The following is a 111,241-nucleotide window of genomic DNA, read 5'->3' on the forward strand; positions in this document are numbered from 1 at the left end:
GTCATGAATGCCGAAGAGCCAGGAAAGGCCATGCTCGTGCCGATGCTCATACTGGTGGTGGCAATAATCGTCATGGGACTCTTCCCGTGGGCCATCAGCGACAAGGTCATGCTTCCGGCGGCAAAGACTCTGGAGAACATAGGGGCTTACGTTTCGGCGGTGCTGGGGGGTGCGTGAAATGTTTGGCTACTGGGATGCACTCTACTTCGTTTACGTCTTTGCCATAGGCCTGCTCATCTCGTACGCCCTCTACAAGTGGGCCGAGCGCTCCAGCACGGGGACGAGGAGAACCGGCGATGGAACGAAGATATTCCTCAGCGGTGAGGACCAGGACGAGATTATTCCGCAGTTCGAGCACTTCCAGGGCTACGTCACCGGAAGACACGTCATGTGGGGCCTCATAAGGGGAATCCACAGGATGTTCCTGGTCTTCCGCAGGGAGCACACCGGACTGCTGAGCGACTACATCAGCTACCTGCTCGTCACGACCGCGATAATTGTGGGAGCGCTGATAGTGTGGGGGTGAGATGAATGGCGATTAAGGTTAGGAGGGCAGAGACCAATGTCAGCTCAAACTCCTCGGAGCGCGAGAGGCTTGAGAGGGAGATATCAAAGCTCTGCAGGTATATCGGAAGATCACCCTGGGTGTTCCACGTGAACAGCGGCAGCTGCAACGGCTGCGACATCGAGATAATAGCTGCACTGACGCCGAGGTACGACGCCGAGCGCTTCGGTGTGAAGCTCGTCGGAACGCCGAGGCACGCCGACATACTGCTCGTAACCGGGCCAGTGACCGACCAGAGCCTTGAGAGGGTCAAGCTGGTCTACGAGCAGACTCCGGACCCGAAGGTAGTCATAGCCGTCGGAGCCTGCCCAACCGGCGGAAGCGTGTTCTTCGAGAGCCCCTTCACCAACGCGCCGCTGGACAGGCACATACCGGTGGACGTCTTTGTGCCAGGCTGCCCGCCGAGGCCCGAGGCGATACTCTACGGAGTCGTGCTCGGTCTGCAGAAGCTGATAGAGAGAATTGAAGGTAAGGAGGGGAGCGGAGAATGAACGTTGACGAGTTCGTTAAAGCCTTTGGCGAGAGGTTCCCCGAGGCGGAGGTAAGGGTGAGCGAGAACAAGCAGCCCCACCCAAAGAGGCGCGTCTGGGTCGAGATAGACCGGGAGAAGTTCCACGAGGCGATGAAGTTCATCAGGGAGCTCGACCCAAAGGCCCAGTTCTCCATCATCATCGGAATGGACGCCGGCGACAGACTGCTCGCCAAGTACCACATGGAGCTCTTCTGGGAGGAGGGTGAGAGCCTGTCGCTCGTCATAGGCACGAGCGTTCCCAAGGACGACCCCAGGCTGCCCACGGTCACGGACGTCTTCCCGAGCGCGCTGCCCTACGAGAGGGAAAACCAGGAGTTCCTTGGATTCATATTCGAGGGAATTCCCGACCCAAGGAGGCTCTTCCTGCCCGACGACTTCCCGGAGGGAATCTACCCGCTGAGGCTCGACGAGACCGGAATCAAGCCGGAGATGGTGAAGAACGCCGGCCACCCGTACAAGATAGGGGGTGCGAAGAAATGAGGCCAGTTCAACAGGTTCACACTCACCCTGCGCCCGGAGGGCGCATTTCACGGGTGAACAGAAGCAGAGGAGGCAGTAAAGAGGCACCGATTGGAGGAAAAGCGAGTTGGATAAATAATAACTTTCCGCGAGCGCTTTGCGGAGCAAAGGGCTCTAAGGAGGGCTCAAAATGAACGGAAAGCTTGAGTACTGGGTTAAGATACCCATCGGACCCATTCACCCCGCACTGGAGGAGCCCGAGAAGTTTATCATCACGCTCGACGGAGAGAGGATAATCAACGTCGACGTCAAGCTCGGCTACAACCTCAGGGGCCTGGAATGGATAGCCATGAGGAGGAACTACATCCAGATACTCTACCTCGCCGAGAGGATATGCGGAATCTGCTCCTTCTCCCACAACCACACCTATTCCAGAGCCGTTGAGGAGATGGCCGGCATAGAGGTGCCCGAGAGGGCCGAATACATCCGCGTGATAATCGGCGAGCTCGAGAGGATCCACTCCCACCTGCTCAACCTCGGAGTCGTTGGGCACACCATAGGCTACGACACCACCCTCCACCTCAGCTGGCTCGCCCGCGAGCGCGTCATGGACATCCTGGAGGCCATCGGCGGCAACAGGGTCAACTACTCCATCAACACCATCGGCGGCGTGAGGAGGGACCTGGAGGAGAAGCACATCAGGGCAATACTCGACATGATAGAGAACTACAGGAACGAGGTCATGCCCAAGATAGAGGAGATATTCCTCTACGATCCGACGGTCGAGGCCAGGCTGAGGGACGCTGGCGTCATTCCCAAGAGGATAGCCATCGAGTACAGCGCCCAGGGACCGACCGCCAGGGGAAGCGGCGTGAAGAAGGACGTCCGCTACAACGAGAGGCTGAGCGTCTACCCTGACCTCGGCGTGAAGCCGATAACGCCCAAGGAGTTCACCGGAGTTGTCAAGGGGGACGTTTTCGACAGGATGGTGGTCCGCGTTGGGGAGCTCTGGCAGAGCATGGAGCTCATAGAGAGGGCCATAGACCAGATGCCAGAGGGCAAGATAAAGGCAGTTCCAAAGGACAACACCCTCCTGTTCCAGCTCAAGAAAGCCGAGGGGGAGGGAATAGGCAGGTACGAGGCCCCGCGCGGTGAACTCATCCACTACGTCATGGCCCAGAAGGGCAAGGACGTTCCGGCGAAGTGGAAGATGCGCGAGCCCACGTTCCCGAACCTGTTCGCGATAGCTAGAGCGTTGGTCGGTGAGCAGGTGGCGGACGTTCCGGTTGCGATAGCCTCGATAGACCCCTGCCTGAGCTGTACGGACAGGGTCGCGGTGGTGGATGCTAACACAGGAAGGAAGAAGGTCCTCACCGAAAGGGACCTCCTCAGGCTCTCGATAGAGAAAACCAGGGAGCTGAACCCGAACGTTAGGGCGAAGCCCGAAGTTGTTGGAGTAGGCTGCCCGAGGGGTGGTGTCCTATGAACGTCCTCTACGCAACGCTCGGATTCCTGGGGATTTACGCTTACGTATCCTTCGCCTCACTGCTCTGGGGAGGCATAGACAGGAAACTGGTTGCAAGGATGCAGCGCAGGATGGGCCCCCCACTGCTCCAGCCGTTCTACGACTTCCTGAAGCTGGTGGGCAAGGAGTCCATAATCCCGAGGGACGCCAACAGGTTCTTCGAGCTGGCCCCCGTGCTGGCTCTCGCCACCTCCATCGCCCTGCTCGCCTACACCCCGCTCGGATTTGAACCCATCTTCGGAACCAAGGGAGACGTGATACTCTTCATCTACCTGCTGACCCTAATCGGCTTCCTCAGGGTCGTTGGTGCCGTTAGCTCGGGCTCCCCCTACGCCCAGATAGGCGCCCAGAGGGAGATGATAATCCTCGTCTCCAGGGAGGGGCCGATGATGCTGGCCCTCTTCACAATACTCTGGCGCCTCAGCGATCTCGGCGTTACAAAGCCGTTCAGCATGGGCACCTTCTACGAGCACAACGTCTGGGAGCTCGGGACGCCGATGAGCATAATAGGGGCCGTGGTGCTCCTGCTCGTCTTCCTCGCCTGGCTCGCCAGCGAGATTGAAGTCGGCTACTTCGACATCCCCGAGGCCGAGACCGAGCTCGCCGAGGGAACGATGGCCGAGTACAGCGGAAGGCACCTGGCCCTCTTCGAGCTGGCCAACGCGATAAAGGCCTTCGTGAGCGCGAGCCTCGTCGTGGCGATATTCTTCCCGTGGGGCATATCCGGCTACATCGGGCTCACGGGGCTTCCGGCAGTGGTCATAGACCTGCTATTCCACACCCTCAAGGTCTTCGCCGTGCTCTTCGTGAGCATGAGCCTTTTCAGGGCGGTGACAGGAAGGCTCAGGATAAACCAGGCGGTGAGCCTGTTCTGGACCAGGATGCTTCCGGCCGCGATAGTCGGGGCGCTGTTGCTGGCAATAGACACCCTGGGGGTGGTGGCATGAGGGTCCCACCGACGCTCTCAGCCGTGCTGAGCAACCTGTTCAAGAAGCCGGCAACCAATCCGTTCCCCGCGAGCGATCCGGTTCCGACTCCAGAGGGCTTCAGGGGCAAGCTCATCTACTATCCCGACAAGTGCGTCGGCTGCAGGCTCTGCGTCATGGTCTGCCCGGCCGGGGTTATAGAGTACGTTCCAGAAGTCAGGAAGGTCACCTTCTGGCTCGGAAGGTGCGTCTTCTGCCAGCAGTGCGTGGACGTCTGCCCTGTCAAGGCCCTGGAGATGAGCGATGAGTTCCTCTTGGCCACGGACGACAAGTACAACGACAACCTCCGCTGGTTCAAGGAGGATGAGATAGAGGCGCTCAAAAAGAAGCTGGAGGAGCAGAAGAAGGCCAAGGAGGCGGCAAAGAAAGGGGCCGAGTCCCAGAAGAAGTAGCCCCTTTCTTTCCTTGTTTTTCCCACCGACGATTCCAGTCCCATAATGGACTTTTCTGAACGTCCATCCCCTCTAACCTACTACAACGTACAGTTTTATGGACGTACGTCAAGGGTCGTCCAATTTATATTTGTCAAATTTCTGGTTGTTAACCATTTGTTTTAGAAACCCATTTATAAAAATTTAGCCAATTCATAATTGAGATTTCGGGAAAATAGGCCCGAATAGGGTTTAAAACCTAAAGTTGAGGTGGGAAAATGGGGTTTGCCGCACCGTTCCTGTGGTCCCTTATCGTCTATCTGCTCCTCACAGCGGGTTCCGGCAATGTCATCGCCTGGAGCCCCGGGGAGCTGGTTGCAGGGATAGTAATAGCGGCCATCATCGGCTACGCCACAAAGGACGTCATGGACGAAAAGGTGGGCTACTTCTTCAGCCCAAGGAGATGGTTACTCCTAATAATCTACGCCATAGGGCCGTTCTTCTTCGCCATGGCCAAGGCGAACATTGACGTCGCCTACCGCGTCATAACCGGCAAGATAAGACCGGGGATAGTCAAGATATCCCCGGACCTGACCAGGGATGAGAGCAGGACTCTCCTGGCCAACTCGATAACACTGACCCCTGGAACCTTCACGCTGGAGATAGACGAAGAAGGCAACTTCTACGTTCACTGGATAAACGTGCCGCCCGGAAAGGAGAAGCCCACCCCGGAGGAGCTGTGCGGGTACCTTCCAAAATGGGCAAGGAGGATTGGAGAATGACGGTCGATGGGGCATTCATGTGGGCGCTGATACTGCTGCTGTTCTCGGCCATGCTGACGCTCATAAGGCTTCTTGCGGGGCCAACGATTCCGGACAGGGCGGTGGCCCTTGATTCCATGACGACGACAACTGCCGGTGCCATGGTCATCTACGGCGTGGTAACCAGACAGGCGGTTTTCATAGACGTCGCGCTGGTTTACGCGGTTCTGAGCTACATCGCGACCCTCTACATAGCCCGCTACCTGGTCAAGAAGAGGGTGGGAATTGCATGCGAATGCGAGGAGGGAGAGGCGGCATGATAGAGTGGCTGATAGCGGCATTCCTGGCCATCGGCGTGTTCTTCAACCTTCTGGCCAGCGTTGGCATCCTCCGCTTCCCCGACGTCTACACAAGGATACACGCGGCAACCAAGTGCACGACCTTCGGCACGATATTCATAGTCCTGGCCGCCGTCACGTACTCGATATACAGCTACTTCTGGGTGGAGAGGGACCCATCCTGGATAACCATAGGGATACACTCGGCCCTGGTGGTCATATTCCTGGTGCTCACCAACCCCGTTGGAGCCCACGCCATCGGGAGGGCCGCGAGGAAGTCGGGCATACGGCCCCACGGGGCGGTTATAGACGAGCTGGAGGGTCGCCTATGAACTTCGAGGAGCTCTTCTGGGTGCTTCAGGCCATGGTGGGGCTGGGGCTTCTGATAGCAGCCATAGCGGCGGTGAGGTTCAAGAACCTGGTCTCAGCCGTCATCGCGATGGCGGTGTTCAGCCTGATACTCTCGCTGGAGTTCTACATACTGCAGGCACCCGACGTCGCGATAGCGGAGGCGGGAGTTGGAGCGTGCCTCACGACCGCCATGTACCTGCTGGCGATCAAGAAAACCACCGACGAGGAGGTGATAGAATGAGGAGAGCCCTCGGCCTCTTCGCGTTCATAGGCTTCACGCTGTTCCTCCTCGTGGCCGCGGCGAGCCTCAGGCCCTTCGGTGAGCCAGTCCACACGGAGATGGACTCCTACTTTATCGAGCATGCACAGGGGGAGGCATCGTCAAACAACGTCGTCACCAGCATAGTCTTCGACTACAGGGGTTTCGATACCCTCGGAGAGGCCACGGTACTGTTCACCGCTGTTGCGGGCGTGCTGATGGCCCTCAGAAGGAGGGAGGTGAAAGCATGACGACGCTAATCATCAAGACAACCACCAGGTACCTGACGGCGCTCATACTGACGTTCGGAGCCTACATCATCCTCCACGGTCACCTTACGCCGGGAGGCGGCTTCCAGGGAGGAGCCGTCTTCGCCAGCGGCCTGGCACTCCTCATAGTCGCGTGCGAGGACAGGGTGATAAGGGAGCGGTTCAAGAAGGTGCCCTTGAGCGCCTTCGAGAGCATCGGCGCCCTCGGCTTTCTGGGAGTGGCCACCCTCGGCTTCATGGGGTACACGTTCTTCAGGAACGTCATAGCCAACAGCAGGTTCCCGCTCTTCGGAGACCCGACCCCTCTAGGGATAAACCCCGGCTACCTAAACACGGGCGGAACGCTGCCGTACATGAACATATTCGTCGGAACGAAGGTTTTGGCCGGATTAACCAGCATAATCCTGGTGTTCTACCTCCTCCTGGGGGTGAGGAAGGATGAATAACGTGATTCTAGTCAACCTCCCCTTCATAGTCGTGGCGCTCCTGCTGGCGGTGGGGTTCTACACGATAGGATTCAAGAGGAACCTCATCAAGGTCGTCATAGGCATTGAAATCCTTGAGGGAGCCGTCAACCTGTTTCTAATAGCCCTTGGCTACGTTAAAGGCGCCTACGCTCCGATATACACCATGGCACCGAAGGATGCGGTCAACAACATGGTTCTGCCGACGCCTCAGGCACTCACTCTGACGAGCATCGTCATAGGTGTCGCCGTCTCGGCCCTGATGCTGGCCTTCGCCGTCAACATCTACCACCACTACGGAACCCTTGACGTTACAAAGGTCAGGAGGCTGAAAGGATGATCGAGCACCTGCCTGCACTCATGATAGCCGTGCCCCTCTTCGGGGCGTTCGTGGCTCCCCTGCTGAAGAAAAAGGGCAGTGCTCCAGCAGTCTGGGCGGTGATAATCACCGGCGTGACGCTGGGGATGGCGCTCCTCCTCGTCAGGGAGGTGCTCGCCCAGGGAATGATGGTGTACGTCTTCGGGGCGGACAAGCCGACCCTCGTTCTGCCCTCCGGATACAGGGTTCCGATAAGGATAATATTCGAGGTCGACGCGATAGGGGCCTTCATGGCGCTCTCCGCAACGCTCATGAGCTTCATCGGAGCGATGTACTCCTACAGCCATGTGAGGAACGAGACGGGCCTTGAGAAGTACTACGCGTTGCTTCTCCTCCTCGAGGTCGGAATCCTCGGCATGGTCCTGACGGGAGACCTGTTCAACCTCTTCGTGTTCCTTGAGATAGCCGGAATAGCCGGTTCAGCGCTTGTCGGCTTCAGGAACTATCGCGGTGAGGCAAGCGAGGCCGGAATCAAGTACCTCATAGTCAGCGCAATCGCTTCGCTGATGGTGCTGTTCTCAATCGGCCTGCTCTACGGCCAGTACGGAAACCTCAACATAGCCTACCTGAGCACCCAGATAGGGTTCAACACCGTTGACGTAATCGCCCTAGGAATACTCTTCACGTCCTTCGCGATGAAGTGCGGTTCGGTGCCGACGCACCACTGGGTTCCAGACGCGTACACCGAGGTCCCCTCGGGAATCAACCCCACGCTGCTGGTGGCGACCTACGCGAGCCTCTACGCCCTCTTCAGGGTGAGCTTCAGCCTCTTCGGAAAGGTCAGCTCGGGAATGAGCAGCGTCGGCTGGATAATGTGCGTCCTCGGAGTGCTCACAATGTTCATCGGCGTTACGATGGCCCTCGTCCAGAAGGACGTCAAGAGGCTCATGAGCTACCACGCGATTTCGCAGACAGGCTACATGCTCCTCGGAGTCGGCGTTGGTCTGGCAGTCCTCAACGACCCGGCAAAGCTCGCCGCCTTTGGAAGGGACGCCATGGCCGGAGGTATATTCCACATAATCAACCACATCATCTACAAGAGCCTCCTCCTCATGACCGCGGGAGCGCTGTTCTACGTGACCGGAACGAGGAATCTCAACGAGATGGGCGGCTTAGCCAGGAAGATGCCCTACACCACGATAGCCTTCATAGTCGGTGCCGCGGCAATATCGGGAATTCCGCCCTTCAACGGCTTCGCGAGCAAATTCCTCATCTACGAGACGTCCTACCAGCTGAGCCCGATATTCGCGATATTCGCAATGGTCACCAGCGTGCTGACGCTGGCTTCGTTCGTCAAGGTATTCGCTTCAGCCTTCCTCGGACCGCCGGTCAAGAAGTACGAGGAGGTAAAGGAGGTCCCAAGGAGCATGGTGGTGGCGATGCTCATCCTGGCGGCGCTGTGTCTGCTCTTCGGTCTGTTCCCGAACGTGGTGCTGGACAAGCTGGTGTACCCGGCAGTTGACGCGCTGCTGAAGCTGGGCAGCTACCAGACGTGGGGTGGTATACTATGACGTGGATTGAGAGCCTTACGCTGAACTCGCCGTCGGGCTTCTGGAACCCGATAGTCTGGCTGGCGTTCCTCATCGTCTTCGCGCTCATCGGCTACCTAATCTACTCCCGCGGAAACAGGAGCTACAAGCCGAACACCGACCAGGTGAAACCCTTCCTGAGCGGCAACGAGGTTGAGGACGTGGAGGAAATCCGCGTAAGGGCGGGGGACATATACTGGGGCTTCATCGAGGCGCTCAAGGGCTACTACAACGCCCTCATGAGAATGCACACCGGAGACGTCAGGGACTACATCCTCTGGTACCTCGGGCTCGGTGCCGTGATCCTGTTCGTCCTCGTGGGGGGTGTGTGAATGGGGAAGCTGACCAACTTTAAACGCTCCCTCTGGGTTTTCCATGCCTCTGGAGGGAGCTGTAACGCCTGCGATATCGAGATCATAGCCGCGTTGACGCCGCGCTACGACGTGGAGCGCTTTGGAATCAAACTCGTCGGAAGCCCAAGGCACGCGGATGTGCTCCTCGTTACCGGAGCCATTCCAAGGGACTTCGCAGATAAGCTGAGGCGCATATACGAGCAGATGCCCGACCCGAAGGCGGTCGTTGTCATAGGCTGTTGCGGAACCAGCGGGGGAGTGTTCTACGACTCCTACAACATAGCCGGCCCGATAGACGAGATAATCCCCGTGGACGTCTACGTTCCCGGCTGCCCCCCGAGGCCCGAGGCGATAATAGACGGCGTTGTGAAGGCCTGGCTTAAGATAGAGAAGCTGGAAAAGGAGCTGGAGGGGAAGAAAGGATGAGGGAACCAATGAGCGTGGAAGAGGTCCTCAAGAGGCTCCAGGAGGCGCTCGGTGAGGCCTTGCTCTCCCACGAGGTCAGGGAGTACACGATGGGCGTCAGGAGGAAGAGGACGTACAGGGAGCTCTGGATAGAGATAGACCCGAAGGCCTTCAGGAGAGCCGTCGAAGTCATGTTCGAGCTTGACTACCCGCACCTGCACTTCATAACCGGAGAGGATGACGGAGGCGACTCCCTGAGGATGGTCTACTCCTTCGGCCTGTTCTGGGCCATTCCCTGGGGGGAGCTCAGCGTCACCATGCGCTTCAACCTTCCGAAGGATAGCCTAGTCCTGCCGACGATAACCGACCTGATGCCCGGTGCTGAGACCAACGAGCGCGAGATTAGGGAAATGCTAGGCGTTGAATTCGAGGGACTGAAGAACAAGCGGCACCTCTTCCTGCCCGACGACTGGCCGGAGGGCAAGTATCCCTGGAGGAAGGACGAGTACGGCGTGGAGGACATGGTGAAGCACACCCACAAGAGCGTGAACGAGATAAGGAGGGGTGAGTGATGGCGAAAACCCAGTACTACGTTCCAGTCGGCCCGATTCACCCGGCGCTGAAGGAGCCCATAAGGGTCGAGGCCAAGGTCGAGGGCGAGAGGATAGTCGAGGTGGACGTCAAGAGGGGCTTTGCCCACAGGGGAATAGAGTACATGGGCATGAAGAGGAACGCCATCCAGACCCTCTACCTCTCGGAGAGAATATGCGGAATCTGCTCGATATCGCACCCCTACGCCTTCGTCATAGGAAGCGAAAAGGCCCTGGGAATAGAGGCCCCGCCGAGGGCCCAGTACATAAGGACAATAATAGCCGAGCTGGAGAGGATTCACAGCCACATACTCTGGCTCGGCGTGGTTGCGCACGAGATGGGCTTCGACTCCCTCCTGTTCTGGACGTGGAAGGGTAGGGAGAAGGTCCTCGACATCCTGGAGCTCCTGACCGGGAACAGGATAAACTACTCCGTGTTCATGATAGGCGGCGTCAGGAGGGACATAACGGAAAGCCAGGCGAAGGCAATAAAGGACATGATAAACTACTACAGGATATTCACGGAGGAGATGAAGGACGTTTTCCTGGCGGACCCGGTTTACAAGGCCAGGACGCGGGGAGTGGCACAGCTCTCCAGAGATATGGCGAAGAAGCTCAACGTATGCGGGCCCGTTGCCAGGGCGGCCGGACTGCGGATGGACGTCAGGCAGGACAACCCCTACGACGCCTACGCAGACATCGGAGTCAGGGCGGTGGTTCCCCAGGACATAGTCGGCGAGGCCAGGGGCGATGCCTACGACATCACCCTCGTCAGGATATACGAGATAGAGCAGAGCCTCGACATAATCGAGTTCTGCCTCGAGGGGATGCCAGAGGGCAAGATAATGGCCATTCCGAACTACGTGGCGCTTCTGGCAAAGATAAGGAGGAGCGAAGGGGAAGCGATAGGCATGCACGAGGCGCCGCGCGGTGAGGTCATCCACTACTTCAAGTACGGCAACAAGCGCGACGGACCGGTCGTCTGGAAGGTAATAGCCCCGAGCTACAACAACATCAACACGTGGGGGCCGCTCCTGCTCGGTGCCGAGGTGGCCGACATACCGATAGTCGTCGCCTACATAGACCCGTGCATGTGCTGCAACGACAGGGTCGCGGTGGTAAGGGACGAAAACGGCAGGATAATCGACCCGGCGACGCTGCACCTGAAGGCGGTTGAAAAAACAAGGAAGCTTAGGGAAGAGCTGGGGGTGAGAGAATGAATGGCAGCATTCTTCATGAGGGGTGCACGGGAAGCAAGGCCATTCGTGAGGCTCACACCCATCCTGCGTCCGGAGGACGCACTTTAAGAGTGAGCAAATGGACAATGAACACTATTGAGGCACCCCCCAGCGGAAAAGTCAGTTTTAGAGTTAACGACATTCCGCCAGCGCTTGCGCAAGCAAGGGCTGAGGGGGTGAGGGCATGACCCCCGAGACCCTTATTTACGCGTTCACCTTCCCCGTGCTGGGGTCTTCCTCGGGCTGGTCTACAAGGGTGTGGACAGGCGCGTCTCGGCCAGGCTGACCTCCAGGATAGGGCCGCCCATAAGGCAGCCGTTCTGGGACGTTGGCAAGCTGCTCCTCAAGGAAACGGTAGTTCCAGAGAACGCAATAGCGTGGATATTCAACGCCATGCCGATAGTTTCCTTCGCGGCCTCGATGACCCTGCTCCTCTACATACCCTTCGGAGTGCTCAAGGCTCCGCTCGAGGGCTACGGAGACCTGGTAGTCATACTCTACCTGCTAACCCTCCAGTCGCTGGCAATGGCCATAGGCGGCTTTGCATCGGGAAGCCCGTTCTCCTCGGTGGGTGCGCAGAGGGAAATGGTGCTCATGATGAGCTACGAGATGCCGCTGGCGACGGTTATAGTCGGCTTCGCCGTGCTCTACAAGAGCTTCTCGCTGACGACCATAGCTAGCACACCGGTGTGGGGCGTCGCGGGTCCGCTCGCGGCCATGGGCGTGCTGCTGCTCTTCATAGCACTGCTCGTAGTCACGCCGGCCGAGCTGGCGAAACTGCCCTTCGACATCGCAGAGGCTGAGACGGAGATATGTGAGGGTATGCTCGCAGAGTACAGTGGGAGGAACCTGGCACTGTTCTACCTCTCGGACGCGGTCAGGGGCTTCGCCATGGCAGCGCTGGAGGTGGTGCTGTTCTTCCCGTTCACGCTGACGAGCATGCTCAACCTGAACCTAACGGGAACGCCCTACTACGTCGTCGAAGCCCTGTGGTTCCTCTTCAAGGTCATGGTCATCTACCTGCTGGCGATAACGCTGGTCAGGACATCGTTCGCAAGGTTCAGGATAGAGCAGGCGTCCATGGTGTTCTGGGTCTACGTCAACATAATCGCTCTCGTCGGGCTCGCGCTGGTATGGTTGGGGGTGTGATGCATGGTAAACAAGATGATGTTCGTCCTCCTCAAGCAGCTCGTCAAAAAGCCCGCCACCAACCCCTTCCCGGTTAAGCATGCTCCCGCTAACGTCACGGCGTTAATAGAGAAGGTCCAGAAGGGAGAGGTGCAGATAAACCCACCCGTTCCGGTTCCCGAAGGGTTCAGGGGCAAGCTCCTCTACGACCCGGAGAGGTGCATAGGCTGCAGGCTGTGCATAATGGTCTGTCCCGCTGACGCTATGGAGTGGATTCCGGAGCTCAAGAAGATACGGCACTACGTCTCGCGCTGCATGTTCTGCGCCCTCTGCGTTGACGTCTGCCCAGGCAAGAAGTTCCCGGGCGAGGAGAAGGCCGTCAAGGCACTTAGGATGAGCGAGGAGTTCCTCATAGCCGACTACGACAAGTACAGCGACAACCTCATCGAGGAACCGCCGGAGGCGAAGGAGATGTTCGAAAAAGAAGCTGAAGGCACTGTTCAAACGGAAGAAAAAGTTTGAGTTATTCTTCACTTTTTTCTTCCGAAAGCCTCGCCCTTCAGGGCGGGGAGGAGGTCAGTTTTTCAGTTCCCCGTACCTCTGCCTCAGTAGCTCATAGTGCCCCCGCTCAACTTCGGCCAGTTTGGAGTAGAGCTCCCTCAGCCGCTCGTCATCAACCCTCTCCGCGAGCAGCTTGTAGGATTCGTGGGCTATCAGCTCGCTCTCCATCGCGGCCTTAAGAACCTCCTCAAGCTGGTCAGCCCTCTCGAACTCATCGAGAACCGGAAGAACCTCGAGCGGGGGAAGGTCGCTCCTCGGAGCGTCCCCGTAGGTCTCCCTGAACCGGGCCTCGAGCTCGGTGGCGTGGTTCAACGAGTCCTCTGCCAGCTTCTCGAAGGTTTTCACAAGCTCCTCTCCAAGACCGAGGTTTCTCGCGCGTCCCGCGAGCTCGCGGTAGAATTCCGCCTCCTCCTTCTCGCCCTCTATCCAGTAGGCCAGGGCGTCCCTGTAACTCAGCTTTGAAAGGGCCTCAACGACCTCGTGAACGTCGTACATTCCCATCCCCCCGTACGGATAGCCTCGGGGACCTAATAAGCTTTCGGCTCACCTAACCAGCCATATCGTCAGGAACATCAGAAAGTAAGCTATCACGCTGATGACGATGTGGACCTTTATCCATGCTTCCCTGCGCTTTGAAAGGAATATCAGGGCCCCGCTCAGCATGGCGAGGCTCATGAGGGCAAAGCTCAGATAGCCCAGGGTGTAGTGGTCGAGGCTAACCATTTGGAACACCCACCGGGAAGATGTACATGGGAGTGCCTTCCGTTCCCACTATCTCGGCAACCTGGTCATCGTAGAACGCCCCCACCGCGACGGTCCCAAGGTTCAGAGCGGTTGTCTGGAGGTAGATGTTCTGGCCTATGTGGCCGGCCTCCATGTGGATGTACCTGACGCCCCTTTCCCCATAGTAGGAGGTCGTCCTGGAGTAGTACGCCACGAGAACGATGTCCACCGCCGCTCTCCCTACCCACAACTGGTCCAGCGCGGCCTTCTGGAGGGCCCTCCTCCAGTCCCCGGTCTTTACCAGGATCAGCGTGTGGTTGAACGGGTCGTATCGGTATATCCCCTCTTCGAGGCCCTCGACGTTTCCGACCACGACGTAAACCTCGAAGGGGTAGGTCGCCCCGGCACTCGGGGCCGAGCGGTACTTCCTCGGGTCCGTTATTCCCTGCGCCGCCCACAGGAGCTGGGAAAGCTGCTCAATGCTGACCTCCTCCCTGCCCTGAAGGGTTAACCCCTCGCCAAAGGCGGGGAGGTTCGAGGGGTTCTCATCAGGGCAACCCTTGAAAAGGGTTCTTCGAACCCCTCGGGGAGGGCCTTCCCCCCATTACCCCTACCTCCCGCAAGAGCGGAGAGACTCGGGGTTATGGTTTTGGAAACCTTCTTCAAGATATTGAAGGCACCAACGATGTCAGCATTCATAACAACGCCCTCCCTGTGGCACTTAAATAAACCCCTAACAAAACGAGCGTTAGAATGGCGTTGGCCACAGAGAGGGCAAGTTTGAGAAGTGAAAGCCTCATTCACAACCACAATGGCAATACCATACTCTTCTGCAACTTCTTTGAGACGTTTAATCACATAATTAAACCGCCAGACGTGAGAGAGGATAAAGTTTTGCTTTCTACCCTTCTCAGGATTCCGAGCTATTCCCTTCGGATAGCCAACGACAATTCTGGAAACGCCCAAATCGTAAAGCCTTCTCACAGTTTGCCTTACGGCAGTGTTAATGTAGTGCTTCGCTTGAAGTTTAGCCTTCTCATGCATTCTTTTTAGTTTCCTACTCGTTTTAGCTCCTGACTTGTTGAGTTTTGACTGATAATCAGCAATTTTTCTTTTCCAATAAAAATCAATACTCTTTAAAGGTTTTCCATTGACCAGAAAGCTTTCCCCATTCTCCACGTAAACAGCCATTAAATTGTTAACTCCCAAATCAATTCCCGCTGAAAGGCTCCCCTTAGGAGTTCTTGGAAGTTTAATCCACTCCCCGCCCTCAAGTTTTTCCTCTGCCGTAAAACTGATGTGAGCATGCCATTTCCTCTTTACGGAGTCGTAAGTGATTTCTAAGCGTCCTTGCTTACCCTTCAAGTGAATTCTGCCCTTGAACTGGATTTCGAGTTTTCTAAATTTGCCAAGACGTCTTAACTCGATAATGTTTCCCTTGATTTTGTACTGGTCGTTCCTGAGGGGAATTACGAAGAGTTTTCTGCCGTTCTTTTCCTTGACGAATTTTGGCGGTTTTGGTTTGAACCATTCGGGAAGTTCTCCTTTCTTTTTCTTCCTGTTGAGGGTGAAGAAACTTCTCCACGCTTCAGCGTTCTTTCTGGCTAATTGTTGAACTGTTGAGCCCCCAATCCAGTTTTTGAACTCGTGATAAGCTTCCTTTTCAGTTGTTGAGAAGTCGATTTTGCCGAATTCTTTGAACTGTTTGAGCCTCTGGTAGTTGAGTTTGTTCCAGATTACTGCTGTGGTGTGGGCTAACTCGAAGAGGGCTTTCTCTTGCTCTTTGCTTGGTTGGAGTTTAACCGTTACTGCCCGCTTCATCTTAAAGTATGGTATGAATCTTAGGCTTTAAAAGAGTATTGCTTTCCTACTTGAAAGCTATTTGCTGAACATCGTACCCCCTAAAGAATGAAGCTTGTGAAAAGAAAAATGTCAGGGGCTCGTTCCTGTACGAGCGGATGCTCCTTCGCTTTGCTATGGCCTCCTCCACGCTCATCTCTCCAGTCAGTCTCGGCTCAGGGAGAACAACGACCTCACCGGAGATTCTCTCACCCCCCTCCCTCCAGATAACGTAGGGCTTGACGAAAAGAAGAACCGAAGAGACAAGGACCAGGGCGATGACCATGTACGAAACCCGCTTGACGTTCATGTTTATGAATTCGACTTCATCCTATTTTAGGCTTCACTCGACAACCTCGAAGCGGAGGAGCTCACCCCTCCGCACAAGCCCGATGCCGGCCTTCTTTCCAAAGACCTCAACCACGAGGGTGTAGTCCGGGTCGCTCAGGTTCACCCCAAGGCCGAAGCGCTCGACCACCAGGGAGCCAAGGCCGATCTCAAGCTCCCTCTGGGAGAGCCTCTTATTTCCCCTGACCTTGGCGCGTACCGCGAAGGTTCCGTCTATTTTCTCCGCCAGTTCAAGGACGGCCCCTTCAATCTCCTCCCTCCTGGCGGGAACGATGAGGTCGAGGGGAACGACCCTCTGTATAGCCTGCGTCTCGAAGTTCTTCAGCCGTTCAAGGGTTTCGCCCTTCGGTAGGGGCGTTTCGGCCAGGAGAACCCCCCGCCAGTCCGTTCCCCTAACCCGGACCTTCCCCAACGCCCATTCCAGTTCGAGTATTCCATCGCCCTCGCGTCCCTGTGGAGTCGTAACGAGAAGAATCGTCATCTCCGCTCACCGATGGACAGGTTTTTATATTTCGCGTTCCTAAACTATGCGGTGAGTTAAAATGGAAGCCGGTGGCCTTAAGCTTTATCCCTACCAGTCATACGAAGTTTATGGCCTTTCTCGGAACCCCTTCGAGCAACTCGCAAGCGAGGGAATAAGCGACGTCGAGAGCATTCACGTCTATCAGGAGATAGACATGCGCCTTCAGATGATAATCTCCGAGGTTATCGGAAACAAGAGCTCGATAGCCATGAGCATCGTCGGCCCCCTCGGAATGGGCAAGACCCAGAGGCTCAAGACCATAGCGAAAGCCATAGAAGAGAACCACGGGAAGGCCATATACGTCAAGGTTGACACGAACGACATCCTCAAGCTCACGCGCGACATCTTCTACGCCCTCAAGCCGCCGAAGAGCAGGACTAACATTTTCCTCGAGAACCTCTCAAGGAAGCTCGGATTCATAGACAGGCTTGAGAAGATGCTGAGCGACAGGGACGAGTACAAGAGCAGGGACATAGCCGAGCTTCTGACCGAGCAGATGGGCAAATACCCCTACTGCGCCCTTCTCCTGGACGAGCTTGAGAACATGGGAAGCGCGAGCGAGAGGGAGAAGATACAGTTCTTCGAGATGCTCAGGCACTTCATCAGCAACATGCCCAAGGGCTGCATCGTCGCATTCGCCTGCGTGCCGGAGGCCTACGAGGAGTACTCCAGGATATTCCCCGCGTTCTTCATGCGCCTCCACTACGAGTTCAAGCTCCGCCCGATGAGCATAGACGAGACCTACGAGCTCGTCAAGAAGAGGCTCAACAAGGTGAGGATACGGGACACCGATGATCCAATCTACCCCTTCACGGAGGAGGCCATAAAGCTCATACACCAGCTCGGAAAGGGCAACCCGAGGCAGATCCTGAGGCTCCTTCACTACGTCCTCAGCGAGGCCTCCAAGCACAAGTTCGACCCCATAGACGACTACGTGGTGACCACCATACTCGAGGAGCCGAAGAGCCTCGAGGAGTACCTCACGAGGATTCCGAAGGAGTACAAGGACCTCGTTGAGGCCATAGTCTATGAGTTCAACGGCGGGCCGGTGAGCTACATCCAGGTGGCCAAGGCCGTCAAGAGGCCGGGAATACAGGTTTACGACCAGCTCAACGAGCTCATAAGGCTCGGCTTCCTGGTCGGAGACCCCAAGGGCAACTACAAGGTTCCCGAGTACGTGAGAAAGTTCCTCGAGGAAGGGCAGGCCGAGAACGAGGAAGAGTGATGCCCGATGCCCAACTACGACGTTCACGTGCTCAGCGGGGTAGTCAGCTATCCGGTCATCGTCGCCGCCGCGGGACTCGCGGCCGCCCACGGCGTCCCACTCGCCCTCACGACGATGGCGCTGGTGCTGGGCTACGCTTTCTACGTCCTGGGGAGCGACCTGCCCGACATGGACCATCCAAACGCCCTGATCCACCGCGGGACGAAGCCGATAGTCAGCGTGGTGGTCGGGGGGGCGGTCTACGTCAACGCCGCGGGATCGATAAACGTCGGGGAGCCCTGGCTCAACATGGCCGTGGAATGGGGCATAGCGGTCCTCGCCGCCGTGATAGCGTGGTTCGCCTTCACATGGATGATGCCGAAGCACAGGGGGATAGTTCACTCATTCCTCTTCGCGGCGGTCTATGGGGGCCTGGCGTTCGTTCTGGTGGAGTACGGCCTCAACATGACGACGGGGGAGGGGCTCTACGTCGGCTTCGCGGCCTTCTGCGGCTATGCCCTTCACCTCCTCCTCGACGGGGAGCTATCACTACTGTAGAGAAACTCTTTTATTTTCTAACTTCGTATTTGTTACGGTGGTTGCATGGAAGGCGGCGGGGCCCTGTTTATCGTTTTCATATTCATCATGCTGGGCATCATACTGATGGATATGGAGAGGGAAGCGAAGGCGAGGAAAAAGTGCACCGAACTTGCCTCATCCATAAGGATCGACGGGAGAACCCTCTTCCTACCCGAGAAAACCAGGCTCCTGCGGGGAACCCTGCGGATGAAAGGGGAATGGATCGGGGCCAAGCACAGGCACTACTCCGTGCAGCGGGAACTCAGGACCGCGGGAGAGTTCACCTCGGACAGGATAGAACTGGAACCGGAGGGGTTCTTCGTTTTCATAGGTGAAAACGACGACGCCTGGGTTGAGCTCCCGGTTTACGTTATCGCGGAGGGGAGGTTCAGGGACGCCCTGATATCCCCCGTGCTGCCCACGTACAGAATCGAGGCGGGGGAGAACTCCCTGGGAACGTCCCACAACGACGAGTACGCCCACCTGCGGCTGGAGACGGGGAGGGGAACGATCTCGGGGAGGCTCTACACCAGCGTCGCGAAGTGCAGGGGGGCCAGGGTGGAGCTGATCCACCCCGAATCGAAGGGAAAGGAGAAGCTCGTGGAGGTCCGGGGGAGCGGGGAAAAGGATTTTGAGAGAAGGTTCTGGGAAAAGCCCCTGATACTGGTGATGGACAGAAACGTCAGCGACCCGCGGAAGCTCCGGGAGGCCTTCGGAGCGCGGAGGGTTCTGGAGGGACACGGAAAATACGAGGTTCTGCTCACAATGGACGTTCCCCTGAAACAGGACGAACACGCGGGAACGGAACTCCTGATCGAACCCGAGGAGGGGTTCCCTGAGGGCAGTCCGGAAATTAACGTCGTGGTGTGAATACACACCACTGGGCAATAATGCTTTTAAATAGTCCACGTTAGGAAAGCCCGGAGGTGAGAGAGATGTTCAGTCTGGGAGGATTCTCACGCGGAGGAGAGTACGAAAACAAGACCTGGGACGTGCTCATCATAGGCGCAGGACCGGCCGGATTCACCGCGGCAATATACGCGGCGCGCTTCGGCCTTGAGACGCTGATACTCAGCAAGGACCTCGGGGGGAACATGGCGCTGACCGACATGATAGAAAACTACCCGGGGTTCCCCGAGGGGATAAGCGGCTCGGAGCTGACGAACAGGATGCACGAGCAGGTCAAGAACCTCGGCGTTGATATAGTCTTCGACGAGGTCGCGCGCATAGACCCCGCTGAGTGCGCCTACTACGAGGGGCCGTGCAAGTTCGCGGTGAAGACCAAGAACGGCAAGGAGTACAAGGCAAAGACGATAATTATAGCCGTCGGTGCCGCGCCGAGAAAGCTCCACGTTCCGGGAGAGGAGGAGTTCACCGGAAGGGGCGTTTCCTACTGCGCGACCTGCGACGGCCCGCTCTTCAAGGGCAAGAAGGTTGTCGTTGTGGGCGGCGGAAACACGGCCCTTCAGGAGGCCCTCTACCTCAAGAGCATAGGCGTTGACGTGACCCTCGTCCACAGGCGCGACCAGTTCAGGGCGGACAAGATACTCCAGGACAGGTTCAAGGAGAGCGGTATTCCGGCGATACTCAACACCGTCGTGACCGAGATTAAGGGCGACGGCAAGGTCGAGGCGGTCAAGCTGAAGAACCGCGTCACAGGCGAGGAGACCGAGATGCCCGTTGACGGCGTCTTCATCTTCATCGGCTACGAGCCCAAGACCGACTTCGTCAAGCACCTCGGCATAACCGACGAGTACGGCTACATCCCGGTGGACATGCACATGCGCACGAAGATGAAGGGAATCTTCGCCGCAGGCGATATAACCAACGTCTTCAAGCAGATCGCCGTTGCCGTCGGTCAGGGTGCCATTGCCGCCAACTCGGCGAAGGAGCTCATCGACGAGTGGAACTCAAAGGTCGTGGAGTGATTTTCCACACCCCTTCGTTCTTTTCTCTCGGCGTTTTTCGGATTTCCGTTTTGGGAATCGAGGTATTTTCCGATTCTCCCGAAGATTTTTCGGTCAAAAATGTTCATCGATGAACACAGACTTATATAGGAGAACCCCTATCTCACACCGGTGATGCACATGGTGGTTAGGCCGAACGTTAAGGAACTCCCCGGACCCAAGGGCAAGGAAGTTATCGAAAAGAACTTTGAAGCCCTCGCAGTTACCACCCAGGACCCGGAGACCCTCCCGATTGTCATCGACCACGGAGATGGAATCCTCGTCTACGACGTTGACGGAAACACCTTCTACGACTTCGGAAGCGGCGTCGGCGTGCTGAACGTCGGCCACGCCCACCCGAGGGTCGTCGAGGCCGTTAAGAGGCAGGCCGAGAAGTTCACCCACTTCGCGCTGAACGACTTCTTCTACGAGAACGCGGTCGTTCTTGCCCAGAAGCTCGCCGAGCTTGCACCCGGCGACTTCCCGAAGAAGGTCGTCTACCAGAACAGCGGTGCGGAAGCAAACGAGGCCATGATGAAGCTTGTCAAGTACGGCACCGGCAGGAAGAGGTTCATCGCCTTCTACCACGCCTTCCACGGAAGGAGCCAGGCCGTTCTCTCGCTTACCGCCAGCAAGTGGGTTCAGCAGGACAGGTTCTTCCCAACCATGCCGGGCGTTGAACACATACCCTACCCGAACCCCTACAGGAACCCCTGGCACATCGACGGTTACGCCGAGCCGGACGAGCTCGTTAACAGAGTCATAGAGTTCATCGAGGAGTACGTCTTCAGGCATGTCCCGCCCCACGAGGTTGGAGCCATAGTCTTCGAGCCGATACAGGGTGAGGGCGGCTACGTCGTCCCGCCGAAGAACTTCTTCAAGGAGCTCAAGAAGCTCGCCGACAACTACGGCATACTCCTCGCCGACGACGAGGTTCAGATGGGCGTCGGAAGGACTGGTAAGTTCTGGGCCATCGAGCACTTCGACGTTGCACCCGACACCATCCAGTTCGGTAAGGCCATAGGCGGCGGAATCCCGCTCGCCGGTGTCGTCCACAGGGCCGACATAGCCTTCGACAAGCCGGGCAGGCACGCCTCGACCTTCGGCGGCAACCCGGTTGCAATAGCGGCCGGAATAGAGGTCGTCGAGATAGTCAAGGAGCTCCTCCCGCACGTCCAGGAGGTCGGCGACTACCTCCACAAGCGCCTCGAGGAGCTTCTCGAGAAGTACGAGGTCATCGGAGATGCGAGGGGTCTCGGTCTCGCCCAGGCAGTCGAGATAGTCAAGAGCAAGGACACCAAGGAGAAGAACCCCGAGCTGAGGGACAGGATTGTCAAGGAGGCCGTCAAGCGCGGGCTCATACTCCTTGGCTGTGGCGACAACAGCATAAGGTTCATACCGCCGCTGACCATCCAGAAGGAGGAGATAGACGTCGCCATGGAGATATTCGAGGAGAGCCTCAAGGCCGCTCTCCAGTGATTTCCTCCCTTTTCTTATCCGTTTACTTGAGTGGTAATCCCGAAAAGTCAAGTTTTTAAAGTTATAACTTGAGATACCCCCGGTGGTGAACATGACTGAGCTGACCGAGATTCTCAAACCGTACGGACCATACGTCCTCGCCACAGTCACCCTGCTCTACGTCGCGTACCTATTCATGAACAGGAAGAAGTTCAGGAGCGCGAGCGTTCTTGCCCTCTCCGCCGTGATGGCCGCGGTGGTGGGCGTCACCACGGCGTTCATAACGATAGCCACCCCCGCGACCGGCGGCTACCTCAACTTCGGCGACACTATGGTCATGTTCTCGGCAATGGCCTTTGGCCCCGTCATCGGCGTCTTCGCGGGCGGCGTTGGTTCGGCCCTCGGTGACATAATAGCGGGCTATCCGGGATGGGCACCAATAACCCTCGTCGTCAAGGGGCTTGAGGGCCTCGCCATCGGCTACATCGCCAGGAGGAGCGACAACGTCTCGACGCTGGTGATAGCGGGCCTGATAGGCGGAATAATAATGGTCTCCGGGTACTTTGCCTTCGAGGCCTACATGTACGGGGTCCCCGCTGCCGCCACGGAGGTTCCGGTGAACATGCTCCAAGCGGTTACGGGCGTCCTGGTGGGCACTCTCCTTGCCAGGGCGATAAAGAAGAGATACCCGGAGATAGAGGACCTCCTCTAAACCTCCAGTTTCCTTATTTCTTCCCACATCTCGTTCTCGACGAGCAGGGGCTCGACCGATATCCTCCTTGAGGCGCGCTTCACCTGGCCAAGGTAGCTGGAGTCCGCGACGACGGCATCGTAGCCCAGTTCGTCTATCTTGTATATCTTGAACCTGCACTCGCGCAGATGCTCGACCGCGTACTCGATGAAGCGGGGGCCAACGAGGAGTATGTCCGGCTCGAGACCCTCCTCCCGGAGCTCCTGGATGGCCTTGTTCAGGAGGTCGCGTACTTCATTCATTTCGGGGCTCCCTCCACGATCTTTATTCCGCTCGACGTTCCAATCCTCGTCGCGCCGGCCTCTATCATAGCTAAAGCCTGCTCGTAGGTTCTGATGCCTCCGGCGGCCTTGACCCCCATCTCCGGGCCGACCACCTCTCTCATGAGCCTGACATCCTCAACCGTGGCCCCACCGGTTCCAAAGCCGGTGGAGGTCTTAACGAAGTCCGCCCCGGCTTCCTTAGCCAGCTCGCAGGCCTTCACTTTCTCCTCCTCAGTGAGGTAGCAGGTCTCGATGATGACCTTAACCTTCGCGCCCCTCTCATGGGCGACCTTAACGACCTCCTCGATGTCCCTCTTCACGTAGTCGTAGTCCCCGTCCTTGAGGGCGCCTATGTTGATGACCATGTCGAGCTCGTCGGCACCGTCGTCGAGGGCCCTCGCGGCCTCGAAGACCTTGACCTCCGTGGGGGTGGCTCCGAGCGGGAAGCCTATTACGCTCGCAACTTTGACGTCGGCACCCTTCTCGCGGAGATAGTCCCTCGCGAGCTTGACGCGGTAAGGGTTGACGCAGACGGCGTAGAAACCGTACTCAATGGCCTCATCGCAGAGCCTCCTAATGTCATCGGCGGTAGCGTAGGGTTTGAGGTTCGTATGGTCGATATACTTGGCAACATCGATGTGATCAGCCATTCCCATCACCGGTTACTACTCCATTCCAATGTATTTAGAGTTTTTCTCCCCAAAAATGCGTAAGCTTCCGGAAAATATGCGGACTTTGTTTTGAAATTCCAGCAATCTCCGGTCCCGTATCCATAGAACAGAAAAAATACAGGTTTTTGGGAAAATTTCAAAGGGGCATCATTGAGCCTCCAGCCTCCCAAGCGCACGGAGAAACCTCTCCGCAACTCCCTCCTCGCCGAACACCGGCGTTTCCTTACCCTCCAGGATCCTGCAAAGGACCTCCACAGCGCTGTCCCAGCTCTCCTCAAGGCTATTTCCCCTCGGAATCGGGTTCCTGAGGACGTGCCATCTCCCGGTTGGCGGGTCGTAGAACAGCACCCTGGGGATGTAGTCCAGGTCCATGAAGGTGTTGTCCAAGCTCAGCTCTATTCGAAAGCCATCGACCTCGACGAAACCATCCTCGCGTAACCGTTTCTTCCAGTCCATGCGGGAAAGTTGGAGGAGAAGTTTAAAAGCTCATCTCCTCCCGAGGGCAGCCAGCAACGCCAGCAGGGCCACTATCCCGGGCCCGCATACCTCCCCTTTAGTCGAACCAGACGTCGTGGTAGGAGTTCCGGAAGGAGGCTTGGTTAGTGTCGGACCGACGTAAGCGGTGCCGTTGGGGAGGTTGTAGGACTGGAAGGCATTGGAGACGCACTTTATCAGGCTCGGATTCCGGCTCCTGTAGTAGGGCATCCAAGCATAACTCCCGTTCGCCCCTTCGTACCATCCTATTCTCCCGTTGTGGCCGGCAAAGCCCCACTGGGCCACCGTGGAGATCTCCCCCACGTCCCTCTCGCTCAGGTTAACTATTCCTGGCTCCTTCATCCACTCCAGCTCGGCTTTTATCGCCTCGGAAGCGTTAACCTCAGAGGGATCTATGGCGGGGGAAAGCCGGGTTACGGCAGTCTCAACCAGGGTGAGCGGTGAGTTGCAAGAGACCCCGAAAGCGCCAAGGAAGTCCTTAACCGCCACGTTCACCTCGTCATCCGACTTGTCGATGGCCTCAACCTTTAGCTCAAAGTATCCCGCACGAACCACCCTGGACGGGTCGATTCCGTGCTCCCTCAGGCAGGTCTCGAATGCAGGGTCCGGCTTCCAGGTGCAGAGGCCGTTGAGGCAGCCGCAGCTCGTCAGGGAGAGGCAGTCATACCACGGCTTGTAAACGCATGGGGTGACTATCTTCGGGGCTTCCTCCTTGGGGGCGCAGACCTCACCGGAGCAACCGCCGGTGGCGCAGTCGGCGTCGGAGGTGCATTGGCTCCCCTTAACCGGGAGGAGGGTTATCTTAACACCTTTTCTCTCAAAGGTCGTGTTGTCTGAGACCCTCCATCCGTCGTCCTTGAGCCTCTCAAGGACATCCGGAGTGATGAGCAGGGAGACGTTTAAAGACCCCATCGAGACGTCCTCGGTCTTCCACTCAACGGGAATCCCAACTTTGATGTGAAGCCCATCGCTGGCATTCCAGACCAGAACGTAGAGCCTTTTGTCGTAGTGGGAGCGGAAGACGAAGGTGTCGTTTTCAATGAGAACGTGGTGTGCTATCTCAAGCCGCCAGAGTTCGCTGGTTATACCCGGCTTGTTCAGCACCACCTCGACGGCGTAGGAATCGGCAGGAGTCATGCACGCTCTCACGAGAGGGGTGACGGTGAACATCAGGAGTATTACCATGGCAAGCGCTCTCTTCATTTTCCCACCGGATGGTTTAGGGCGCCAAAATATATACGCCTATCCATCGCTTCGGCCAGGATTGAAGCTAAAACCTTTATATGCTCACTGAGAATATCACCCGAGGTGATTGAGATGGAGAACCCCTTTGAGATAACCGGAGTCGTCGCCAGGGAGATACTCGACAGCAGGGGAAACCCGACCGTCGAGGTTGAGGTCTACACGCCGATAAGCATGGGCCGTGCTGCAGTTCCGAGCGGAGCGAGCACGGGGACCCACGAGGCCCTTGAGCTCCGCGACGGCGGGAAGCGCTACCTCGGCAAGGGCGTTAGGAGGGCCGTTGAGAACGTCAACAAGATAATCGCGCCCGAGATAGTTGGTATGGACGTCACCTGGCAGAGGGACATAGACAGCCTCATGCTTGAGCTCGACGGCACCGAGAACAAGAGCAACCTTGGAGCCAACGCCATTCTGGGAGTTTCTCTGGCGGTAGCAAAGGCCGCCGCCAACGCTTTGGGACTGCCCCTCTACCAGTACATCGGCGGAACCAACGCCTACGTCATGCCCGTTCCGATGAGCAACGTCATCAACGGCGGCGTTCACGCCGGCAACGAGCTCGACTTCCAGGAGTTCATGATAATGCCCGTTGGGGCCGGCTCCTTCAGGGAGGGCATCATGTGGGTCAGCGAGACCTACCACGTCCTCAAGAAGGTCATAGCGGAGAAGTACGGAAAGAACGCGGTCAACGTCGGTGACGAGGGCGGCTTCGCCCCGCCGATGAAGGAAGCCACCGAGCCGCTCGAGGTTCTCATAAAGGCCATCGAGGAGGCCGGCTACAAGCCCGGCGACGAGATAGCCTTCGCCCTCGACGCGGCATCGAGCGAGTTCTTCCACCCGGACAAGGACAAGTACGTCGTCGGTGGAAAGGAGTACGACAGGGGAGAGCTTCTTGAGCTCTACCGCGAGCTCGTCTCAACCTACCCGATAGTATCAATTGAGGACCCGTTCCACGAGGAGGACTGGGAAGGCTTCGCTATGATAACCAGGGAGCTCGGGGGCAAGATACAGATAGTCGGCGACGACCTCTTCGTCACCAACCCGAAGAGGATAAGGAAGGGCATCGAGATGGGAGCGGCAAACGCTCTGCTCCTCAAGGTCAACCAGATTGGAACGCTGAGCGAGGCTATCGATGCCGCCTACACGGCCTTCAGGGCCGGCTACGGCGTCGTCGTCTCCCACCGCTCGGGTGAGACCGAGGACAGCACCATAGCCGACCTCGCGGTCGCCCTCAACGCCGGCCAGATCAAGACAGGTGCTCCGGCCAGGAGCGACAGGAACGCCAAGTATAACCAGCTCATACGCATAGAGGAGGAGCTCGAGGGCATAGCGCTCTATCCGGGCAGGAAGTTCCGCAACCCGTTCCTCTGATTCCTTTTCGATTCCTTTTCCTTAATTTTGGTGGAGCCGATGGAGTTTGACCCCGAGAAGCTCATAAAGCCCAGACCGTTCCTGATTCTGGCAGAGTTATTCCTCCTGCCGGCGGCGGTTCTGGCTTCGAAGTCCTACAACGCCTCGATAGCCTGCCTCGGTGCCTCCACGGTTCTCTACTACGTCGGCATGACCGAGCTGGTCAGGAAAAGGCTCGGAAGGTGGGCGGTGAAGCGCTTCACGGTGGCTACCTCCTCAGGGCCCTCTCATGGGTTCTCATGCTCGCATCGGCCGTCTATACATACTCAGCGGTTGTAGAGAACATCCTTCCCTTCGGACCTCCCGAGTTCGTGATAACCTCCGTGGTGGCTTTAGTGGGAGCTGGAATAAACTACCTCGCGGTCGGGATAAGGAACAGCGTGCTCTGGAAGGTTGAGGGTCTGAAGATGAGCCTCTGGATGTCGAGGCTGAACTCAATCGTGCTGTTTCTCATGGCGGCGGTCCCGTTCCTGCCGGCTCTCGCGAAGGCGGGGGAAGTAACGTGGCTTCTCGCGATTCTGGCGGCACCAATACTCGGTTCCTTCACGGTTCTCGCGATACTCGGGAAGCTCTTCTACCTCAAATTCCTCCTGACCTTCGAGGAAACAAAACCGTCCAGTGAGAGTTTTAAGCGGGAGGGCGGACTCCCGAGGCGGGAGGGATAATGACGAAGAGATTCAAGATTTCCCAGACCCCATCTTTTAAACACCGGAGGGGGCTACGCCCCCTACAACCCCCTCTGAGGTGAGTTAAATGAAAAAACTAAAAATCTACATTCCAGGCGTTAAATTCCCCTCGCAGGACCGGGGGGTTTCACCCCCCACGTCCTTGCCAACCCCCTCCCCCGAACGTGGGGCTTCGCCCCACATGAATCGGGAAACTACGTTTCCCGGACCCTTCCTTCTCTTTTAAACGCCGGAGGGGGCTACGCCCCCTACAACCCCCCCAAGGTGGTTTGAATGAGAAAACTCAAGATATACATCCCGGGCGTTAAGTTTCCCTCTATCTCGCTCACGGGCAACTACTGCGCACTGAACTGCGCCCACTGCGGGAGGCACTACCTCGAGGGCATGAGAAAGCCCACCAAAAAGAATCTAGTCGATTACTGCCTCGGTCTCGAGAGGGAGGGCTACACCGGCTGCCTGCTGAGCGGCGGGATGGATTCCCGTCTTAAGGTGCCATTGGACAGATACTCGGATGAAATCAGGGAGATAAAGAGGAGAACGAGCCTCAAGCTCAACGCCCACGTCGGGTTCATAGACGAGAGCGATTTGGAGTGGGTCAGGTACGTCGATGTGGTCTCCCTCGACTTCGTGGGCGATGACGACGTGATAAGGCGCGTTTACAGGATAGACAAGACCGTTGGGGACTACCTAAAAATCCTCGACCTGCTCACGGAAGCCGGCGTGAGGGTCGCACCCCACATAACAATAGGCCTCGACTTCGGGAAAATCCACTGGGAGTACCGGGCGATAGACCTGCTGATGGAGTATCCGATAGACGTCCTCGTGCTGGACGTGCTCATCCCAACGAAGGGAACCGAGATGGAGAACGCTCCAAAACCGAGCGTGGAGGATAGCCTGAAGGTCGTGAAATACGCCAGGGAGAGCTTTAGTGGGGAGCTGAGCATAGGCTGCATGAGACCCATGGGGAGATGGAGGCTTGACTTCGACAGGGGGGCGGTTTTGGCCGGCGTTGACAGGCTGACGAACCCGCCTAGAAAAGTTATCGAATGGGCAAAAAGCCTGAGGGACGTCGAGATAATCTACGAGTGCTGCGTTATGTAGGGCTCACCATTCCTCGCATCATCATAAATCAGAAAGGAGAACGCCGATCATCGCCCCGGGGCTTCACAGTTCCTCCTTAACCGTGACAAATGACACCATCGTAACCGTCTGCCCGACGCCCTTTATCTCCCTGAGCCTGTCCACGACTATCCTTCCAACGGCCTCCGAGCTCGGGGCACGCACCTTTATGAGCAGGTCCCACTCACCAGCTATTATGTGGACCTCGTAGACACCGTCGAGCGCCGCTATCCTCTCCGCCACCTCGCGCTGATTTACTCCGGAATCGGGGTCATAACGGGCGAGGATGAAGGCAGTGGTCCCGAGGTCGAGCTTTTTGTAGTCTGGCTTGACGGTGAACTTCTCGATGACGCCATCCTCGACCAGCTTTTTGATGCGGTAGTGAACGGTGGTTCGGGGTATGCCGAGCTTCTTGCTGAGCGAGGCTATGTTCTCCCTCGCGTTCTCCTTGAGCTCCTTCAACAGCCTCAAATCGGTGGCATCAAGAGTGTTTACCATCGCGACCCCCTTCGTCATTCATTCAACTATTACTGTTAACTTTGGAACATGAGGCTTATTTAAGGTTTTCCTTTAGCCACTCTGAGAATGCTTTTAAAGCCCTTCCACGATGTGATATCCTGTTCTTCTCATCCGTTGTCATTTCGGCAAAAGTTCTGTCGAATCCCTGAGGCATGAATATCGGGTCAAAGCCGAAGCCGCCGGTCCCGCGCTTCTCCCGGGTTATCTCTCCATCGACGCGGCCCGTGAACAGATGGACCTCACCGTCCCAGTAAGCTATCACGCTCCTGAAGTGCGCTTTTCTGTTATCAACACCGGCCATAAGCCGGAGGATGCCGTCTATTCCCAGGGTCCTGTAAACGTAGGCGGAGTACACGCCCGGGAAGCCCTTCAGGGCGTCAATGAACAGCCCGGAATCATCGAGGAAGAACGGGCCCTCGAGTCTCTTCGCCAGCCACCTGGCACCGTACTCCGCCACCTCCTCGAGCGTATCGGCCTGTATCTCGGGGTACTCGAACCGGAGCTGATAAACCTCAACTCCAAGGGGCTCGAAGTACTTCCTCGCCTCCTCAACCTTCCCGGGGTTAGAAGTGATGAACGCGAGCCTCATACCATCACCGGAGGAGAAGAGGGGAGGTAGGTAAAAAAGGTTGCCGGTTCTTCAGTCGATCCGGTAGCCTATCTTCTCCACGAGTTCCCTGCGCTCCCTCTTGAGCTCCTCGTCCTCTATCCTGTTGGCGGCCTTGCCGTCCACGACTCCCAGGACGCTCCGTCCCAGGTCCGTCTCTGCTACAATAACCTGGAGCGGGTTCTCGCTGGCCCCGTAGACCATAACCACTGCGGGGTGGTTCTTGACGGCGTTGAGGACGTTTATCGGGAAAGCGTTGCGCATGAGCACAACGAAGACGTGGCCCGCCCCGATTCTAAGGGCGTTCTTTGCCGCGAGCTTCTCCAGCTCCTCGTCGTTGCCGCTGAAGCGCGTCAGCTGGGGCTTCGCCTCGTTCATCGCAATCCCGAACTTTATGCCCGGAACCGTCGTTAGAAGGGTCTTGGCGAGGTCATCCACGGTGAATATGGAGAAGTTGCCCTGCCCGATTATGGCCTCGACGCCCTCCGGCTTTTCGATGTCAACGACCTCTATCTTTACCATGGTCACCACCGGAAGGATTTAATATCCCGACCGATATAACTTTTTCTCGTCCGATGAACTGGTGAGGTAAAATGACCGAACCGGTCATGTCTGAACTGGAGTTCCTGGTTGAAATCCTCGATAAGTACCCCTTGGAAAGTCTGAAGAAGATAGCCGAGAGCGAGGGGATAGACTACTATCGGCTCAAGAGACTCTACGACAAGTATTACGGGAAATACCTGACCGTGAGCGCTTCATACAACATAAAAAAGATTGGACTGAGAAGCTACATAACGTTTCTGAGCGTGCCGTCGGACAGGACCATGGAAGTCGCGCATAGACTCACGAAAAACCCCTTCATAAGCTACGCAAACCCCGCCTTCGGGTTCAAGAACGGCTTCTCCATCTTGTTCCACATTCCCGACAAGCAGAGGAAGCTCATTGGAGAGATGCTCTCAAAGTACTCGGACGACTACGAGTACTACGAGGTGAGGGTATATCCCTACAGCGGCGACGACAGCTTTGGGGACTGGTACCTGAGCCACGATTACGCGGTTCTCATGGACATCCTCAAGTGGGACGCCCGAACCCCCATAACAGAGATAGCCCGAAGGCTGGGAAAGAGCCGCCCGACAGTCAGGTATATGATAAACAGGCTCCAGGAGGAAGAGATCATCCGGGGGTTCGTTCCCCTGGTGGACGTGAACGTTCACGACAGGGCCGTTATAGGGCTGGCGAAAGATCTCGATGAAACAATTCTCGAGAGGTTCAAGGAGTACGAGGTAACGGTCGGCGTCCTTCCAGGTTACGGATACCTGCTTGAATGGTTCTTCTCCTCAAAGGAAGACCTGGGGGGCAAGATACTGGAGTTCAGCAGTTACGTGGAGAAGCTCCTCATCGAGTACATAGACCCCATTTTCAAGGAACTCAACGACAACAACCTGAGGGACAGGTATTCAAGAATGGTTAAAGAAGATGGGAGCGGATACCGCTCCATCCTGGAATTCTGACTTTTCTCTTCTCCAAGTCTCGCCCTCCAGGGCAGGGAGGATGTCAGGTCAGAGAACTATCTGGCAGTACTCTATGCCGTCTATCTCGCCGGTGGCCTGATACTCGAGGGCCCTGCAGTCGTGGCAGATGTATTTGAACGGGCACGTGCTGCAGGCCTCGATCTTATCCTTTGTCATCCTCCAGAACTCCTTGAGGCGCCTCTTCCGGAGCACCTTCTTAATCCCAACCTCCCTGGCATCCGCCACCACGTTGTTCCTGAGGAGCGGACAGGGGAGGGCGTAGCCGTCGGCCGTTATCGCGAGGGTCCCCGCCAGGCAGTCGTGGTACCTCTCGGTGGAGGGGTTAAGTATGCGCCTCAGCTCAATGACGTTGAAGTCGAGTTTCCTCGCGGAGCCGGGGTACAGGACGTCTATGTAAATCTCCCCGGGGAAGGTGGTCCTGAGGTTCCTAAGCTCATCCAGGTCGGAACCTTTGACCATAACCAGGGCACCGTGGAGCCAGTCCAGGGCCTCAAGCCGCTGGATGTTCTCCTCGCTGTACTCAAGCTCAGCGATGAAACGGACGCCCTCCATCGGCTTTACCTCGTCCAGGTCATCGAGAAGAACTACCGCGTAAACCTCGGGAACGCCTATCTCCACGGCGTATGCGGCCGTTGAAAGGAGGTACTCAACGCTGTCGTAGTTGGTCAGCCAGAGCTCGCTTCCACCAGCCTCCAGAAACTCCCCGATAAGCTCCCTGACGCGCTCGACACTCATCGGTTCGCGGCGGAGGATGAAAGAGTTGTTCCCGATGCACCCCATCGAGCGGGGGATTCCGGTCACTTCGGAGAACCTGCCCCTGCCAGCACCGAGCTGGAGTATGAGCCTCTCGAGCCTGCCGTTGTGGCGCCTGTTGCTCCAGGGGGGCTTTGCCACCGACGTTACCCTGGGGGAGAGGCCTATGCCAAAGGAATGAGCGGTATCATAAGCCACCTTCTCCACCGGACATCACCACGGGAGAATAGGGAGGAATCGTATATATACTTTTTCTATTCCGATTTTGCATACCACTAAAAGTAGTCTGCAAAAAATGGAAAATTCACGATCGCTCCAGAGGGACCGTCCTATCCCCCTCTATCCAGAACTCGCCCTCGTCGGTCACCTCCCTCTTCCACACGGGCACGCGTTTCTTTACTTCATCTATGGCCCATTCACACGCCTCAAACGCCTCCCTCCTGTGTCTCCCGCTGGCTATGATGAGTATCGTATCCTGGCCGACTTCCAGCTCCCCGTAGCGGTGCCATATAAGCATATCCAGAATGGGGAACCTCTCAATGGCCTCCTCTCTTATCCGCTCCATCTCCGCCTCCGCCATCTCCGGATAGGCCTCATATACGAGCTTCCTGACGCGCCTCCCGTGGTTTTCGTTCCGCACCTTGCCCAGGAAAAACACGTAGCCACCGGCCTCGGGAACGAGCAGGTATCCCAGTGCCTCGTTCAGGTCGAAGGGTTCCTTCGTGAGCCTCACCTTCATGCCTATCCCCCTCAGGTATAGGGCCCGGGAGATTAAAAACCGCGCGGTGGAAAGGTTTAAGTGGTTCCGACCGCAGCCTCTCCAGGTGGATGAGATGAAGAGGTACGCGCTCCTTCTCATCGTAGTTCTTCTGACCGGCGCGGTAGCGGGCTGTCTCGGAGGGGACGGCTCAAGCGTGACTCCAAGCACCACTGCGGAAAACGAGGGCACAGTCCCAACCACAACCACCGCCCCCCAGACCACCACGACGCCGAGCCGGACCGTGACCGAAACCCCCGCCGGGCCGGATGTAAACGCCCTGCTCCAGGGGGTCTCCGAGATTCGGCAGTTCACGTACACAAGCAACACCAGCCTCGAAATGCTCGTGACGATCGAGGGGAACGGCACCTCCCAGGGGGACAACGTGACCCTCCGCATACTCGAGAGGGGATACATGGACTTTGAATCCTGGAGCGCCTGGATAAACTCGACGACCGTCAGCCTGCCAGATGGGGCGAGGACCAACACATCGAGGATCGTCGTCGACAACGTCACATACATCCAGACCATCGTCGGCTGGGTGAGGACTGAAGACAGGACCGCGAGCGATATCCTCTGGAGGTACAGCATCGTCGGCCTCGCCAGGGAATACCTGAAGGAGAAGCCGAATTCAGTCGAGACCGGGGCCGTCACGAAGCTGACCTACAGCATCCCGGACTACAGGCTCAAGCCCCTCGCGATGGTTTACTTCGCGGCGTCACCCGACACCGTTGTATACGTAAAGGACGGCCAGTTGGAGCTATGGTTCAGCGATGGAAGGCTTGTCGGGGGCAGACTGAGCTTCAGCGTTAGTTCGGAGACGAACGTTGATGACCCAACCCTCGGTAAGATGACGATAAAGCAGGACGGGAAGTGGAGCGAGACATTTGAGATAGACTCGATAAACGAGAAGAGGAGCGTGAAGGAGCCATCTACCTGAGCTCAACGACGTCGAAGGTGTTGAAGGCAAGATCAACTATGAGAAGTTTGTTCAGCAGGGGCTCACCGATGCCTGTGAGGAGCTTCACGACCTCCATCGCCTGAATCGAGCCGACGACTCCGGCCGTTGCCCCCAGGATGGGGAATTTCTCCTTCTTTTTCCCTGCCCTTGGAAAGATTTCGCGCAGGCTCTTGGTGACGCCGGGCACCACGGTCGTGACCTGGCCGAAGGTACTTTCCACTGCACCGTGAACGAGGGGCACGCGATTCCGCTGGGCGTAGTCATCGAGCAGGAAGCGCGTCTCAAAGTTGTCGAGGCAGTCAACTATCACATCCACGCCCTCAAGAACCCCATCGATGTTCTCCTCGCTCAGCCTGCCGACGAACGTCTCGATTTCAATGTCGGAGTTGAAGCGCTCCAGCTTCCACCTGGCGGATAGTGGTTTCGGGTTCTTCCCTAAATCCTCCTCCCAGTGGAGTATCTGCCTGTTGAGGTTGCTGAGCTCGGGCTCCTGCTCGTCTATGAGGAGGAGCCTCCCTATCCCCGCGGCCGCGAGGTAGTAGGCGACGGGGCTTCCGAGGCCGCCGACACCGACGACGGCGACCTTTGAGCTTTTGAGCTTCTCCTGGCCCTCCGGCCCGAAGATCATTATCTGCCTGTCGTAGCGCTCTATCTCCTTTCCGCTCAGCATATCAACCACCGCTCACGGGGGGAATAGCGCCACGATGTCGCCGTCGCGGAGAACCTCGTCGAAGCGGACGTAGCGGCCGTTGCGGGAGACGTTGACGTCGGCGAGGTCGTCCTCCTCCGCGAAGACCTCGTTTCTGAGAACAGGGTGCCTCTCCTTCAGCATTTCGATGAGTTCAAGAACCGTTATCCCCTCCGGAACCTCAAGCTCCTCCTCGCCCTTCCCGACGAGGGAGCGGTAGCGGGCAAAATACCTGACCGTGACCCTCATTCACACCACCGAGAAAAGGTTGGATGGAGGGTTAAAAAGGGTTGCTGGACGGTTATGCTACCACGGCACGCTCTTCCAGCCCATCCTGTAGGCGAAGTAGTTGGCCCCCCAGTGAACGAAGGGCGAAACGACCAGGAGGAAGATTATCTGGCCCGAGTCGAGGGTTTTAACTGGATACGCGAGGGCCAGGGCCGCTATGAGAAAGCCGAGCTGGTCAAGGCCTATGGCCGGGGCCCCGCGCGGGAGGTTCGCGCGCCTCTTGAAGAAGCTCCCCACGAGGTCACCGAGAAGGGCACCGAACGAGAGCAGAAAAGCGAGCATGAGGGCGGTTTTAAGGGCCCCGTAGAAGCCCGGAGTGATGAAGTACTGAAGGAGTCCCGTGAGGGTTCCGAGGGAAACCCCACCGATGAGGCCGCGCCAGGTCTTTCCATCCCCGAACACCCTTCGGCCGTCCCTCCAGTGTCGGCCGCCGTCTATGGGCCGCCCTCCTCCGACGAGCACGGGGGAGGCGTTGGCGACGTAGGCCGGCAGTATGTACCAGAACGCCCAGAGGAGAGATGAAACGAACCCCATTATTCCACCCGTCTGGAGTACAAACCGTCGGTTTTAAAGCTACCGCTTTTCATCCGACTCGAGGCAGTTGAGAAGCCTCTCAAGGACCTCCTCATCCTCATGCTCGATCAGAAACTTCAGAATCCTCTCGGCGAGGGCGTTTCTCCCCATTGCGAACGTGATGCTTTCGCGTATTGACTCAGCCTCCTCACCTTCCTCGCCCTCGAGCTCCCGCAAAGCCCTCTCGAGGTTGGCCCTCGTCTGCTGTATGTCCTCCATTATCTTCCCGTAGTAGGCGGCCTGACGCCAGTCCCTGAGGAGCTTGGTGGCCCTGTAGTAGGCCTTCTTATCGCCGGGCTTCTTTATCCTCACCACGAGCCCTATGCGCTCCATAAACTTGAGGGCGGTGCTCACGTGGGAGAGCGAGTATCCAGTGGTCTCCGCAATCTCACCCAGGCTCATCGGCTCGCTCGCAAGGAAGAGAACCCCGTATATGTACCCGTAAAGCTCGTTGAAGCCGAAGCGTCTCGCGGCCCCGGCAAAGTGCTCCATGACTATCTTCTTGGCCTCCTCAATACCCATCGTCCGCACCTCGATTTCATCCGTCGCCTCTGACAAAAGGTTTTTAAGTTCTGCATATTTAAAACTTTCGGAAGTTTCCGAAAGTTTGGAGGTAAGCTCATGGACGTGCTCAGGGGAGCGGCGAGGGTTATAGTCAGGTACAGGGTTGCCTTCGCGCTGATAGCACTGTTTCTGCTAGTCGTCTCCATCTACGGAATGAGCCAGCTTCGCTTTGAGAGCGACCTCAGCTCAATGCTCCCAGAGGGCAATCCGGCCATAGACGACTACAACGCCCTGCAGAACGAGTTCCAGAGCGGCGACAGCACGATAATCGTGGTGAAGATAGACTCAATCGAACCGGGCGGCGTTTACGACATCCGCGACCCGCAGGTTATAGAGGCAGTTTACGAGCTGGAGCAGCGGCTCAGGGAAAGGGAGTACGTAACGGATACGATCAGCATAGCCGACGTGTACATGCAGGTCCTCGGCAGGCTTCCCCGGACGGAAGAGGAGGCCAGGTTCGTCCTCGACATGCTCCCACCCGAGCGGAGGTACTCCCTGGTCAGCAGGGACTACACGATGACGATGATACTCGTCACGATAAGCAGGGAGAAGAAAACGGAGACGCTCGTGAGGGTGTACGAGGGAATCCAGGAGGACATGGAGAGCGTCAAGTTTCCAAAGAACGTCGAGATAATCCAGACCGGGAACATAGGCATAACCTACCGCATCCTCCAGCTCCTCCAGAGCGACCTCAACAAGACCATGGCCATATCCTTCGTCCTCGTCATCGCGCTCCTGCTCTACTTCTACCGCTCCCCGGTAAAAGCTGCCATCCCCCTCATTCCCCTCGTCTTCGGAGTGGCCATGACGCTTGGATTCATGGGGCTGGCGGGCATTCCCCTAGACCTGGCGACGACCACGATAGGCGCGATGCTCATCGGTATGGGAATAGACTACGGCATCCACGTCACGAACCGCTACTACGAGGAGAGGCGCAACGGCAGGGACATCGAAGAGGCCGCGGCGGAGGCGGTCGCCGAAACGGGGAAAGCACTCCTCGGCGCGGCGCTTACGACAATAGCGGGCTTCGCGGCCATGTACCTCTCCACCCTCCCCATGCTCCACAACCTCGCAACCACACTCATCCTAGGTTTAAGTTTAGCCGCCCTCAACGCCGTTGTGATAACCCCCGCGGTCATAATCCTGGAGGAGGACGTTATGAGGAAGCTGAGGGGGCACTACGTTCCCCCGGAGGTGCGCTCGAGCTCGGGATTCATAGGAAGCGCCTTCCACTCCCTTGGGAAGGCGATAAAGGCAAGGCCCCACGCGTTTCTCGGGGCGGTTTTTCTGGTCACCCTGATCTTCGCCTACGGTGTGACCCAGGTTACAACCGAGGTGAGGCTGGAAAAGTTCATCCCCCCGGGAATGCCCGAGATAGAGGCAATCATGGACGTGAGAACCGAGTTCGGGGGCCAGGACGAGCTGTACGTGCTGGTGAGGGCGGACGACGTTAGGAACCCCGCCATCGTGAGGGCCATGTACCGCTTCGAGAATCAGGTAAAGGCGGACTCCTATTACAACGGGGTTTTCAGCTCCGAGAGCCTGGCCGACGTCGTTTACAGGCAGTACGGCTACATTCCAAATGACGATGAAAAGATAAAGGCGGCGCTGGCCTCATACCAGGGATCCGGCCTGGTCTCATCGGATTACTCAATGGCAATAATCAAGTTCACGGGGGACTTCGGCGGTGCGAGTATGGACGAGTTCAGGAGGATAATGCGCTATTTCGAGGATGAGACGGCGCTGGCCCAGGGGACGGAGTTTCCGCCCGGGGTGAAACTGGCCCTGACCGGCGATCTGTACCTGAACTACGTCCTCGACCAGCTCACCAGCGTTGAGATAAATCGCATCTCCACCTACGGAACGATCTTCGTTGTCCTCATCGTCATGCTTCTCTTCAGAAGAATCCGGGTGGCCCTGGCAATGATAACCCCCATGTTCCTCGGGGCGCTCTGGACCGTGGGCTTCATGGGGCTCGCGGGTATCCCCTTCACCCAGAGCCTCGCGGGGGTTATATCCATGATAGTCGGCCTGGGCGTCGATTACGGCATGCACCTCACCCACCGCTTCCTGGAGGAGATGAACGAGGGCAGCACGCGGCCGATAGTCACGGCCGTAGGAAGCGTCGGACCGGGCATACTCGCCGGCGCGCTGACGACCGCGGGAGGATTTCTGGCGCTCCTCGCGGGCGAGCTTCCAACGATACACGACTTCGGGGTCACCCTGGCCTTTGGAATATTCGCCTCGATGATGGCCGCGTACCTCGTCACGCCCGCGCTGCTGCAGGTCTTCTACGGACGGAATATCGGAGGTGATAGGGAATGAAAAAGGCCGCGTTCATGGTCATTTTAATGCTCATTCTCCCTCTGGGAGGAAAGCTTGCCCTTGCAACGTACGAGGCCCTCCTTTTCGACGGATACATGGATAAAGGGGAATCGATCCTGGTGGGGCCCCTCGTGATAACCCTGGTAGACACGACGGTCAACTACACCACGGGGGATGAATACGCACTGTTCATAATAACAAAGGACGGTCAGCTAATCGGAGGAAAGTACGTCACCATATACGTCCCGGATCCAGAAAAGATGGCACGTCTTCTGGCAAATCCAGAGTTCCTGGTGGCCCTGGCCGAGACCCAGGGCTATGACGTGGAGGAGTGCGCGGGATACGTGAACGACACCGCGGAGTTCAACGCCTGCCTGCTGGCCAACGCCTACGGCTTTTACCAGTGGCTCAACCACGCGTCCCCCGAGGAGATAGCAAAGGCGGTTATGCAGACCATAGACGAACATCCGGAGCTCGGAATAACGAAGGAGGACGTTACCAAACCGATAACATACCCCGAATCGATGCCGATCAAAGAGGGCGATACCGTGGAGTTCATGGTGGACAACAGAACGGTCACGCTGAGCGTTCCCGAGGTTTACCCCAACGTCGCCAGGGTGATTGTGAACGGACCTTCCCAGTGGAAGGGAGCCACTGCCCCCGGAAACATCGTATCAACCGTCAGGATCACGGAATACGTATATCCCGGGGACACAGCGACGGTGGAGGTGACGCTGAAGAACGAGGGCGCCACGAAGGCCAGATACGTTAACGTCTTCGTATCCCCCGAACCGATAGCGTTCAACAACACGCCTTCCCTCGCCAGCGGTCTCTCCGCAGTTCTCTCCCAGGGCAAGTTCTCTCAGGAGGTCTTCTATCCAAAGTGGAGCTCGGTCCAGTACGTGGAGTACATCGAACCCAAGGGAAGCACCACGCTGACCTTCAAGATTAGGGTAAACCCCAACGCAGACATCGGGATATACCCCGTGTACGTGGGCATCATCTACTTCACCGGCGTGGGAGAAAACATGCGTATGGTTCAGTCATACAACGTGGTCGCGCTGAGGATATACCAGAAGCGCAGTGCGTTCGTTGAGATAACCCGGGTCGAGACGGAACCGATGGAGATAAGCCCTGGGGACACATTCACCGTGCGCTTCACCCTTGAGAACCCCGGTGCCGAGCCGGTTAAGGCCCTCAGCCTGAAGATAAGCTCATACAAAGTGCCCGTCCAGGGAGAGATAAAGAACGTTGACCTCTCGGCACTCTCGCAGCTTCCGCTGCAGGGGAGCGAGCAGCTCAGCGGAAGCCTTCAGGACGCGCTCAATCAGATAATGGCCCAGCTCGCCAGGCAGAACATAGAGGCATTCCTGCCCATTGGAGAGGACAACGTGAAATATGTAGCTGAACTTCAGCCCGGGGAAAATGCAACAGTGGAGTTCAGAATCAAGGCCAACGAGAGACTGGAGAACGGGGTATACCCTCTCAGGATAGAGCTGAAGTACCTCACAGAACCGAGCGAGGAGGAGATAACCGACGAAAGGCTGGTCGGGATAGACGTAACCGGAAGGGCACAACTGATACTCTCCAGGGTATCAACGTCGCCCGGCAAGATAATCCCCGGGACTGACAACGTTGAGGTCGACTTCCAGGTGGACAACGTCGGAACCGGAACTGCCAGGACGATAATAATAAAGCCAATGCCGGAATGGCCCTTCTCGCTCAGCGAGAGCAGCGAACAGGTAATTGGTCTGGGGAGCCTCGGAAAGGGCGACTCCGCGCAGTCATCGTTCAAGATAAACGTCGCCAACAACGCCAGTTCGGGAACCTACGAGATACCGCTGCTCGTGACCTACACCAACGACCTCGGTATAACAAAGAATGTCACGCTCAAGGTTCCGGTCATAATCGGCGCGAAGCCGAACATCGAGGTGGTAGGAGTACGCTTCGACCCCGAACCCCTCCAGGGGGAGACCGTCAACGTCTACGTCAAGCTGAAGAACACCGGCGGCGAGAAGGCCACGAGCGTTCTCATCGAGGGCGTCGTGAAGGCGGACCAGCCCTTCAGCCTCGACAAGAGAACGGATTACATCGGAGATCTCGCCCCGGGGGCGGTCGGGGAAGGAGTGATAGTCCTCAAGATAGACAAGAACGCGATACCCAAGGACTACAGCATAGGATTGAGGATAAGGGCCGTCGGCGACCCCAACCAGGGGGACGACAACGTCTACGTCTTCGAGAGAACCGTCGTCATGACCGTGGGGGAGAACACGAAGACCGAGAGCAACCTCAGAAACCTGGCGATCGCCATCGGGGCCCTTGTGGTTGTGGTGGTGCTCTACACGTACATGAGGGGCCGGAAAAAGTGAGCGGGAAACATTTAAACGACCTTTGAAGAAAGAAAGAACACGGTGGGAAAATGAAACTCAGATACATAATCCTCGGACTGGCACTGGTCTTCATCGTATGGATCGGGTACGTTGCCTACGCGGCCTACACCATCAACCCCCGAATCAGCGCGCAGTGGGGCTACGTGGACGAGAAGACGACGGAGATATGGGTGGATGCAAAGCTGAGCAAGCCCCTCCTGGTTCCGGCCTCAATGGAAGAGCTCAGCATAGAGTTCACTGGCATCCCCGTGGCGAGGGTGGCAAGGTTCGAATACGGGGCGACAAAGACGGACGTGAGCCTCGTCCTTTCAATAGACAACCACAACCTCGTGCGCTCCCTCGTGAACTACATGGACAACGGGCAGAGCGGCACGATGGTGATCCTCCTCCAGGGCCGGCTGCTTGGAATAATCCCAATCAAGACCGACATAAGGCAGGGGGTAAGCGAGAACGTGCTGGCGTACCTCAACTTCACCGCGGAGAGCAAGGAGCTCGCCGGCGGGCTGGTGAAAACTCCAGCACTGGTTGAGACGACCTTCGACTGGGCAGGGGAGGAGAACGGAAGGGCCAAGCTGGTGGCACACATGAGGTTCCACAACCCCAACGCCTTTCCGATTCCAATTGGCAACGTGAGCTTCGACGCCTACGCCAACGACGTCAAGATAGGCGATGGGAGGACGGCCAAGGTGACCGTAATCCCCGCCAACGGCTACGCGACCGTCGACGTCGAAACCTACATCGAGGAAGACTCCCTGCCGAAGGTCTGGGAGACGCACATCAAGAACGGCGAGGTGAGCAAGGTCAGGGCGGATATATTCCTCGACCTGAACGTCATGGACCGGCACTACAGCGTGAAACTCGCCAGCTACGAGGAAACCGTCAAGACTGACATAATGGGCGAGCTCAACAGGCTCCTCGGAAATATGCTCGGATGAAAGTTTTTAAGGGGCCTTTCTTTTTCCATTTCTGGTGAGAAAAATGAACGTGAGAGAGATTCACGAGTTCCTCAACGAGATGTGGGAGAACATATTCACCCTCAACGAAGAGCTCAAGCTCGAGCTCCCAAAGGAGGGCTTTAAGGTTGAAGACGTCGAGGAGGCCTTCGGTGCCTACATCTTCCTGGACGGCGAGTGGAGGCTCATGAAGTACCCCCACCCGGCCTTCGAGATAAAGCCCCAGATAGAGGTCGGGGCCACGCCAGAGAGCTATTACTTCGTCGTCGCGGTTCCGAGGGAGAGGATAAGCGAGAACTTCGTGGGCCTGTTCGTTGAGATATTTCCAAGGAGCTTCATATACGGCGCCCAGGACTTCCTCAGCGACGTATACAACTGGAGGCGCGACGGAAGGGTCTCTCCAAGGGAGATACTTGAGAAGATTGAAGCCAGCGATGAGAGGCTCTTTCAGTTCGAGGCGAACTTCGGGAGCGCCGGGGCGCTGAAGCAGGGGATTCTGAGGCTGATAGACCTCGGGAAGCGCTTTGAAATCTTCGACCTCTGAGGTGTGGCTATGGTTGAGGGCTACGAGGAAGCTTTTCCAGAGGAGCTGAGGGAGTACTACCGGAGGCTCTTCGGGAGCGAAGCGGAGGAGATAATGGCCTCGCTCAGAACACCGGTGGAGAAGTACTACATCCGCGTGAACACGCTGAAGACGAGCAGGCAGAAGCTCATGGGGATACTCAGGAAGGAGGGCCTCAAGCCGAAGCGAAGCCCCTACCTGAAGGAGGGCATATACTTCGAGAGGGAGGGCCCGAACTTCCCCGACGACTACGAGCCCGGTCTTCCGGTCGTCCGCGCCAACAAGTTCGCGAGCGAGAGTGTCTATCAGGGCGCGATGCTCTACGCTCCCGGCGTTCTCCAGGCGGACAAAAAAATCAAACCAGGGGATGAAGTCGAGATACGCGACCCCAGGAGACTTCTCGTCGGAATAGGCATCGCCAGAATGAGCGCCAAGGAAATGGTTGTCTCGACAAGGGGACTGGCGGTTGAGGTGACTTTGCCGAAGTTCAAACTGCCAAGTCTGAGCGAGCTGGAGTCCTTCAAGGAGGGCCTCTTCTATGCCCAGAGCCTGCCATCCATGGTGGTCGCCCACGTTCTTGAGCCGAGCGAGGAGGAGCTAATAATCGACATGGCAGCAGCACCGGGCGGAAAGACGAGCCACATAGCCCAGCTGATGCAGAACAGGGGCGAGATAATAGCCATAGACAAGTCCAGAAACAGGCTCAAAAAGATGGAGGAGGAGCTCAAAAGGCTCGGCGTGAAGAACGTTAAGTTAATCCACATGGACTCGCGGAAACTTCCCGAGCTGGGAATCCAGGCGGACAAGATACTCCTGGATGCACCGTGCACGGCCCTTGGCATAAGGCCAAAGCTGTGGGAGAGCAGGACGCCGAGGGACATAGAGGCAACGGCCCGCTACCAGAGGCACTTCATCAACGCGGCCATAAAATCCCTCAGGAGGGGCGGCGTTCTCGTCTACTCCACCTGCACGCTTAGCTACGAGGAGAACGAGGCCAACGTGAAGTACATCCTCGGCAAAGGTTTAAAGCTCAAAGAGCAGAGCATCTTTATAGGTTCGAGCGGTATGGGTATGGATAAGGTTCAGAGGTTCTACCCCAACAGGCACCTGACCCAGGGCTTCTTCATAGCCCGCTTTAGGAAGGTGTAGGCATGGACTGGAAGAAGTACTCCCTCCTGGGCCTCGGCCTGCTCATAATAATCCTCCTGGTCTGGTGGGCAGGCCTAGAGGACGTTATAGAGATACTCAAAACAGCAAGGCTCGACTACTTCCTCCTGGCGGTTCTGGCTTACATCGCCGCCGTCATCATGTGGGCGCTGCGCTGGCGCGTTCTGCTGAAGAGCCTGGGAATAAACGCCCCGTTCCGGACGATAATAGGCGGACTCTTCGTCGGCATCTTCATAAACAACGTGACCCCAGGAGCCAGGGGCGGAGGCGAGCCGGTCAGGATGTACTACATCTCCAAGCACACGAAGCAGCCCTACGGCCACGTCTTCGCCACCATCATGATGGACAGGATAATGGACGTCATCCCGGTCGTCGTCATGCTCCTCCTCGCGACGGTCTACGTCTACAACCTCGGCTCGTTCTCGCTCACGCTGACGCTGCTTCTCCTCGATGTATTCTTCGCCATAATAACCCTTGCCACCGTTGGAATACTCCTGAGCGAGAAGAAGACCAAGGGCATTCTCTACTGGTTCTACCGCCTATTCGGGAGGATAATGCCCAAGAAAGCCAAGAAGTACGAGGAGAAGTTCGTCCACGCGGTGGAGGTGAGCGTTCCCCAGTTCCAGGAGAACTTCAAGCTCCTGATGAGGCACAAGGTGGCCTTCACGCTGTCGCTGGTTTACTCCTTCGCCTTCTGGTTCCTCGTCCTGCTCCGCTCCTACTTCATCTTTATCAGCATAAACAGCCCGATAAAGCTCCTCGACGTCATGGTCGTCCAGATGATAGGCATAGTGGTGGGAATGTTCATGATAATCCCGGGCGGAGCGGGGATAATAGAGGCCATAAACTCGGCTGTTTACGTTCTCCTCGGCATAAACAAGGAGATAGCGGTAACCGCGACGCTGTTGGAGAGGCTGATATCCTACTGGGCGCCGACTGCGATAGGGGCCGGGGTAATGACCCACTTCGGCATCAAGGTGAGCCAGGACAGGAAAAAGCTGGAAGCGGAGGACGACAAGGATATAAACGATGAACCCCAATAACGGGTTTGACGGTGTACATCATGGACTGGAAGAAAGCGGTTTTTTTCATAGGAGCGCTCATAGTCATAGGCGCCCTCATCAACTGGGCGGGGGCCCAGGGAATAGCTGAAATCCTCAGGGACTCGGATATCAAGTACTTCCTCCTCGCCATCCTCGTTTACGTTCTCACCCTCGTTGCCTGGGCGCTACGCTGGAAGGTTCTCCTCAAGGGGCTCGGGATAAAGGCCCCGTTCAGAGCGGTTTTCTCGGCCATATTCGTCGGGATGTTCTTCAACAACATCAGCCCCGGTGCCAAGGGGCTGGGCGAGTTCATAAGGGTTTACTACCTCGCGAAGAGGGTGAAGAGCCCCTACGGGCCGATGACGGCGAGCGTCATGATGGACAGAATCCTTGACCTTGCGCCGATAGCCGTGATGATGGTCATGGCGACGCTCCACGTTTACAGGCTCGGCGAGACCGGCCTCACGATCCTGATCATAATCCTCGACGCCGTACTGATGGGATTCTCCATCCTGGTCATATGGCTCCTCATGAACGAGACCAAGGCACCGAAGGCAGTATGGTGGATTTACCGCCTCTACCACCGAATCTCCTCTGGAAGGGCCGAGAAACGCAGGGACTCCTTCCAGAACATCGCGGACGTGACAATTCCGCGGCTCCAGTCGGACTTCAAGGAACTCTCAAAGGACAAAATGTCAACCGCCGCGGCCCTCTTCCATTCCTTCGTTTACTGGGGGCTGACCATACTCCGGTACTACCTCGTCTTCCTTGCAATACGCTATCCGATAGCCCCCGTGGACATAACCGTCGTTCTGGTAGTGTCCATGGTCGTCGGCATGTTCGCGATAGTGCCCGGTGGGGCAGGGATAATAGAGGCCGTAAATTCGGCCGTCTTCATCGCCCTCGGAATTGACCCGGAATACGCAGTTACCGGAGTCATCCTTGAGAGGCTGATATCCTACTGGGGGCCGACGGTTATAGGGTCCTTCGTGACCGCCGATTACAAAGCCGAGATTCCGGAGGAGGAGCTCCCACTTCCCGCCCCGGATGAGGAAACATTGAAGAAGGAAATGAAAGAGAAGGAGGAAAACGAACCATGAAGTTCGGGATAGTGGCCAGGAGGGACAAGAAGGCCGCACTCAAGCTCGCCTACCGCGTCTACGACTTCCTAAAGGTCAGCGGGTACGACGTCTGCGTGGACGGCGAGACCCACAGCCACCTGCGGGAATTTGAGGAAGCAGACGTCTGCCCGCTCGAGGACTTCGACGTGGACTTCATCATCGTTATCGGCGGCGACGGGACCATACTGCGGGTCGAGCACAGGACAAAACGGGAGATACCTATCCTCGGAATAAACATGGGTACGCTGGGATTCCTCACGGAGGTCGAGCCCCACGAGGCTTTTTTTGCCCTCAGCAAGCTCATAGAGGGGGACTACCACATAGACGAACGCATAAAGCTGAGGACCTACCTCAACGGGGAGAACACCGTTCCAGACGCCCTCAACGAGGTGGCGATTCTGACGGGAATCCCGGGAAAGATAATCCACCTCAGGTACTACATCGATGGGGGACTGGCGGACGAAATCCGGGCCGACGGCCTGATAGTCTCGACGCCAACGGGCTCGACAGGCTACTCGATGAGCGCCGGCGGTCCCTTCGTTGACCCGAGGCTGGACGTGATCGTCATAGCCCCACTCGCCCCCATAGCACTGAGCTCCAGGCCGATGATAGTCCCATCCTACAGCACGATAGACGTGAGGAACCTCGCCCTCGAGAGGGAGATAATACTCGCCATAGATGGCCAGTTCTACACCTACCTGAAACCGGAGACAGAGATAACGATAAAGCTCTCACCCAGGAGAACAAAGTTCGTGCGCTTCACGGACGAGGTCTATCCAAAGTACACCGTAAGGCTGAAAAACAGGTTTTAGCCCCTGGCAGGCAACTCCCCAAATCCCTTCAACACAGCCATCAGGGAAAAATCACAGGGGTTCGAATTCCTTGAGCAAAAACGATTTCTCGCGGGGGGAGATGACCGCGTCGTCCACGAACACCATGAGTGTGGCGTTAAACGCCGTCAGGTAGTCCTTGACGTTCACCAGGAACTTGAATACAGTCTTGAAGTCGTTGTAGAGCAGAAGGTACTCCACAGAGTCTATGATGACGACTGAACCGGGATTCCGCTGAACGAACTGAATTATGCTGTCCTGCAGAAGATGGAGGGCGGTGGGAGGAATACCCCCCGGAACCTGAGTTATCCAGGCCGTCTCAACGTGCCCCTTGTTGAAACCCTCGTACAGGTCGGGGGAGCGGGTAAGGGCAAAAATCGGATAATCAGCACTTTTTAGAAGTTCTATGACATCCGCAAGCCGGTATTTGGAGAAGATAACGTACGCACGCATCGACAGTGGGGACTCCCTAGGCGGGCCGCGAACCCGAACTTTCGGCTTTGAGCCAACCTCAGCCGCAATGGACGGCATGTACCTTCTCTCGACCAGGACAATGTAATGCACCACCGAGTAAATAACACCGAGTATGGAAACGAAATAGAGGGCCCATTCAACGGCATAAAAAGTATCCCCACAGCAGAAATCATCGATAACGTCAAAGAGCCTTCCCACCACTGCGAGCAGGAGAAACCCGAAGGAATATTTTATCAGGGTGTTGAGTTCCGGGTCGTACTTGCCCATACGGCGATACAGAAATATCACAACGTAACCAATCGCGAGCAGAAGGACGAGGTCCATGCCCAACGTGTACCACGGAACTATCAGCCCCATATTACCTCCACCTCATCGGTGCGGAACTTCTGATGCACCACGGTGTCCTCCAGCGAGAAGCGCACCCCACCGAGGTACATCCTAAGGCCTGTGTAGGCTATCATCGCACCGTTATCCCTGCAGAGGTCGTAGGGCGGGACGAAAAAGTCTATGCCCCTGTCCTCCGTCATCACTTTCAGCATCTCGCGGAGGCGATTGTTGGCGGCGACGCCGCCGACCAGGACGACCTCCTCCTTACCGGTGTGTGCCACGGCCCTCTCCGTCACCTCCACCAGAGCGGCAAAGGCGGTCTCCTGGAAGGAATAAGCCAGATCCTCCACGCGGTACTTCCCGGTTCTGTACTTCCGAACCGCCTCGGTCAGTATCCCAGAGAAGCTTAAGTCCATCCCCTTAACCGCATAGGGGAGTTCTATGTACCGCTCTCCCTTAAGAGCGAGCTTCTCGATCTTCGGCCCACCCGGAAAGCCTATTCCCAGCTCCCTAGCGAAGGTGTCTATCGCGTTGCCTATTCCAATGTCGAGGGTCTCGCCGAAGACGCGGTAGCGGCCGCCTTCAAGTGCCAAAACCTGAGTGTTACCGCCGCTGACGTAGAGGCCGACGGGATCCTTAACCCCGAACATCTTGGTTATCTCCACGTGGGCGATGCAGTGGTTGACGCCGACTATGGGCTTTCTGTATTTTATCGCCAGCGCTCTTGCGGCGGTCGCAACGACGCGGAGACACGGCCCCAGTCCCGGCCCCTGGGAGAAAGCTATAACGTCAACGTCCTCCATGTCTATTCCAGCCTCGTCAAGGGCCTTTCTGAGAAGGGGCTTTAGGAGTTTAGAATGATGTTCCGCCGCCTCCTTGGGGTGTATCCCACCCTTCTCCGTCGTGAGAGTGTGGAATACGTTGGCCAGAACCTCCTTTTCTGTAACGATGCCTATGCCGAGTGTGTGGGCGGTACCTTCCAGACCTAAGGCTATCATGGTGTTTGAAATGCAGCAGAAGGGTATAAAAGACTAACGTTGGGCCACAAGAGAACTCAGAACCCGCGTTAATAGTGGGAACTCATCTTCGGAACAAAATGCTGAGGTGCGATAAAACAGAATTCCATAAATCGGAACCTCCTCGTAAACCTTCTGTATTCTTTCAATACCCCCGTGGACGTACTGGATAACTCCCGAACCTTCTATAACAAGGAGATTTGATTTTTTGCCGTTGGTAGAGTCAACATACCATATATCCGGACTGAAATACCGGGGCATTCTAAGAACCCACTTGGATTTGGAAGCAACTTCCATAGAGTACTCCTTTTTGAGGAAGGGGAGCTTTACGGGACCAAGTTTGCGCCTCTTCCTGGCCGTCGTTGTGGTTTTCTCCATCAAAACGAGTCTAACCTCTCCCCTGGACACAACAATTCTAACCCTGTTAATTTTTAACCCATCGTCCTTAAGAGAATTCCATCTTCCCCGAGGTGTAACTTTTATGGCAACGTCTGATACAGAGAATTCAGCCTTCGATACCAAACGCACCACCATGTTAAAAGAGTAAGATATGCAATATAAACCTATCGACGGGACAGCCACATCAAGGCCCTAGCAGCCCTCTCGGGGGTCGGGAAGTTCTTGACCCCACGTCCCTCCAGTAGCTCAACCCCGTCCCTGACGAGCTCCCCCGCCATGAAGTTGACGATGACCGGTTTGTTGCATTCTGCCTCGATGATGGCCCTTGCTATCTCCTCGCTGGGCAGGAATATGGGCGGCACGCAGATGACGAGGAGTGAATCCACGTTTTTATCCCTGCAAACGACCTCGATGGTTTTCCTGTACCTCTCGTAGTCCGCATCAGCTATCAGGTCAATCGGGTTCCTCACCGAGCACTGGGGCGGAAGGAAGGAGCGGAGTTCATTGACGGTTTCATCACTCAGCCTTGCAATCTCAAGGCCCAGCCTTTCGAGCTTGTCCGTTGCCAGAACACCCGGGCCGCCGGAGTTGGTTATGACTGCCACGCGCTTTCCAGTCCCGGGGTACATCTCGAAGGCCTTCGCGGCATCGAAGAGCTCCTCCATCTCCTCGACCTCTATAGCCCCGGCCTGCTTGAAGGCCGCGCGGTAAATCTCGTAGCTTCCCGCGAGCGAGCCAGTGTGGGAAGCGGCTGCCCTGGCACCGCCAGCGCTCTTGCCGGCCTTGAGGATTATCACAGGTTTTCTGGCCGTCGCGTAGCGGAGGGCCTTCATGAAGCGCCTGCCGTCCTTAACCCCCTCAATGTAGAGCGCTATAGCCTTGGTGTTCTCGTCGTCGGCGAAGTACTCCAAAAAGTCGCTCTCGTTCAGGTCGGATGCGTTTCCATAGGAAACGAAGGCCGAGAAGCCTATCCCCTCGTCGTTGCCCATCGCCAAGGCAGCACCGCCGAAGGCACCGCTCTGGCTGATGAGGGCCAGTCCCCCGGGCCTAACCCTAACCTCGAAGGAACCGAAGAACCTTCCGTGGACGCCGAAGATGCCGGCGCAGTTTGGCCCGATGATTCTAACGCCGTGCTTTTTGGCTTTTTCAACCAGCTCGCGTTCTAATTGAGAATTCCCAACCTCGGAGAAGCCCGCGCTTATTACAACGGCGCCCTTGATCAGCGAACCGATTTCATCGATTAGGGAAGGAACGAACTTCGCCGGAATCGCGATTATGGCCGTGTCAACAGCCCTGTCAAGCCTCTCATGGATTTGGAGGGTCCTCCCGGCGATCTCAACGGTTCCACCCTTCGGGTTGACTGGGATTATTTCACCCTCAAAGCCACCCTCGACGATGTTCCTCAGGATTTCGTAGGCTATGGCACCCTCTTTGAATGAGCCGAACACCGCGACGCTTGAAGGATAGAAGAAGTAATCCACACCACCACCTCCGAAAGAATCTCCACAGGCAATAAAAAAGCTTATTGGTTCGGTCGCCTAAGGTACCTCCATGAGGAAGAAGTACAGAAAAGTCGTCGTCGGCGGAACCTTCGACAGGCTTCATCTGGGGCACAAGGCCCTGCTGAGGAAGGCCTTCGAGGTGGGAGAATACGTTTACATAGGCCTAACATCTGACGAGATGATCAGAGACAAGCCATATGCAGAAAAGATACTCCCCTACGAGCTGCGCCTCAGGGATTTAATCAAGTTCTTCGAGGTCAACGGCTACTCCGGATACCGCGTCATCAAAATTCACACGGCGATAGGCTTCGCAGGGGAAATGAAAAGCTTAGAAGCCATAGTCGTGAGTGAGGAGACCTACAAGGGTGCCCTGGTGGTCAACCGGGCGCGTGAGGAAAACGGGCTGAGACCGCTTGAGATAGTAACCATCGGCCTCGTGAGGAGTTCCCTTGGTCCCAAAATCAGCTCCTCCCTCATAAGGGCAGGCCTCATAGACCCGTTCGGGAGGCCGGTTTCCAGTGGAAACGAAACTCCCCGACGGAAAGACGTTTAAGCCCTCGGGTAATAACACCTACGGTGATACCAATGTCGAAGCTGAAGGAGCCGATTATAGCGATTAACTTCAAGACCTACGTCCAGGCCACGGGCGATGGGGCTTTGAGGATAGCCAAGGCCGCCGAGAAGGTGTGGAAGGAGACCGGGATAACCATAGTCGTTGCGCCACAGCTTGCCGACCTCTACAGGATAGCCCAGGAGGTTGAGATTCCCGTCTTCGCCCAGCACATCGACCCGATAACGCCGGGCAGTCACACCGGCCACGTTCTGCCGGAGGCCGTGAAGGAGGCCGGGGCTGTGGGAACGCTGCTCAACCACTCCGAGAACAGAATGGTTCTGGCGGATCTGGAGGCCAGCATAAGGCGCGCCGAGGAAGTTGGTCTGATGACGATGGTCTGCTCCAACAACCCGGCCGTTAGTGCGGCGGTGGCAGCGCTTGGCCCGGATTACGTCGCCGTCGAGCCGCCCGAGCTCATAGGCACTGGAATTCCTGTCAGCAAGGCCAAGCCGGAAGTCATCACCGACACGGTCGAGCTGGTTAAGAGGGTCAACCCTGACGTCAAGGTTCTCACTGGTGCGGGGATTTCCACAGGTGAGGACGTCAAGAAGGCCCTTGAGCTCGGGAGCGTCGGTGTCCTCCTCGCAAGCGGCGTAACCAAGGCCAAAGATCCGGAGAAGGCGATAAGGGATTTGGTGTCGCTGATTCTTTAACTCCTTCCCCCCAATTTTTTGTTACCTGGCGGTGTTCTGGGAATCAAGGTCAATTTCACTAATAACCTCAAGGAAGTCCTTCATGAACTCCTGAAACTCGGATTCAGGTGGCCTCGTGAGAACCAGCTCAAGCTCCTTTTCCATGAGCTCGGGAGCGACGTTGAACCTGCCAGCCCGAATTGACTCCAGATTCACCCGGAGGTTCTCAACTGTCCTTTCCTGACTGAACCTCATACTGAACCGTATCTTCTCAAGGGCTTCATCAATAACGTCCGAGTAATCATAACCCGCTCTGTAGAGCATGAAAACGTCGTAGAAATCCCTCAACTTCTGAATCCTGCGGGTTAAAATGGCCCTAATCTTTTCGGCTAGAATTTCCTCGGGGGAATATGCCGTGACGGAAAGCGCTGAGTACCGTTCGAGCTCCTCGAAGAAGTATGCCTTCTCCTCATTTTCTAACTTAACTCCCTCAAGAAGCGTCTTAGCCATTACCTCCCTCCCTTCAAACAGCACCGGTTCGAAAAAGTTAACTTCAATCTTCACGACTTCTCCCGTTGGCATGAACAGGTGGAAAAAGACTATCTTCCTGTTCTCGTTCCCCTCAAAGTGAACGAAGTTCCTGTTGTAAGAGTTTCCTTCAAAGGGCCTGAAGTTCAGGCCGAGCTCTTCGGCGATGTAAGAGAGCTTTTCCGAGAGCCACCTCACCTCGGAGCTTATCAGCTTCCTCCTCTCCGAGCGGGAGAGCCTGTTCCTCAGCGGAAACGTGAAGTCGAGGTCAACGCTGAAGCGGTAATAGCCAAGGTAGCACTTGACCAAACACGTTCCGCCCTTGAACAGATACCGTCCGTAGAACCTCTCTTCTCCATAGAGTTCCTGCAGTATTGCATGCAGGAGGACATCCCTTTTCACAAGTAGCGGTTTTTCGATGCCGGTCTTCCGGATTATGAAACCCGTGAACTCATCGCCTGAAAACAACGGCCTCAACCTCCCTTTGAACCGACTTCGGGTATGCTTTAGAATACTCTACCAGCTTTTCTTTTTTCGCCTTTGCAATGTATTCCCTCACAACGGGGTCTGCATTAAGGCGTTTGTTGTATCGTTTTAAATAAATGAAGTCCAGCAGTGTCTTTTCCAAGTCCGAATACTGGATTTCCCCGCGTTTGACCACTCCAAAACCCAGGAGGGATTCCTTCAGCTTGACGAACTGAACCCTCTCGCCGAGAACTGTAACAGGTCTTGGTCTTGTTATCGCCGGAGTTACCAGAAAAATCCGGGAGTAGTACTCGTAGGTTGCCCCGTTCAGCCTTAAGGCCGTGTAAAGGCCGAAGTACCACTTCAGTGCCAGCTTGTTCATGGCCTTTGCGATTAGAGTCATTGGTTCCGGAGTCTTCCCGAACTTGTATTCTTCGAGGGTTTTCACGTAATAAACCCCGCGCAGGATTCTGATGAGATAGCCCCGGCTTATGTAGTAGTTCACAATGTACTCAAAGCTCTCCCCGAATCTTTTGCAAATATCTCTAAGCTCTTCTCTTGTGATTACCTTTCCGCCGTACCTCGAAAGAATAAACCGAGTTATGAGCTTCATGGTCAGTATTATCAATAAACCATTAAAAAAGTTAGTGGTTGATTTAAGAAACGCCGGATGAAGATTTGGAGTTACTAAGGAGACCCCAGCTTTAAAAGCGCGAAGTGCGTTGAAACAAGAACAATAAAAAGTTCAACAGATGCAGCACGGCAAAGCGCTTAATAGGATTAAACCCAAAAATTCACTTGGGCACGATGACTCCTCAGTTTGCTAAACTTTATAAATCGGCTGATGGTCTCTCTATCGGGCAGCCCCGTGGTGTAGCGGCCAAGCATGCGGGACTTTGGATCCCGCGACCCGGGTTCGAATCCCGGCGGGGCTACCATACAAACTTCGCCTGCGCGAAGTTTGATCAAGGTTCGTGATTCTTTCTGAAAATTGCGATTTAAAAAGGATTTTCGCTCAAACTTCACGATTCCAACCAGAATTCACTTCTAAAAAGGCAACATCCACGGGGTTCAAAACCTTTTAGCGCTCCATTGGAGCGCGGTTCAAGTAGAACCCCCACAAAAAGGGCCTTTGTTTGTAAATTCCTCTCCTAAGGGCTAAAAATGAAGTAGTAAAATCCATTTTTCAGAGGGCCTTGTACAGGAATCACAAACTTTTGGTCAAGCTTTGCTAAAGCTTCCTGTACTCTCAAACCCCCGAAGTGGGACTACGCCCCACGTTGGGAAACTTTGCTGGGCAAAGTTTCATCAGAGTTTGGCATGCTTTTTTGTTTGGCTCTTTGGAGGGGTTTAACTTCCAAACCGGCAATTTTAAATCGTGTTTTCTGCCTTTAGCGCCCTTCGGGCGCCCTTTTAAAGCAAACACTCATTAAATCTCCCACCGTGAGTGCAAACCCCTTTCAAACACAACTCTTGAAGAAGCATGCCGACTTTTGACTACTCCTTTTTGAACAGTTAAACCCTTTTGATCAACCTTTGCTCAAGCAAAGCTTGCCGGGGGGCTAACGCCCCCACACCCCCAGAACTTTGCCTACACACGTCAAGTTCTGCTCGACTCAAGGGACGGAAGTCCCGCAGAGTTTGATCAAGGTTCGTAGCTCATTTTAAAAGGCTAAATTCTGAGTGATTTTCTACCCGAACGGTTGTTTCAAGTGTGAGAACTTTTAAAGTTGCTCCTTGGTAGGGGTTTAACTTTAAAATCGACGCCCGAAGGGCGTCAAAAGAGAGCAAACCCCGTGCCAAGGTCTGTTTAAACGTGTTCTCCTTGAGAAAACGAGCCTTCTGAGTGCAAAATCCTTGTATTATGGTCTTTTTAGAGGGTGAGCTACTAACTTTTGGTGAAGCTTTTTCCAAAAGCTTCAAAACGCGAACTCCTCCACGCTGAACTCTTCCATGACCCTCTCGAAGTCGTGCTCCGGAGCGTAGGTAAAGCCGCACGTGGTGCACTTAAGGACGCCGTTCTCCTCGCTCAGGGGCGAGAAGCAGACGGGACAGCGGTACTCCTCGCGGCTGAGCTGGTCATAAACCTCGTCCCTCATGACGATCAGGTTGAGCTCGGCTTCCCAGTCCTCGTGGAGCATTCCCCAGTAGGGAGTCTCGACGGGATAAAAATCCTCAAGAATCAGGGCGTTTATCCCAATTCCCCGGATTCCAGGCGGGAGCTTGCCGGTCGGCTCTATGCTCACCACGTACTGATCGTAGAACTCTATGTGTTCCGCCCTGACTGTTAAGCCACGGGAGAGCCTTGAGCGGAGGGGAATCACCTGAAGGAAGAGGCTTTCCTTCTCAACATCCCAGCTCGCGCTTATTGAAACGCTCCCCCTCGCGAAGAACTGGGTGATGTACCTATCATCACGCTCCTCGCCGGCGAGGTGGAAGCCCAGCTTACCCATCGCCCGTCCAAGGAAGTTCGGCCTTGGAAGCTTCCGATAGTTGATCAGATACTCCCCTATCCATCCCGCGAGGGGCATAGAATAGCCCACGAACACCTGCCTCTGAACCCTCAGGTAGGCTACGCTGGGGAGCAATTTGAACCCTGAGTTCATTCCCATCAAAGAAAGAGCGGCATAATGATATATATGATTAACGGAAAAGCTAAGAGCCGAAGAACTCGTCGAGGCTTATGCCCTTCTTTTTCTTCTTCATGGCCGCCTTTTCCTTCCTCACTGCCTTCTCAAACCCCTGCGAGGGCTTTATCTTTTTCTCAGAGCGCTTAGAAGCCTTGGATTCCTTCTTTTTCTCGGGTTTAGAACTCTTCTTGAGCTTTCCGTTCGCCTTAAGTTCATCGAGGTAACCGTTCCGCCCATTGGATTTACCAGTCCTTGCCTTTATCATCTTCTCGCAGACGTCCGCCGAGAAACCCATCAGCGTCCTCTGCCTCTCAGGGAAGACGTTCTCGAAGAGGGTCTTTATGTCCTTATCGGTCAGGCATATCCTCTGCCTCGTGTAGTCGAGGACGCTGTACTTCGTAACGAGCATCTTGGCAGTCGGCAGGTACTTTTCTATGGCCCCCTTGCTGACCGTCAGGACGATCTTCCCGCCGCACTTGGGGCATTTACCGGTCAGCGGCGGTCGTCTGTACTTCGTGTTGCACTTCACACAGCGGAACTCCTGACGGGTGAAGCTCCTAAGGTTGCCCCTCAGGTCCGGAACGAGGTGGGAGTTGATTATCGTCTCGGCCACGTGGTGCTCGTCAACGGCACGAATGCGCTCCGCCAGGGCCAGCTGGCGCTCCACCTTCTCGACCATATCGCCGAGCTGTTTGTACAGGCTCATCTTCGGGCCGAGGCCGATGTCGTCCGTATCGTGGGTGAACTTCAGCCCCTCGTACATCTCCGGTTTGCCGAGCCTGTCCTCGACGCGCTCGATGAACTTAATCTCCTTCGGGGACTTCATCTCATAGGTCGCGTTGTAGAATTCCAGCGGATAGTAGCGAACGACGTCCATGTTGTGGACCTCGCTGTCCACCTCTCTCGGATCGAGGCGCGTGGTAACGACCAAAGGCGCGTCCATTTTACCGCCGCGCTTTTCGGGCAGATAGTAACGAGAGAAGTTTAACAATGCATCCATAAGTAACATTACACTATCCTCATCCCCGTCGCAGTTGCGTCTTTTGGCCGCATGATAATACGGGTGCGCGTAGCCGACCAAAACGTCGGAGAAGCCTATTATCCTTCCTATGATTCCAGCCGAGGTGTGGGGGGCAAGGCCTATCACGAGATGCCCGACCAAATCCTCCATCTTCTCGGCGTTGTAAAAGCGCGGAAGGCCGTAGAACTTCTCGAGGAGGTCGTCTATGAAGCGGGCAACCTTTAGGAGATACCTTCCAGCCTCGTAGGGCAGTATGACGTCCTGAACCTTCAGCTCGAGTATCTGGTCGTCCCGCTCCAGGGGCTTGCCCTCGAAGTCGTGGGTGTAGCCGAGCTCGCGGAGCTTTTCAACGCTCGTGCCTATTTCCTTTGGTTTGAAGTGGGTTATCGGCGCATCTGTGGCGTCGAAACGAATGGTGCCATCTTTAAAGACGTAGACGTCGTTTTTAGCCCTTAAAAGACCCTTCTCAAGCGGCTCTGCCATCTTGTAGCCCGAGGTCATACCCTGAACGCCTTTGAGCTTGTCGATGCCGTAGACCTTGACGTTCTCCATGGCGGCGCGAAGAAGCTCGGAGGGCTTTATGGTCCTCCTCGCGTAGGGCTTCAGCTCGGTCCCGCATTTGGGACAGCGGAAGTCGAAGTTCTCGGCCTCGTTCTGGGAGTAGTCAACGTTGCACTTGGCGCAGTGCCAGAGGAGTTCCTTTCTGGTACCGCAGCGCGGGCAGATGTGCTCTGGCCCGGTGTGGCCGCATTCGGGGCACTTGAAGAAGGCTATCTCCACGCTCGTCACTTTTCCTTCCTCGGCGGCCTTCTTGATGTCCCTGCTCGAGCCGCCGGCGAGGCCGATCGGGAAGAGAACCTGCACCGGCGGTTTCATCTTCCTCTCCTTAGCCTTCTCCGGCCTGCCCATCCTCGCCCCAATCCAGCTTATTCCCCGGTCACGGAGCTTTATCCGGTTGTTCTCGTTGATGATGTCTATGACGGTGAAGAAGGGCTTTGCCCTGAACTCCCATTCGAGGTTGCCGAGAGGCGTGAGCAGGGCGGCACTCCATGGGTAATCGATGACTATGACCTTCTTCCTCTCCTCGGTGCGCTCAAGCCTGTGGGGGAGGCCGAGGAGTTCAAGGTAGCGTTTGATTTTGGGGTCATTCTCCAAAACCACTTTTCTCGCGAACTTGTTCTTCCTGAACTCGTCCCACTCGATTTGAGCACCAAGAAGTGCCCTCTGAAGTTCCTCAACCTCCTCAGGTTTGAGCGTGTTCCAGTAGAGGGTGTAGTATGGGTGGAGCGGGATATCAAGAACGTTTGAGATGTGTATTGCGGTCTCAACATCGGGTTTAACACGGAGCGGATCCCTGAGAAGCCTCCGCAGGAAGTCAGAGTCAACCTCTATGTACTCCGCCGCCTCCTCAACTGCATCCTCCGGGTTCTCCCCAAAGGGCTCCAGCTCGACCTCGTAGGTCTCGGCTATAGCTTTGACGAACTCCTGAACCCACCATTCCTCCGAGTAGTTGGCGGGAAGAAGGGTCTGGTTGTTCTCCACGAAGTCTCCGAAGTTGACCAGAGCATCGCCAACGTAGAGTATCTCCTCCAGCCTGTCGCGGACCTTGAGGGCGGTCTCGTAGTCGTCCACGCGTATGACGCTCCCGTCCTTGAGCTTGACTATAGGCCCCTCGACCGTCGTTGCAGGGGTTACGATACAGCCCTTGCCGGGCCTTTCCGTCTTCATCTGGGTTCCAATCGCTATGAACTCGTCGAGGAGGAGCATGGTGGCGGGGTTGACGCTCCAGGTTGCAAATCCGCTGACGCGACTCCTTCCGTAGCGCAGCCGGAAGCCGCCGTTCTCGGAGGGCTCGGCGAAGAGCGGCCTTCCACCGATTATCTCCTTCGTGTACTTCTTGTTGGGGGCGATGTTGGCCTTAAAGCGCTCGTAGAGCTCGTAGTAGAAGCCTTTCTCAACTTTTTCGGCAACTTCATCCTTTGCACCGGAATCCTCTGCTTTGGATTCGGAAGATTTGGAATCATCCGCCTTCTTACCCTTTTCTTTGGCATCGACAAACTCCTTTATCCAGTCCCAGCCGTCAACGCCCATCTTGTCTATGTACTTGACGAGCTTCTTCGCCTTCTGGAGGACACCCTCGGCGAGGACGAGTATGGCACCGCCGCGCAGGTGGTTGGTCTCAACGCCGGGGACGTCGCGGTGGGAAACCTCGACTTTGTCGGTCTCTTCGCCGGTTATCTCGATGGGGATGTTCTTCATGGCGAGCCTTACTTCATCCGCCTCAGGGTGGTACTGCAGGCGCGTGACGGCGCGGTGGTAGAGGTCGATCTCCTCGACCATTCTCTCTATGTGCTTTTCGCTGGGCTTGAAGCGGTCAAGGCCGAGTTTCTTCCTGACGTAGTCTCCGACGAGGACGCTGAGGGCCTGTGCGGTTCCTCCGGAGCTCCTGATGGGGCCCGCGTAGTAGAGGGCCAGGTATTCGGAATTGTCGCCCCACTCGTTCCTCTTGACCTTAACGTCGGCTATTCCCTCCAGGGGGGCGGAGACGATTCCCTCGGTGAGGATGGCAAGGGCGGTTCTAACGGCCTGCTCGGCGTAGCGCTCCTTGCTCCCCAAGTCGCCGAACTTACCGTCTATAATCTCGTCAACGACCTTTAGGGCGGCCAGTTCTTTACCGTACTCCTTGACGAGAACGCGTATCCTCTCGGCCACACCCTTCGGACCGACGAGGCTCTCAACACGGCCGGCCATGTCGGTCGCCTGGGGGACCTCAACCTCAAGGCTGGGGTCCTTTCCCTGTTCACGGGCCTTTCTCGCCACCTCGTAGGCCCTGTCTATCTCGCGCTGAAGAGATTCAAAGTAGGATTTCATCTCGGCTGAGTAAAGCTCAGGCATGAGTAATCACCCCAACTTTAAGAAGAGATCCATAAGTAGATTCGATGAGAACCCACAAAAGGTAAAAATTCAAGAGTGGTTTATAAGTCAATATTAAGGGATACCGCCTGGTCTGGCGGTATCCCCATTTAAATGGTGGGTATAATACCATAAAAACATTTCGGTCCGTCATTGATCACCACCATATAACATCACTAACTCTGAGGAGGTAAGGTGAGTCAAAGGAAAACCAAGACCAGACGAGATGTATTCTCCCAATTTTTCCCCATAAGGTCCAAGTGATATAACAATACCCCCCTGTTTTAACATATCAAAATCTCCACCAGCCCCCGCCTGAAGGGATAAAAACTTCAGGGAACCTCCTTTGTCGGTAGCATATCTCAGAATATACTCAAACACTGGTGACTTTTCAATCAGTTGCTGTTCTTTTTCCCCAGTTAGCAAACCTTCCTTAAGAACATAAATCCTAGGAGTGGGATTGAACATGGAGGGATCAATGTCGTTTGAGACGGACTGCGGCACAATATTAGAAAGATACCTTCCACCCACATGATATATCCGTAATAAATCTCCAGGAAACCCAACGGAGCGTAAATTAGTCCGAAGAGAGTTAACATCAAGCCTCCACTTAGAAAGAGAAATCATCTCCTTTACATACCTGAGAAGCAGGTCGGCAGTAGAGATAAGCGGATCAATTTTGTCGCCATTAGGAATTATTTTAAGTTCACTAGCACGATTCAAAAGTTCATTCCACGCTACTGTCTGGGGGGATGGATTAAAGTTGTCGATATGCACTTTAGGTCTCGCATGGCTAAGTCTAGATACAACCACCCAAGCTGGGATGTAGGCAAAATACGATTTCAAAACCTTTTTTATAAAAGCCATGACGCTTTTGGACGTACCATCCGGCATGTACACTCGTTTAACACCAAAGGAAGCGAAAACAAAATTCGTAATGACGTTATTGGGGACAACAACATCGTCAATAAACTCCCTCATGAGAAGTAAGTACTCAGTCAGATCCCCCTCCCCAATGAGATAGCTCCTCAAATCAGAAGATGAAAAAACCCATCTTGGAGTTTGTAATCCAAAGTTACTCTTAAATCGCTCAAAGAATTCTCTGTAAGACCGAACATATTCGCTAAAATCTGAATCTCTAACACTAACAGCGACCCCAATCCGTGCAATAAATGTCCCGTTCTTCCCAATAAATTTTATGTCCCCCTCATCCGAGCCAATAAACATGACTCAAACCCCCTCACAGTACTCGTCAAACCTCACAACGGCCCTCAGGCGGGCGGTTTCGACGTCTATTATGGGCACCCTGGCGGGTGTTGGCATGATGTTCACCATCTTCTGGAACTCCGTCTGGGCCTGCCAGGTTCCGGTGTTTATCAGAAAAACGCCGTTGTACATCTTGTACTCCATGACGTGGACGTGACCGGCCTGGAAGAGGTCGGGAACGGATTCTATAACGAGGGTATCCTCCGAATCCGGTGCGACGGGCACCTTCTCCCCGAAGGTCGGCGCAAGGTGGCGGAGTTTAAGCAGGTCGAGCATGGCCTCGGCGGGCCTGTGGTGGCTCCTGTTCGGGATGAAGCTGACGACGTCCTCTATGCCGCGCCCGTGGGCAATGAGAAAGTCGCGTCCGTGAAGCCTCACGACGGCAGGGTTGCTTATGATGACGGCGTTCTTGAGCTTTTTGAGGGGTCGGGCATACTCATCGTAGAACCCCGGCTGGGGGAGGGCGGTTCTGGCGGCGTCGTGGTTGCCCGGGCCGATGAAGGTGGTTATGTGGTCGGGCACGTTGCGGAGGAGGTTGGCTAAAGCCTCGTACTGATCGAAGATGTCCGGAATCTCCAGCTCGTTGTACTGGCCGGGGTAGATGCCGATTCCATCGACGACATCGCCGGCGATTATCATGTACTTTATCCGGCTCACGAGCTCCTCCTCGGCGCGGTTGTTCACCTCACCGTTGAGCCACTCGAGGAAGCGTTCAAAGGCCTTCTCGCAGAACTTGTTGCTTCCCACGTGAATGTCGCTGAGGAGGATGGCGTAAACCTTCTCCTCGAGCGGGGGCTTGTCGCGCTTGAACTTTGGAACGTCCGGGAGGTAGATCCTGTTGGCGAAGAATATGCCCCTCCCCGAGTAGCGGCCGCGGAAGGCTATAACGGAATCGGGCATTATCTGGAAGAACTTCTTGCTCTCCTCGTTGTTGCGGTTTATGAAGACCTTGATTATCCCGGTGCTGTCCTCGACCTCAAACATGAATCCCTTAGCCGTCTCGCGCTTGCTGTTGATGAGACCGATGATGGTTACCTCCTCATCCCCTCCCACGTAGCCCAGCTTCCCTATGTCTATGACGCTGCCGAGTTCGGGGTTCTCGCGGAGGATTCTGCGCATCTTTCTCAGCCGGCTCTTGAAGTAGTCCGAGTACACCTTGACGATTATCTCGCCCTCCTTGCTGGCGGCGCTCTTGACCTTGGGAACCTCGAACTTCACATTCTTGACGTCGAAGACGAGCTCCCAGTCATCCTTTATCTCCCTCGCACGATAGTGGAAGCCCTCCCTGGGCGCTATAACAACATCCGCGTACGTCGAGTAGCTCTTCTCCTCGGGAACCTCCTCACCGACGTAGGCTATCGGAACCCCGTAGTCCCCATAAACTATCTTGGGCTTCACACCGTTCCCGTTCTCGTCGGAGTAGTAGGATTCGTCGCCAGTGTAACCGTTTCCGTTCTCGGGGAAGGCAGAGAACCCTGTGGCGGGTTCGGACCGCGACACCACACCGTTCTCCACCGGAAACGTCTCAGGAGGGGCATCCTCCCCAGAGGTCTCAGGGGGCACGTTTTCCTCGAATGATGCCCCACTATCACCATCTGGGGACGGAGTTCCAGTAGAAATGAAACTCTCCCCCCCAGAATATTCGGGTTCTTCCTGCCCAAATCCACCAAAAGAAGCCGTTTCCACCGCAGATTCACCGGGATTTCCAGTGGAAATATACGTTGATGGCGCTTCTTCAGAAGGACTGACTACCCCACCGGATTCGGCAACGAGAGCCTCGTCAGGAGTATTCTCGACAAAATCAGAGGACTCTTCCGGCAGTTCATCAGATTCTCCAGATTCGGAGGGGATTTCTTCGGCAGTCTCCTGGGACTCGGGGGAACCCTCGCCGGCGGGGGTTCCAGTGGAGCGGGGGCCTTCCCGCTGAGGAACTCCTTCGCGATGGCGGAGTCTATGACAAACGTGCCCCTGGCACGGGCGAACTTTATCAGCTCGGCGAGGGTGAAGTCCTTCTTGTAGCTATCCACGAGAAGGTAGTAAGCCGAAGGGGTGATTAGATAGCGATTGGCCATTAAATCCTCGATCAAACCCATCAGAGCAGCCTCCTCTGGCGGGACATGCTCACCGTCAGCATGGTCTGAAGCTGGGAATCGTGTCGGTATATGTTCTTGACCTTATAAGGTGTTACGTTGAGCCGTATCTCCTTCGTTCTCCCATACCTGCCCTTGCTGACGACCTTGGCGTTGATGATGCCGAGCATGTCGAGCTCGTTTATCAGGTCGCTCACGCGCCTCTGGGTGAGGGGTTCAAGGTCAATGTGGTCGCAGAGGGACATGTAAACCGAGTAAACATCGCCCGTGTTGGCGGGCAGTTCACCGTTCTCATCCAGGAGGACTATCGCGTAGAGCAGAACCTTCGAGTGGAGCGGAAGGGTCTTTATGACCTCCTCCATGGTGTCCTGTTCTATCTTCTCCTGGGCCTTCCAGACGTGCCTCTCCGTGACCTTGCTCGCGCCCTCGCGCTCCGCTATCTCACCCGCAACGCGGAGCAGGTCAAGGGCCCTTCTCGCGTCGCCGTGCTCCCTCGCGGCCAGGGCGGCACAGAGTGGGACGACGCCATCGTCGAGAACACCATCGTTGAATGCGTCGCCGGCACGCTGCATCAGAATATCCCTGAGCTGGTTGGCGTCGTACGGGGGGAAGACAACCTCCTCCTCGCTCAGGCTCGAGAGGACGCGCGCATCGAGGTACTCCTTGAATTTGAGGTCGTTTGAGATGCCTATGATGCTCACCTTCGCAAGGCCCAGCTCGGTGTTTATTCTCGTGAGAGAGTAGAGGATGTCATCGCCGCTCTTTTTGATTAGCTTGTCAATCTCGTCCAGAACTATTATGACGAAGCGCTCACGGGCGTCGATTACCTCCTTAAGCCGTGCGTAAACTTCATCTGTGGGCCAGCCCACTAGGGGGACCTCAACGCCGCTCTCGTCCTTAAAGTAGTTCACGATGTTCGCCAGGACGCGGTACTGGGTGTCCACTATCTCGCAATTGATGTAGATAACGTCCACGGGGATCTGGTACTTATCGGAGATCCTCTTCAGCTCGTCGGTAACGAATTTTATGGTAACCGTCTTACCCGTTCCCGTCTTCCCATACACAAAAACATTCGAAGGCGTCTCGCCGCGGAGAACGGGAACCAGAATATGCGCCAGCTCCTCAATCTGCTCGCGCCTGTGAGGGAGCTCCTTGGGGTATAGCTGTGCCTGAGAACCTCCTTATTCTTGAATATCTTCTTGGCGTGAAGGTACTTCTCGAAGATTGAATCAAGGTAATTGTCGTCCATGCTCATCACCTATTCCAATGGAAATCCAGGCCGGTTGCGGATTATTGTACAAACTTAACCACGTGATTTTGCCAATAAGACTGTTTTAAGGCATTATTATTGACCGTTTTTCTAGATTGTTATTTATATTTTGGACATCAGACGCACACTCCAGAGGAAGCACTGGATGCAGAGGAAAGCATAGGTATTCGAGGCCAAGGGTTTATATGCGTTGTTGAACAGGGGGATGTAAAAAGAAGGGGCGAAAACGGAAGAGATAATCAAAGAGAATCAGCCGGCGTCACGCCTCTTCCGGCCCAGATTTTTCCTGAGTACTTCCAAGGACAGAATCCAGAAGCCGCCTTGCTCCAGTTTCGTCGAGTCCAACTTTGACGGTCAGGAACTCCATGAGCTGCTCGTAAGTGTATCCTCTCTCTACCCTCTCGAGAAGCATGTAGAGTATGCGATCGAAGACCTTCTCCACAAATTCCTCCTCAAGACCCAGGGCCTCCACGCCGGACAGAAGTCCTATCGCCAGTGCGGTGAGGGCATCGTTGAACTCCTCCTTGCCAAGGGTCTTCTTATCCAGATCAACGCGGAGGTACACATCATCGTTCATTCCCGACAGGGTGAACTTCATCATGTTTACCTGGTCGTTGAGGCGAAGGAGGGTGTGGTAAATTTTGAGCTTATCGTCGTTTGTCATCGAGAAGGTCTCCAGCCCTAGGGGAACCAGGAGATGAATGAAACCCTCGGAAAAGACCACCAGGAGCGAGAAGGGCATCCTGGGATGTTCAGCCACGTAGGTGTTGGGTTGGATCTCCTTAACGGACCAGGGCAGATCCACTATGTCTTCGGCGGTATCGTCCCCCGCTTTCAACCATTCAAGAACCTGAACCTCGATGTCGTCCATGGGAACCACCGAGAAATAATTAGGTGATATTGGTTAATTAACTTTGCACTTGAAACGGCACAGGCAAACCCGGATCTCCATTCTCCACAGGAAGCGAAGGAGTTAGGTGTCCACAAATGTACGACAGAAGTTTAAGTTTGTAAATGCTCAGATGTAATCAAACGAGCATTTCCAGTGAAAAATCAATGTACATATAAGGACATCAAAATATGGACATTTATGAACTTTTTCAGGCATTCTCGGTAAACACTAACGATTTCATATCAAAGAAAGTTAAACAATTCAGTACCCCCTGGGAGTTCTGTTTCCAGTGGAACACGGTTTTGGCTACTCCCTTATTTTCTTCCTGATCTTGGTGAAACTCTCCCACTTATTTTTAAACTTCTGGTATTTATATATTTTCATGAACAATGTTCATAAAAAACTCGATTAATTGGGTAGTAATGAACAAAAAACCATAAAGTCTGGAGTTCATTTTTAAATATCAATATTTGACGTTCGAAATATTGTTTATAAACCCTCCTTTCGTTGTTTTGGTCGTGGAAATCCGTCCGTCTCCAAAACTGGGTTCCAGTGGAAATGGAACTCTGGGGGGTCTTTCAGATGGCCATCGAAAAAGACCTCTGTTTCCACTGGAAAAAATACTCCACCCGTGGACTTCTCGGGACAGCGATGATAGTTTTTAAAACCTTGTCCATGTAGTTTATACCATGATTCCGGTACCGCTTGTGCGAAGGCTTCTCAGGATGAAGGTCAAGGTCAGCAGGAATCGGCTCCTCCAGATAGCGGCGCTCGTACTTCTGCTGGCGGTTATTTTTGCTCTCTTGTTCATGTATTTTGAGAACGTGAGCTTTTACACGGCTTTTTACTGGGCGGTCATAACCATGGCCACAATAGGTTACGGTGATATAACGCCCGGAACCGAGGCAGGCCGCGCGGTGGCTATGGTCGCCGCCGTTGCCGGAATCTCGACTTTTACGGCCCTCGTTTCAATTCTGGCCGAATACTTCATTTCATCGTCTCTGAGGAGGATGATGGGCATGCACAGGGTTAAGTACTCGGGACACTACGTGATAATCGGCCGCGGGAGCAGCATCCCGAGCTGTGTGAATGAACTCATGGCCGCCGTTTCCAGTGGAGAGGTGGAGATGCGGCCCATAGTGGTGGTCTTTCCAGATGAGAGCGAGAGGAAGAAGGTCGAGCTTCCGGAGGAAGTGGAGGTCCTCATAGGTGACCCCACAAATCCGGAAACGCTGGAGCGCGCCCACGTGAGGGAGGCATCCCACGTCATCCTCGCCCTGGAGGACGACTCGAAGTCCGTCTTCACGACCCTCATGGTGAAGCGCATGTCCAGAGCGAAGGTCTTCGTCGAGGCCCTCCGCGGGGAGAGCCTGGAGCTGCTCAAGGGGGCCGGTGCCGACAGGGTGATACTCAGCAGGAGCCTCGCAGGAAGGTTGCTAGCCAGCTCCGTTTTCGAGCCGGAGGTGGTGGACGTCATAGACGACCTTACCACGGCAGCCGGCGGCTACGACATCTCCGTTCTGGAGCGCAGAGACCTCTGGGGTGTCCCATACGTTGAGGCCATGAAGCGTCTCCGCGATGAGGGCTACTTCCTCCTCGGTTACTACAGGGAAAAGCCCGTTCTCAGCCCTGCACTGGACGAGGAGATTCCCGAAGGGTCTAAACTGATAGTAATAAAGCCTGGCTCTTCCAGTGGAAAAGTGTGATGCTGTTGCTCTACCGCTTTTGTTCTCTGATTATCTCTTCCGCTTCGGCTGGAGCAGTTTAACTGGAGTATGAATTCGCGATATTCTCAATCGCCGGGCAGTTTCATCTACCGCTCCACGGGAAAGAAAAGTATATAACCCTTCGGCTTTTTACCCCTATGAAAGGTAGCCGTAGCGGGTGAGTGAGATGCCAAGGAAGAAGAAGGCTGACGATGAAATAAAAGAGCTCGAGGAGTTTGAGGAGCTCGATGTCGTTGAGGAGTCCCCGTCAAGCTCAACCAAGAAAAAGAAGGAGAAGGAGATAAAGACCCTCGAAGACCTACCTGGTGTCGGTCCGGCAACCGCCGAGAAGCTTCGCGAGGCCGGCTACGACAGCATCGAAGCCATAGCGGTTGCATCTCCCATGGAGCTCAAGGAGATAGCGGGAATAAGCGAGGGTGCGGCACTCAAGATAATCCAGGCCGCCAGAGAGGCCGCCAACATCGGAACCTTCATGAGGGCAGACGAGTACATGGAGCGGAGGAGCACCATCGGCAAGATATCCACTGGAAGCAAGAGCCTCGACAAGCTCCTCGGCGGTGGAATCGAAACTCAGGCCATAACCGAGGTCTTCGGTGAGTTCGGAAGCGGAAAGTGCTTTGCCAAGGATACGAAAGTTTACTACGAAAACGATACTTTCGTTCACTTTGAGACTATAGAGGGGATGTACGAGAAGTACCGGGCTTTGGGGGGGGAGGTTCCCTTCGACACTGGCTTTGCGGTTCCACTGGAAACAGTCAGGGTCTACACCTTTGATCCTGCGACCGGAGAAATAAAGCGCACTAAGGCATCTTATCTGTACCGCGAGTGGGTCAGAAAGATACTTCAGCTTAACCTCTCTCGGGGACGGAAGCTCAGGATAACCGCAGTTCACCCGGTTCTTGTCTTCAGAAACGGCCTTCAGTGGGTTCGTGCTGGGGAGCTCAGGGAAGGCGATGTGATTGTTGGCGTTCGCAAGGTTCCCGCAAATTCTGCACACCTGTCCGAGGAGATGGCCTATTTCCTCGGTCTATTCGTTGCGGAGGGGACGTCGAATCCGCTCTCAATAACGACATCCTCTGAACAGCTCAGGGATTTCATCGTTGAGTTCATTAAGCGCCATGACGGCTACGAGCCAAAGGTTGAAGTTAGGCGCGGTCTCTACAGGATACTCCTCCGCAAGAAAACGGCGAAGTGGCTTGGGGAGCTCTCGGCTTCGAACTCTCAAAGCAAGGTCGTTCCGGAGGAAATACTCAACGGTGACGAGGACACGATAGTAAGCTTCCTCGCCGGCTACCTCGACGGTGATGGTCACGTCGCCGAATCCCACATTGAGTTCGTCACCAAGAGCAGGAACCTGGCTGAAGGTATCGTCTTCCTGCTGAAGCGCCTCGGGATTTCCCCAACGGTCTCCGAGAAGGTCACAAACGGAGAAACCTACTACAGGATTTTCATAACTGGTGAGGACAGGGCTTCTCTCAGCTCGGTTCTTGAGGTTTCCCTCCTCAAAAACTCGAAGCTACCTGGAGGTGGCGTTGGTCGCTATCCCCCGGCAGTGGCCAGGTACCTCTCTGATCTTTACTCTGAATTCAGGCTGCCAAAGAGGGATGGTGAAACTGCGTACCACATCCTGACACGCAATAAGAACGTCTGGTTCACCGAGAGGACTCTCGAAAGGATCTCTGACTATTTCAGGGATGCCCTCAACAGGCTTGAACTAGCAAAGAACGCAATTGAAAACGGGGAGAAACCAGAGCTTCCGTTCCCGTGGACGGTTCTCAGGAAGTATGGCTTTACCGATAGGCAGATTTCAAACTACCGTGCCAGGGGACTTCCAAAGCGCGAACCCCTCAGGGGCAGAGTAATCTCGGCCCTCCTGCGCGAGATTGAAGAGCACGAGAAAATTGCTAGAAAAGCCATTGAATTCATTGAGCTCCTTAAAAAACTGGAATTCTATGAGGTAAAGTCCGTTGAACTTGTTGATTACAACGACTGGGTCTACGACCTGGTTGTCCCTGAGACCCACAACTTCATAGCGCCGAACGGCCTCGTCCTTCACAACACCCAGCTGGCGCACACCCTCGCGGTGATGGTTCAGCTTCCTGGGGAGGAAGGGGGCCTCCACGGCTCTGTCGTTTGGATAGACACCGAGAACACCTTCAGGCCGGAGAGAATAAGGCAGATAGCCGAGGCTAGGGGCCTCGACCCGGACGAGACGCTCAAGAACATCTACGTTGCGAGGGCGTTCAACAGCAACCACCAGATGCTCCTCGTCGAGAGGGCTGAGGAGATAATCAAGGAGAAGGCCGAGACGGACAGGCCGGTAAAGCTCCTTGTCGTTGATTCACTCATGGCCCACTTCAGGAGCGAGTACGTCGGCAGGGGGACGCTGGCGGAGAGGCAGCAGAAACTGGCCAAGCACCTCGCCGACCTTCACAGGATAGCGGACCTCTACGATATAGCTGTCTTCGTCACCAACCAGGTGCAGGCGAAGCCGGATGCATTTTTCGGCGACCCGACGAGGCCGGTCGGTGGCCACATCCTCGCCCACAGCGCGACCCTGAGAATCTACCTGAGGAAGGGCAAGGCCGGCAAGCGCGTCGCCAGGCTCATAGACAGCCCCCACCTTCCGGAGGGTGAGGCGATCTTCAGGATAACTGACAAGGGCGCCGAGGACTGAGTTAGCTTTTTAACCCCTCTTCTTTACTTCGTTCCATGTCGAAAGTTGAGGCCGTTCAGAATCCCCCTCGCGGGGAACTCCTGAGAATAGTCGATTCCGCCCTGTCGTCCGAGGCAATACTCACCATATTCGCCCGCTGCAGGGTTCACTACGATGGCCGGGCCAAGAGCGAGCTCGGCTCCGGCGACAGGGTGATAATAATCAAGCCCGACGGTGCCTTTCTCATCCACCAGAGCAGGAAGAGGGAACCCGTCAACTGGCAGCCGCCGGGGAGCTTCGTGACGGTTGAGGAGCGCGATGGCGTAATCATCCTTCGCTCCGTGAGGAGGAAGCCAAAGGAGATACTTGAGGTCGAGCTGGAGGAGGTTTACCTCGTCTCCTTGTTCAAGGCCGAGGACTACGAGGAGCTCGCCTTGACCGGCAGCGAGGCCGAGATGGCGGAGATGATATTCCGGAACCCCGAACTCATCGAGCCCGGCTTCAAGCCCCTCTTCCGGGAAAAGCAAATCGGCCACGGCATAGTGGACATCCTCGGGCGCGATAGGGATGGAAACCTCGTCGTTCTCGAGCTGAAGCGCAGGAAGGCCGACCTGCATGCGGTCAGCCAGCTTAAGCGCTACGTCGAGGCCCTGGAAAAGGAGCACGAAAACATTAGGGGAATACTGGTCGCACCGTCCCTGACATCTGGCGCAAAGAAACTCCTCGAAAAGGAGGGCCTTGAGTTCAGAAGGGTTCAGCCGCCGAAGAGGGAAAAGCTCGGAAAGAGCAGGCAGAAAACTCTTTTTTAGCCCATGTCCATCTCCTGGGGCAGCATCTCGCGAACCCTGACCACAAGCACCGTGTTCCTCTTCCTCACCTCGACTATTCTGCCGAGGCCGAGGAGCCTCACCTGCGCCCTGCACACGGTCACTTCCCTCTCGTCGCTCTCCTCCCATGGAATTCTCTGCTCCATGCTCTCCAGGCGGAGTATTTCCGCGAGAAGCCCCTCGGTGCCTACAGTGACGTCCTGGAATGTCTCGTAGGTTAGGAAGACCCTCCCGAGCTCGCGGGCCCTTTCGAGCGCCACGACGTTCCTGGCGCCCCTTATCTCCAGGGTCTTGTACGGGCTCCTCAAAAGCTCATCCAGAACCCGTCTCGCGATTCCGGCGAGAGTTATCGCCTCCATGCTCTCACCTCACAAGTAGATGCTCTCGTACTGCTTCTCGGCTTTTCTCCTTGCCTGCTCCATCTGCTCGTGCATCTTCCTCAGCTGGGCCTCTATCATCTCCGCCTCCTTGATGAGCGGCTCCGTTGAGACATCAATGGGGGCCAGCTTTTTGAGGATCTCGATGACGTTCGCTGCCGCCCGCGGGTCCGGCCTGTCCCCGAAGGTCTCCCCCAGGAGGACGTAGGCGTCTAAACCGTTCCTGCTTGCCTCCCACAGGAGCTTTCCGCTCATGCCCATTATCGAGCCGTACTGGAGTATCTTTGTCCCCGCCCCTTCAAGCTCCCTGTTCAGCTCCTCTCTTGCCCCAACTCCCCAGACTTCCATCTTCTCCTTGAAGAAGCCTATCCCTATCCCGCCGATCGAGAACACCTTCTCGGCTTTCATTTCCTTCAGGTAGTTCGCCAGCTCCTTCGCTATCTCGTTCACGAGAGTTGGGGGGACGTAGATGTCCGCAACCGCCACGATGATGTTGTCCTTCCCGTAGAAGCGGAGTGGGGGATTCGGCTTCCCTTCGAGAACGATGCTCATTGGCGGAATGAATGGACTCTCAACGTAGCCTATCATCTCCATTCCAAGCTCCTTCGCGAGGAAGTTGCCCGCTATGTGGCCGACGAGGCCTATTCCGGGATAACCTTCTATGAGAATCGGGTTCTTTATCTCCGGGAGCACTATTTTGACAGGCCCCCCGTTTTCCACGGTACCACCCCCGGAGAAATTTAGTTCCAAAAGGTTATTAAATTTTCGTCTCTACCCGGCGGTGCTCCCCTTCATTCGAGTTTCATTTCCACTGGAAAAGCAACCCTTAAATAACCCGGGCTCTATTTTTACAGGGTGGTGTCTATGGTGAAGATTGGTATCATAGGCGGTTCGGGCGTTTATGGCGTCTTTGAGGCAAAGGAAACGGTCAAGGTCCACACCCCCTACGGCAGGCCTTCGGCTCCGGTGGAAATAGGGGAGATAGAGGGCGTTGAGGTGGCCTTCATACCCAGGCACGGCAAGCACCACGAGTTCCCGCCGCACGAGGTTCCCTACCGGGCCAACATCTGGGCGCTCAAAGAGCTCGGCGTCGAGAGGGTCATCGGCGTTACCGCCGTCGGCTCGCTCCGCGAGGAGTACAAGCCCGGTGACATCGTCATAACCGACCAGTTCATTGACTTCACCAAAAAGCGCGATTACACCTTCTACAACGGGCCTAAGGTGGCACACGTGAGCATGGCCGACCCCTTCTGTCCCGAGATGAGGAAGATATTCTACGAGACGGCAAAGGAGCTGGGCTTCCCGGTCCACGAGAGGGGCACCTACGTCTGCATCGAGGGCCCAAGGTTCTCAACGCGCGCTGAGAGCTTCATGTTCAGGCAGTACGCCCACATAATAGGCATGACGCTCATCCCGGAGATAAACCTCGCAAGGGAGCTGGGTATGTGCTACGCGAACATCGCAACGGTCACCGACTACGACGTCTGGGCCGAGAAGCCCGTCGATGCCCAGGAAGTTCTTAAGGTCATGGCCGAGAACAACTACAAGGTCCAGGAACTGCTCAAGAAGGCCATCCCGAGGATTCCCGAGGAGAGGAAGTGCGGCTGCGCCGACGTGCTGAAGAGTATGTTCGTCTGATTTCTCTTCTCCGACACCTTTTTAACTTCCACCGGAAACACAACCCTTTAAAAAAGGGTGGTGGCTATGAGCGTTCTCATCAAGAACGGTTACGTTGTCTACGGCGAGAGCTTTGAGGTCGTAAAGGCTGACGTTCTCATCGAGGGGAATCGAATCGTCAAAGTGGCCAGAGACATCAACGAGGCAGCCGATACCGTCATCGATGCGAGGGGGAAGGTCGTTTCCCCGGGCTTCATAAACCTCCACACCCATTCCCCGATGGGCCTCTTCCGCGGCCTGGCCGACGATCTGCCCCTCATGGACTGGCTCCAGAACCACATATGGCCGCGTGAGGCGAAGCTCACGAGGGAGTACGCCAAGGTTGGGGCCTACCTCGGAGCGCTGGAGATGATAAAGACCGGCACGACGACCTCCCTTGACATGTACTTCTTCATGGACGCCGTTGCCGAGGTGGTTCTTGAGTCCGGCCTCAGAGGCTACCTCTCCTACGGGATGATAGACCTCGGAGACCCCGAGAAGACCGAGAAGGAACTCAAAGAGGCCCTCCGCACGATGGAGTTCATCGAGAAGCTCGGCTCCGACAGGGTTCACTTCGTCTTCGGGCCCCACGCGCCCTACACCTGCTCGATAGCCCTGCTCAAGGAGGTAAGAAGGCTCGCGAACGAGCACGGGAAGATGATAACGATCCACATGAGCGAGACCATGGCAGAGATAGGCCAGATAACCGAGCGCTACGGAAAGAGCCCGGTGGTTCTGCTCGACGAGATTGGCTTCCTGGGAAGCGATGTTATCATCGCCCACGGCGTCTGGCTCGATGCGAGGGATATACAGATTCTAGCGAGGCACGGAGTTACAGTTGCCCACAACCCCGGCTCAAACATGAAGCTCGCGAGCGGCGTCATGCCCCTCCAGAGGCTCCTGAACGCTGGAGTTAACGTTGGCCTCGGAACCGATGGAAGTGCAAGCAACAACAACCTCGACATGCTCGACGAGATGAAGCTGGCCGCTCTGCTTCACAAGGTCCACAACCTCGACCCGACGGTTGCCGATGCCAAGACTGTCTTCAGGATGGCCACCATCAACGGGGCCAAAGCCCTGCGCCTCAACGCCGGCGTCATAAAGGAGGGCTACCTGGCGGACATAGCAATCATCGACTTTAACCAGCCCCACCTGAGACCGATAAACAACGTGGTTAGCCACCTCGTCTACTCGGCCAATGGAAACGACGTCGAGACGACGATAGTCGACGGGAAGATCCTCATGCTCGACAGGGAAGTTTTAACGCTCGACGAGGAGAAAATCCTGAGCGAAGCGGAAAAAACGATAGGAAAACTGGCTTAGCTCAGAGGCTGGCCAGCCAGTCCGGGTCGATGTTCACCCTCTTTTCTTCCCATGCCCTGAGCGCCCGGTACATAGCCGCCCCGGCGATGGCTGAGAGAACGCTCGCGAGGCCCGTTATGAGGCCATCAATCAGGCCCGCCAGCAGGGCCCCGGTGAATCCTCTGGCAAAGAGCGAAGTCATGAAAACAAGCCCCCCTGCCGCGGCCCCGATGCCAACGATAACTGCCCCCATAAGTGCCCCGAATACGAAAACCTCCCTGGCGTTGTCCAGGGCGGTTTCGATTATTCTCAGCCCTTCCCCGAAATCTTTGGTCCATATGTACGCTGGAATCATCATGGTGATTATCCCAATCAGGAAGATCGCGGGGGGCAGTCCGAGCAGTCCCGCTATCACGTACCTCGTTGTTCCGGAGAGGGCGTAGTGAGCCAGTATTGCGGGGAAGAGCATGAGGCCACCGACTATGAGGATCACGATTCCGTAAACGATGCCCACCAGGAGGACCATTATTCCCCCTGCCACGGACTCCCTTATGAGGGCCGGCTCCTCGAAGGGTATGCCCTTTTTGTGGTGGTAGAATGCCCTGGTAGGGTAGTAGAGGACTGTGAGTCTGATTAGCAGGGCTATAAGGACGAGCAGAACCGCGATGCCGGCGTTGAAGTCTGGGCTGTACGCCACCAGCTCCACGTTTGAGTCGAGTCCGGAGATGGCCATGAGCGCACCGGCTATCCCCGACGCCGCAACGGGATACCTCCATAGCTTTTTGTCCTCGGAAATGGATGTAATGGCTTCCGTCAGTGCTTCCAACGCTTTCATGGTGCACCACGTACATCTTTCTTTTGAAATCCTACTTTTATGCGGAGGTGTGGACTTCCCGATGACCCTTTAAAGTCGAAATCCTTAAATGTCTTTCTGATTAATACTATCATAAGATAGCAGTAGAAAAATAATTAATTTTGAAGTACAATATGTTCTTTTATCTTTCTGATTGGAATTATCTACACCCTTTCAAAACACGTTCGGGCCTTGTACCTTTCCTTGAAACTCTCTGTGGGAGGAAATGGGGACAGAGAACAGTGTTTTTGAAGATATATCTGGACGTGTCGTTGCTGCTCCAAACGTGTTGCGAATCAGGACATGTCCCAGCTGGGTGTTGGGTGGTGGGTCGCAACGGAAAGATTTTAATGTTTGGGGAAAAATACTGACTTCGAGCTAAAGGTATGTGAATAGAAACATAACCGGTGGGTGGGATGATCGAGCTGATTTTTGGAGCGGCGTTCCTCGTGTCGTACGTTTTACTCTTCTACAACTATCACCTTACTGGACGGAAGGCGCTAGTTTACTACGCGCTGGCCTGGTTCAGCCTTTCGATACACTTCTTTGTTCCGAGGGAATCCATATACGCTGTCGGTCTCGCTTTCTTCGCGTTCTTTATCTGGCTTGGGAACATCAGGGCTTCGGATGAGCTCCTGTGCTCCCTTAGATATTCCCGGGAGCTTAGGTACTTCTCCGTTATTCCTGTGGCGGGGTTGATCTTCCTGTTTCCTGAACATTCGTTGGTTTCCTTTACTGTTCTCTCGGCGAGTGTAATGTTCTCGGGGATTTACTTAGTCCTTACTAAAAATAGTGATCTGAAACTGATGGGGCTCCTGGAGATACTCTTTGCCGCCACTTCTTTCCTTAGAGGTTACTACTTTTCCAATTCATATGTTGGTCTGGTTGAGGCTCTCCTGGCATTTGTCCTCTCCTACGTTTCAATAAAGACCTTCCTAGATAGCTCATTCATCGGCGAGTTTGAGGTGATGGATGTAAAAACCGAGCTGAAGCCAGGTGTTGTCATGCTTGAGTCCGTTCCTGAGGATATCTTTGAGGGCGCTTTGGTATTTTCAAGGCAGAGGAGGGAGTCCCCCAACTGGTTCTGGATAACCAAGGTTTCCGATGGGGGAATCTCACCCACCAACCTTCCCAAGATACTTGACATCGCTGTTAAATTCATGAAAAGGGCCAATGAGCACGGAAAGCGCCCGGTCATAGTCATGGATGGCCTTGAGTACCTGATTCTTGAGAATGGATTCCCCACGGTTATCAAATTCCTGACAACGATGAGGGACTACGCTCTGCTCCACAATGCGACCATCGTTGTAGTGGGGGACGATTCCTTTCTGGATGAGCGGGAGAGGAGGATACTCCACAAACTCCTCGAGTAACCAGCCCGGCAAAGCTCTTAAGTCTTGAGGGGATCAGGTGAAACGGTGATTGGGATGTTCTCCTTTGAGATTGTCCGTGGAGACATAACCCGCTTTCCGGCCGAGGCCATAGTCAATGCCGCCAACCGCTATCTGGAACACGGCGGCGGTGTGGCCTACGCTATAGCCAAGGCCGCTGCTGGAGACGCCCGCGAGTACATCAGGGTAAGCAAGGAGGCCATGAGGGAGCAGCTCGGAAAGGACTCCATCGAGCACGGTGAGGTCGTCGTAACCCCTGCGATGAGGCTCGAAAAGTTTGGGATTAAATACGTCATCCACACGGTCGGGCCCTATTGCGGCGGCGTCTGGGACGAGGACAAGAAGGAGAAGCTCCGAAAAGCAATTATGGGGGCGCTGAAGAAGGCCGATGGGCTGGGTGTTAAAACAATAGCCTTCCCGGCCATAAGCGCCGGAATCTACGGCTGTCCGCTGGAGGAGGTCGTGAGGACGTTCAAGGAGGTTGTTGATGGGTTTTCAAGGGAAGCGAGGAGTGTGGAGAGGATTTACCTGGTGCTGTACTCGGAGGATGCCTACCGAAAGGCGTGTTCTGCTCTATGGGGATAACGTTCCAGAAGCGATGAGCAACGGTAACGATATTCAAAATAAATAAATCGGATGAAGTGACGTCAGTCGTTCCAGGGTATTCTTTCGACGATTATTGGGCTTCCGTTGTTCCAGTCCACCACGAGGATTTCTGTTGGGTAGTTTTCCATTTTTCCGAAGAGCTCTACCACAGCCCTGGTTCCCCAACGGTCGGAGCCGGCTAAGATTATCACATCTCTGCCGTTTATGTTTTTGACCGCTATTATGCCCTTTCCGCGTCCAGGATAGTCGTTCGTGATGCTGAGGTTGAAATGGTTCTCAAGATAGAACTTTGTTAGGTTGTTTGCCAACGGGCCTCCCACTAAGATTAATGGGAACAGAGTGTCTGGCACTTCTTCCCTGTCTGTAATCAAGTTATTGTCCACGCTCTGCTGTTTCAGGGCTCTTGCGTACTCGGAATCAACTCTTCCGTCACCGTAGACTATTGTTGCCCTCCATGAGTTCTCGTCTATGTTTATTATGCCATCGTTGTCGTAGTCCTCGAAGTACTTGTCTATCGGAAGTTTCTCAGTGCCCCACACGTATTTTTCGAAGAACCATGAGAAGTCTTTCCCTGTTACGTTGTTTACAATCCTGAGAAGGTCTTCGTTTGTGTACAGTTTTTTGAATCCTCTAAACTCTTTGAATTTTTCTTTCTCCACGTCATCGAGGGACTTTTTACCCCCCGTGGCTTTTTGGATTTCAAGGTCGAGGAGCATGGCAACGAGTGCTCCCTTTCTGTATACTATCTCTGCCCCCGCTGAAAAAGCGCTCCAACTCACTCGCTTGTCAAAGTATTTGTAGCCCTCTGAGACGGGGACATCGTATTCAGTTTGTCTCATGTCTTTGTAGACGTCGTAATACCAGATTAGGGGAGACTCCCGATAACTGGGAATTATGTTCATATTGACTAATGACTTTGCTACGTAATATTCGTTTATTCCCTCCCATTGCCAATTTGCTTCTGTTACGCCTCTTATTCCTTCAGGTGGCCATCCTTCCCATACGTGAAACATCTGGTGGGGTAGAGCAGTATATCTGATGTCTTGGATTCCCCAATTGGGTTTAAAACTTACAGCCTGTCCGTACTGACATTCACCACCCCATATCGGTAGGTCTCTGGGCCAAGGTAAAAACACAACCATGTAGACTCCATAGGGGGAAGGTGTCTCGAAGAGATTCTCGTAGTATTCAAAGAGCTTAACGGTTTGCTTTTCAATCTTGTACGCGTCTTTGATTGATTTATGGACGTAAATCTCTATCCGTGTCCCATGTTTAGTGTATTTGGTATACTTAAAAAATGCTCCTGCTTTTGAGACAATAATATATCCTCTAAAAAATATATCTCCAGTGCTATCATAAAATCTATCTTTGCCAGGGGTTATCACATCCCAGTTTTCAGATGGTATTACATGTAATTTTATTTTTGTAACCGCCGGGGGAACTTCTGGTTGTATCTTGGGTTGAAATATGTCAGGTCGTATTAAAATAAAGTCGTCTCCTCTGTATTGTACATAGTCAATTGGTCTTCTTGCAACTGTTGTTGGAAGGTTGTATTCGACCGTTAGCTTGTTATATCTCGATGTTGGAAGGGGATAACTGACGCATCCGTCATCCGAAACTTGAGGTTCTATGCTTAGTTTCTCTCCGTCTCCATATATCGTCACATTGGTAACGGTCCACTCGCATCTGAACCCCCTCCTTCCTGCTGTAATGATATGTCCCACTGAACTCCGCTGATCTCCATCTTCACGTGTATTGTGTCCTTGCTCGGGTCTACGTAGTAGGTGTACTCGACTGTGGGAGTGGCGGGACTTTCTGAGAGGACGATGGGGACGTTTGGGCTCAGAATTAGGCTTGCCAGTATCACCAGAGCAACAAGGCGTCTGTCCAACATAAGGGACACCTCTAATAAGTTGAAACTACTCTTAGAAGCTTCTAGATAAAGTTATATAATCCTTTTGATAATACCAAGTGTTCCGGTGATGGCTGAGATTCTCTGCATTCCGATTTTCGTGCTCCGTCGGTATGGAAAACCCCTTAACCTTTGAACCCAAAATTTCTCCGGTGATACTCATGCGCATCGAGGACGTTTACATCTGGGACATCAACGCCAAGTGGCTTGGGATTACCCCCTACCAGCTCATGGAAAACGCCGGAGCGGGCGTTGCCAGGACGATTGAGAAGCGCTTTGGGACGGGACTGAGGGTGGCGGTCTTCTCAGGCACCGGAAACAACGGTGGGGACGGCTTCGTCGCGGCCAGACACCTCAGCTTCGACAACGACGTTACACTCTTCCTCGTTGGAGACGAGGCAAAGATAAGGAGCGAGGAGGCAAGGCACAACTGGGAGATACTCAAGGGCCTCGACTTTGTGGAGATTAGGCTTCTCAAGGATTCCGCCTACGTAAAGTCCCTCGACCTGGGCGGCTTCGACGTGATAGTCGATGCCCTTCTTGGGGCCGGCACAAGGGGCGAGCCGCGCGAACCGATACGCTCTGCGATAGAGAAAATCAACGAATACGCGGGAAGGGCGAAGATAGTTAGCGTTGATCTGCCGAGCGGGTATCCCTCCCGGATTCGCGTCAAGGCAGACTTCGCGGTGACCTTCCAGTGGGACAAGGAGGAATACGGGGGCTTTGAGAGGGTGATAGTCAAGATAGGCTATCCAAAGGAGCTCTACCACCTCGTCGGGCCGGGCGATGCGAAGTTCGCGTTGAGGAAGAGGGGCGAGCACAAGGGGCAGAACGGTAAACTGCTCATCATCGGCGGGAGCGGGGACTACTACGGTGCTCCCTACCTTGCTTCCAAGGGGGCGGGCTACCTCGTCGATTTGGTTTACCTCGCGATGCCCTCCGAACCGGCGAAGAGGATAAGCGACCCCGACCTGATCCTCAGGCCCATTGAGGGACAAAACTTCTCGCCGGGGCACGTCCATGAACTTCTGAGCATAGCCCAAAAGGTAAATGCCGTCGTCATCGGCCCTGGAATCGGTCTCGCCGAGGAAACGAAGGAGTTCGTGAGGGAATTCATCAAGCGCTGTGAGAAGCCGATGGTCATAGATGCCGATGCCCTGAAGGCCATAACTGAGGACTTGAGCGTTCTCAATGGAAAAACCTTCGTCCTGACGCCCCACGCGGGTGAGTTCAATGTCCTCTTTGGGGTGAAGCCTGAGGGTTCACTCATGGAGAAGGCCGAAGTGGTGAAAGGGGAGGCCGGCGAGGTTGGCGGTGTTATCCTTCTCAAAGGTGCCTACGACATCATCAGCGACGGAAAGACCTGGAAGTACAACAGAACCGGGAACAGGGGAATGACCACTGGTGGAACCGGAGATGTCCTGGCCGGCCTTGTTGGCGCCTTGCTGGCTTTGGGCAACGAACCGTTGAGGGCCGCTTCCGCTGGTGCCTTCCTCAACGGCCTCGCCGGGGACATGGTGAAGGAAGAGCTCGGCGAGAACTTCACCGCTTTAGAGGTTGCGAAGAAAGTGCCGCACGCGGTTAGGTGGGTGATGGAGTTCTAAGTGGTTGTTTCTGATTTCATCTTATCTTCTTTTGGGATATTACCTCACCAACGAGATTGTTACGGCAGGGAGAGAATAGTGTAAGCCCGAAAGTTCTGGGGGATGAGGTGAGTTTGAAGTTTTGGGAATCTCTTTTACTCAACTTGTTTTCGTCAACTGGAGTCGTTTTGCAGTGGTTGAAGTCTTTTTTTTCATGTTTGTTGTAAATTACTATTAAAGAGAAAAACTTTTAAGGACTTGGATTTTATGTCCATTGAAAACTCTCGGAGGTGAACCTCTTGAAGTGGCGTCCGTTGATGGCAGTCCTCCTCGGACTGCTCCTGCTTGGAGTGACGGCTGGAAGTGCAATAGCGATGCCGGTTCGAATGGAACCGATAAGACCACAGAGTGGCATTGGCCTGGGGTCGTATGTTTCGATATCAATAAAAGGGTCCAATGCGGATCACTATTCGCTTCCCATATCTGGTGGACTCAGAAAACTTGATGTGTGGCGGATAAGCAGAAACAGATGGTATACAGTTGAAGTAAAGTATTACAGGATACCCCTTAGCGGCCAGTATCAATTTGCAGTTATCCTTCCAGAGAGTGCCGTGGTGAACCTAAATGATGCCACAGACCTGGATGGGAAAAAGATACTCTCGAATGAGTACAAAAAGGTGGAGTATCTTGGCCCATGGATTGGGGACAAGAAGAACACGTTCCACTTCAAGAAGGAAGGCTGGTTGACTTGGAAGGTTGGAGTCAGAATCCCTGCGAAATTCACAAAGCGGGGGTGGACGATAGTCGGTACTCTGGGAACTTCCATGTCATCGTTCGGAGACACTACAAAGCTTGCGGCGAGTTTTTATGGCATTAAAAAGCTCGTTGAGTCTCTTGGTACAAAGTTCACTCTAAGTGCTCTCAAGAACCTGGCGTTGAAGTCCAACCTTGCAGGTCTCGTGGCCTCGATAATTGAAACTGGGGTCAACGCGGACATAGCCTTTGTGTACGTGGGGTGAGATTTATGAAACTTTTGAGGTTTTTCTATATTTACTCTTTTATTGCCATTGTCGGACTGATTGAAGTCACCCGGGGTAAATGGGATATCTGGGAAATTGGGGAAGGAATTATTTATGCTGTGGTGATTCCCCTCGTCGTTGTTTCGGTAATATTAATTCTGTCTCTCGTATATGAAAGATTTAAAACCGGAAATGGCTCCTATGAAAGAAAAAACTCAGACAGAAGCATGAGGGAGCTTGTGGGGCTTTTGGCCATTGGTATTATCCTCGCGTACTTCCCGGCTTTGGTTGGAGGATGGATGAAACCAATCATCGGATGGTTTTGCTTGTTCCTGGTGTTACCGGTTCTCTACAGGCTTGATAAAATCGTGGAGAGTGATTAAATGTCCGAACTGGGTAGGGCATTGCTGAGAATTTCCTTTTATTCTTGGATGTTTTATCTGCCCCAAATATTGTCCTTTACAGTGTGGGGCTTTGGATCTGGGTGGGCTGCAGCACTGCTGTTATTTTTGATTTCAAGTGTTGGTTATACGATTAGGGGTATGGCGTTTTTGATTGTCCCGTTGGGTCTTTTGAAGATGATTCTATGGTCCAATGTAACTGTAACGGAGGATTCTGTAAAATATTTCAGGCCTGCTGCGGTTTATGGTGTGGTTGCATTCGCTTTGAGGCTTTTTAATGTGCTTATCCCGGAATTTCTCCCGGTCAGAGTTATTCTTGAACAAAGCCTCCTTGTAGTTTCTCTCGTTGTGTCTTACTCTTATATGGGAATCATTGTCTCGAGGTCTTCACCTGGAGGAGTTTATTTGATTCGGATTTCCAGTTTATTGGTGGGTTTCATAACATTTTTCCTTTTACCCCCTCCTATTTAGCACTATCTAGGTGATGCGCATGAGATGGCGTCCGTTGGTGGCGGTCTTCATTGGACTGCTGATGATTGGAGTGACGGCAGGGAGTGCACGTGCAACTAGTGTTCATCAAAAGGACATAAGTGGCTCCGGGAGTTTCATTATCTGCGTCAGCTGCTGCGGCTAAGATCTCAGATGCTGCTCACAAATTTGTGGAAAGTCACGGACAGTAATGGGTCTATGTGAAGAGAGGCTAACCTCTTTTATTTCAAAATATTTTAATGTCTCGAAACTGGGTGATGAAAATGGCCTCCGAAAACGCGGTTCGAGTGCTCATGTCGGTTCCAGCCGTTATCCTTGCAGTCGCTGTCCTCGCGGTTAGAGGGTTTTCTCCTGAGACAATGCTCGTTCTGGTCCTTCTCTGGGTTGCGGGTGCCCTCCTCCCCCGCGCCTGGGAGTTCCGGAACGGGAAACTGGAGGGGGCCTTTTTACTCCAGAACGTCCTTCTGTATACCGCTTTGGTGGTTCTCTGTGGGGTAGAGTACCTGCTCCTTGAAGAGAGCGTCTATGGGGTCTCCAAGGAGATGGTGATGTTCTTCACTGCCTGGCTTCTCAGTGGGGTTTTTGAGTTCCTCTGGCCCGGATTCGCGAGAAAGGGAGCCAATCAAGTGTCGTCGTAAACAGAAACGAGAAGAATGGAAACAACTGGGGTGGGAGACCTCAGCCCACCCCACAGTAGCTCCAGACGGAGTAGCCGTACTGGCCGCTGGCCGGGTCGTGGGCCGGGGCCTCGAGGTAGACCCAGCCGCTGGAGGAGACGTACCTGTCCACCCAGCCGCCGAGGTTGCCGGTGTACTCGTGTATGCACGAGCCGGCAAACTTCGGAACGTAGACCCACCTTCCGGCCTTGCTTGAGCCGAGGTTGATGTAGGTTATCAGTCCGGGCTTGCTTCCGTAGCCGTTTCTGACGAATATTAGCTCGTCGCTGTCGTAGTAGACTATGCTCGTGCTTCCCCCGCGAGGTGATCGTGTATCCAGATGAGGTTCTTGAGCCTGTCCTTGTTGAGCCACTCCTCGTAGTCGCGGTAGAATATGACCGGCTGCCCCTCGTAGGTGAGAATGAACGCGTAGGCAGGATACTTGTTCCAGATTATGTCGGTGTCGTGGTTGGCCACAAACGTCACCGCCTTGAAGGGGTCGCGACTGACCACCGTCTGGCCGTATCTGAGGGCATCCACCAGCGCGGGAATATTGTTGTTGTCAAAGGCCTCGTCCATCTTGTAGTAGAGCGGGAAGTCGAAGACTTTAGCCCCGCTGTCGTAGGCCCAGCCCAGGAGCGCATCGACGTTGGTGTCCCAGTACTCGCCGACGGCCCAGCCGCCCCACCAGTTCAGCCAGTCCTTGACCACCCACGCTCCATAACCCTTGACGTAGTCAAAGCGCCAGGCATCGATGCCGATGCTCCTGAGATAGGCGGCGTAGCTCTCCTGGCTGGCCCAGAGCCAGTACTGATCCCAGCTCTTCTCGTGGGCGATGTCAGGATAGCTCCCGAAGGTGCCCTCGTCGCAGCACTTGACCTCGTTGGGGTGGAAGTCGAGGTAGTTGGCGGTGTACTTGCCGGAGGCGACCTTGGAGAAATCGGTCCAGGTGTAGTCGTTCACGAAGGGGTTCCACTCCAGGTCGCCGCCGGCGCGGTGGTTGATGACTATATCTGCAATGACCTTCATGTTGTAGGCGTGTGCAGTGTTTATCATGTTCACCAGTTCCTGCTTCGAGCCGAACCTCGTCTCCACCGTCCCCTTCTGGTAGTACTCACCGAGGTCGAAGAAGTCGTAGGGGTCGTATCCCATCGAATAGCCGCCGCTCATGCCCTTGCTCGCGGGGGGAATCCATATCGCCGAGATCCCTGCGCTCGCCCAGTCAGGTATCTTGCTCCTGATGGTGTCCCACCAGATTCCCCCACCGGGAACGTCCCAGTAGAAGGCCTGCATTATGACGCCGCCGTTCTCAAGGGTTTCCGCCTTCGCCGGAACCGCCGAGACGCTGAGAACTACCAAAAGCACGAGAAGTGCCACCAACACCTTCCTGGCCATGGCAATCACCACCGGATGGTCAGAACATATCACCGGTGGTGAAATATTTAAACTTTGCCACTATTGTTCATTGTAGAACGTAAAAGAACACTGGATGGATGGTCAGAAATGAAACATCCCGTTTCAACGCTGAGTTTTTCTTTCCGTGAGCCTGGCCCTTTGGGGGCAGTTGAAAAGAAAGGGCTGGATAACAAGATTCAGTCGTCTTCAATCATCCCTTGGGCCTTTTGGGCTTTTCTGCACAGTTCGCAGCTCTGCATGAAGACGAGCATGTTGAGGAGGTGGAAGAGCTCTATCTCCGTGAGTTCCACGCCCGCCTGGGATATTCTCTTGAGAACTGGCTGGGAGTTGATCTCTATCTCATCCAGGACCTCTTTGGCGAGTTTTACCAGCTCCGCCCTGTTTTTTATCTTGAAACCCGCTTTCTCTAGGATCTGAACGAGCTTCTCAGCCTCTACCTGGAGGTATGCCTGTCTGAACTTCTCCACGCTCTCGTCCGGGTCTGCCTTGATGAGGAACAGCCTGGCGGCCCTGGAGTAGACCCTCTCGTTTCCGTGGGCTTCCAGTTCCTCAACGAGTCCTGCTTTCTCCAGGGTCTTGACGTGGCGGTAGACCGTTGTTCTGTCCTTTTCCAGGGCGTCACTCAGTTCGTTTATGGTCATGGGTCTCTGTCTGAGGAGCTGGAGAATCCTGAAGCGCGTCTCTTCCGAGAGCACCTTCACCTTCTCGGGCTCTGTGATTATCAAAACTTCCCTCACTCAGTACTCCTCCAGCTTGTCCTGGGGGGTTTCTCCCTCCTCGACGATCTTCCTACCCGCCGCAACCATGTCTATGCTGTGCACAACTCCGCCGAACTCCTCTATCGTCCTGACTATCTCGTCGTAGTCGAGGTTGTCGCCGGCCATCGTTATCTTGACGTTCTCCGTCTCCTTGTCTATCTCTACGAGAGTTATGTTGACCCCATCGACCCCGTCGAGCTCGCTGAGTCCGAGCGCCAGCTCCGTCACCATCGGCTGGTGCGGCTTAAGCACATCCAGAACCAGTAACCTTATCCCCTTTGCCATATCCCATCGCTTCCCCTTTCTAGGAGTTATTTTTTAAGTATTTCTCCCAGCTTCTTCAAGAGCGCCAGGGTCTCCTCGTCGCGGCCCATCCTGGCCATTGCCAGCCACTCGATGGCGTGGATGATGTCCTCGTTGGAGAAGTCTTTGAGCGCCTCCTCGTTGGCCTCGATCTCCTTTGATATCTCCGTCTTGAACTCGTGCTCCTTTTTGAGAAGCTCGTCCATTGTGTTGAGCAGCTCCTCGTCATCGAACTCGTAGCCAAGGGCCTTGAATATCTCCAGCTTTATCTTGAGCCTCGAGCGTGCGAAGTAGCGGAGCTCCTCGTCTCCGAGGTACATGTTGATGTAGAAGGCATCGGCCGTTCTTCCGTAGTACTTCTCCACCAGGTTGCCCTTCATCTCCGTCCTCTTGACCTCGACTAAACCGGCTTCCTTGAGCTTCTCGATGTGGTGGTATATCGTCTGGGGCGTCTTCCCCAGTATCTCGCTCAGCTGAGAGATGGTCATCTCCTTGTTGCGGAGCAGTCCGAGGATCTTCCTCCTCGTGTCCTCAAGCATCAGCTTTATAACTTCCGGGTCTGTTATGACCTTAACCTTCGCCATTCCTACCACCCAATTTAAACGTTCTAATGCTTCTTTTAACGTTATGGCATATAACCCTTTTGCTTTCCCCGGTAGCTTTATATATGTAAAGGCTATGCTTCATTAGGGCCACTGATGGACAAAATATCCACTTCCCCGGATGTACCCATCTGGGGAGGAAGGCTTAAATATGGGCTCCCGAAAAACCTTCGGAGGTGGACAAGATGGAGGCTCCAAGGCTCGATTTCCTGTTTTATCCGAAGAGCGTCGCGGTCATCGGGGCGTCAAACGTCCCGGGAAAGATAGGAAACGCGATAATGCGCTCGATAACGCTCAACTTCGATGGAAAGGTCTACGCCGTCAACGTCAAGGGCGGCGAGGTCGAGGTCAACGGAAAGAAGTTCCAGGTTTACAGGAGCATCAAGGAGATACCGGGCGAGGTTGACGTCGCGGTCATAGCGGTTCCCGCGAAGTTCGTCCCGGACGTCATAGACGAGTGCGGCGAGAAGGGAGTTAAGAGCGCCGTCGTCATCTCGGCAGGCTTTAAGGAGGCCGGAAGGGTTGAACTCGAGGAGGAGCTTGTTAAGCGCGCGAGGAAGTGGGGCATAAGGGTCGTTGGTCCGAACTGTCTCGGCGTTACGAACCTCGAGAACGGCTTCGACTGCAACTTCAACCCGCCGGAGAGGCAGGCCAGGCCGCCCTTCGGAAAGGTCGCCTTCATGAGCCAGAGCGGTGCCTTCGGCGCTGCAATCCTCGACTGGGCGGCGAGCCACAAGATAGGCATGAGCAAGTTCATCAGCCTCGGCAACATGGCCGACCTCGATGAGAGCGACTTCATAGCGTACCTCGGCGAGGACGAGAAGACCGGCGTCATAACAGGCTACATCGAGGGCGTCAAGGACGGAAGGAAGTTCTTCAACATAGCGAAGGAGGTCACGCTCAAGAAGCCCATCATCATCCTCAAGGCCGGAAGAACCGAAGCCGGCGCCAAGGCTGCCGCAAGCCACACCGGTTCCCTCGCCGGTTCGTTCAAGATATACGAGGCGGCTTTTGAACAGACGGGTGTTCTCTCGGCCAAGAGCATGCGCCAGCTCTTCAACTACGCGAAGGCCTTAGCCATGCAGAAGCCGGCCAAAGGAAACCGCGTGGCTATAGTTACTAACGGCGGTGGAGCGGGAGTCATGATGAGCGACGGCCTGCTCGAGAAGGGAATGAAGCTCGCGGAGCTGAGCGAAGAAACCAACGAGCGCTTTAGGAAAGACATCGAGGAAGGCAAGCTCCCGCACCACATGAGCTACAGGAACCCGATAGACGTCATCGGCGACGCCCCGTCGAGCCGTTATGAGATAGCCATGCGCTATGCCCTCGAAGACCCGAACGTCGATGTCCTCGTCGTCATAGCGCTCTTCCAGAGCCCGGCCCTCGATGAGGGAATCGTCGAGGCGATGGCGAGAATGCAGGAGTACGGCAAGCCCATAGTCTTCGTGGCTCCGGGTGGAGACTACCCGCACAAGATGGCCAGGAACATCGAACTCAAGGGCGTTCCGGTTTACGAGACCGTCGAGGACGGTGTCGATGCGGTCTATGCCCTCGTCAAGTACGGCGAGTGGCTGAGAGAGAACGGAAAGCTCTGACGGGCTTTTTAGCTCCTACTCTTTTCGTTCCTTTCTCCAGTTCTTTCACTGAGTGGAATCCCCTCAAAGTCCCTCAGGTCAAAGGCCAGTTCGAGGTTTTCTTTCCCCTCGATCTTTTTCGCGATTATTCCGAAGTGCTTCTCGTAATCCTCAAGCCCAACGAGTTCGGCCTTCCTCTCAAGGTTTCGGAGGATTCTCCGCGCGTCCCTTAATCCAAGCTCCTTCCACTTGACTTCGATGAAGAGGGCTTTCTTTGAGCTCTCGTTTAAGGCCACCAGGTCAATCTCCTCTCCCCTGTGCCACCACCTGCCAATCTTTGTGAATCTGAATGGTAGGAGATTTTTTCCCTTCGCCTCAATCAGGAACTCCTTCGCGATTTCCTCGAAGGGCTTCCCGAGGAAGGTGTTGAAGTTTCTCTCAAAATCTTCGATTGCCGCCTCGACGAAGTTTCCCTCAATCTCCCCGTAGTAGGGGCTGACAAAGCGCGACCAGAAGAGGAAGTAGTTGTCCGCTATCTCGTAGATTCCCTTCTTTCCGAAAAGGGGGGTTGCCTTTCCAACAATCCCTAGCTCGCCGAGAACCCTCAGGTAGGGCACTACCCGGTTCTCCTTCATGTAGCAGAAGTTCGCTATCTGTGTGACCCTCGTGTTGCCCCTCGCTATCGCCTCTAGAATTGCCAGATAGGTTGACAGCTCCCTCAGCTCCTCGCTTAAAAGGGCTCTCGCCTCTCTGAAGAGAAAGGCCGAGGAATTAAAGAAGCTGGCCTTTATCTCCTCCTCGACGTTCCTTCCGCTGAAGAATTCGAGGTACTTCGGGGTTCCACCGGTTACGGAGTATATTTTCACGAGGTCCTCAACGCTCGAATCGAACCATTCGAAGAGGTGTTTGAATTTCAATGGTTGAACTTTGATGTTTGCGTCGCTCCTTCCGTAGATTGGGCTTGAGTAGCTGAAGAACTCCCTCTCAAGGAGGGAAACGTAGGAACCCGAAACAACCACCAGGGCGTCCATGTCTCTGTTCTCCTCGATGGCCCTTGAAAGCTCGCTGAGAATTCCCCCATCTTTTTTGATTAGATACGAGAACTCGTCAAGAATGAGCAGTATCCTCCCACGGTTCAGCCTTTTTAGGAGAGCGAACAGCGAAGGAAAATCATGAACCTCGACGTTGAATCCTAGGAACTCGGAGACTTTGCTTGAGAGGAGTTTGAAGTTGTACTCCCTCGGCTTGTCCTCAAAGATGACGAAAATCCTCTCCTTGTCCTTTGAAAACTCCTCAAGGAGCCTCGTTTTCCCAACCCTTCGCCTTCCGTAGACCAGAACCAGGGTTAACCCTCTCCTTCCCCAGAGTTCTTCGAGGGTACTTAGCTCATCCCGGCGGTTGACAAATTCTCTAAGCATGATTATATAAACGTGATTAGAGTTTTTAAGGCTTTCGAGTGAACGTCCTTCTCCAAAAACTTTAAATCCCCTTCTTCCCCTTCTCTTCCCATGCGCGGTGGTCGTTTTTGGCCCTGGTGAAGCCGACCTCTTCTTGACCGCCTTAGCCCTGAGTTTCGTTTCCACTGGAAATGGAGGTGCTTTGAATGGACGACTTTAAGGTCACCCCATGGGACGTTGAGGGTGTCGTGGACTACGCTAAGCTGATAGAGGAGTTCGGGACGAGCCCGCTGACCGACGGGCTGATAGAGAAAACCGCAGAGCTGACGAAGAGCGAGCTTCCCATCTACTTCCGGAGGAGGTTCTTCTTCTCCCACAGGGACTACGATAAAGTTTTAGCGGACTACGAGAGCGGAAAGGGCTTCTTCCTCTACACCGGCAGAGGCCCGAGCGGACCGATGCACATCGGCCATATCATCCCCTTCTTCGCCACCAAGTGGCTCCAGGAGAAGTTCGGCGTGAACCTCTACATCCAGATAACCGACGACGAGAAGTTCCTCTTCAAGGACAAGCTCACCTTCGACGACACCAAGAGATGGGCCTACGACAACATCCTCGACATCATAGCCGTCGGCTTCGACCCGGACAAGACCTTCATCTTCCAGGACAGCGAGTTCACTAAGATATACGAGATGGCGATACCGATAGCGAAGAAGATAAACTACTCGATGGCCAAGGCTGTCTTCGGCTTCACCGAGCAGAGCAAGATAGGAATGATTTTCTACCCGGCCATACAGGCCGCTCCAACCTTCTTCGAGAAGAAGCGCTGTCTCATCCCGGCGGCGATAGACCAGGATCCCTACTGGAGGCTCCAGAGGGACTTCGCGGAAAGCCTCGGCTACTACAAAACGGCGGCGATTCACTCAAAATTCGTCCCTGGTTTAATGGGCCTCGAGGGCAAGATGAGCGCGAGCAAGCCCGAAACTGCCGTATACCTCACCGACGACCCGGAGGAAGCCGGAAAGAAGATATGGAAGTACGCCCTCACCGGGGGCAGGGCAACCGCCAAGGAGCAGCGCGAGAAAGGTGGCGAGCCTGAGAAGTGCGTCGTCTTCAAGTGGTTCGAGATATTCTTTGAGGAAGACGACAAGAAGCTCATGGAGCGCTATCATGCGTGCAAGAACGGCGAGCTCCTCTGCGGCCAGTGCAAGCGCGAGCTGATCGAGAGGGTTCAGGAGTTCCTGAAGGAGCACCAGAAGAAGCGCAAGGAGGCCGAGAAGAAGGTCGAGAAGTTCAAGTACACGGGCGAGCTGGCGAGGGAGCAGTGGGATAAGAGCATCCCGGAGCCCCTCAGGTGAACCCCCACTTCTCCTCGAATTCCCTTTCCTCAAGTTTCTCTGCTTCTTTTCCTCCCAGCTCTACCATGAACTTCTCCTCGGCTTTAACGTCCGGCCTCAGCCTTATGTCGAGGATGGCGCGGATTATGAACCCACCGTGCCCCATAACGAGAGTTTCGCCTCCGAGGCTGCCAGCCAGGCTTCTCGGGCTGACCGTTTTGTAGTTCCCGACGAGCACAGTGCTCTCCTCGGGCAGCATTGGGGCGCTGAACTCGAAGGACGTTCCCGTCCCAAGAATCTTTTCGAAGCTGAAGCCCTCCGTCGTAAGCGCCACCTTTACCTGTCTCGCCTTCGTAAGGGTCGAGTACACGCTCCCCCTGATGAGTTTTCCGTCGCCTCTGAAGCTCACCTGGGCCGAGTCCTCCTGCGTTGAGACCGTCACCGTGCCCTCACCATTCACACGTCCTTTTCTGGTCAGGAACAGGAGCACCACGTCCCTGTACGGCTCGCTCAGTATCCTCACCGCCGGCGTCCTGACGAATCCTGTGCCGTCGGAGTAGATCGCGGCCTTGAACTCCCCCTCGGCAAGGGGAATCCGTGAGCCCCGGGACGTCCTCTCGGCCGTGAACTCTCTGCTCACGTGGTAGGTTCTGTTCTTTCCTCCGCTCCACCAGCCCCTCATCTCCAGAACGCCCACCTCAAAGTCCATCTCGTCTGGAAGGGAAACCGCCGAGTCCGAGAACTCCGCGGCCGAGAAGAACGCTTCTGCCCTCTTTGATGCGGAACGAACCCGGATTACACCGTAGAGCCCGCCCCCAAATATCAGAAGCGCAAAAGCGATGAAAAGCACCAGAAACAGCGTTCCCCCGGCAGCGCTCAGGAGCATGTAGACCAGGGGCGCCATGAACGCCACCATGAAGATCAGTATGAACACCACCGCCAGGGTGCTTCCCCTATCCCTGAGAACGACGACTTTCATGATGTCCACCAATGGGGCTTTCGGCGGGGTTGTTTATTATCCTTCCCGCGAGCGCTTTATAACTCCCGCTTCGAATTCATATCGGTGCTGCATCATGGTGCGCCTTCCCTTCCGTGACACATACTATGAACTCCGTCCGAGCAAAATAGTGGCTCTGGCCAAGAACTACGCCGAACATGCCAGGGAGATGGAGAGCGACGTTCCCAAAAGCCCCGTCTTCTTCCTCAAGCCTCCGAGCGCGCTGATAGGCCCCGGCGACCCGATAATCTTGCCCAGAATGAGCAGGAGAGTAGACCACGAGGTCGAGCTTGCCGTCATAATCGGGAAACGGGCCAGACGAGTGCCGAGGGAAAAGGCGTTCGATTACGTCCTCGGCTACACGATACTGCTGGACATAACCGCCCGCGATCTCCAGGCCGAGGCGAGGGAGAGGGGCCTCCCATGGAGCCTGGCCAAAGGCTTCGACACCTTTGCCCCGGTCGGCCCTAGAACAGTGGACAGGCGCGAGTTGGACATAGCGGACCTTGAAATCGGCCTCAGGGTGAACGGCGAACTCAGGCAACTCGGAAGGACGAGCGAGATGGTTTTCAAGGTTCCCGAGCTGATAGAGTACATAAGCTCCGTCATGACGCTGGAGCCTGGCGATATAATCGCAACGGGAACGCCGGCTGGAGTAGGCCCGCTCAGGCACGGCGATAGAGTTGAGGCGTGGATAGAGGGCATAGGTAAGGTCGAGTTTGATGTTCTGGCCGAGGGTTCGATACTCTGCTGAAAAACTTTTTTAAGTTTTCAATCTTTAACCCTATTGGGTGGTGTCATGAGGCGGGCGCGTTCGGTGGTCGTCTTCCTGCTGATTCTCTCCGTTGTAACGGCCGGCTGTCTCGACAACAACTTCGTTTACGCCAGGGGAAAGAGCGTTCCGGCGGGGGAGAGCAGGGAGTGGCCGTTTAAAGGCCCAGCTAACCTGACCGTGAAGATCAGCTCCAGCGTCCCGGTGGAGGTGAAGGTGGTCTCCTCCGACGGGATCGTGCTGAGGGACTTTGGAACCGTCAGGGAAGTAAACGCGGTCGTTGAGCTTCCGGGGGGCAGGTGGAAAGTTGTGGTGAGGAACCCCGGCAACGAGACTGCGGTCATCGACGTGACACTGAAGACCTGAGCCTTCGCTTTTCCCAGAATTTTTCCTAAATCGCTTCAGCCTTTTCAAGTTTCAACTAACCATCGTTCGGCGGATTAAACGGCACATTAAACACCCTTCGAGCCTTTAATGTCGTAATGTGCGTTGGTGTCCAATTGTCCATCTTCCTGATGAATTTTTATTCATGCTGAGACTAAAAACGGCATAAAGGTCTTTTTTAACCCGTTTCTGGTTTTAAATCCACGTTCTTGACTTTTACAGGGCTGAAAAACTTTATATTTTGGAACAGGCCAATCTCCAAGGAATGCACATTCCTAAAGAACGTGGACATGAATGCTCATAACTGTACAGGAGGTTGGGAGATGGCCGATGCCAACTGGAAGGTTGGAGAAGCGAGCTGGAAGCGTAAGGATTCGGACGAGACCTACCGCGAAGTGACGCCCGCCGCTATAATACTGGGTGTCATCTGGGGCGCCTTCATGGCCGCCAGCTTCACCTACGCGGGAATGATAATGGGCTTCACCTCCGGCGGTTCAGCCATAGCTGCCATCGTCGGATGGGGAGTCCTCAGGGGAATCCTCAAGAAGGGAACCGTCGTCGAGAACAACATCGTCCAGACCATAGCCTCTGCCGTCAACATCTCCGTTTCGGGAGTCATCTTCACCATCCCGGCGCTCTACATCATGGGCCTGCACCAGGAGATAAACACGACCTACTTCTTCCTCGCCACCGCGGCCGGAGCGATACTGGGAATCACCTTCATAATCCCGCTGAGGAAGCAGATGATCGAGATTGACAGGCTTCGCTTCCCGACCGGAACGGCCGTTGCCACCGTCCTCAAGACCCCGGGAAGCGGAATCGAGAAGGCCAGGCTGCTCTTCCTCGGCATGGCCGTCAGCGCGGCCGTCTATCTGGTCCAGCAGTTCCCGGTGCTCGGCCTCCCGGAGATAATCCCCGAGTACATCGACCTTGGAGCCATACTCCACCTCCCCGAGTGGGTCAGCCTTGCCATGGCCCTCTCGCTGATGGTCTTCGGAATGGGCCTCATCACCGGAAGGAACGGTCTCATAGTCCTCGCCGGTGGAATACTCTCCTACTACATCATCACACCCATAGTTAAGACCCTCGGCTGGCTCCCGAGCGACGTCACCGGCGGAGCAATCAGCGGTTTCGTCTACGCCAACATGACCAGGCCGCTCGGCATTGGTATGCTCCTCGGCGGCTCGATAGCCGGGCTGATACTCTCGATGCCCGTCATCATAGTCGCCCTCAGGAGCATAGCCAACGCGAGCAAGCTCGGAACCGGAAGGAACGAGGAGCTCCCGATAAAGTACCTCTACGCCGGAATAACCCTCGCCTTCCTGCTGCTCCTCGTCACCACCTACCAGCTGGGCAACCTCGGCATCGGCAGGAGTCTGCTAACTGCCCTCGTCGGCGTCGCCTGGATATTCGTCGCCTCACTGCTCGTCGCCATGTCCACCGGAATGACCGACTGGAGCCCGGTTTCCGGTCTCTCCCTCGTGTCGGTCATGATACTCCTCTACCTCACCGGCAAGCAGGTGCCGCTGACCATACTCCTCGGAGCCACCGTCGGTGTCGCCATCTCCGGCGCCGCCGACATGATGCAGGACCTCAAGACCGGCCACCTCGTTGGCGGTATTCCCTCCAGGCAGCAGAAGGTTGAGCTCCTCACCGCCTGGATAGGGCCGATAATAGCCCTCACCGTCGTTGGCCTCATATGGAAGGCCTACGGCATCGGAAACGAGATGGTCCCGGCGCCGCAGGCCATGGCCCTCAAGTCCATGGTCGATGCCATCCTCGGCGGCAACGTCCCGGTTGACAAGTTCATCGCGGGAGGAATCCTCGGCTTCGCCCTCTCCATGAGCGGAATACCGGGACTCGGAGTCCTCGTCGGCCTGTCGATGTACCTGCCGATGCTCTACATCCTGCCCTACGGACTCGGCTGTATCGTCCACGAGATAGCCAAGAGGAAGAAGGGCAACGAGTTCATAACCGAGAAGGTGCTCCCGGTCGCGGCCGGACTCATGGTCGGAGAGGCGGCAATGACGCTCCTCTTCGCGGTCCTGACCGTTATGGGAGTGCTCCACCCGTGAGGTGATGGAAATGAAGAAGCTCGTTGGAAACGTCCTGCTCACGGTAGGCCTCGTTGCCGGCGCGATAACCGCCGCCAGGATACCGCCCATGTGGGGCGGCTTGGCCGCTTCCCTGGCCGTCATGGGGGCGGGCATCTTCCTCAGGCGCCAGGGTGCGAAGGAGGAGCTCCACAGGGCGGCCCAGAGTGGAACCGGAGGCGTCAGGGAGCTTGAGAGGCTCCTCACCGATGCCCTTGGCAGGATCGAGAGGATAATGGACGCCCCGCGCGAGAAGGCCGTTGAAGAACTCACCGGAATCCTCGAGGAGCTCGATGAGTTCGCCGAGAAGGCGCAGCCCCTCAGGATAGAGGGCCTCATGACCTACGGAACCATCATGAGCGTCTTCAGCAGGGGCGAGAGGGCCCTCAACAGGGCCTGGAGCGCCTTCGCCGACGGCTATGAAAACGAGGGAAGGAGATACCTCCGCTACAGCTACGACGACCTCAAGGAGACCCTCAGCGCAGTCAAGGCGCTGAAGGTCTGAGCTCTCTTTCTTTTCTTCTCCTCTGGCTATTCTATTACGTAGGTGTGTACCATGAGCCCGCCGTGGCCGATGAGGCGGTGGTGCTTGATCTCGAAGCCGTTCTCGGTCATCGCCTTCTCTATCGCCCTCTTCTCCGTCGTTATAAATACACCGCGCTTTTCGAGAACCTTTGAGAGCTCCTGGAAGAAAGCCGAGTAAAGCCCGGGGATCATGCTCTTTCTGCCTATTTTAAGGCCGTAGGGAAGGTTGCTCACCGCGAAGTCCACCCTCTCGACGTATTCGCTCAGCTTGGTGGCGTCGCCGAGTATGAATTCTATCCGCTCCAGGACTCCTGCGGAGAGGGCGTTCATTTTTGCCCCAATCAGGTGCTTTCTATACTTCTCCAGGCCGACTATCCGTCCATCGTAGCCCCTCAGGGCCAGTTCTATAGGAATCGTACCGCTCCCACAGAATGGGTCGATGAATGGGCCGCCGTCCGGTTTTGCCAGCTCAATCAGTGCGTTGGCTATGCTGGCCTTGAGGTGGGCTGGGTGGTCGTAAACGCGCCACGGCCTCTTGTGAAGGGAGCTGTCTCCGGTTGTGTCTATTCCGAGGAAGAAAACCTCCCCAACCAGCTCCGCCCGGAATATGACCGCCGGATGGTCGAGGTTGACCTTTGGCTTTCCGAAGCGCTCAAGCCTCTCGAATATAGCTTTTCCAACGGTCTTTGATATGTCGAGGCTCGTTATCTTGTGTTCGCCCTTCCTGAAGGAGCGCACCGCAAAGGGTTCGCTCACCTTGACGTACCTTTCCACTGGAAGTTCCGAGACGAACTCCTCTATCCTCCTGAGGGCAAGGTCGGGTTCCTCTTCCCCGATCCCCTCAAAGCGCTCGCTCGCTATCTCGACTATTACTCTGTGAAGGAGCCTTGAGCGCTCGTTAAGATAGGTTGAAACGCTCAGCTCCCTCTTCCTTCCCTTCTCGTCGGTGTAGAGGGCTTCGCCGACTTCAGCGAGAATTCTCCCCTCAACGCCAAGTGGCTTCTCCTCCACACGAAACGGAACTCCAAGGCCCGAGAGCAGGTTCTCGACCTCGGCCTTTGCAAGATCCTCGATTCCCTGTGAAGTGGTGAGCAGGAGCCTCATGATAACGAATGTCCAGGTCCCCTCTTTTAAGCTTTGTTTGGTTAATGCCTCCATGCACTTTCATATAACTTGGTTATTGAGTATCAAAATGATTTTATTCCATTGTATGTTACGACATTTTATCTACTAGTCAAAAGTTCATTTATCGAACTGTTAATTTCAATCAACGTAACTCTTATAAGTTTGTGATGTTACAGAACCATACGCGGTGAATGTGTATGGGCGGCGATGGATTTGTTAGTTCATTATATCTTGACAAGGTACTCGATGAGTACATTCTGTTCTCGCCAAAGACGCTCCACCTTATCCGGCTAGATGCTGAGAGCTATGAACTGCTTGATTCCATCAGAAAGCGCGGAGTCGAAGAGGGCGTTAGTGAGTTCTTGAAAAAACACCCTGAAATCAGCCCTCAAGATGTGGACCGGGTGATAGAAGGCCTGAAGGCCTTAAGCGCGGTTCCTCCTTACTTGAGCGTGGACTCTAAATCGTCCGAGGTTGTTCCAACTTCCGTTGCCCTCTACCTGACGAGTGCGTGTAACTTTAAATGCGTGTATTGTTATGAGCAGCAGCACGGGATTCCGCTGTTTATGATACGTGATGAAAATGATGCAGATGGCATAATTGAGTTTTTGCTTTCCAGGGGGTCATCCAAACTGTCAGTTGGTTTCTTCGGGGGTGAGCCTCTCCTGAACTTCCGCATGCTCAGATACATTGCCGAGACTCTTTCGCGGAGGGCAGCTTCCCGGGGGAAGACCGTTAATTTCAGCATCACCACAAACGGTTACTTGATAACGCCTTCTGTTGTGGATTTCTTCAAAAGATTCCGCTTTAACGTCGTTCTCAGCATGGACGGACCCAGGGAGATACAGAATCACAACAGGCCCACGAAAACTGGGGATCCAACGTTTGACGTTGTAATGAAAAACCTCCGGCTCCTGCTTACCAGTGGTGTTCCTGTGACTGTGAGGGCAACGATACTTCCGGAGCAGATTGACAGGTATTTTGAAATTTTTAGATTTTTTGTGGAAAACGGCGTTAGGAGTGTTCACATTGAGCCCGCATCTATCGGCTCAGATAGTTTCCGCGAGATAGTCTCACCACTGAAGGAACAACTGAAGCTCATTGCCGAGTACGAACTCGAGCACATCGAGGAGACGGAGATGTTTAGGTACTCCCACTTCAGGAAGTACTTCACGATCCTCGCCTCAAGGCGTTCCCTTGTCTATCCTTGCGGCGCTGGCAGGAAACTTTTTGGTGTATCCTCGGACGGAAAGCTTTACCCATGTCAGAGGTTCGTGGGAATGGACGAGTTCGTCGTGGGAGACGTTAGATCGGGTGTCAATGTTGATTCAGAGGTGATACAAAAGATACTTCGCAATCCTCCGAGGGAACCGTGCAACCACTGCTGGGCCTATCCATTGTGCAGGGGAGGCTGTTACTACATAAACTACATGTATTCTGGGGACATTCACAAACCTGATCCCTATTACTGCGAGTTCATTAGAGAGCTTATACGGCTTTCCATGTGGCTTTACGTCAAGGTTAAGAGAAATCACCCTGTGATTTTCGAGAAGATGTTGAAATCACTTGATTACTACTCACCCCCTTCCGGGGTGAGCGAGGCTTCGGCCGATGAGTCAAAAATTAAAAAGGAGGTGGGTGAAGTATGGAGTTCGAGGTCGTGAACCCCGGAGACAAGACCAAGATCTGGATCGGGCCCTGCGGAGTTCTTGACCAGGGCGGCTGCCCGTTCCCGGAGGACTGGGAGTGCTGGTGGCCGGAGGACATATGCTATGGACCTGAGGTGACTTCCGTCTGACTTTGTGAGTTTTCACATTTTAAATTTTTCAGAGGTTGCGGGGGGATTAGATGGGAGTTCCAGTAAGAACTGTCTCCAGATTGGTGGCCATATACTTGAGTGTTCTTCTTGTCATTGTTATAGTGGCAGGCGCCACTTCCAATAAAATTATGTGGGATCATGTTCATGAGGCTGTTCTTAACATTCAGAGCTTTAATCCGTATCTTTACTCGGAGCTCGAGAGAAATGCCACTAGTGAGGGATTGACCGTGGAGGAGTACTATTACAAGCTCATCGCCGGGTCTAACTCTAATACTATGAATCTCGAAGAGTTCATGTTCTCTGGTAGTGATGGTGAGTATTACTATCGTCTCCTGAAAGAATCTGGAGGTATTCGAACCGACAACCTTCTCCTCATGGGGATAGACCTCCTCAGGAAGAGCTTTGACTACTACCGCGAGAACCCCAAGTACGACTTCGCCCACGTCATAAAGGTGACCCTCGCCGTCATGGGGCTGGCCATGGTCTTGACCCTTCTCCTGGGTCTCTTCCTTGGCTTCAGGCTGGCGAACGGTAGGTTCCTTGGAACGGTTGAGGGCCTGGCGCGCTTCTTCAACGGTCTTCCCTCCTGGTGGATTGGTGCGGTTCTGATAGCGGTCTTCGCGGTCGAGCTGGGGGTTTTTCCGATAGCCGGCCTGAGGAGCACTCCACCAAAGGAGGGCTTTGGGGACTTCATCGACATCCTCTGGCACCTCATCCTCCCGGTTTCCACGCTGGTCTTCGTCTACGTCTGGGAGTTCGTGGTCACGGTGGCCCACGAGGTGAGGAACGAACTTGGAAAGCCCTACGTCCTCACCGAGAGGGCCAAGGGCCTTCCCGAGGGGCTGATATACAGGAAGCACGTCCTCCGGAACGTTTCCATCGTCCTGAGTTCTTTCACGGTCCAGAAGTTCGTGGAGATGTTCACGGATTACATAGTCATCGACGTCCTCTTCGGCCTCGGCGGTCTTGGAACCCTCCTAAGGGCCAGCTTCGTCAGGACCATAGTCCCGGCCATAGGCGTGGTGGTGCGCTTCGACTACCGCCTCTTCTTCGTCGTAACGCTGTCGATAGCCACCATAACGTTCCTCTTCTCCCTCCTGCTCGAACTGACCAAGGGACTGCTCGATCCGAGGGTGAGCTGAAATGGGACGGAAAGCTGGAGTGGCGATACTCGTAATCTTCGCGCTCTTCGTGGCCTTCTCGAACGCGGGCGTGAGCGATGAGGACATTGCCAACTGGGAGAATCTTAACTACTGGAAGGACAACCCGCGAATGGCATATCCCTCGTGGTTCGCCCTATTCGGCGACAGAACTCCCACGGTCTTCCTGGAGCCGTCGCTCGTTGAGGAGAACGGTTCCTCAGTTTACAGGTTTTCCTACGAACATGCCTACCACGACAAACCGAGCGACGTCAGGTTCTACGGCCTCCCCTACGGTGAGGAGGTTGAGATAAGCGTTCTGAGGCCGGACGGGATTAGAGTGCCCCTCTACGGCGGTATAGCGACCTCGAGCAACCTCAGCCTCAACACCAACATGCGCACGGGAGTTGTTTCTTCGCTTTCCGGCGTTCTCAATCTCAGCGAAGCTGGGTACGTTCTCTTCTCCGCCACCCAACTACTGTTCTCCCGCGACGGAAGTATGGCAACTCTCAACGGGGAGTACGTCTTTGAGGTTCGCATAGCTGGAAACGCCACGCCCTCCGTTGAAATCCTCGGAACCTGCTACGGTTTCCTCGGCACGGACTCCTACGGCAGGGACATGTGGGTCGGCTTCGTCAAGGGAATGAACAACACCCTCTACCTTGCATTCTTCACCACGGTGATAATAGTGGTCCTGGGGGTTCTTATAGGTCTCATCTCGGGCTACGTTGGCGGTGCCCTTGGTGAGTTCATAACGTTCCTCCTGGAGGTTCTCGTCGCTTTGCCGATGCTCCCAATTCTGGTCGTCCTCGTCTGGCTGTTCTCCACCCAGGGCTACGGCCAGCAGGTCAGGATAAACCCCGTCCTCTTCATGTTCCTCGTTGCCCTCCTCACCCTCGGGAAGTTCGCCAAGACGGTTAGAATGATGACGATAAGGGAGAAGGTGAACGAGTACGTCAAAGCCGCGGTGAGCATGGGCGCCGGCACGCTCTGGGTCCTGAGGAGGCACATACTCCCGCCGGTCGGGGAGTTCTCCCTCAGGTACTCCACCATACTCCTGGCCAGGATAGTGGCGCTGGTTTCGGTGTTCGGGTTCTTCGGCCTGATTCCGGGCACAAACTGGGGGTCGTTCATGATAGAGGCCATGAACCAGGGGGCGCTCTACGGGGGCTACTGGTGGTGGATAGTGGCTCCCGGCCTCGCCATGGCGGTTCTGAGTGCCGGTCTGGCTTTCGTCTCCTCCGGCTCCGGTTAGCTACTCCAGTATAGCCACCACGCCCTTCCACTTCTTGCCGAAGCACTCGCTCGCCAGGACGTGCTTGCCGGTCAGCCGCTCCAGGAGCTTCGTTCCGCCGTCGCACTTCTTGAAGCCCGTAGCTATTCCCACGGTGAAGCCCTCTATCTCCCTTATCCCGACCCTCTTTCTGTTGTCGAGCTTCTTCCTCAGCTCGTCACCGTACCTCCAGAGTACCCTCCTCGGGTCCAGGAGGAGTTCCCGCTCAACTCCGTCGAGGATTTCCTCGAAGTCCCGGATAAATTCCTCTTCCCTTCTCTCCTCCTTTCCGAAGAGCGTAAAACGGCCGGTCTGCCACTCCCTGAGGAACCACCTTGCCGTCTCCTCCAGATCGACCTCACCGCCGGCCTTTATGAGGCCCCTTTTTTCTCCTATCCTCCTGAGGATTTCCTCCTCGCCCTCAAACTCCTCGATGCCAAACTTCTCGGTGAGGGCTTCTTTCCTCGTATCCAGAATACGCCTGATGAGTTTGAGCGCCGGTTTGACGGGCTCGTCTATCTTGTCCGCTGGGAAGCCTCCCTTGATGACCAGCTCATCGAAGTCGTCTATCGGGATGACGCCCGGTGAATCTAAGAGCCATATCTTTTTGCTCAGCTTTATCAGCTGTTTACCCTTTGTGTAGCCGGGAATCGGGGCGGTTCCGACGGCTTTCTTTCCCTTCAGGGTGTTGATTATCGTGCTCTTGCCGACGTTGGGATAGCCGATGAGGGCCACCTTAACCTTTTCTCCCTCGTCCAAGAGCGGCCTGGCGAGCCTCTTTATCTCCCTCCTCAGTATTCCGGTTCCCTTCCTCTCGCGGGCGGAGATGAAAACCACCGGTATCTCGCTCTTTCTCTTGTACTCCTCGGCCCATTCTTTTGGTACCAGGTCCGCCTTGTTCATGACTATGAGGAGCGGCTTGCCCTCATCCAGGATGAGCCTCTCAAGCTTTCGGTTCCTTGTTCCTATGGGGTCACGGGCATCGACGACCTCGACGATAACGTCGGCCTCGTCAACTACCTCCCTCACCACTCTCCACGCCTTTCTCGCCTTCATCTCTCACCACCGTTATCTCAAAGATTGCGGTGCCGCCGTCCGTGTACGGTGGCCCCGGGTCGAGGCACTGAACGTATGCCTTCTCACCCGTGCCCAGGCCTAGTTCACTCGGCTTAATACCCTTTCGCAGCGCAACTATGTATGGGGTCTTCTCTACGTGAGTTTTTGTGTGCTCACGTGGAGATTCATCCCCCGAGTTACTGTGAGTGCCCGGACTTAGACCGTCCCGCCCACTCTCCTTCTCTTCCAGTTCACTACGGCGGAACGGGTCGCCCGAACACCCGCAGGGCTCAACCAGCCCTCCACCTCGCCTCGCTCATCGACTTCACCGGGCTGGCCTCACAACCAAAAACTATTTAAGTAAGCAGGTATTTAAGAATTTCGGTGAATACAATGGGAGTCATAACCGTGAAAATTCCGGACGAGCTGGAAGTTAAATTCCGAAAGAAAATCCTCGACGTTTACGGGGTCAAAAAAGGAGCCCTCGGAATGGCCATAACGGAGGCTATTGAATTATGGCTCGAAAAACACGAAAAATCCGCCGAGCAGAAGTGAACTACATCACAATCAAAACAAAACTCGAACCAGTGGGACAGGAAGACTACCTGAAACTCGCTCTCCTGACTGAAAAATTCAAAAGGGCCGTCGAACTCGCAATAAGACTCCAGCTCAGGGGCATTAAAAAGAGCGAAGGCGTGAGGGAAGTTTCTCGGTTGATTCTCAACAACTGGTGGTATTCTGACAGTGCGTGGGATTATGCGAAAATGCTCCTCAAGGGAGCAAAACAAAACGGTGGAAATCCAAGGCACATTCACCTGAAATCAAAGTTCCTTATTAGCAAACCAAAGGAAAATGAGAAGGGAAACCGGAACGTGAGGATTGAGGGGTTGAAGGTTAGAATCCGCTCGAACGGTGAATGGCTGAACTTTAAGATGAAAACCACCGAGAAGTTTCTTCCAGTTCTTCTGGACGCTCAAAAGTTTAAATACGGTGCTCAGGTTGTCTTACGGAATGGGAAAGTTTACCTGCACGTTCAGGTGCCCTTTGAGGTTTATCTGGGACGCTACAGAAGAACAACCAACGGAAGACTTTACGCTGGTTTTGATTTGAACTCGGACAGGGTGAATATGGTTATTCTCGACGGAGATGGTATTATTCGGGACGTTAGGGTTAAGCACTTTCCAGAGGTTAATTCTCCGGGGTTTCCGAGGAAGAAGGCGAGGGATTTGAGGTTGAATGCTCTCGCTCGCCTTCTGGATTATGTGTTTTATCATGGTGTCAGAGTCGTGTTCTTTGAGGATTTGGGAAGGATTAAGAGAAAGAATGGGAAAGCTACAAGTTCGAGACGGGGGAATCGTAAGGCGTCGAATTTTGCGAAGAAGGAACTTCTTGAGCATGGTGTTGTTATGGCGTTAAAGAGGGGTTTTAACGTTTATCTGGTTAATCCTGCTGGTTCTTCGAAGTTGGGGCGTGAAATTGCTCAATGGTTGGGTTTGGACGTTCATTCTGCGTCAGCGTTTGTGGTTGGGTGGTGGGGAGTTATTTCCCTAAAAACTCACGAACACTCTCGAAAAAAGAACAGTTCTGGTAGGCAGTAGCGATGCGAATGCATGGGTGCATATTGCGTCCGTTTCTTCCAGGTTCACCCTGGGCCCCTCAACCACTATCCTGTCCCCAACGTGAAAAACGGGACATTTTCCCCGGATTTCTATTACGCGAATCTCTAACCGCTCCATACACTCACCGAAACCTAAATAAAGATTGAAGTTCAAAAAACTATCCGGCATGAGAAACTGTTATGATAACGTTGATGGTGGTGCTCAACGTGTCCGAGGATATCGAGGCGAAGATTCGCCGTTTGAGGGAGCTGGGTAAAGCCAGCGCCGAACCAGAGCCCCCTGTGGCCCCCAAACCCGTCCCTGCTAAAAAACCTTCCCGCAGACCGCGCTCGGTGGGTAGTATCCGCGAGAAGGAGAGGAGGAAGCGGATCCTGATAGGAGTTTCTATCGTGATAATCGTGCTGATTCTAACGTCGGTTGGCGCCTACGTTTATCTCCAGAACCGTGCCACCGAGGAACTTACCAACGCCAGAAACAAAAAGCTGGCCGAGGTTAACCTGTACTTCAAGCCCGACATATTCAACAATACCAACTGCTCCCCCAAAGCCAACGCTATCAAATCCCAGCTCCTCAACCAGATACTTCACGCCAAATCCGTTGATGAGCTCAATGCCATTGACGTTAAGGGGAACTACGATATTGCGTTGCGTGAGTACAATTCGTGTATCGATGAACTTCACAGGCTGGAGCTGGAGAGGCAGCTGAACAGGACAAAGGAGCAGAAATTAAAACTCCTTGAGCTTGAGTTCCAGCCACTTCTCTCGATGCCCCTCCCGGATGACATCCGCACCAAAACCGTAACGTACATGAACGACCTTAAGGAGCGCGTCATGTCCGCCACAAGCGTTGATGAGGTCAACTCCATAAAGGCCGACCCGTACCTCCTGGAGGTGTGGAGGGACTACTACTACTGGCGCATCGACGCCCTCCCCGGACAGGATGTGATACTTGAGTACGGCGACTCCAAGAAGATGGTCACCAAGGCCGATGCCAAGGCTGTGCTGGGGGGCATCATGGACTATAGAGAGCTCATGAAGTACAACGTCGTGAAGGTTGAGTGGGTGGAGATGTCCCTTGTCCTCCCCAAGAGGAACATAAACGGTGCGTTCCTTTCGCCGGGTGACAGAATAAAACTTTTTATCCAGGGTCAGAACACAACGGCGGTTGACGGGTACTTTGAGCTTGTCCTTCTGCCTGTTCAGTCGGGTTCGATATCGGTTAGTGAGTCCCAGAGTCAGTCAAGTTCCTCCTCCACTTCCTCATCGACCACCTACAGTGAGAGCCACTCCTCATCCGCTTCCCCGGGTGGAGCCTCGATATCCGACAGCAGCAGTGCGAGTGACTCCGTCACCAACAGCCAGTCGGTGAGTCAGAGTTCGTCCGGCAGCTACTCCTACAGCGTGAACCTGGCGGAGATACTCAAAGCGATAGCCGCCGGTAAGATACAGGCCAGCGAGGAGGTTAGGCAGCAGCTCAGCGCGTACGGATGGAAGGTTCTTGACCTCGAGAAGGACACGTCATTGGAGGCTATTGACCACAACACCCAGCTGCTCGTTATAGTCAAGGTTCCCTCGATATTCGTCCCGGACGTGCTGGCCAACCAGAACTCCCTTTACCTTGTCAGGGTATCAACGTGAGGTGATGGCCGTGAAACGCCCCGCGGCATTTCTTTTACTTTTCATTTCGTTATTTGCGGCTCTGCCCGGTCACTACCAGGTGCAGGCCGCAGGCACACTCCAGGGTGATGTTCTAATAAACCTTAACGTTACCCTTGTGAACACCGCACCGTTTCCCAAGTTCCTGGTTCTCAATCCCGCGTACAATATAACCGTTTACCGGCGCGGAAACAACGAGACGAACCTCGGGTTCTACATAGATAAGGGGATGAACCTTAACTACAACCCTGGCATATGGATTATGCCGTACGAAACCGTTGTGATAAACGTCAGGGTCTCCAAAACCGAGTCATACTCCCTCCCGTCCGTTACGTGTGGGGGAACCGATGGTACCTCCATCGGCTGCGGTGTTGTTGTGCCCCCTCTCGTCAACTCGCCATCCCAGCTCTCAGCGCTCTCAATGTTCCCACTCGTCGATGGACACATCCGTATTCTGGAGTACCGGGGAGTCGTTAAGTTCAACGTGTACTCGGGGGATGCGGGTACGTTCAAGAAGTTCTTTGCCGTTACCGTCCCCGTTGTGTTCGTTGATGGGAGGATGTACGACTTCACTCCGAACTACACAATGGACTACAGCGAGTACGTGGACGCACTTTTTGAATACACTGGAACAGGGAGGCGCTCTGTGAACGTAGAAAACAGCGTTCAGATGCCGCAGGGGATGTTCCAGCTCACTCCAACGCTTCTTACCGGTGTCAGTGTTGGAATGCCGGGTCGGGTTCTCCCGTCGAATGAATCCTATGAGTTGCCCCTGTGGGTCGTCACAACGGGAACCGGCGTGGAGATAACCTACCGTGTTGAATGGAGCGCGGGGGGGCTGTAAAAGTTGGTGTTCGATGACGAGAAGAAGAAAAAGCCCACCTCATGGATAGATGAAATCCTGAACGGTGAGGATGACCTGCTGGAGGCTATGCTGGGCTCTGGTGGGGAGACCGCTAAAGATGAAAAAGAAAAAAAAGAACCTGAGAGGAAGAAGGCCGGTGAAAAAGAGGCCCCAGAGGCCCCGTTCCCCATTGCGGGAAGTGGGGGTATAGACCTTCAGGAGATACTCAGCAAGCCCTCCACCCCGGAGGAAGCCGCCCAGAGTCGCCCCACCGGGGCGGACCTTCTGGGAGAGATTTTTTCCACGGCACCGCCGAGGGAGGAACCCAGGCCCAGGGCGAAGGTAAAACCGGCGGTGCCGCCTTCATCAACCCTCCAGGATATATTGGGTACGTTTCCTTCCACGGAAGAAACAAAGTACGTTGGAAAGGCAGAGGTTCTCGATGCATATGGTAACGTTCGCATTTTGCGGGTTAAAGGGGAACCCGTCCCGATATATGAGATACGTCTCCCTAAACTCAGTAGAGAGGAGGAGGAACTCCTCCGCCTCATAAAAGAGCGGGCAATAACTGAGCTTCAGATAGACCCCACGGCCTTTCCAAATCCCGAGGAGCGGAGAAGGGTCTTCATGAACGCCATCAGGAAAATGCTGAAAGCTGCTGCCCCTCACTTCTCGGAGGGCAGGATAGAGGTACTCGCCGATATGATAGTTCAGGTCATGATAGGCTACGGCAAACTCGATCCCCTCGTCCGCGACGACAACCTCGAGGAGGTCATGGTCATAGGAACCAACAGGCCGGTTTACGTCTGGCACAGGCGCTTCAACATGTGCAAGACCAACATCGTGTTTGAGGAGGAGAAGGAGATACTGAACATCATCGAGCGCATAGCCAGGGAGGTCGGCAGGAGGATAGACCAGCAGAGCCCCCTCCTCGATGCCCGCCTTCCCGATGGAAGCCGTGTGAACGCGACAATCCCGCCGATCAGCCTCGACGGCCCGACGATAACCATCCGTAAGTTCAAGAAGGACCCGCTAACCATCATAGACCTCATCAAATACGGTACCATGAACACGGATATAGCGGCCCTCCTCTGGATATTTGTTGATGGTCTCGGGGTTAAACCAGCCAACGTCCTCGTAGCTGGAGGTACCGGTTCCGGTAAGACCACCACCCTCAACTCGCTTGCGATGTTCATTCCCCCTAGCGAGCGCGTCATCACCATAGAGGACACCGCAGAGCTCCAGCTTCCTGTGGAGCACTGGATAAGACTTGAGACAAGGCCGCCCAACGTTGAGGGTAAGGGCGAGATAACGATGGACGATCTCGTGAGGAACACCCTTCGTATGCGTCCGGATAGAATCATAGTGGGTGAGGTTCGCGGTCCCGAAGCAAGGACAATGTTCACGGCGATGAACACGGGACATAATGGGGCCCTCTACGACTTCTCGGTCATACAGCTCTCGGACGGCAGGTTCGTGCTCATCGGTGACCTCATCGATGAACTCTTCGAGAAGTACTCGGACAGGGTTGAAACCTACAAGGATTTGGAGTACATAGTCCTCGACGAGAAGGACAGGTTCGAGGTAGTCAGCGTCGGCCCCGACCTGAATGCCGGGAAGCACATCGTTTCAAGGGTCTGGAGGAGAAAGGTAAGGCCCGGGGAGAAGCTTATCCGCGTGAGAACGAGGACAGGCAACGAGGTGATACTCACCAAGACCCATCCGTTCTTCGTCTTCTCCGGTGGCGACGTCGTGAGAAAAGAGGCGGAGAAGCTGAAACCCGGCGATAGGGTCGCGGTGATGAGGAAACCGCCGAGGCCACCGCAGAGGAAGGCCATCATAAGTCCTGAGGTTTACGCGAGAATAAGTGACTACTACCTCGTTCCCAACGGAAAGGGCCTCGTGAAGGTTCCGAACGACGGAATTCCGCCTGAAACAGCCCAATATTTGATTTCGGTCAACTCAAAACCCGTAAGGATTGTCCGCGAGGTGGACGAGAAGCTCTCCTATGCTCTCGGTGTTATCATCGGCGACGGCTACATCTCCTCGAACGGCTACTACGTCTCGGCCACCTTCGACGACTCCTCCTACATGAACGCCTTCATCTCGGCCCTGTCGGAGTTCCTGCCGGAGAGCGAGCCCGAAATCAAAAGAAACGAGGGCTACACCGTTGTGACCTACGGCTCGAAGATATTCGCCGAGTTCCTTCACAGGGCATTCAGAATCCCAAAGGGCGGGAAGGAGAACCTCGACGTGCCCGATTTGGTGCTGTCGAACGACGAGCTTTTGAGGTACTTCATAGCGGGCCTCTTCGATGCCGATGGCTACGTTGACGAGAACGGCCCGGCTGTAATCCTCACGACGAAGAGTGAGAACCTCGCGAGGAAGGTCTGGTACGCCCTTCAGAGGCTCGGGATAATAAGCACGGTCTCCCGCGTGAGGAACAAAGGCTACAAGGAGGGCGTAATCTTCAGGGTCACCGTGAGGGGCGTTGACGACCTCATCAGGTTCAACCGCTCGATTCCCCTCAGGCACTCAAGGAAGAAGGCGAGGCTTGAGGAGCTCATCAGGAAGTACAGACCGCACCGCGGAAAGAGGACCGACCGCGTTCCGATTTCGCCGTCAATGCTTGAACCCATAAGGAGGCGGCTTAACCTCAGGGTTTCCGAGCTTTCAAGGCTCGCCACCAGCCACGCCGGCGAGAAGGTTTCAGAAAGCCTCATACGCCACGTCGAGAAGGGTAGGGTGAAGGAGATAAGGCGCTCCGCTTTGAAGGGAATGGCCCTCGCCCTCCAGCAGGTGGCGAGGGATTTAAACGATGACGAGGCCTGGGTTCAGGCGAAGAGGCTTGAGCTCATAGCGGAGGGCGACGTCTACTGGGACGAGGTCGTGAGCGTTGATGAGGTCGAGCCGGCGGAGCTTGGTATAGAGTACCTCTACGACCTTACCGTTGAGGAGGACCACAACTACGTTGCCAACGGTATACTTGTTTCGAACTGTATGGGTACAATCCACGCCAACAGCGCCCGCGAGACAATAATACGCCTTGAGAGTCCACCCATGTCCGTTCCGAGGATCATGCTCCCTGCCCTGGACATAATCATCATGCAGGTCAGGTTCCACAGCAGAAAGAAGGGCACCATAAGGCGCATTACTGAGATAGCGGAGATATCCGGCGTTGAGGGGGAGAGCATACAGCTCAACAAGCTCTACAAGTACGATCCCGCTAAGGACGAGCTCGTATCGACGGGCGTCCCCAGCAGAACCCTCAATCTCCTCGCCCACCACACGGGAATGAGCGTCTCCGAGCTGGAACTGGAGAAGGAGAAGAGAAAGATAATCCTCGACTGGATGATTGAGAGGGGCATCAGGAGCATCGAGAAGGTTGGCTACTACATCAGGCAGTTCTACATAGACGAGGAGTCGCTCCTGAAGAAAATCGAAGCCGAGGGCAGCACTGAGACGAGCAGGCAGATAAGGACTTTGATTTAAGGGTGGTTTCAATGGGGGTATTCGATGCGGTTGTCAACTTCCTCGAGCGACTCGGTGGGAAGACTATTGAGGTAGCTGAAAAGCCAGTCAGAAGGATACCCGAGGGCAGGTCAGTCCAGGAGAGACTTAAAGCCCTGAAACAGCTCCAGAAGGAGATGGAGACTGAGACGAGGGAGGATGAAAGAGAAAAACAGCTTGAAGAAATCCTGGAGTGGCGGAAGCAGGAAATACAGCGCCCGTTCTTTGACAGACTTGCGGATGCCATGCTGCGCTACTTTAAGGGTCCCATAGAGTCCCTAACCAAATCCCTCAGGGGTCTGGATGAGGACCTTTACCGTGCCAGCATGACAACGCCCAAGGAAAAATACGTTGCCCTCATGATTCTTGTGGCTATCTTCTCCGCGGTGTTCTTAGCCCTGTTTGGGTATCTGCTCTACCTGACACCCGACATAATAGTCCTGCTGTCGGTCCTTGGGTTTATCGGTGGATTCATGTACATGAGGCACTACCCCCGCATGGTATGGAAGAGACGTGTGGTGGAGGTGGAGCGCGCCCTCCCCTACGCCCTCAGGCACATGGCTTCCCTTCTCAGCGCCGGTGTCGGTATCGCGGAGGCCATGCTCTCGGTGTCCAGGGCGGATTACGGCCCGATCTCCGAGGAGTTCGAGTTCATACTGATGGAGATGAGGACGGGTTCTTCCTTTGAAGACGCCCTAACGAAGTTCGAGCAGAAGATGGCGTCTGAAAGCGTCAGCAGGGTCGTTAAGCAGATACTGAGGGCGGTCAAGTTCGGCGGCAATCTCTCCGAGATACTTTATAAAATGGCGGAGGATTTCTCCTTTGAGTACCGGATGAAGCTGGTTGAGTACGTCCAGAAAGTCAACGGTATCTCCTTCGTCTACATGTTCCTTACCATAGTCATGCCCACTATGTTCGTCGTGGGTATTCTGGCAGGTTCCATCATGTCCAAGCACCTCGTCATGCCCCCGGAGGCCCTCGCGGTGATACTGCTCTTCGCGTTCCCCGGGGTGTCGTTCATAATTATCAACATGATCAAGAAGGGAGAGCCCAGGTGATTACCATGCCCCGTGGAGTAACGTCCCTGCTTGTCTCTGCGTTTCAGCGAATCCTTCCCCAGAAGTGGGTGAAGCGTTATGAGATATTCATTTATTCGGCGGGATTGAACTTCCTTGCCGTTGAGTATCTGGTTATCTCCGTCCTGTTCGGTGTTATCGGTGCACTCCTTGTGGCGATGGTGTCCACATGGGTCTACTCGGTGGCCACGTTCATTGCCCTCTTCCTTGGTATGGCCTTTGGGTATCCCTACTGGAAGGTTATGAAGCGTGTTGAGGAGATGGAGAAGAACCTCCCAGATGCGTTCTTCTACCTCGCAAGCTCCCTCAGGGCAGGTATATCCTTTTCCGAGGCCCTTGAGGAGCTTACCACGGCCAAGTTCGGGGCATTGACCGACGAGTTCAGAAAGACCGTGGCGGAGATAAAGAAGGGCCGTCCCACAGTCGATGCCCTCAGGGCCTTCGCAATCAGGAACAGAAAATCGGTGGTCCTGTACAGGTCGATGATGATTATCATTGAGGCCCTGGAGCGCGGTGCCCCTATGAGCGATGTTCTGGTCTACGTCGGCAACGACGTGAGAGAGATACTCAGAATCAGACAGGAGCGCAAGGCTTCCACGGGAATGCAGATGATGTTCTTCATAATCACCAGTGGATTCATAGGGCCCATGATACTCGCGGTCGTTTATAAGGTCATGGAGACGATGGGGACGGACATGGTGGTCCTCCCGGTGGACACAATCAAACTGATACTCCTGGGCTTCGTTGTCATTCAGGCCTTTATCTCCGGCCTTGGAATCGGGGTAATAAGGGAAGGAAAGTACTCTGCTGGACTTAAGTACAGCCTCATGTTGATGCTCATGGGCGTGGTCGTCTATCAGGGCGTCTCGTCACTCAACATCGGCGGTGGCTTCGGACTCTAAGTCCTTCCCCTTTTCTATGTCCACTATCTCAACCTCGAACACGAGGGTCTTTCCTGCCAGAGGGTGGTTGAAGTCGAGGCTGACGCTCTCCTCCCCAACCTTGGCTATCTTTGCTATCCCCGAGTCGGTCATGACGTACATGCCCTCGACCGGTTCCATCCCTATGTTGGTGAACTCGGTGAGGGGAACGTCTATGACCAGCTCCGGGTTCGGCATACCGTAGGCCTTCTCCGGCGGAATCGTGACGGTCTTCTTTTCACCGATCTCCATCCCGATCAGTGCCTCATCGAGGCCCGGGATGATCTCGCCGACACCGACATTGACGCCGAGCGGGCCGTACTCCCTCTCCTCGACGTATATCTCGTTCTCCCTGGCGATATCCTCGTAACTCGTGTCAAAAACTTCACCGTTCTCAAACCTGCCTATGTAGTGGAACACCACAAAATCTCCAGCTTCAATCTTCATTTCCTTCAACTCCAAAACTGTCTTCAATGGGGGTTACTCCCGCGCCTTATAACGCTTTTGGTGTCCCTTTCGGAAGGCTCGACAGGTATATAAGGACGTTGCACTATATAATGTCGGTGATTGACATGGGATACCTTTCTGATATGCTGAGTAAGGAATATGGAAACCTCGAGGCTATGGACGTCTACTCCACGAAGCTGGGGGAGACGGACGTGGAGATACTCGAGGTCTCGGTGGGGGGAGAGAAGTTCATCGCAATGTTCCAGAGCGTTCCGGTCAAGGAGAACCTTTACAGTTTTCTTTTGAAAGCCCCGTCCTAAAGGACGGGGATGCAGTAAACCACCCAACCAGCCTTTGAGCAGGAAAGGGATACTCTTTTAAAGCCTAAAATCCATACCATGCTTTGAAATGAAGCGAACAGTAACGCTTAAACTCCAACCTTCAAAGGAGCAGGCAAAAATCCTCTCCGAGTTAGCTGGCCTTGGAGCTAAAGTCTGGAACAGAGTAAACTACCTGAGAAGGCAACAATTCTTCAAAGAGCAAATCGTGGACTTCAATTCAACTGAGAAGACTGTTTACGAGGAATTTAAACAGGAAATCGGTTCTGCAACAGTCCAGCAAATATGTCGTAAAAATGCGGAAGCTTGGCGGAGTTTCTTCTCACTCCTTCGGAAGAAGCGAAACGGCGAACTCCCCTCTTGGATGAAACCCAAACCACCAAACTACCTGAAAGAAGACGGGAAAAGAAGACCCTTAATCGTTTTGAGAAACGACCAGTACAAGATTGAAGGGAATACGCTTATTTTAAAAGGCCTTGGCAAATTCAAACGCCTTGAAATCCGGTTTAAGGGTAGAATACACTTGAAAGGCAAGCAGGGGCGGTTAGAAATAACTTACGATGACGTTAAACGCAAGTGGTATGCTCACATCAGCTTTACTGTCGAGGAAAAACTTGAAGGCGGAGAATGGGTGAGCGTTCCAAGACAGCCAAAGGGAAATCTCTCAGCGGGAATTGACCTTGGAGTAAACAATCTCATGGCCGTTTACGTGAAGAACGGGGAAAGTTTTCTCGTGAATGGGAGACCGTTAAAGAGTATTGATTTTTACTGGCGGAGGAGGATTGCGGAGTACCAGTCAAAACTCAATAAAAGCGGGGC

The 111,241-nt window shown here is 55.0% G+C and carries 116 protein-coding genes, 1 tRNA gene and 6 pseudogenes (2 of these 123 running past the window's edge); 75 read left to right on the forward strand and 48 right to left on the reverse strand.

Annotated features, from left to right (window positions below; genetic code table 11):
* The 21 genes from FH039_RS00310 to FH039_RS00410 all read left to right on the forward strand — a co-directional run.
* Positions 1-177 carry the 3' end of a proton-conducting transporter transmembrane domain-containing protein gene (locus tag FH039_RS00310; RefSeq protein ID WP_139679762.1) on the forward strand. Its footprint begins 1,365 nt before the window's first position, so only the last 177 of its 1,542 coding nucleotides appear in the window; the start codon falls outside the window, past its left edge; it ends in the stop codon at positions 175-177.
* 1 nt (position 178) lies between these two features.
* Positions 179-526: a hydrogenase gene (locus FH039_RS00315; protein ID WP_139681509.1), complete on the forward strand. Its 348-nt coding sequence runs from the start codon at positions 179-181 to the stop codon at positions 524-526.
* A 5-nt stretch (positions 527-531) separates the two neighbouring features.
* Positions 532-1,056 (forward strand): NADH-quinone oxidoreductase subunit B family protein, encoded by a 525-nt coding sequence (locus FH039_RS00320; protein ID WP_139679763.1) that lies wholly within the window; start codon positions 532-534, stop codon positions 1,054-1,056.
* Complete coding sequence (locus tag FH039_RS00325) at positions 1,053-1,577, forward strand: NADH-quinone oxidoreductase subunit C (RefSeq protein WP_139679764.1); 525 nt, start codon at positions 1,053-1,055, stop codon at positions 1,575-1,577. The genes FH039_RS00320 and FH039_RS00325 overlap by 4 nt, the downstream gene beginning before the upstream one ends.
* A 169-nt stretch (positions 1,578-1,746) precedes the next feature.
* Positions 1,747-3,042: a hydrogenase large subunit gene (locus FH039_RS00330; RefSeq protein ID WP_139679765.1), complete on the forward strand. Its 1,296-nt coding sequence runs from the start codon at positions 1,747-1,749 to the stop codon at positions 3,040-3,042.
* The gene (locus tag FH039_RS00335; protein ID WP_139679766.1) at positions 3,039-4,028 is read left to right on the forward strand and encodes a respiratory chain complex I subunit 1 family protein; all 990 of its coding nucleotides are present in this window, start codon (positions 3,039-3,041) and stop codon (positions 4,026-4,028) included. The genes FH039_RS00330 and FH039_RS00335 overlap by 4 nt, the downstream gene beginning before the upstream one ends.
* Positions 4,025-4,459: a 4Fe-4S binding protein gene (locus tag FH039_RS00340; protein WP_139679767.1), complete on the forward strand. Its 435-nt coding sequence runs from the start codon at positions 4,025-4,027 to the stop codon at positions 4,457-4,459. The genes FH039_RS00335 and FH039_RS00340 overlap by 4 nt, the downstream gene beginning before the upstream one ends.
* A gap of 257 nt (positions 4,460-4,716) precedes the next feature.
* Complete coding sequence (locus tag FH039_RS00345) at positions 4,717-5,220, forward strand: Na+/H+ antiporter subunit E (RefSeq protein WP_139679768.1); 504 nt, start codon at positions 4,717-4,719, stop codon at positions 5,218-5,220.
* Positions 5,217-5,519, forward strand: coding sequence for a cation:proton antiporter (locus FH039_RS00350; RefSeq protein ID WP_139679769.1), 303 nt, complete (start codon positions 5,217-5,219; stop codon positions 5,517-5,519). The genes FH039_RS00345 and FH039_RS00350 overlap by 4 nt, the downstream gene beginning before the upstream one ends.
* Complete coding sequence (gene mnhG, locus FH039_RS00355) at positions 5,516-5,869, forward strand: monovalent cation/H(+) antiporter subunit G (protein ID WP_058939010.1); 354 nt, start codon at positions 5,516-5,518, stop codon at positions 5,867-5,869. The genes FH039_RS00350 and mnhG overlap by 4 nt, the downstream gene beginning before the upstream one ends.
* Positions 5,866-6,129: a hydrogenase subunit MbhD domain-containing protein gene (locus FH039_RS00360; RefSeq protein ID WP_014013080.1), complete on the forward strand. Its 264-nt coding sequence runs from the start codon at positions 5,866-5,868 to the stop codon at positions 6,127-6,129. The genes mnhG and FH039_RS00360 overlap by 4 nt, the downstream gene beginning before the upstream one ends.
* Positions 6,126-6,398 (forward strand): hydrogen gas-evolving membrane-bound hydrogenase subunit E, encoded by a 273-nt coding sequence (gene mbhE / locus FH039_RS00365; RefSeq protein WP_139679770.1) that lies wholly within the window; start codon positions 6,126-6,128, stop codon positions 6,396-6,398. The genes FH039_RS00360 and mbhE overlap by 4 nt, the downstream gene beginning before the upstream one ends.
* A complete protein-coding gene (locus FH039_RS00370) occupies positions 6,395-6,862 on the forward strand; it encodes an MnhB domain-containing protein (RefSeq protein WP_139679771.1) in 468 nt (155 codons plus the stop codon). Before mbhE ends, FH039_RS00370 begins: the two co-directional genes overlap by 4 nt.
* Entirely contained in the window at positions 6,855-7,220 is a 366-nt protein-coding gene (locus FH039_RS00375) for a sodium:proton antiporter (protein WP_139679772.1), read from the forward strand. Before FH039_RS00370 ends, FH039_RS00375 begins: the two co-directional genes overlap by 8 nt.
* Complete coding sequence (locus FH039_RS00380; protein WP_139679773.1) at positions 7,217-8,770, forward strand: proton-conducting transporter transmembrane domain-containing protein; 1,554 nt, start codon at positions 7,217-7,219, stop codon at positions 8,768-8,770. The genes FH039_RS00375 and FH039_RS00380 overlap by 4 nt, the downstream gene beginning before the upstream one ends.
* Positions 8,767-9,120: a hydrogenase gene (locus FH039_RS00385; protein WP_139679774.1), complete on the forward strand. Its 354-nt coding sequence runs from the start codon at positions 8,767-8,769 to the stop codon at positions 9,118-9,120. The genes FH039_RS00380 and FH039_RS00385 overlap by 4 nt, the downstream gene beginning before the upstream one ends.
* Positions 9,121-9,567 carry an NADH-quinone oxidoreductase subunit B family protein gene (locus FH039_RS00390; RefSeq protein ID WP_139679775.1) on the forward strand — a complete coding sequence of 149 codons (447 nt, stop codon included), beginning with the start codon at positions 9,121-9,123 and terminating at the stop codon, positions 9,565-9,567.
* A complete protein-coding gene (locus FH039_RS00395; protein WP_139679776.1) occupies positions 9,564-10,118 on the forward strand; it encodes an NADH-quinone oxidoreductase subunit C in 555 nt (184 codons plus the stop codon). The genes FH039_RS00390 and FH039_RS00395 overlap by 4 nt, the downstream gene beginning before the upstream one ends.
* Positions 10,118-11,356 (forward strand): hydrogenase large subunit, encoded by a 1,239-nt coding sequence (locus FH039_RS00400; protein ID WP_139679777.1) that lies wholly within the window; start codon positions 10,118-10,120, stop codon positions 11,354-11,356. Before FH039_RS00395 ends, FH039_RS00400 begins: the two co-directional genes overlap by 1 nt.
* Before the next feature lie 276 nt (positions 11,357-11,632).
* The gene (locus tag FH039_RS00405) at positions 11,633-12,523 is read left to right on the forward strand and encodes a respiratory chain complex I subunit 1 family protein (RefSeq protein WP_240703229.1); all 891 of its coding nucleotides are present in this window, start codon (positions 11,633-11,635) and stop codon (positions 12,521-12,523) included.
* Between the two features lie 3 nt (positions 12,524-12,526).
* Entirely contained in the window at positions 12,527-13,024 is a 498-nt protein-coding gene (locus tag FH039_RS00410; protein WP_139679778.1) for a 4Fe-4S dicluster domain-containing protein, read from the forward strand.
* Positions 13,025-13,078: 54 nt separating this feature from the next.
* Here the strand turns inward: FH039_RS00410 and FH039_RS00415 are convergent, their stop codons facing one another.
* From FH039_RS00415 to FH039_RS00440, 6 genes and pseudogenes are all read right to left on the reverse strand, one after another.
* Complete coding sequence (locus tag FH039_RS00415) at positions 13,079-13,564, reverse strand: ferritin-like domain-containing protein (RefSeq protein ID WP_394344272.1); 486 nt, start codon at positions 13,562-13,564, stop codon at positions 13,079-13,081.
* 42 nt (positions 13,565-13,606) lie between these two features.
* Positions 13,607-13,786 carry a hypothetical protein gene (locus FH039_RS00420; protein ID WP_139679779.1) on the reverse strand — a complete coding sequence of 60 codons (180 nt, stop codon included), beginning with the start codon at positions 13,784-13,786 and terminating at the stop codon, positions 13,607-13,609.
* A pseudogene (locus FH039_RS00425) lies at positions 13,779-14,279 on the reverse strand (SagB/ThcOx family dehydrogenase); the annotation flags it as partial. The pseudogene FH039_RS00425 and the gene FH039_RS00420, both read right to left, overlap by 8 nt.
* 14 nt (positions 14,280-14,293) lie before the next feature.
* Entirely contained in the window at positions 14,294-15,607 is a 1,314-nt protein-coding gene (locus tag FH039_RS00430) for an RNA-guided endonuclease InsQ/TnpB family protein (RefSeq protein WP_139679780.1), read from the reverse strand.
* 46 nt (positions 15,608-15,653) lie between these two features.
* Positions 15,654-15,935 (reverse strand): hypothetical protein, encoded by a 282-nt coding sequence (locus tag FH039_RS12280; RefSeq protein WP_240703230.1) that lies wholly within the window; start codon positions 15,933-15,935, stop codon positions 15,654-15,656.
* Between the two features lie 33 nt (positions 15,936-15,968).
* Positions 15,969-16,454, reverse strand: a complete 486-nt coding sequence (locus FH039_RS00440; RefSeq protein ID WP_139679781.1) for a THUMP domain-containing protein — start codon at positions 16,452-16,454, stop codon at positions 15,969-15,971.
* Positions 16,455-16,515: 61 nt separating this feature from the next.
* Between FH039_RS00440 and FH039_RS00445 the strand changes: the two genes are divergently transcribed.
* The 6 genes from FH039_RS00445 (at position 16,516) to FH039_RS00470 (ending at position 22,395) form a co-directional block, all read left to right on the forward strand.
* Positions 16,516-17,721 carry an AAA family ATPase gene (locus FH039_RS00445; protein WP_139679782.1) on the forward strand — a complete coding sequence of 402 codons (1,206 nt, stop codon included), beginning with the start codon at positions 16,516-16,518 and terminating at the stop codon, positions 17,719-17,721.
* 6 nt (positions 17,722-17,727) lie between these two features.
* Positions 17,728-18,258 (forward strand): metal-dependent hydrolase, encoded by a 531-nt coding sequence (locus FH039_RS00450; RefSeq protein WP_139679783.1) that lies wholly within the window; start codon positions 17,728-17,730, stop codon positions 18,256-18,258.
* 45 nt (positions 18,259-18,303) lie between these two features.
* Positions 18,304-19,149 (forward strand): hypothetical protein, encoded by an 846-nt coding sequence (locus tag FH039_RS00455; protein WP_139679784.1) that lies wholly within the window; start codon positions 18,304-18,306, stop codon positions 19,147-19,149.
* A 65-nt stretch (positions 19,150-19,214) separates the two neighbouring features.
* Entirely contained in the window at positions 19,215-20,207 is a 993-nt protein-coding gene (gene trxB, locus FH039_RS00460; protein WP_139681511.1) for a thioredoxin-disulfide reductase, read from the forward strand.
* A gap of 159 nt (positions 20,208-20,366) precedes the next feature.
* Positions 20,367-21,704, forward strand: a complete 1,338-nt coding sequence (locus FH039_RS00465) for an ornithine aminotransferase (protein WP_139681512.1) — start codon at positions 20,367-20,369, stop codon at positions 21,702-21,704.
* 91 nt (positions 21,705-21,795) lie between these two features.
* Complete coding sequence (locus FH039_RS00470) at positions 21,796-22,395, forward strand: ECF transporter S component (RefSeq protein ID WP_139681514.1); 600 nt, start codon at positions 21,796-21,798, stop codon at positions 22,393-22,395.
* On the opposite strand, the gene FH039_RS00475 is transcribed toward FH039_RS00470, so the two are convergent.
* The 4 genes from FH039_RS00475 to FH039_RS00490 form a co-directional block, all read right to left on the reverse strand.
* Positions 22,392-22,676 (reverse strand): family 4B encapsulin nanocompartment shell protein, encoded by a 285-nt coding sequence (locus tag FH039_RS00475; RefSeq protein ID WP_139679785.1) that lies wholly within the window; start codon positions 22,674-22,676, stop codon positions 22,392-22,394. The genes FH039_RS00470 and FH039_RS00475 overlap by 4 nt on opposite strands.
* Positions 22,673-23,347: a deoxyribose-phosphate aldolase gene (gene deoC / locus FH039_RS00480; protein ID WP_139681513.1), complete on the reverse strand. Its 675-nt coding sequence runs from the start codon at positions 23,345-23,347 to the stop codon at positions 22,673-22,675. Before deoC ends, FH039_RS00475 begins: the two co-directional genes overlap by 4 nt.
* A gap of 168 nt (positions 23,348-23,515) precedes the next feature.
* Positions 23,516-23,824 (reverse strand): hypothetical protein, encoded by a 309-nt coding sequence (locus FH039_RS00485; RefSeq protein WP_139679786.1) that lies wholly within the window; start codon positions 23,822-23,824, stop codon positions 23,516-23,518.
* A 30-nt stretch (positions 23,825-23,854) separates the two neighbouring features.
* Positions 23,855-25,066, reverse strand: coding sequence for a CGP-CTERM-anchored Cys-rich protein (locus FH039_RS00490; protein ID WP_139679787.1), 1,212 nt, complete (start codon positions 25,064-25,066; stop codon positions 23,855-23,857).
* A 114-nt stretch (positions 25,067-25,180) separates the two neighbouring features.
* Between FH039_RS00490 and eno the strand changes: the two genes are divergently transcribed.
* From eno to FH039_RS00505, 4 genes are all read left to right on the forward strand, one after another.
* Positions 25,181-26,473 (forward strand): phosphopyruvate hydratase, encoded by a 1,293-nt coding sequence (gene eno / locus FH039_RS00495; protein WP_139681515.1) that lies wholly within the window; start codon positions 25,181-25,183, stop codon positions 26,471-26,473.
* Between the two features lie 39 nt (positions 26,474-26,512).
* Positions 26,513-26,791, forward strand: coding sequence for a hypothetical protein (locus FH039_RS12285; RefSeq protein ID WP_240703231.1), 279 nt, complete (start codon positions 26,513-26,515; stop codon positions 26,789-26,791).
* Positions 26,695-27,177 carry a hypothetical protein gene (locus FH039_RS00500; RefSeq protein ID WP_240703232.1) on the forward strand — a complete coding sequence of 161 codons (483 nt, stop codon included), beginning with the start codon at positions 26,695-26,697 and terminating at the stop codon, positions 27,175-27,177. The genes FH039_RS12285 and FH039_RS00500 overlap by 97 nt, the downstream gene beginning before the upstream one ends.
* Before the next feature lie 294 nt (positions 27,178-27,471).
* On the forward strand, positions 27,472-28,299 hold the full coding sequence (locus FH039_RS00505) for a radical SAM protein (RefSeq protein WP_139679788.1): 828 nt from the start codon (positions 27,472-27,474) through the stop codon (positions 28,297-28,299).
* A gap of 63 nt (positions 28,300-28,362) precedes the next feature.
* Here the strand turns inward: FH039_RS00505 and FH039_RS00510 are convergent, their stop codons facing one another.
* Genes FH039_RS00510 through FH039_RS00520 form a run of 3 tightly spaced genes read right to left on the reverse strand, consistent with a single transcriptional unit; the run spans position 28,363 to position 29,965 of the window.
* Positions 28,363-28,815: an Lrp/AsnC family transcriptional regulator gene (locus FH039_RS00510; RefSeq protein WP_139681516.1), complete on the reverse strand. Its 453-nt coding sequence runs from the start codon at positions 28,813-28,815 to the stop codon at positions 28,363-28,365.
* Between the two features lie 55 nt (positions 28,816-28,870).
* Positions 28,871-29,425 carry an XTP/dITP diphosphatase gene (locus FH039_RS00515; RefSeq protein WP_139679789.1) on the reverse strand — a complete coding sequence of 185 codons (555 nt, stop codon included), beginning with the start codon at positions 29,423-29,425 and terminating at the stop codon, positions 28,871-28,873.
* 51 nt (positions 29,426-29,476) lie between these two features.
* The gene (locus FH039_RS00520) at positions 29,477-29,965 is read right to left on the reverse strand and encodes an adenosine-specific kinase (RefSeq protein WP_014013047.1); all 489 of its coding nucleotides are present in this window, start codon (positions 29,963-29,965) and stop codon (positions 29,477-29,479) included.
* A gap of 71 nt (positions 29,966-30,036) precedes the next feature.
* On the opposite strand from FH039_RS00520, the gene FH039_RS00525 reads away from it, so the two are divergent.
* A complete protein-coding gene (locus FH039_RS00525) occupies positions 30,037-30,954 on the forward strand; it encodes an Lrp/AsnC family transcriptional regulator (RefSeq protein ID WP_139679790.1) in 918 nt (305 codons plus the stop codon).
* Between the two features lie 48 nt (positions 30,955-31,002).
* On the opposite strand, the gene FH039_RS00530 is transcribed toward FH039_RS00525, so the two are convergent.
* Positions 31,003-31,935 carry an SPASM domain-containing protein gene (locus FH039_RS00530; RefSeq protein WP_139679791.1) on the reverse strand — a complete coding sequence of 311 codons (933 nt, stop codon included), beginning with the start codon at positions 31,933-31,935 and terminating at the stop codon, positions 31,003-31,005.
* 97 nt (positions 31,936-32,032) lie between these two features.
* Positions 32,033-32,467 (reverse strand): molybdenum cofactor biosynthesis protein MoaE, encoded by a 435-nt coding sequence (locus FH039_RS00535; RefSeq protein WP_139679792.1) that lies wholly within the window; start codon positions 32,465-32,467, stop codon positions 32,033-32,035.
* 94 nt (positions 32,468-32,561) lie between these two features.
* On the opposite strand from FH039_RS00535, the gene FH039_RS00540 reads away from it, so the two are divergent.
* On the forward strand, positions 32,562-33,425 hold the full coding sequence (locus FH039_RS00540; protein ID WP_139681517.1) for a hypothetical protein: 864 nt from the start codon (positions 32,562-32,564) through the stop codon (positions 33,423-33,425).
* On the opposite strand, the gene FH039_RS00545 is transcribed toward FH039_RS00540, so the two are convergent.
* Genes FH039_RS00545 through FH039_RS00560 form a run of 4 tightly spaced genes read right to left on the reverse strand, consistent with a single transcriptional unit; the run spans position 33,418 to position 35,517 of the window.
* Positions 33,418-34,116, reverse strand: a complete 699-nt coding sequence (locus FH039_RS00545) for a ThiF family adenylyltransferase (RefSeq protein ID WP_139679793.1) — start codon at positions 34,114-34,116, stop codon at positions 33,418-33,420. The genes FH039_RS00540 and FH039_RS00545 overlap by 8 nt on opposite strands.
* 12 nt (positions 34,117-34,128) lie before the next feature.
* Positions 34,129-34,383: a ubiquitin-like small modifier protein 1 gene (locus FH039_RS00550; RefSeq protein WP_139679794.1), complete on the reverse strand. Its 255-nt coding sequence runs from the start codon at positions 34,381-34,383 to the stop codon at positions 34,129-34,131.
* Between the two features lie 57 nt (positions 34,384-34,440).
* The gene (locus FH039_RS00555) at positions 34,441-34,956 is read right to left on the reverse strand and encodes a CDP-2,3-bis-(O-geranylgeranyl)-sn-glycerol synthase (RefSeq protein ID WP_139679795.1); all 516 of its coding nucleotides are present in this window, start codon (positions 34,954-34,956) and stop codon (positions 34,441-34,443) included.
* 39 nt (positions 34,957-34,995) lie between these two features.
* Positions 34,996-35,517 (reverse strand): GbsR/MarR family transcriptional regulator, encoded by a 522-nt coding sequence (locus tag FH039_RS00560; RefSeq protein ID WP_139681519.1) that lies wholly within the window; start codon positions 35,515-35,517, stop codon positions 34,996-34,998.
* 99 nt (positions 35,518-35,616) lie between these two features.
* On the opposite strand from FH039_RS00560, the gene FH039_RS00565 reads away from it, so the two are divergent.
* From FH039_RS00565 to FH039_RS00600, 8 genes are read left to right on the forward strand one after another with little or no spacing between them, the layout of a single operon-like run.
* On the forward strand, positions 35,617-37,884 hold the full coding sequence (locus tag FH039_RS00565; RefSeq protein ID WP_206206156.1) for a hydrophobe/amphiphile efflux-3 (HAE3) family transporter: 2,268 nt from the start codon (positions 35,617-35,619) through the stop codon (positions 37,882-37,884).
* Positions 37,881-40,253 carry a COG1361 S-layer family protein gene (locus tag FH039_RS00570; RefSeq protein WP_139679796.1) on the forward strand — a complete coding sequence of 791 codons (2,373 nt, stop codon included), beginning with the start codon at positions 37,881-37,883 and terminating at the stop codon, positions 40,251-40,253. The genes FH039_RS00565 and FH039_RS00570 overlap by 4 nt, the downstream gene beginning before the upstream one ends.
* 50 nt (positions 40,254-40,303) lie before the next feature.
* Positions 40,304-41,209, forward strand: a complete 906-nt coding sequence (locus FH039_RS00575; protein ID WP_139679797.1) for an LEA type 2 family protein — start codon at positions 40,304-40,306, stop codon at positions 41,207-41,209.
* Positions 41,210-41,252: 43 nt separating this feature from the next.
* Complete coding sequence (locus FH039_RS00580) at positions 41,253-41,771, forward strand: DUF3201 domain-containing protein (protein ID WP_139681520.1); 519 nt, start codon at positions 41,253-41,255, stop codon at positions 41,769-41,771.
* A 9-nt stretch (positions 41,772-41,780) separates the two neighbouring features.
* Positions 41,781-42,938 carry an RsmB/NOP family class I SAM-dependent RNA methyltransferase gene (locus FH039_RS00585; RefSeq protein ID WP_139679798.1) on the forward strand — a complete coding sequence of 386 codons (1,158 nt, stop codon included), beginning with the start codon at positions 41,781-41,783 and terminating at the stop codon, positions 42,936-42,938.
* Between the two features lie 2 nt (positions 42,939-42,940).
* On the forward strand, positions 42,941-43,999 hold the full coding sequence (locus FH039_RS00590) for a lysylphosphatidylglycerol synthase transmembrane domain-containing protein (protein ID WP_139679799.1): 1,059 nt from the start codon (positions 42,941-42,943) through the stop codon (positions 43,997-43,999).
* A gap of 20 nt (positions 44,000-44,019) precedes the next feature.
* Positions 44,020-45,099 carry a lysylphosphatidylglycerol synthase transmembrane domain-containing protein gene (locus tag FH039_RS00595; protein ID WP_139679800.1) on the forward strand — a complete coding sequence of 360 codons (1,080 nt, stop codon included), beginning with the start codon at positions 44,020-44,022 and terminating at the stop codon, positions 45,097-45,099.
* The gene (locus FH039_RS00600; protein WP_139679801.1) at positions 45,096-45,932 is read left to right on the forward strand and encodes an NAD(+) kinase; all 837 of its coding nucleotides are present in this window, start codon (positions 45,096-45,098) and stop codon (positions 45,930-45,932) included. The genes FH039_RS00595 and FH039_RS00600 overlap by 4 nt, the downstream gene beginning before the upstream one ends.
* A gap of 51 nt (positions 45,933-45,983) precedes the next feature.
* On the opposite strand, the gene FH039_RS00605 is transcribed toward FH039_RS00600, so the two are convergent.
* The 4 genes from FH039_RS00605 to FH039_RS00620 are packed head-to-tail and all read right to left on the reverse strand — an operon-like array spanning position 45,984 to position 49,647.
* Complete coding sequence (locus FH039_RS00605; protein WP_139679802.1) at positions 45,984-46,781, reverse strand: DUF835 domain-containing protein; 798 nt, start codon at positions 46,779-46,781, stop codon at positions 45,984-45,986.
* Positions 46,772-47,749 carry a bifunctional N(6)-L-threonylcarbamoyladenine synthase/serine/threonine protein kinase gene (locus tag FH039_RS00610; RefSeq protein ID WP_139679803.1) on the reverse strand — a complete coding sequence of 326 codons (978 nt, stop codon included), beginning with the start codon at positions 47,747-47,749 and terminating at the stop codon, positions 46,772-46,774. Before FH039_RS00610 ends, FH039_RS00605 begins: the two co-directional genes overlap by 10 nt.
* A gap of 33 nt (positions 47,750-47,782) precedes the next feature.
* Positions 47,783-48,301 carry a hypothetical protein gene (locus FH039_RS00615; RefSeq protein WP_139679804.1) on the reverse strand — a complete coding sequence of 173 codons (519 nt, stop codon included), beginning with the start codon at positions 48,299-48,301 and terminating at the stop codon, positions 47,783-47,785.
* A gap of 29 nt (positions 48,302-48,330) precedes the next feature.
* On the reverse strand, positions 48,331-49,647 hold the full coding sequence (locus FH039_RS00620) for an acetate--CoA ligase family protein (protein WP_139679805.1): 1,317 nt from the start codon (positions 49,645-49,647) through the stop codon (positions 48,331-48,333).
* Positions 49,648-49,717: 70 nt separating this feature from the next.
* Between FH039_RS00620 and coaD the strand changes: the two genes are divergently transcribed.
* A complete protein-coding gene (coaD, locus tag FH039_RS00625) occupies positions 49,718-50,221 on the forward strand; it encodes a phosphopantetheine adenylyltransferase (RefSeq protein ID WP_139679806.1) in 504 nt (167 codons plus the stop codon).
* A gap of 32 nt (positions 50,222-50,253) precedes the next feature.
* Entirely contained in the window at positions 50,254-50,934 is a 681-nt protein-coding gene (gene tpiA, locus FH039_RS00630; RefSeq protein WP_139679807.1) for a triose-phosphate isomerase, read from the forward strand.
* Between the two features lie 21 nt (positions 50,935-50,955).
* Here the strand turns inward: tpiA and FH039_RS00635 are convergent, their stop codons facing one another.
* The gene (locus FH039_RS00635) at positions 50,956-51,909 is read right to left on the reverse strand and encodes a nucleotidyl transferase AbiEii/AbiGii toxin family protein (RefSeq protein WP_168188351.1); all 954 of its coding nucleotides are present in this window, start codon (positions 51,907-51,909) and stop codon (positions 50,956-50,958) included.
* A complete protein-coding gene (locus FH039_RS00640; protein WP_139679809.1) occupies positions 51,893-52,519 on the reverse strand; it encodes a type IV toxin-antitoxin system AbiEi family antitoxin domain-containing protein in 627 nt (208 codons plus the stop codon). Before FH039_RS00640 ends, FH039_RS00635 begins: the two co-directional genes overlap by 17 nt.
* A 249-nt stretch (positions 52,520-52,768) precedes the next feature.
* Between FH039_RS00640 and FH039_RS00645 the strand changes: the two genes are divergently transcribed.
* Positions 52,769-52,844: transfer RNA gene (locus FH039_RS00645), tRNA-Gln, on the forward strand.
* A 981-nt stretch (positions 52,845-53,825) separates the two neighbouring features.
* On the opposite strand, the gene FH039_RS00650 is transcribed toward FH039_RS00645, so the two are convergent.
* The 7 genes and pseudogenes from FH039_RS00650 to FH039_RS00675 all read right to left on the reverse strand — a co-directional run bounded on the left by FH039_RS00650 (position 53,826) and on the right by FH039_RS00675 (position 63,967).
* Positions 53,826-54,512: a hypothetical protein gene (locus FH039_RS00650; RefSeq protein ID WP_139681521.1), complete on the reverse strand. Its 687-nt coding sequence runs from the start codon at positions 54,510-54,512 to the stop codon at positions 53,826-53,828.
* Between the two features lie 49 nt (positions 54,513-54,561).
* A complete protein-coding gene (locus FH039_RS00655; RefSeq protein ID WP_139679810.1) occupies positions 54,562-58,452 on the reverse strand; it encodes a DNA-directed DNA polymerase II large subunit in 3,891 nt (1,296 codons plus the stop codon).
* Between the two features lie 168 nt (positions 58,453-58,620).
* On the reverse strand, positions 58,621-59,697 hold the full coding sequence (locus FH039_RS00660) for a hypothetical protein (RefSeq protein WP_139679811.1): 1,077 nt from the start codon (positions 59,695-59,697) through the stop codon (positions 58,621-58,623).
* A 3-nt stretch (positions 59,698-59,700) separates the two neighbouring features.
* Positions 59,701-61,497: pseudogene (locus FH039_RS00665) on the reverse strand (DNA-directed DNA polymerase II small subunit); the annotation flags it as partial.
* Complete coding sequence (locus FH039_RS12565; RefSeq protein ID WP_240703233.1) at positions 61,485-61,829, reverse strand: hypothetical protein; 345 nt, start codon at positions 61,827-61,829, stop codon at positions 61,485-61,487. The gene FH039_RS12565 and the pseudogene FH039_RS00665, both read right to left, overlap by 13 nt.
* Positions 61,829-63,075, reverse strand: a pseudogene (locus FH039_RS00670) (ORC1-type DNA replication protein). Before FH039_RS00670 ends, FH039_RS12565 begins: the two are co-directional and overlap by 1 nt.
* A 280-nt stretch (positions 63,076-63,355) precedes the next feature.
* On the reverse strand, positions 63,356-63,967 hold the full coding sequence (locus FH039_RS00675) for a type III secretion system chaperone family protein (RefSeq protein ID WP_139681522.1): 612 nt from the start codon (positions 63,965-63,967) through the stop codon (positions 63,356-63,358).
* Between the two features lie 710 nt (positions 63,968-64,677).
* On the opposite strand from FH039_RS00675, the gene FH039_RS00680 reads away from it, so the two are divergent.
* The 3 genes from FH039_RS00680 (at position 64,678) to nucS (ending at position 69,180) form a co-directional block, all read left to right on the forward strand.
* Positions 64,678-65,694, forward strand: a complete 1,017-nt coding sequence (locus tag FH039_RS00680) for a potassium channel family protein (protein ID WP_139679812.1) — start codon at positions 64,678-64,680, stop codon at positions 65,692-65,694.
* 187 nt (positions 65,695-65,881) lie between these two features.
* Positions 65,882-68,392 (forward strand): DNA repair and recombination protein RadA, encoded by a 2,511-nt coding sequence (radA, locus tag FH039_RS00685; protein ID WP_139679813.1) that lies wholly within the window; start codon positions 65,882-65,884, stop codon positions 68,390-68,392.
* A 35-nt stretch (positions 68,393-68,427) separates the two neighbouring features.
* Complete coding sequence (nucS, locus tag FH039_RS00690) at positions 68,428-69,180, forward strand: endonuclease NucS (RefSeq protein WP_139679814.1); 753 nt, start codon at positions 68,428-68,430, stop codon at positions 69,178-69,180.
* Here nucS and FH039_RS00695 read toward each other — a convergent pair.
* On the reverse strand, positions 69,177-69,557 hold the full coding sequence (locus tag FH039_RS00695) for a DUF473 domain-containing protein (RefSeq protein ID WP_139679815.1): 381 nt from the start codon (positions 69,555-69,557) through the stop codon (positions 69,177-69,179). The genes nucS and FH039_RS00695 overlap by 4 nt on opposite strands.
* A gap of 9 nt (positions 69,558-69,566) precedes the next feature.
* Positions 69,567-70,295 (reverse strand): proteasome assembly chaperone family protein, encoded by a 729-nt coding sequence (locus FH039_RS00700; protein WP_139679816.1) that lies wholly within the window; start codon positions 70,293-70,295, stop codon positions 69,567-69,569.
* Between the two features lie 144 nt (positions 70,296-70,439).
* Between FH039_RS00700 and FH039_RS00705 the strand changes: the two genes are divergently transcribed.
* Both FH039_RS00705 and FH039_RS00710 read left to right on the forward strand, forming a co-directional pair.
* Entirely contained in the window at positions 70,440-71,213 is a 774-nt protein-coding gene (locus FH039_RS00705) for an S-methyl-5'-thioadenosine phosphorylase (protein ID WP_139681523.1), read from the forward strand.
* A gap of 66 nt (positions 71,214-71,279) precedes the next feature.
* On the forward strand, positions 71,280-72,554 hold the full coding sequence (locus tag FH039_RS00710) for an amidohydrolase family protein (RefSeq protein ID WP_139679817.1): 1,275 nt from the start codon (positions 71,280-71,282) through the stop codon (positions 72,552-72,554).
* 1 nt (position 72,555) lies between these two features.
* Here FH039_RS00710 and FH039_RS00715 read toward each other — a convergent pair whose 3' ends face one another.
* A complete protein-coding gene (locus FH039_RS00715; protein WP_139679818.1) occupies positions 72,556-73,368 on the reverse strand; it encodes a hypothetical protein in 813 nt (270 codons plus the stop codon).
* A gap of 434 nt (positions 73,369-73,802) precedes the next feature.
* Between FH039_RS00715 and FH039_RS00720 the strand changes: the two genes are divergently transcribed.
* On the forward strand, positions 73,803-74,759 hold the full coding sequence (locus FH039_RS00720; RefSeq protein ID WP_139679819.1) for a DUF835 domain-containing protein: 957 nt from the start codon (positions 73,803-73,805) through the stop codon (positions 74,757-74,759).
* 54 nt (positions 74,760-74,813) lie between these two features.
* A complete protein-coding gene (locus tag FH039_RS00725; protein WP_139681524.1) occupies positions 74,814-75,362 on the forward strand; it encodes a [protein ADP-ribosylglutamate] hydrolase in 549 nt (182 codons plus the stop codon).
* 62 nt (positions 75,363-75,424) lie between these two features.
* Here the strand turns inward: FH039_RS00725 and FH039_RS00730 are convergent, their stop codons facing one another.
* Both FH039_RS00730 and FH039_RS00735 read right to left on the reverse strand, forming a co-directional pair.
* Positions 75,425-77,047 carry an S-layer protein gene (locus FH039_RS00730; RefSeq protein ID WP_139679820.1) on the reverse strand — a complete coding sequence of 541 codons (1,623 nt, stop codon included), beginning with the start codon at positions 77,045-77,047 and terminating at the stop codon, positions 75,425-75,427.
* On the reverse strand, positions 77,044-77,277 hold the full coding sequence (locus FH039_RS00735) for a hypothetical protein (protein WP_139679821.1): 234 nt from the start codon (positions 77,275-77,277) through the stop codon (positions 77,044-77,046). Before FH039_RS00735 ends, FH039_RS00730 begins: the two co-directional genes overlap by 4 nt.
* Before the next feature lie 179 nt (positions 77,278-77,456).
* Between FH039_RS00735 and FH039_RS00740 the strand changes: the two genes are divergently transcribed.
* The 5 genes from FH039_RS00740 to FH039_RS00760 all read left to right on the forward strand — a co-directional run bounded on the left by FH039_RS00740 (position 77,457) and on the right by FH039_RS00760 (position 81,425).
* Positions 77,457-78,899, forward strand: a complete 1,443-nt coding sequence (locus FH039_RS00740) for an NAD(P)H-hydrate dehydratase (RefSeq protein ID WP_139681525.1) — start codon at positions 77,457-77,459, stop codon at positions 78,897-78,899.
* Positions 78,900-79,195: 296 nt separating this feature from the next.
* A complete protein-coding gene (locus FH039_RS00745) occupies positions 79,196-79,897 on the forward strand; it encodes a hypothetical protein (protein WP_139679822.1) in 702 nt (233 codons plus the stop codon).
* A 5-nt stretch (positions 79,898-79,902) separates the two neighbouring features.
* Positions 79,903-80,280 carry a hypothetical protein gene (locus FH039_RS00750; protein ID WP_139679823.1) on the forward strand — a complete coding sequence of 126 codons (378 nt, stop codon included), beginning with the start codon at positions 79,903-79,905 and terminating at the stop codon, positions 80,278-80,280.
* Positions 80,281-80,769, forward strand: a complete 489-nt coding sequence (locus tag FH039_RS00755; RefSeq protein ID WP_139679824.1) for a hypothetical protein — start codon at positions 80,281-80,283, stop codon at positions 80,767-80,769. It begins immediately after the preceding gene.
* A gap of 275 nt (positions 80,770-81,044) precedes the next feature.
* On the forward strand, positions 81,045-81,425 hold the full coding sequence (locus tag FH039_RS00760; protein WP_139679825.1) for a hypothetical protein: 381 nt from the start codon (positions 81,045-81,047) through the stop codon (positions 81,423-81,425).
* A gap of 40 nt (positions 81,426-81,465) precedes the next feature.
* Here FH039_RS00760 and FH039_RS00765 read toward each other — a convergent pair.
* The 4 genes and pseudogenes from FH039_RS00765 to FH039_RS00780 all read right to left on the reverse strand — a co-directional run bounded on the left by FH039_RS00765 (position 81,466) and on the right by FH039_RS00780 (position 84,504).
* Positions 81,466-82,838: pseudogene (locus tag FH039_RS00765) on the reverse strand (alpha-amylase).
* Between the two features lie 197 nt (positions 82,839-83,035).
* Positions 83,036-83,596 (reverse strand): ArsR/SmtB family transcription factor, encoded by a 561-nt coding sequence (locus FH039_RS00770; protein WP_139679826.1) that lies wholly within the window; start codon positions 83,594-83,596, stop codon positions 83,036-83,038.
* Positions 83,597-83,902, reverse strand: a complete 306-nt coding sequence (locus tag FH039_RS00775) for a DUF211 domain-containing protein (protein ID WP_058939297.1) — start codon at positions 83,900-83,902, stop codon at positions 83,597-83,599.
* A gap of 26 nt (positions 83,903-83,928) precedes the next feature.
* Complete coding sequence (locus FH039_RS00780; protein WP_139681526.1) at positions 83,929-84,504, reverse strand: transcriptional regulator; 576 nt, start codon at positions 84,502-84,504, stop codon at positions 83,929-83,931.
* Between the two features lie 203 nt (positions 84,505-84,707).
* Between FH039_RS00780 and FH039_RS00785 the strand changes: the two genes are divergently transcribed.
* Positions 84,708-86,117 (forward strand): acetate--CoA ligase family protein, encoded by a 1,410-nt coding sequence (locus FH039_RS00785; protein ID WP_139681527.1) that lies wholly within the window; start codon positions 84,708-84,710, stop codon positions 86,115-86,117.
* A gap of 8 nt (positions 86,118-86,125) precedes the next feature.
* Here FH039_RS00785 and FH039_RS00790 read toward each other — a convergent pair whose 3' ends face one another.
* Positions 86,126-87,514 carry an ATP-binding protein gene (locus FH039_RS00790; protein WP_139679827.1) on the reverse strand — a complete coding sequence of 463 codons (1,389 nt, stop codon included), beginning with the start codon at positions 87,512-87,514 and terminating at the stop codon, positions 86,126-86,128.
* A gap of 185 nt (positions 87,515-87,699) precedes the next feature.
* Here FH039_RS00790 and FH039_RS00795 point away from each other — a divergent pair, with 185 nt between their 5' ends.
* On the forward strand, positions 87,700-88,851 hold the full coding sequence (locus tag FH039_RS00795; RefSeq protein WP_139679828.1) for a tryptophan--tRNA ligase: 1,152 nt from the start codon (positions 87,700-87,702) through the stop codon (positions 88,849-88,851).
* On the opposite strand, the gene FH039_RS00800 is transcribed toward FH039_RS00795, so the two are convergent.
* Positions 88,844-89,809 (reverse strand): hypothetical protein, encoded by a 966-nt coding sequence (locus FH039_RS00800; RefSeq protein ID WP_139681528.1) that lies wholly within the window; start codon positions 89,807-89,809, stop codon positions 88,844-88,846. The genes FH039_RS00795 and FH039_RS00800 overlap by 8 nt on opposite strands.
* A gap of 94 nt (positions 89,810-89,903) precedes the next feature.
* On the opposite strand from FH039_RS00800, the gene FH039_RS00805 reads away from it, so the two are divergent.
* The 4 genes from FH039_RS00805 to FH039_RS00820 all read left to right on the forward strand — a co-directional run bounded on the left by FH039_RS00805 (position 89,904) and on the right by FH039_RS00820 (position 93,581).
* Entirely contained in the window at positions 89,904-90,581 is a 678-nt protein-coding gene (locus FH039_RS00805; protein WP_139679829.1) for a fumarylacetoacetate hydrolase family protein, read from the forward strand.
* A 45-nt stretch (positions 90,582-90,626) separates the two neighbouring features.
* Positions 90,627-90,965 carry a hypothetical protein gene (locus FH039_RS00810; RefSeq protein ID WP_139679830.1) on the forward strand — a complete coding sequence of 113 codons (339 nt, stop codon included), beginning with the start codon at positions 90,627-90,629 and terminating at the stop codon, positions 90,963-90,965.
* A gap of 341 nt (positions 90,966-91,306) precedes the next feature.
* Entirely contained in the window at positions 91,307-93,058 is a 1,752-nt protein-coding gene (locus FH039_RS00815) for an OPT family oligopeptide transporter (RefSeq protein ID WP_139679831.1), read from the forward strand.
* A gap of 4 nt (positions 93,059-93,062) precedes the next feature.
* Positions 93,063-93,581, forward strand: coding sequence for a cell division protein (locus FH039_RS00820; protein ID WP_240703234.1), 519 nt, complete (start codon positions 93,063-93,065; stop codon positions 93,579-93,581).
* Positions 93,582-93,607: 26 nt separating this feature from the next.
* Here the strand turns inward: FH039_RS00820 and trm14 are convergent, their stop codons facing one another.
* Positions 93,608-94,705 carry a tRNA (guanine(6)-N2)-methyltransferase gene (trm14, locus tag FH039_RS00825; RefSeq protein ID WP_139679832.1) on the reverse strand — a complete coding sequence of 366 codons (1,098 nt, stop codon included), beginning with the start codon at positions 94,703-94,705 and terminating at the stop codon, positions 93,608-93,610.
* A 218-nt stretch (positions 94,706-94,923) separates the two neighbouring features.
* On the opposite strand from trm14, the gene FH039_RS00830 reads away from it, so the two are divergent.
* The 4 genes from FH039_RS00830 to FH039_RS00840 are packed head-to-tail and all read left to right on the forward strand — an operon-like array spanning position 94,924 to position 98,939.
* Complete coding sequence (locus FH039_RS00830) at positions 94,924-96,390, forward strand: radical SAM/SPASM domain-containing protein (protein ID WP_168188352.1); 1,467 nt, start codon at positions 94,924-94,926, stop codon at positions 96,388-96,390.
* Positions 96,372-96,524 (forward strand): hypothetical protein, encoded by a 153-nt coding sequence (locus FH039_RS12085; protein WP_168188353.1) that lies wholly within the window; start codon positions 96,372-96,374, stop codon positions 96,522-96,524. Before FH039_RS00830 ends, FH039_RS12085 begins: the two co-directional genes overlap by 19 nt.
* A gap of 50 nt (positions 96,525-96,574) precedes the next feature.
* On the forward strand, positions 96,575-97,687 hold the full coding sequence (locus tag FH039_RS00835) for an ABC transporter permease subunit (RefSeq protein WP_139679834.1): 1,113 nt from the start codon (positions 96,575-96,577) through the stop codon (positions 97,685-97,687).
* Between the two features lies 1 nt (position 97,688).
* Positions 97,689-98,939: an ABC transporter permease gene (locus FH039_RS00840; protein WP_139679835.1), complete on the forward strand. Its 1,251-nt coding sequence runs from the start codon at positions 97,689-97,691 to the stop codon at positions 98,937-98,939.
* Here FH039_RS00840 and FH039_RS00845 read toward each other — a convergent pair whose 3' ends face one another.
* Both FH039_RS00845 and FH039_RS12295 read right to left on the reverse strand, forming a co-directional pair.
* Positions 98,940-100,013, reverse strand: coding sequence for a GTPase (locus tag FH039_RS00845; protein ID WP_139679836.1), 1,074 nt, complete (start codon positions 100,011-100,013; stop codon positions 98,940-98,942).
* A pseudogene (locus FH039_RS12295) lies at positions 99,970-100,158 on the reverse strand (TIGR04076 family protein); the annotation flags it as partial. The gene FH039_RS00845 and the pseudogene FH039_RS12295, both read right to left, overlap by 44 nt.
* Positions 100,159-100,397: 239 nt before the next feature.
* Here FH039_RS12295 and FH039_RS12090 point away from each other — a divergent pair.
* Together FH039_RS12090 and FH039_RS00855 are read left to right on the forward strand one after the other, a co-directional pair.
* Entirely contained in the window at positions 100,398-100,568 is a 171-nt protein-coding gene (locus FH039_RS12090; protein WP_157065422.1) for a hypothetical protein, read from the forward strand.
* Entirely contained in the window at positions 100,565-101,611 is a 1,047-nt protein-coding gene (locus tag FH039_RS00855) for a transposase (protein WP_240703235.1), read from the forward strand. The genes FH039_RS12090 and FH039_RS00855 overlap by 4 nt, the downstream gene beginning before the upstream one ends.
* Here FH039_RS00855 and FH039_RS00860 read toward each other — a convergent pair.
* Positions 101,603-101,749, reverse strand: a pseudogene (locus FH039_RS00860) (TIGR04076 family protein); the annotation flags it as partial. The gene FH039_RS00855 and the pseudogene FH039_RS00860 sit on opposite strands and share 9 nt — an antisense overlap.
* 62 nt (positions 101,750-101,811) lie before the next feature.
* On the opposite strand from FH039_RS00860, the gene FH039_RS00865 reads away from it, so the two are divergent.
* The 5 genes from FH039_RS00865 to FH039_RS00885 are packed head-to-tail and all read left to right on the forward strand — an operon-like array spanning position 101,812 to position 109,619.
* Positions 101,812-103,269, forward strand: a complete 1,458-nt coding sequence (locus FH039_RS00865) for a DUF515 domain-containing protein (protein WP_240703236.1) — start codon at positions 101,812-101,814, stop codon at positions 103,267-103,269.
* Positions 103,270-103,273: 4 nt separating this feature from the next.
* On the forward strand, positions 103,274-104,131 hold the full coding sequence (locus tag FH039_RS00870; protein WP_139679838.1) for a hypothetical protein: 858 nt from the start codon (positions 103,274-103,276) through the stop codon (positions 104,129-104,131).
* Positions 104,132-104,137: 6 nt separating this feature from the next.
* Positions 104,138-107,623: an ATPase, T2SS/T4P/T4SS family gene (locus FH039_RS00875; protein WP_139681531.1), complete on the forward strand. Its 3,486-nt coding sequence runs from the start codon at positions 104,138-104,140 to the stop codon at positions 107,621-107,623.
* Positions 107,624-107,634: 11 nt separating this feature from the next.
* Positions 107,635-108,699 carry a type II secretion system F family protein gene (locus FH039_RS00880; protein ID WP_139679839.1) on the forward strand — a complete coding sequence of 355 codons (1,065 nt, stop codon included), beginning with the start codon at positions 107,635-107,637 and terminating at the stop codon, positions 108,697-108,699.
* 5 nt (positions 108,700-108,704) lie between these two features.
* Positions 108,705-109,619: a type II secretion system F family protein gene (locus tag FH039_RS00885; protein ID WP_139679840.1), complete on the forward strand. Its 915-nt coding sequence runs from the start codon at positions 108,705-108,707 to the stop codon at positions 109,617-109,619.
* Here the strand turns inward: FH039_RS00885 and FH039_RS00890 are convergent.
* Positions 109,587-110,084 carry an FKBP-type peptidyl-prolyl cis-trans isomerase gene (locus FH039_RS00890; RefSeq protein WP_139679841.1) on the reverse strand — a complete coding sequence of 166 codons (498 nt, stop codon included), beginning with the start codon at positions 110,082-110,084 and terminating at the stop codon, positions 109,587-109,589. The two genes, FH039_RS00885 and FH039_RS00890, sit on opposite strands and share 33 nt — an antisense overlap.
* A 116-nt stretch (positions 110,085-110,200) precedes the next feature.
* Between FH039_RS00890 and FH039_RS00895 the strand changes: the two genes are divergently transcribed.
* Entirely contained in the window at positions 110,201-110,404 is a 204-nt protein-coding gene (locus FH039_RS00895; protein ID WP_139679842.1) for a hypothetical protein, read from the forward strand.
* Positions 110,405-110,492: 88 nt separating this feature from the next.
* Positions 110,493-111,241 carry the 5' portion of an RNA-guided endonuclease InsQ/TnpB family protein gene (locus FH039_RS00900; RefSeq protein WP_139679843.1) on the forward strand. The gene runs 562 nt beyond the window's last position, so 749 of the gene's 1,311 nt are visible here — the first part of the coding sequence; it begins with the start codon at positions 110,493-110,495; its stop codon lies beyond the right edge, outside the window.

The organism is Thermococcus indicus (assembly GCF_006274605.1).
Lineage (GTDB): Archaea > Methanobacteriota_B > Thermococci > Thermococcales > Thermococcaceae > Thermococcus > Thermococcus indicus.

Bases quoted from the DNA above. Each gene is read 5' to 3' on its own strand.
- FH039_RS00315 (WP_139681509.1), top strand. From the start codon at position 179: ATGTTTGGCTACTGGGATGCACTCTACTTCGTTTACGTCTTTGCCATA.
- FH039_RS00320 (WP_139679763.1), top strand. From the start codon at position 532: ATGGCGATTAAGGTTAGGAGGGCAGAGACCAATGTCAGCTCAAACTCC.
- FH039_RS00325 (WP_139679764.1), top strand. From the start codon at position 1,053: ATGAACGTTGACGAGTTCGTTAAAGCCTTTGGCGAGAGGTTCCCCGAG.
- FH039_RS00330 (WP_139679765.1), top strand. From the start codon at position 1,747: ATGAACGGAAAGCTTGAGTACTGGGTTAAGATACCCATCGGACCCATT.
- FH039_RS00335 (WP_139679766.1), top strand. From the start codon at position 3,039: ATGAACGTCCTCTACGCAACGCTCGGATTCCTGGGGATTTACGCTTAC.
- FH039_RS00340 (WP_139679767.1), top strand. From the start codon at position 4,025: ATGAGGGTCCCACCGACGCTCTCAGCCGTGCTGAGCAACCTGTTCAAG.
- FH039_RS00345 (WP_139679768.1), top strand. From the start codon at position 4,717: ATGGGGTTTGCCGCACCGTTCCTGTGGTCCCTTATCGTCTATCTGCTC.
- FH039_RS00350 (WP_139679769.1), top strand. From the start codon at position 5,217: ATGACGGTCGATGGGGCATTCATGTGGGCGCTGATACTGCTGCTGTTC.
- mnhG (WP_058939010.1), top strand. From the start codon at position 5,516: ATGATAGAGTGGCTGATAGCGGCATTCCTGGCCATCGGCGTGTTCTTC.
- FH039_RS00360 (WP_014013080.1), top strand. From the start codon at position 5,866: ATGAACTTCGAGGAGCTCTTCTGGGTGCTTCAGGCCATGGTGGGGCTG.
- mbhE (WP_139679770.1), top strand. From the start codon at position 6,126: ATGAGGAGAGCCCTCGGCCTCTTCGCGTTCATAGGCTTCACGCTGTTC.
- FH039_RS00370 (WP_139679771.1), top strand. From the start codon at position 6,395: ATGACGACGCTAATCATCAAGACAACCACCAGGTACCTGACGGCGCTC.
- FH039_RS00375 (WP_139679772.1), top strand. From the start codon at position 6,855: ATGAATAACGTGATTCTAGTCAACCTCCCCTTCATAGTCGTGGCGCTC.
- FH039_RS00380 (WP_139679773.1), top strand. From the start codon at position 7,217: ATGATCGAGCACCTGCCTGCACTCATGATAGCCGTGCCCCTCTTCGGG.
- FH039_RS00385 (WP_139679774.1), top strand. From the start codon at position 8,767: ATGACGTGGATTGAGAGCCTTACGCTGAACTCGCCGTCGGGCTTCTGG.
- FH039_RS00390 (WP_139679775.1), top strand. From the start codon at position 9,121: ATGGGGAAGCTGACCAACTTTAAACGCTCCCTCTGGGTTTTCCATGCC.
- FH039_RS00395 (WP_139679776.1), top strand. From the start codon at position 9,564: ATGAGGGAACCAATGAGCGTGGAAGAGGTCCTCAAGAGGCTCCAGGAG.
- FH039_RS00400 (WP_139679777.1), top strand. From the start codon at position 10,118: ATGGCGAAAACCCAGTACTACGTTCCAGTCGGCCCGATTCACCCGGCG.
- FH039_RS00410 (WP_139679778.1), top strand. From the start codon at position 12,527: ATGGTAAACAAGATGATGTTCGTCCTCCTCAAGCAGCTCGTCAAAAAG.
- FH039_RS00415 (WP_394344272.1), bottom strand. From the start codon at position 13,564: ATGGGAATGTACGACGTTCACGAGGTCGTTGAGGCCCTTTCAAAGCTG.
- FH039_RS00420 (WP_139679779.1), bottom strand. From the start codon at position 13,786: ATGGTTAGCCTCGACCACTACACCCTGGGCTATCTGAGCTTTGCCCTC.
- FH039_RS00430 (WP_139679780.1), bottom strand. From the start codon at position 15,607: ATGAAGCGGGCAGTAACGGTTAAACTCCAACCAAGCAAAGAGCAAGAG.
- FH039_RS12280 (WP_240703230.1), bottom strand. From the start codon at position 15,935: ATGAACGTCAAGCGGGTTTCGTACATGGTCATCGCCCTGGTCCTTGTC.
- FH039_RS00440 (WP_139679781.1), bottom strand. From the start codon at position 16,454: ATGACGATTCTTCTCGTTACGACTCCACAGGGACGCGAGGGCGATGGA.
- FH039_RS00445 (WP_139679782.1), top strand. From the start codon at position 16,516: ATGGAAGCCGGTGGCCTTAAGCTTTATCCCTACCAGTCATACGAAGTT.
- FH039_RS00450 (WP_139679783.1), top strand. From the start codon at position 17,728: ATGCCCAACTACGACGTTCACGTGCTCAGCGGGGTAGTCAGCTATCCG.
- FH039_RS00455 (WP_139679784.1), top strand. From the start codon at position 18,304: ATGGAAGGCGGCGGGGCCCTGTTTATCGTTTTCATATTCATCATGCTG.
- trxB (WP_139681511.1), top strand. From the start codon at position 19,215: ATGTTCAGTCTGGGAGGATTCTCACGCGGAGGAGAGTACGAAAACAAG.
- FH039_RS00465 (WP_139681512.1), top strand. From the start codon at position 20,367: ATGGTGGTTAGGCCGAACGTTAAGGAACTCCCCGGACCCAAGGGCAAG.
- FH039_RS00470 (WP_139681514.1), top strand. From the start codon at position 21,796: ATGACTGAGCTGACCGAGATTCTCAAACCGTACGGACCATACGTCCTC.
- FH039_RS00475 (WP_139679785.1), bottom strand. From the start codon at position 22,676: ATGAATGAAGTACGCGACCTCCTGAACAAGGCCATCCAGGAGCTCCGG.
- deoC (WP_139681513.1), bottom strand. From the start codon at position 23,347: ATGGCTGATCACATCGATGTTGCCAAGTATATCGACCATACGAACCTC.
- FH039_RS00485 (WP_139679786.1), bottom strand. From the start codon at position 23,824: ATGGACTGGAAGAAACGGTTACGCGAGGATGGTTTCGTCGAGGTCGAT.
- FH039_RS00490 (WP_139679787.1), bottom strand. From the start codon at position 25,066: ATGAAGAGAGCGCTTGCCATGGTAATACTCCTGATGTTCACCGTCACC.
- eno (WP_139681515.1), top strand. From the start codon at position 25,181: ATGGAGAACCCCTTTGAGATAACCGGAGTCGTCGCCAGGGAGATACTC.
- FH039_RS12285 (WP_240703231.1), top strand. From the start codon at position 26,513: ATGGAGTTTGACCCCGAGAAGCTCATAAAGCCCAGACCGTTCCTGATT.
- FH039_RS00505 (WP_139679788.1), top strand. From the start codon at position 27,472: ATGAGAAAACTCAAGATATACATCCCGGGCGTTAAGTTTCCCTCTATC.
- FH039_RS00510 (WP_139681516.1), bottom strand. From the start codon at position 28,815: ATGGTAAACACTCTTGATGCCACCGATTTGAGGCTGTTGAAGGAGCTC.
- FH039_RS00515 (WP_139679789.1), bottom strand. From the start codon at position 29,425: ATGAGGCTCGCGTTCATCACTTCTAACCCCGGGAAGGTTGAGGAGGCG.
- FH039_RS00520 (WP_014013047.1), bottom strand. From the start codon at position 29,965: ATGGTAAAGATAGAGGTCGTTGACATCGAAAAGCCGGAGGGCGTCGAG.
- FH039_RS00525 (WP_139679790.1), top strand. From the start codon at position 30,037: ATGACCGAACCGGTCATGTCTGAACTGGAGTTCCTGGTTGAAATCCTC.
- FH039_RS00535 (WP_139679792.1), bottom strand. From the start codon at position 32,467: ATGAAGGTGAGGCTCACGAAGGAACCCTTCGACCTGAACGAGGCACTG.
- FH039_RS00540 (WP_139681517.1), top strand. From the start codon at position 32,562: ATGAAGAGGTACGCGCTCCTTCTCATCGTAGTTCTTCTGACCGGCGCG.
- FH039_RS00545 (WP_139679793.1), bottom strand. From the start codon at position 34,116: ATGCTGAGCGGAAAGGAGATAGAGCGCTACGACAGGCAGATAATGATC.
- FH039_RS00550 (WP_139679794.1), bottom strand. From the start codon at position 34,383: ATGAGGGTCACGGTCAGGTATTTTGCCCGCTACCGCTCCCTCGTCGGG.
- FH039_RS00555 (WP_139679795.1), bottom strand. From the start codon at position 34,956: ATGGGGTTCGTTTCATCTCTCCTCTGGGCGTTCTGGTACATACTGCCG.
- FH039_RS00560 (WP_139681519.1), bottom strand. From the start codon at position 35,517: ATGGGTATTGAGGAGGCCAAGAAGATAGTCATGGAGCACTTTGCCGGG.
- FH039_RS00565 (WP_206206156.1), top strand. From the start codon at position 35,617: ATGGACGTGCTCAGGGGAGCGGCGAGGGTTATAGTCAGGTACAGGGTT.
- FH039_RS00570 (WP_139679796.1), top strand. From the start codon at position 37,881: ATGAAAAAGGCCGCGTTCATGGTCATTTTAATGCTCATTCTCCCTCTG.
- FH039_RS00575 (WP_139679797.1), top strand. From the start codon at position 40,304: ATGAAACTCAGATACATAATCCTCGGACTGGCACTGGTCTTCATCGTA.
- FH039_RS00580 (WP_139681520.1), top strand. From the start codon at position 41,253: ATGAACGTGAGAGAGATTCACGAGTTCCTCAACGAGATGTGGGAGAAC.
- FH039_RS00585 (WP_139679798.1), top strand. From the start codon at position 41,781: ATGGTTGAGGGCTACGAGGAAGCTTTTCCAGAGGAGCTGAGGGAGTAC.
- FH039_RS00590 (WP_139679799.1), top strand. From the start codon at position 42,941: ATGGACTGGAAGAAGTACTCCCTCCTGGGCCTCGGCCTGCTCATAATA.
- FH039_RS00595 (WP_139679800.1), top strand. From the start codon at position 44,020: ATGGACTGGAAGAAAGCGGTTTTTTTCATAGGAGCGCTCATAGTCATA.
- FH039_RS00600 (WP_139679801.1), top strand. From the start codon at position 45,096: ATGAAGTTCGGGATAGTGGCCAGGAGGGACAAGAAGGCCGCACTCAAG.
- FH039_RS00605 (WP_139679802.1), bottom strand. From the start codon at position 46,781: ATGGGGCTGATAGTTCCGTGGTACACGTTGGGCATGGACCTCGTCCTT.
- FH039_RS00610 (WP_139679803.1), bottom strand. From the start codon at position 47,749: ATGATAGCCTTAGGTCTGGAAGGTACCGCCCACACACTCGGCATAGGC.
- FH039_RS00615 (WP_139679804.1), bottom strand. From the start codon at position 48,301: ATGGTGGTGCGTTTGGTATCGAAGGCTGAATTCTCTGTATCAGACGTT.
- coaD (WP_139679806.1), top strand. From the start codon at position 49,718: ATGAGGAAGAAGTACAGAAAAGTCGTCGTCGGCGGAACCTTCGACAGG.
- tpiA (WP_139679807.1), top strand. From the start codon at position 50,254: ATGTCGAAGCTGAAGGAGCCGATTATAGCGATTAACTTCAAGACCTAC.
- FH039_RS00640 (WP_139679809.1), bottom strand. From the start codon at position 52,519: ATGAAGCTCATAACTCGGTTTATTCTTTCGAGGTACGGCGGAAAGGTA.
- FH039_RS00650 (WP_139681521.1), bottom strand. From the start codon at position 54,512: ATGAACTCAGGGTTCAAATTGCTCCCCAGCGTAGCCTACCTGAGGGTT.
- FH039_RS00655 (WP_139679810.1), bottom strand. From the start codon at position 58,452: ATGCCTGAGCTTTACTCAGCCGAGATGAAATCCTACTTTGAATCTCTT.
- FH039_RS00660 (WP_139679811.1), bottom strand. From the start codon at position 59,697: ATGTTTATTGGCTCGGATGAGGGGGACATAAAATTTATTGGGAAGAAC.
- FH039_RS12565 (WP_240703233.1), bottom strand. From the start codon at position 61,829: ATGGGTTTGATCGAGGATTTAATGGCCAATCGCTATCTAATCACCCCT.
- FH039_RS00675 (WP_139681522.1), bottom strand. From the start codon at position 63,967: ATGGACGACATCGAGGTTCAGGTTCTTGAATGGTTGAAAGCGGGGGAC.
- FH039_RS00680 (WP_139679812.1), top strand. From the start codon at position 64,678: ATGATTCCGGTACCGCTTGTGCGAAGGCTTCTCAGGATGAAGGTCAAG.
- radA (WP_139679813.1), top strand. From the start codon at position 65,882: ATGCCAAGGAAGAAGAAGGCTGACGATGAAATAAAAGAGCTCGAGGAG.
- nucS (WP_139679814.1), top strand. From the start codon at position 68,428: ATGTCGAAAGTTGAGGCCGTTCAGAATCCCCCTCGCGGGGAACTCCTG.
- FH039_RS00695 (WP_139679815.1), bottom strand. From the start codon at position 69,557: ATGGAGGCGATAACTCTCGCCGGAATCGCGAGACGGGTTCTGGATGAG.
- FH039_RS00705 (WP_139681523.1), top strand. From the start codon at position 70,440: ATGGTGAAGATTGGTATCATAGGCGGTTCGGGCGTTTATGGCGTCTTT.
- FH039_RS00710 (WP_139679817.1), top strand. From the start codon at position 71,280: ATGAGCGTTCTCATCAAGAACGGTTACGTTGTCTACGGCGAGAGCTTT.
- FH039_RS00715 (WP_139679818.1), bottom strand. From the start codon at position 73,368: ATGAAAGCGTTGGAAGCACTGACGGAAGCCATTACATCCATTTCCGAG.
- FH039_RS00720 (WP_139679819.1), top strand. From the start codon at position 73,803: ATGATCGAGCTGATTTTTGGAGCGGCGTTCCTCGTGTCGTACGTTTTA.
- FH039_RS00725 (WP_139681524.1), top strand. From the start codon at position 74,814: ATGTTCTCCTTTGAGATTGTCCGTGGAGACATAACCCGCTTTCCGGCC.
- FH039_RS00735 (WP_139679821.1), bottom strand. From the start codon at position 77,277: ATGTTGGACAGACGCCTTGTTGCTCTGGTGATACTGGCAAGCCTAATT.
- FH039_RS00740 (WP_139681525.1), top strand. From the start codon at position 77,457: ATGCGCATCGAGGACGTTTACATCTGGGACATCAACGCCAAGTGGCTT.
- FH039_RS00745 (WP_139679822.1), top strand. From the start codon at position 79,196: ATGGCAGTCCTCCTCGGACTGCTCCTGCTTGGAGTGACGGCTGGAAGT.
- FH039_RS00750 (WP_139679823.1), top strand. From the start codon at position 79,903: ATGAAACTTTTGAGGTTTTTCTATATTTACTCTTTTATTGCCATTGTC.
- FH039_RS00755 (WP_139679824.1), top strand. From the start codon at position 80,281: ATGTCCGAACTGGGTAGGGCATTGCTGAGAATTTCCTTTTATTCTTGG.
- FH039_RS00760 (WP_139679825.1), top strand. From the start codon at position 81,045: ATGAAAATGGCCTCCGAAAACGCGGTTCGAGTGCTCATGTCGGTTCCA.
- FH039_RS00775 (WP_058939297.1), bottom strand. From the start codon at position 83,902: ATGGCAAAGGGGATAAGGTTACTGGTTCTGGATGTGCTTAAGCCGCAC.
- FH039_RS00780 (WP_139681526.1), bottom strand. From the start codon at position 84,504: ATGGCGAAGGTTAAGGTCATAACAGACCCGGAAGTTATAAAGCTGATG.
- FH039_RS00785 (WP_139681527.1), top strand. From the start codon at position 84,708: ATGGAGGCTCCAAGGCTCGATTTCCTGTTTTATCCGAAGAGCGTCGCG.
- FH039_RS00790 (WP_139679827.1), bottom strand. From the start codon at position 87,514: ATGCTTAGAGAATTTGTCAACCGCCGGGATGAGCTAAGTACCCTCGAA.
- FH039_RS00795 (WP_139679828.1), top strand. From the start codon at position 87,700: ATGGACGACTTTAAGGTCACCCCATGGGACGTTGAGGGTGTCGTGGAC.
- FH039_RS00800 (WP_139681528.1), bottom strand. From the start codon at position 89,809: ATGAAAGTCGTCGTTCTCAGGGATAGGGGAAGCACCCTGGCGGTGGTG.
- FH039_RS00805 (WP_139679829.1), top strand. From the start codon at position 89,904: ATGGTGCGCCTTCCCTTCCGTGACACATACTATGAACTCCGTCCGAGC.
- FH039_RS00810 (WP_139679830.1), top strand. From the start codon at position 90,627: ATGAGGCGGGCGCGTTCGGTGGTCGTCTTCCTGCTGATTCTCTCCGTT.
- FH039_RS00815 (WP_139679831.1), top strand. From the start codon at position 91,307: ATGGCCGATGCCAACTGGAAGGTTGGAGAAGCGAGCTGGAAGCGTAAG.
- FH039_RS00820 (WP_240703234.1), top strand. From the start codon at position 93,063: ATGGAAATGAAGAAGCTCGTTGGAAACGTCCTGCTCACGGTAGGCCTC.
- trm14 (WP_139679832.1), bottom strand. From the start codon at position 94,705: ATGAGGCTCCTGCTCACCACTTCACAGGGAATCGAGGATCTTGCAAAG.
- FH039_RS00830 (WP_168188352.1), top strand. From the start codon at position 94,924: ATGGGCGGCGATGGATTTGTTAGTTCATTATATCTTGACAAGGTACTC.
- FH039_RS12085 (WP_168188353.1), top strand. From the start codon at position 96,372: ATGGAGTTCGAGGTCGTGAACCCCGGAGACAAGACCAAGATCTGGATC.
- FH039_RS00835 (WP_139679834.1), top strand. From the start codon at position 96,575: ATGGGAGTTCCAGTAAGAACTGTCTCCAGATTGGTGGCCATATACTTG.
- FH039_RS00840 (WP_139679835.1), top strand. From the start codon at position 97,689: ATGGGACGGAAAGCTGGAGTGGCGATACTCGTAATCTTCGCGCTCTTC.
- FH039_RS00845 (WP_139679836.1), bottom strand. From the start codon at position 100,013: ATGAAGGCGAGAAAGGCGTGGAGAGTGGTGAGGGAGGTAGTTGACGAG.
- FH039_RS00865 (WP_240703236.1), top strand. From the start codon at position 101,812: ATGATAACGTTGATGGTGGTGCTCAACGTGTCCGAGGATATCGAGGCG.
- FH039_RS00870 (WP_139679838.1), top strand. From the start codon at position 103,274: ATGGCCGTGAAACGCCCCGCGGCATTTCTTTTACTTTTCATTTCGTTA.
- FH039_RS00880 (WP_139679839.1), top strand. From the start codon at position 107,635: ATGGGGGTATTCGATGCGGTTGTCAACTTCCTCGAGCGACTCGGTGGG.
- FH039_RS00885 (WP_139679840.1), top strand. From the start codon at position 108,705: ATGCCCCGTGGAGTAACGTCCCTGCTTGTCTCTGCGTTTCAGCGAATC.
- FH039_RS00890 (WP_139679841.1), bottom strand. From the start codon at position 110,084: ATGAAGATTGAAGCTGGAGATTTTGTGGTGTTCCACTACATAGGCAGG.